Source organism: Corallococcus sp. BB11-1 (assembly GCF_026626625.1).
Classification (GTDB): Bacteria; Myxococcota; Myxococcia; order Myxococcales; family Myxococcaceae; genus Corallococcus; species Corallococcus soli.
Genome location: NZ_JAPNJY010000028.1, coordinates 341475 through 456817 on the forward strand (window position 1 = coordinate 341475; position 115343 = coordinate 456817).

The following is a 115343-nucleotide window of genomic DNA, read 5'->3' on the forward strand; positions in this document are numbered from 1 at the left end:
CTGCAGGTGCTGAAGCTGCCCTACCCGACGGTGGACGCGCTGTCACCGCTGCCTGGTGGGCGGGTGGCACCGGGGGCGAATGTGTCCGTGGTGCTGGCCTCGGAGCTGGCGGGCCCGGTGGTCGCGGCCTCCACGTTGGGGCTGTGGGACGACGCGGTGCCGGTGCCGGGCACCGTCCTGCCGTCGAGCCAGTCGCTGGCCTTCGTTCCGACGGAGGGACTGGAGCCGTCGCGCACCTATGTGGCGCGGCTGGGGCTGGGGCCGGTGCCGGAGGTCGTGGGCGGCACCGTGCTGGGGCCGTGGGAGTACGCGCTGCGAGCGGGGGGCGATGCGGTGTCGATGAGCGTCGCTGCGGTGAGCCCGGACAGCGGGCCGGTCGCGGGTGGCGTGGCCGTGAGCGTGCTGGGCGCGGGCTTCACGTCGGACACGCGGGTGTCCATCGGAGGCGTCCAGGCGACGCCCATCGCCCCGGCGGAGCCGGGGCGGTTGCAGGTGATGTTGCCGCAGGCGGTGGTGCCGGGCCCGGCCGTGGTGCGCGCGTGGCGCGACTCCGGCGCGGAGGCCTTCGCGCCGTCGCGCTTCCTGTACGTCGCGCCGCTGTCCTTCGCGAGCGTGACGCCCCGCGCGGTGGACGTGGCCGGTGGCACGGTGCGCATCTCCGGCACCGGGTTCCACCGGGGCCTGGAAGTGCGTTTCGACGGAGAGAAGGCGGACACCCAGAACCTGACGGCCACCTCCGTGGACGCGCGGGTGCCGGCGGGTGACGAGCGGCACCTGACGCTGACGCTCAGCCAGCCCGGCGCGGTGCCGGAGGTGGTGGCGCAGGCCGTCTATCGCGGCGACGTGCGCGCCCCGCTCATCGAGCGTGTGGAGCCGATGGCCACCGTGGGCAGCCAGAACGTGCCGCTGGCGGCGGTCTTCGACGTCCGCTTCGACGAAGCGGTGGCGGGCGCCAGCGCGCAGGGACTGCGGCTGCTGCGCCATCCGTCCGGCGTGGTCGTGCCGGGCACGGTGGGCCTGCTGGGCGATGGGCGCACCCTGCGCTTCACGCCGGACGCGGTGCTGACGTCCACCACGTCGTACGCGCTGAGCATCAACGGCGTGACGGACGTGGCGGGCAACGTGGCGCTCACCTCCACGCGCGTGTTCCGCACCGTGGACACGGTGAAGCCCACCCTGCGGCTGCGCCGCGCCGGTGGCGCGGTGGTGACGGATGACGCGCGCTTCGCGGCGGCTGTTTCCTGGGCGTTCCAGGTGGAAGCCACCGACGACGGCGATGGCTCCGTGACGACCACGCTCCACGTGGATGGGCAGCCGGTCACGCTGTCGAACGGGAGCTACCGCTACACCTGGCCGGTGACGGCGGTGGGCTCGTCCTCCGTGCTGACCGCCACCGCGACGGACGCGAGCGGCAACGTCAGTGACACCGTGTCGGTGACGGTGGATGTGGTGGACGACTCGCCGCCGGAGGTCTCCTTCCAGACCCCGCTGGCGGACGCGACCCACGACGAGGGCGCGTCGCAGGCCATCGTCGTGGCGGCCTCCGACAACCATGGGCTTGCGTCCATCGAGTTGCAGTTGGACGGCGTGCCGCTCGCGAAGCTGGACGTGCCGAGCGGCGTGAGCGGGACCTTGTCCCACACGGTGGTGCTGGCCCCGGTGCCGGGCACGGCCACCCAGGTGACGCGGGTGTTGACCGCCTACGCCACGGACAACCAGGGGCAGGTGTCCGCCGCGGAGCCGCGCACGCTGACGGTGCTCCGCGATGCGCAGGCGCCCACGGTGGTGCTGCGCTCGCCGGTGGACGGGGGCCGCGTGGTGGGGGGAGCGGACTTGTTGCTCCAGGCGACCGCGTCCGACGCCAATGGCGTGGGCTCGGTGGAGTTCCTCGTGGATGGCGCGTCCGTGGGGACGGTCCAGAAGGCGCCTTGGGCGCTGACCTGGAGGGCTCCCGGCGCGGAGTCCGCAGAGCCGCATACCGTCAAGGCGGTGGCCCGGGACTCCCGTGGAAACGCAGGGGAGGCCTCCGCCAGCTTCACGGTGGAGCCGGCCTCCTCCCAGCCGTACGTGGCGCTGAGCGAGCCCGCGGTGGGGGCATCGCTCCCCGAGGGACGTCCCTTCGAGATCGTGGTGACGGCCACGGCCCCGGCGGGAGTGGCCTCCGTGTGGGTGCGCGCGGGAGCCCAGGAGTTCAACCTCACGCAGGCGCCGTGGCGGCTCACCGTGGTCGCGCCCGTGTTGGAGGGCGGCTCCTCGCCGATGGCGCTGATGCTGGAGGCGCGGGTGACGGACCGTGTCGGTGTCACGAGCCCCACGGTGCACACGCAGGTCAACGTGGTGGACGACGGGCAGGCGTCGGTGGCCCTGTCGCTGTCCCAGGAGCCGGATGGGCTGCTGCTGCTGGGCGGCTCGACCCTGGCGCTGACGGGCGCCACGGATGGCGGAGGGACGCCGGTGCTGTCCGCGCGCGTCGGGGACGTCCTGCTGCCGGTGGATGCGCGTGCCGGGGGCACCAGGGGTGAGGCGCTGCTGCCGGACGGGCCCGAGGGCGCGACGGTGGTGACGCGGGCGACGGCGCTGGCGGTGGGCGGCGCGTCGGCGACGGTGGAGCGGACCGGCACCCTGGCCGTGCTGGCCGGTGGCGTGGCGACGCGGCTGGAGGACTCCGTGGATGCCCTGACACCGGTGGCGCTGGTGTCGCGCGGCGACACGGTGCTGGTGGTTCGCGGGGACGCCGGGAGCGGGCTGCTGGAGCTGCGCTCGCGGCAGACGGGCGCGAAGCTGGCGACGCAGGACGTGCTCGGGACGCCGGTGGGCGCGGTCTTCATGGGGGACTCGGTGTTGGTGGCGGTGCGTCGCAAGGGCGCGGGGGCGTTGGAGCGCTACGCCCTGCCCGGGCTCGTCTTCCAGGATGCGACGTCGCTTCCCCGTGCCCCCCAGGCCATGGACGGAGCGGACGGATGGATCGCGCTGGCGACGGACCAGGGCGTGGAAGTGCGCCGTCCTGACGGAAGCCTCGCGGGTCAACTGGCGCTCGGGCGGGTGAAGAGCGTGTCGGCGGAGGGCGAACGGTTCTTCGCGCTCACGGACACGGGGTTGAGCGCGGTGGAGGTCTCCGACGCCCAGCCTGCTTCGCTGGAGCTGTCGCGCGTCGAACTGGGCGCGTCGGACTTCACGGCCGTCGCGGCGCTGGCGGACGGGGGGGCGTGCGTGGTGGGCGCGCGGGTGCGCTGCTTCGGGATGGACGCCGCGAAGGCGCTCGTCTCGCGCGGAGAGACGGTGCCGGGCGCGGTCGCGGTGAATGCGAGCGCCTTGGGCGAGATGCTGGTGATGGGAACCGCTTCGGGCGCCCGTGTGCTGGACGTGCGAGGCCCGCCCCGGGTGTCCGGTCTGTATCCGGCGGTCTCCGGACCGGCGACCCTGGTGCCGGGAGCGCTCATGGGGGGCCATTCCCGGGGGGTGGCACGGCTGCCGGTGGTGCGCGGTCCCGCCACGCCCCACCTGGCGATGACGCTGCCATCCACCGCGGTCCAGGGCTCGCGGCTGGCGCTGGGGGCGCAGGTGACGGATGACGTGCTGCCGCTCAACGCGTTCACGGCGGAGCTGTCCGTGAACGGCGTGGTGGTGGACGTAAGGGACTCGCGCCTGCCGACGTGGGTCGACCTGCCGGTCTCGGGAAGCACCGCGACGGTGGAGCTGGTGGTGCGGGACCTCGCCGGACGCCAGGCGCGCGTCCTGCGCGAGCTGTCACTGACGGCGGCCACCAGCGGGCCGGAGCTCGCGAGCGTGAACGCGCCGGCCTACGTGGATGAAGGGACCTTCTTCCAGGTGGTGGCCGTTCCGAAGGACCCCGCACGGGTCGCGCAGGTGGAGGTCACGCTCGCGGGCGGAAGCCCCGTGATGCTGACGGCCCCCATGCTGGCGGGGGAACTGCTGGCCCCGCTGGTGGGCGAGCAGGCGTCGATGCAGGTGTCCTTCGTGGCCATCGACGCCGAGGGGCGCCGTGGCCCGGCTTCCGCGAGCACGCTGATTGTTCGCGACAGCGGCGCGGTCCAGGTGCCGTCGGTTTCGCTCGAGCCCGTGGACGACCTCAGCTTGTCCGCTGTCGAGGGACGGTTCGTGAAGGTGCGGGCGACGACCACGGTCGGCTCGGTCGCCACCTCCGTGCGCTTCCTGGTGGGCCAGACGGAGGTGGCGCGGGGGGTGGGCGCGATCACCGAGGCCATGGTGATGATGCCGCTGGGCGTGGGGGCGCGTCAGGTGGTGGTGAGCGCGGTGGCCCGGAATGGCAATGGCCCCGAGTCCGCTCCGGCGACGCTGACGTTCGGGGTGTCGGATGACGTGGAGGCCCCCTCGCTGTCCATCACGACGGATCCTCCGGGGCCCTCCGTGGCCGCGGGCAGCGAGCTTCTGGCCAGGGCCGCTTCGGCGGACGACACGTCGCTGGAGCGCGTGACGCTGGGGCTGTGGCTCGCGGGCGTGCGACAGGCCCGGGGGGGCACGGAGGTGCGCTTCCTCGTGCCGGAGCAGACGCCGGTGGGGACGGCGCTGGAGCTGAGGGCCCGGGCCGAGGATCGGTCGGGCAACGTGACGCCGCTCACGGTGATGCGCACGGTGGTGGGGCCCGCGCTGCCCGTGGACGTCACCGGGGTGGCATTGCAGGGGGCCACGCACGTGACGCGGCTGGGAGAGCGCGTCTACGTCGCCCATGCGAAGGGCTTGTGGGTGGGGCGGGTGACCGGGCCGGCGGAGGCGCCCGTGTTGGAGGCACTGGGAGGCGTGACCACGCCGTCCGCGCCGCTATCGCTGGCGGCGCTGGGCTCGCATGTGGCGCTGGCCCTGGGAGAGGCAGGCCTGTGGTTGGTGGACGTGGACACCCCCACGACGCCGGTCGTGGTGTCACGCCTCGCGGGTCACTACACCGCCGTCGCCGCGTCGGACCGCTTCTATACGGCCCGGACCCAGGGCGGTGCGCGACTGGTGGAGTCGCTGGACGTAGGAGACCCGTCCGCGCCGCTGCGGACGATGGTGAACCAGTCCAGCACCATGGCCCTGGCGGGAGCCGTGATGGATGGGCCGCTCATCGCGACGAATGCTTCGTCCGTCCAGGTGCCGATGGTTTCCGAAACGGGCAACGTGGGGGTGCTCTCTCTCTCCGTGCAACCGGCGCTGGTTCGTGGGGTCCATGTGGACGGGGACCTGCTGGTGATGGGGACGGACCGGTCGCTGCGGGCCTGGATGCGGCCTTGGGCTGCGAACCTCTTGATGACGCAGGTGGCGGATGTGCCCCTGCCGTCGGGCGTGCGCGCGCTCGAAGTGGCGCGGGGCGTGGCCTATGTCCTGGATGACGACGGCTGGCTGCGCGTCGTGGACCTGCGCGAGCCGACCTCGCCGCAGCTCGTGTCGAGGACGTGGCTGGGTGCGAACGACCTGAAGATGGGTGGCGGCCTGCTGTTCACCGCGGGGCCGGAGGGTGCGCGGGTGCTGCGTCTGCCTGTCCCCACGGCGGGCGTGACGACAGGGGCGGTGGTCCTGAACGACACGGTGCTCGGGCTGACCCCGTTCCGGGGGGGGGCGCTGGTGGCGGCGCGGACCGCCGGGGTGCGCTCCGTGTCCGTGGCAGGCGGCTCGGCGCCGCGGGACGTGGGGGTGGCACGGGCAGGGGTGGACGTGCGCCAGGTGGAGCGCGCGGGCCGCGACGTGCTGGTGCTGGATGGCCAGGAGCTGAAGGTCTCCCGCGAGGCCCCGGATGGGTCGCTGCCGTCGTCGGACAGCCGGGACACGGCGTTGCTGGCGGCGCTGGGCAATGTGGACCGCTTCGCGGCGTCCCCGGGGCGGCTCTGGGCCGTGTCCGCGGGAACGGTGAAGTCGCTGCGTTGGCCCGCCGCGGAGGGCGCGGCCTCGCTGCTCCTGGGCAGCGCGGTGATGGATGTGGCGGGCGACGACCAACGGGCGTTGGTGGCGCTGGGAGCCCAGGGCGTGGCGGTGGTGGAGGTGGCGCCATCCGGCCAGCTCCGCCGCGTGGCGACGCTGCCCGTGAATGCCTCCACCGTGGCGCTGGCGGGACCGCTGGCGGTCGCTGGCGGTGCGACGTCGTTCTCCGTGTTCGCGTTGGAGGACGGGGGGGCACCGCTGCTGGTGGGCACGGTGCCGACGGCGGGGGCGGTGCAGCGCATCCGGTTGGAGGGCCGGCTGGCGCTCGTCAGCGAGGGCGCCGCGGGGGTCGAACTGTGGCACCTGCCGGAAGGCCAGCCCTTCACGCGCAAGGCACGGCTGGCGGGGATGGGCGCGAGTGACGCGGTGCTGGCGGCGGGGCAGGTGCTGGTCGCCGCGGGGTCGGCCGGGGTGCGGGCCTTCACGCCGCCCACGGACGTGCTGCCGGCGGTGCGGGTGACCGCGCCGACGGGGACGGCGGTGGCGGAGACGGGGGCCGAGGTCGCGCTGTCGGCCCTGGCGTCCGGCGTGGGCCTGGATGCGGCGGAGCTGGTGGTGGATGGCCAGCCGGTGGTGGCGCTCGACGAGTCGGCGCCGCGGGCGCGCTGGACGGTGCCGGGAGGCTCGGTCGCGGGGCAGCGGCACGCGCTCCAGGTCCGGGTGCGGGGCGCGGGAGGCACGGAGGCGCTGTCGCCCGTCCTCACGGTGGAGGTGAAGGCCCCGACGACGGGAGCCCCGGCGGTGGCGCTGGATTCGCCGGCGGCGAACCAGCAACTGCGCTCGGGGGCCCTGGTGACGCTCTCCGCGCGTCGCACGGGGGGACTGTCCCCGGCCACGATGGTGGCGCGCCTGGGGACGCTGTCACTGGGGCGGCTGTTTCCGGATGCGGCGAACCCCCGGGTCTACAAGGCGCTGGTGCGCCTGCCGGTGGTCGACGCTGCGGTGGAGGAGACGCTCACGGTGGTGCTGTCGGACGGCGCGGGCCGGGTGGCGGAAGCGTCCACTCCGGTGCGCCTGCTGGCGGACTCGCTGGCGCCGGGTGTGCCCACGGGGCTTCCCGCGCAGCTGCGCGCCGGGCCGTACGTGAATGCGCTCCAGGTGTACGCCTCGGATGACGGCGTGGTGTCGCTGGAACTGGAGAAGGACGGCGTCGGGCTGGCGACCTCGCCCGAGGCCAACGGCAACGCGAACCTCGCGTACGCCCTGCTCCTCCCCGAGGACGCGGTGGGAACGCAGGTGACGCTCAAGGTGACGGCCCGGGATGCCGCGGGACGGCAGACCCCGGTGGAGAAGACCTACACGGTGGCGCCGGATGGGGTGGCGCCGAAGGTCACCCTGTACTCGACCCAGCCGCCGACGACGGCCATTGAAGGCAGCAACATCCAGGTCCAGGCGACGGCTTCCGACGTCGACGGGGACCTGGCGGGCATCCAGTTGTACGCGGACGGGGCGCTGATTGGCACGGGTGCGGGGACGTTCGTGACGGCGACGTACACGATGCCGCTTCTCGCGGTGAAGTCGGCGGTCGTGTTCCGCGCGGTCGCGACCGACAAGCGGGGCCGCACGGATTTCACCGAACGCACGACCACGGTGCTGGCGAACCTGCCTCCCGTGCTCCGCTTCACGATGACGCCCACCCCACCCGCGCTTCGAGGGGAGACGGTGACCGTCTGCGTCGAGGCGAAGGACAACGCGAACATCGAAACCTTCGTCGCCACGGTGGAGGGCGCACCGCTGGGCGCGCCGACATCGTGTGGCGCGGGGTGTCGCTCCCGGTGCCTGGCCGTGACGGCGGGGGCGGCGGCCACGCAACTGGTGGCGGCGGCGAGCGCTTCGGATGACCTGGGCGCGCTCACCGAAAACACCCACACGTTCCCGGTCGTGGCCAATCAACCGCCGGTCGTGGCCCTGGCCCCGCTCACCTCCGTGAGCAAGGGCGTGAACGTGACGTTGTCCGGTTCGGTGCAGGACGAACGCGGCCCGCTGGCCTGGGCGGAGTTCCGGGTGAACGGAGCGCTCGTGGGGACCCGCATGAACGCACCAGGGGTCGGGGCCTCCCTGAAGCGCACCTGGTCTCCCCCGACAGTGGGGGTGATTCGCATCTCGCTGGTCGCGCAGGATCAGCTGGGCCTTGTCGGGGAGTCCTTCCAGGATGTGATGGTGGTGGATCCGCAGGAGCCCACGGGCGTCATCGCCGCCGACGACATGCAGTACGAAGGCATGGACATCCTCGTCCAGGGCAGCAAGACGCTGCGGATCGACGGAGCGCACACCTTCCGCAATCTCTATGTGCTGGGAGGCGCCACGCTCACGCACAGCGAGCAGGGCGTGTCGGGCCGCAACCTCCTGGACCTGACCGTGACGCAGGAGGTGCGCGTCGACAGCTCCAGCAAGATCGACGTGAGCGGGCGCGGCTACCTGGGCGGCTGGCGGGGGGCGAATCAGCAGCGGCCCGGCTTGACGACGGGACATGCCTCGACCGGGAAGACGGACGTGGGGGGAAGCCACGGCGGCTACGGGTATGCGGAGGGCTACAAGGCGGGCAGCAACCCGCCGACGCCTGTCTATGGCGACTACTGGGATCCGGATGACTTCGGCGCCGGAGGCTCGGGCGGTGTCTCGTCGACTTCACTGGGGGGCTCGGGAGGCGGTCTGATCCGGTTGCGCGCGGGCAGCATGAAGCTGGATGGCAGGCTTCTGGCGAACGATGGGCCAACCAACTCTCGGGCAGGCGCTGGTGGCGGCATCCGGGTGGATGTGGGCGCGTTGACGGGCGTGGGAAGCATGGAGGCCGGGTCGATCTCCGGCGCCGGTGGACGGGTGGCCGTCTACTACGACACGGAGACCAGCTCCTTTGACTGGAGCAAGGTGTCCGCGAAGGGTGGAACCGTGGGAGGGGCGGGCACGGTCTATTTGAAGGGCAGCCTGCAGCAGGACGGCGAGCTCATCCTGAACAATGGGGACAACTCGCCCAGCCTTTCGAGCGTGAAGCCCACCCCGGTGCCGGGGGGGACGTATGACCGCTTCGCGGTGCGCGGCAGGGCCGTGGTGGAGGTGGCGCAACTCCTCACGACCCCGACTCTGGAAGTGAACGGAGGCAGCGTCGTCTTCCTGGACGAACTGGCTGGGGGGTTCACGACGCTGCGGGTGCAGGGGGGCGGTACCTTGGACCTGCGGCAGCCGTGGTCCTACGCGGCTGGCATGGCGGTGGAGGTGACGGGCAACAATTCGGCACTGAGGGTGACGGGTGGAGCGCCGCTGCGATTGTCGAACCTGAAGGTGACGGGAACCGGCGCGACGCTGGCACTGAATGCCAACCTGGACGGTCAGCCGCGGTCGCTGGAGTTGGAGGCCCCCACGGTGGAGGTGGGCAGCGGGGCGTCCATTGACGCAACGGGGGCCGGCTACCTCGGTGGGCACCAGGGAGTCAATGAACTGGAGCCAGGGCGGACGACCGGCAACGTCTCTTCCGGCAAGAGCGTGGCGGGAGGCAGCCACGGGGGCCACGGATACTCGAACGTCCTGGCAATCGGCGCCGTGCCAGTGCCGACCTATGGTGACTCCAAGAACCCGTCAGACTTCGGTTCTGGAGGCTCGGGCGGAAACCCGGCGGGAGCTTTGGGTGGCAATGGCGGCGGCCTGCTCCGGTTGACGGTGGACACCCTGCAGTTGAACGGCACTGTCCGGGCCAATGGAGGGAAGAGCGCGGGTCCCTTCGGTGGCGCGGGCGGAAGCGTCCGGGTGGACGTGGGGGCGCTGACCGGCACGGGGGCCCTGGAAGCCGTGGGCGCGGATAACGGTGGTGGCGGGCGTGTGGCCGTCTACTACGACACGGCCCGCACCAGCTTCGACTGGAGCAAGGTGTCCGCGAGGGGTGGTAACGCCGCGGGGCCGGGAACGGTGTTCCTGAAGGGGAGCCAGCAGCAGGACGGTGAGCTCATCCTGGACCACGGCACCAGCACCGTCAGCACCAACAACCCGAAGCCCACCCGGGTGCCGGGGGGCACGTATGACCGCTTCGTGGCGCGCAACAAGGCTTTCGTGGAAGTGACGGGAGCGCTCTGGGCGTCCGACCTGCTGGTGGACGGGGCCTCGGTCATCGTCCAGGGCGCGCTGAGCGGAGACCTCACCGCGCTGCGGGTGCTGGGCAGCGGGGGGCTCCTGGACCTGCGGCAGCCCTGGGCCTTCGCTGATGGGCTGGCGGTGGAGGTGAACGGAGCGAACGCGGCCCTGAGGGTGACCGGCGGCAATCCGTTGCGTCTTTCGACCCTGAAGGTGACGGGCACCGGTGCCACCCTGGCGTTGAATGCCAGTCTGGATGGGTCGGCGCCGCAGCCCCTGGCCTTGGAGGCCGCGACGGTGGAGGTGGGCACCGGGGCCTCCCTCGACGTGAGCGGCGCCGGATACCTGGGCGGGTGGCAGGGCGCGAATGAGCAACGTCCGGGCCGGACCGTCGGGAATGTTTCGACGGGCAGGAACGCGGCGGCCGGCAGCCACGGTGGTTTCGGAGACGTGGAATCCAGCTCCACGGCGGTGCCACTCCATGGTGACCTTCACGCCCCGATGGACTCCGGCGCGGGGGGCTCGGGAGGCGCCGTGTCTTCGCTGACAGGAGCAAGCGGTGGTGGTGTGCTCTGGTTGAAGGCGGGCAGCTTGAAGTTGGATGGCAGACTCCTCTCCAATGGCGCGCGGAGTCTCTTCTCCACGGGCTACGATGGGGCGGGAGGAAGCATCCGACTGGAGGTGGGGGCCCTGACCGGGACCGGAAGCATCCAGGCCTCTGGCGGTGGCGACAGCGGCAGCGGTGGCGGTGGCGGCGGGCGTGTGGCCGTCACCTACGACACGGCGACCAGCACCTTCGACTGGAGCAGGATTTCGGCGCCAGGCGGGGTGTCGGGAGGAACGGGCACCGTGTTCCTCAAAGGCAGCCAGCAGCCGAATGGCGAACTGGTGCTGGACCAGTCGAACCATGCCCTCAATCGCGCCATCCTCGCACCCACGGTGGTGTCAACCGGAACGTATGACCGGATCCTGGCGCGCAACGCCGCCTGGGCGGAAATCCTGGAGGGGGTGTCCACCTCCATCATCCAGGTCGAGGGGACCGGGACGGGCCTGCTCCTGTCTGGAGTCCAGCCGCGACTGCTTTCGAGCCTGAAGGTGACCGGCCTGAATGCGACCCTGGGCGCGGGCCGGGCCGAGGACGGCAGCCCGTTGCCCTTGAATCTGGAGGTCAGTGGCGCGGTGGAGGTGGGGCCTGGCGCCGCCATCAACCTGGACGGGGCCGGATATCTGGGAGGGCGGCAGGGCGTGAACAAGACGCAGGCGGGGCGGACCCTGGGAAACCTCTCGACCGGGCTGAACAACGCCCACGGAAGCCATGCCGGCCATGGGGCGAACATGAATGTGGCGCCCTATGGCGACTACCAGGAACCGAAGGAGGCGGGCGGAGGCGGTTCGGGCGGCCCGGGAGCCCAGCCGGGAGGCAATGGGGGGGGCGTGCTTCGGCTGGAGGCGGCGAGCCTGCGGCTGGACGGCATGCTCCTGGCGAGCGGCAAGGACAGTGGCTCGGGCTACTACAGTGGCGCGGGCGGCAGCATCTGGCTGGACGTCGGCGCGCTGACGGGCACGGGGTCCATGGCCCTGGTGGGTGGGACCAGCGGAGGCGGTGGTCGCGTGGCCGTCTATTACGATGAGAGCAGCACCACCTTTGACTGGACCCGAATCAATGCAGTCGGTGGCTACCAGGGCGGTGGACCCGGCACCGTGTATCTGAAGGCCCATGCCCAGCCGTACGGGGACCTCATCGTCGACAACGCCAACGGCCAGTTCAACCCGTCGACCCAGCTCCCGACACCGCTGCTCATCAACGCCACGGGCTCGCGGACCTTCCGCAACCTCACCGTCACCCGGAAGGCCTCCCTGGCCACGCCGGACGCGCTGAACATCACCGGCACCCTGACCGTGGACTCCAGTTCGCGCTTGCAGTCGTCGACCCACAACCTCCCATGACCCGTCTTCCTCGCGACCGGAGCACCTCCGTGCTTCACCCGTCTGTGCGAATCACGACCGTCCTCTTTCTGACAGCCGCGCTCGTCGCTGGCTGCCGCGACGAGGACGTGGTGGCCCGGGTGGGCCGCACCGAACTGCGACGTGCGGACGTGGAGGCCTTCGCTTCCCAACGCGCCCCTGACTCCGGTGACACGCAGGCGCAGCTGGAGGCGCTCATCGACCGGGCCCGGCTCGCTGAACAGGCCGAAGCGCAGGGGCTTGATGACCGCCCGGGCTTGCGCGCGCGGCTGGCGGCGGCCCGGCGCGAGGTGCTCGCCCAGGCCCTGCTGGAGGAGCAGCTGAAGGACGCCACCCAGGAGCAGGCGCTGCGTGCGCGCTTCGCGTCCTCGAAGGAGGCCCTGTCCCGCCGGGAACTCCACGTGCGCCACATCATGCTCCGCCTGCCGCAGGGGGCGGACGAGGCTGAAAAGCGCCGGGCCCGGGACCGCGCCAACCTCCTCTACGCTCACCTGTTGGGCGGAGCGTCCTTCGAACAGGTGGCGCGCGAGTCCAGCCAGGACGAGGCCACCGCGCCGCGCGGCGGGGACCTGGGCAGGGTCTTGGAAGGCCAGGTCCACCCCTCCTTCTTCGAAGCCGCCGCGGCCCTGAAGAAGGACGAGGTGAGCAAGCCGTTTGAGACGCCCTATGGCCTCCACATCGTCCAGGCGCTCGCGCCCGTGGAGACGCGGGTGCCGTCGTTCGAGGAGGCCCGGGGACGGCTGGCGGCGCAGTCGCGCCGCGAGGCGGAAGACCGGTTGATGAAGGACCTGCGGGAGCGCGTGTCGGTGGAGCGCTTCCCGCAGGCGCTGCGTCCGCTGGAAGCGACCCCGCCGGATGCGGGCAGTCGGGTGGGGGAGGAGTCGCGATGAGCGGGCGGAAGCAGGTCTGGGGGCTGTGGGCAGCGCTGCTGCTGACGGCGGTGGTGGTGGGATGCGACAAGACGCCGGAGCGCCCCGTCGAGGTCGCGGCGGCGGCCCCCGTGGCCTCCACCCGCGTGCCTCTGTCCGCGGCGGAGCTGGCGCCCGCTTGCAATGGCGTCATCGAGCAGGCCGTGGGGCCGGCGTGGCGCGGTGGCACCCTGGTGGTGCAGGGCGGCTCGCCGGGGACCTCCTCCTTCACGGGGACCCTGGGGGAACCCGCCCTCGTCGTCGTGCAGAACGGCGATGCGCGTGGCGCGAACGAGGTGACGTCCTCGGAGGTGACGCTCAACGGCGCGGTGCTGGGCGGTGTCGCCACCGGCACCCCGCTGGCCGTGTACCGCGTGGCATTGCAGGTGGCCAACGAGCTCTCGGTGACGGCGACCGGCGGTGGCGCGGTGCGGGTGTCCGTGGCACCGCTGGGCGCGTTGCCGTGCCAGGTGGTGAACTCGGGCTACCTCCAGGCCGGAGCAGCCACCCCTTCGTGGGCGGCGGACTTCGCGCCGCCCGGGCAGGGCACGGTGGGCGTGCTGGTGGTGGACATGGTGGGCCCTGATGCGGATGGCGCCGTCGTCCTCAATGGCGTGGACATGTTCGCGGGTCTGACCGGGGCGCAGAAGCGCGCGTTCGCGGCGAAGGTGCCGCTGGCGGCCACGAACCACCTGGCGCTGACGGTCCTGGGCGGCCCGGAGTCGTCGGTGCGCGTGGCGCTGTTCGATGCGGACACCCTGCCCTCCATGTTGAACGTCCTGGAGCCGGAGCCGGGCGCCTTCTTCACCAGCTCCCCCATCTCCGTGTCCGGCCAGTTCGGCGTGGACAGCAAGAGCGTCGTCATCAACGGCGTGTCGGCCGCCCTGTCGGGACAGAGCGGATTCCACCTGGACGTGCCCCTGGTGGAGGGCGTCAATGCCGTCACCACGGTGCTCCAGGACTCCTGCGGCAACACGACCCGCGTGTGCCGTCCGGTCGCGCTCGACAGCCAGGCGCCCGTCCTCACGCTGAGCGGCGTGACGGAAGGGGAGATCACCCGGGGGCCCGTCACGCTCTCCTGGCAGGCGACGGGAACCGACCTGGCGTCCACCTCGGCCACGCTCAACGGACAGACGGTCGTGAACGGAGCGACGGTCTCCCTGGAAGGCTCCTACGACTGGCTCGTGACCGCGGAGGACGTGGAGGGACGGGTGGCGAAGAAGCGGGTGCGCTTCCGCCTCCAGCTCACCGGCCCCACGATCCAGGTCGCGGGTGTCATCCCCCACAAGCACTACCCGGGCACCGTGACGCCCATCGTGACGGTGCAAAGCGACTACCTGGAGACCACCGCCTTCACGCTGGACTTCGTGGGCTGGCAGAACGGCACCCCGGTGTCCCTCCCGGGACCGCACACGCTCCACCTCGTCGCGAAGGACCGGGCGGCCAACTACGGCATCCTTGAGGTCCCCTTCACCATCGACCTGACCTTCCCGAACGTCACGCTGGCGGGCGTGCCGGAGGGGGCGCACCGCAACGTGCCGGTGGAGGTGACCTACAGCGCCACGGACCTGTACCTGCGCGAGGACGGCGTAACGGCCCGGCTCGATGGGGCTCCGTTCGCCAGCGGAAACACCATCTCCTCCCCGGGGCCCCACACGGTGGAGGTGGAGGCCTTGGACCTGGCCGGCAACCGGACCGTGAAGTCGCTGCACTTCACCCTGGACTTCACGCCGCCGGCCATCACGTTGAGCGGCCTGCCCGCGACGAGCCCGGTCACCACGTCGGTAACCCCCGCCTTCACCCTGGTGGAACCGAACCTGGCGTCGGTGAGCGCGACGTTGAACGGCGCGCCCTTCCTGAGCGGCACGGAGGTCACGCTCGACGGCGTGTACCTGCTGGAGGTGACCGCTGAAGACCTGGCCGGCAACACGGCGTCGAGCGTTGCTTCCTTCAGCATCGACCGCACCGCGCCGGTCATCACGGTGACGGGCGTGGCGGAGGGACAACACGTCAACACGCCGGTGACGCTCGCGTGGACGGTGGAGGATGTGCACCCGGGCACCGTCACCGCGACGCTGGACGGCTCGCCCTTCACCAGCGGGGGCGTCGTGGAGGCCCCGGGCGCCCACACGCTGGTCGTCACCGCCGTGGACCAGGTGGGAAACAGCGCCCAGGTGCAGCGGACCTTCTCCCTGGACACGGCACCCGTGGTGCCCAGCATCCAGTCGCCGCAGAACGGCCTGGTGACGCGTGAGGCGCAGGTGGAGGTCGCGGTGTCCGTGACGGACCCCGAACAGGTGGTCCGCGTGGAGGTGGGGGGCGTGGAGCTGGTGAAGGGGACTGGCAACGTGTGGCGACGGATGGTGCCGCTGAACGAAGGGCCCAACCAGCTGGTGGTGAGCGTGCTGGACGCGGCGGGCAACGCCTCGAGCGCGAGCGTGACGGTGCTGCGAGATTCGATTGCCCCCCAGCTCGTGGTGACGAGTCCTTCCGTCAACGCGCGCATCGGCGCGCTCTCCGTGAAGGTGCGGGGCACCGCGACGGATGCCACGCCGATGGTGCTCACGGTGAACGGTGCGCCCGCCCCCCTGGCGCCGGACGGCACCTTCGAGGTGACGCACGCGCTGGCGCAGGGCGCGAACACGCTCCTGCTGAGGCTCACGGACGCGGCGGACAACCTGGACGAGGAGACGCTGCAGCTGCGCGCCAACTCGACGGCGCCCTCCCTGTCGTTGACGGCGCCCGTGGACGGACTGGTGACGGAGCAGGGCTCGGTGACGGTGCAGGGGAGCGCGTCGTCCGCGGACAGCACGGACAGCGTGACGGTGGTGGTGGCGGGCGCGCTGGCCGCGACGTCGTCGAACCAGACGTTCACGCGCACGGTGCAGCTGTCGCCCGGAGCGCAGGCGCTGAAGGTCGTGGCGATGGATGGCTATGGCCTGCGCACGGAGGCCACCGTCAATGTCACGCGCAACGTCACGCTGCCCGACGGAGGACTCGCGGATGCGGGCACGGTGGGGGATGCCGGCACGGGGCTGGATGCGGGCAGCCCGCCGGATGGCGGAGGCAATTCGGCGGATGCGGGCCCGTCCTTTGACGCGGGCAGTGCAACGGCCGCGCCGCTGCTGTCGCTGGAGGCCCCCGTGCAGGGGGCGGTCCTGGGCGGGACGAGCGTGGCGGTGGTGGGCCAGGTGCAGGGTGGCACGCTGCCGTTGCAGGTGAAGGTCAACGGCGTCAACGCCTCGGTGTCGGTGCGCAGCTTCACCCTGTCGATGGCGCTCCCGGAGGGCGACCACACGCTGGACGTGCAGGTGACGGACGCGGAGGGCCGCGCGGCGAACACGTCGCGCGTCATCGCGGTGGACCGCACGAGGCCGACCGTGGTGGTGACGCAGCCGGCGGCGAGTCCGGCCACGGTGACTGAGTCTCCCTATGTCGTGAGGGGAACCGTCGGTGACACGCACCTGGCGGGCGTCACCGTGCAGGGACAGCCCGCGACGGTGCTGGGCGGTGCCTTCAGCGTGCCGGTATCGCTGGTGCAGGGACAGACGGTCGTGGAGGTGGTGGCGGTCGACCAGGCCAGCAACGTGGAGCGCAAGAGCGTCATCCTGAACGTCGACCATGCGCCCCCGCAGGTGTCGGTGCTCTCGCCCGTCAGCGGCAGCGAGTCCCCGACGGCGGTGGTGCATGTGCGGGCGAAGGTGGTGGCCTTCGCCGGGCTGGCGGAGGTGCGCATCGGCACGGGCGTCGCCGCGGAAGAGGCTCCCGGGGTGTACGGGGCGGACCTCGCGCTGTCGCTGGGGGAGAACACCCTCCATGTGCTGGCCACGGACGTGAACGGGCTGACGGGCCGCGCCAGCGTGGTGGTGCGCTATCGGAATCCAGCCACCGAACCGTTGGTCGTCACGGGAGTGCAGCCCCTGTCGGGCGCGCGGGACATCAAGTCGGACGCGCTCATCAGCGTGTCCTTCAACAAGGCCGCGACGCTGGCGTCGGTGCGGCAGGGCTTCAAGGTCCTGAACCAGGGGCAGGAGCTCAAGGGCGGTTACTCGCTGGCGCCGGGTGGGCAGACGGCGAGCTTCATCGCCCAGGCACCGCTGCCCGAGGGCGCGCTGTTGCAGGTCCGGGTGCAGGGCGTGCAAGCGGAGGTAGGGCCCCAGCAGGACGCGGACTTCTACAGCGAGCTCACGGTGCGGCGTCCCCTCACGCGGGTGCGCGGCTACGTGATGGACGACGCCTTCGAGCCGCTGTCCGGCGTGCGCGTCGTCCTGGAGGGCACCTCCGAGTCCGTGCGCACGGGGGCGGACGGAAACTGGTCGTTCATCACGTCGGTGTCGGGACCGCGCGTGGTCCGCTACGAGGGAGGGACGACGTCGGACGGGCGGCCCCTGCCCACCGTGCGCCGGCTCCTGAGCATCACACCGGAGGTGGAGACGGTGGATGCGCCGCTGGCGCTGACCGCCGTGGACACCGCGAGCGCGACGCGGGTGGACACCACGCAGTCGCTGCACGTGGACTTCGCCCAGCGGCACGGCGCGCTGGCCCTTGACGGTCCAGCAGGCTCGCTGCTGTTCGAGGACGGGCGGACCGAGGGCCTGTTGACGGCGACGCGGCTGCGGCCCGTGTCGCTCCCCGTGCGGCTGGAGAACAACGCCACGCCCACCGCCGTCTGGCAGGTGGGGCCCGGAGGCATCCGGGTCCAGAAGCCCGTCCAGTTGCGGTTCCCCAACGTGACGAATCTGGGGCCGGGGCGCTACGTGGTGGTGCTCGCGTACGAGCCGCGCAACCACCTGCTCGCGCGCGCGGGCCTGGCCCAGGTGTCACAGGACGAAGCGTCCATCCAGACGCAGGAGCCGCTCGACCTGCGCTCGGTGGAGCTCGTGGGCTACATGGCCCTCACCGAACAGCAGGACGCGGTGGTGCGCGAGGCCCTGGCCCGGACGGGAGGGCAGGGGAGTGCGCTCCCGGATGGCGGCATGGAGGGGGCGCTGCCCCCGGGAGGGCTGAAGCGTCTGGAGGTGCCGTGGTGGAAGCAGGCCCTGGATGTGCTTGTCCCCGAGGCGCATGCGCAGCTCGTCCTGGGCGTCATGCCGTACCTGGATCAGTACATCCAGAACCTGGTCCCGGCGGCGATCACCGGAAGGCTGCGCGCGCCGCAGGATCAGCAGCTCACCGTCCAGCTCTCCGAAGACCTGACCGAATTCATCTCCATCCCCCGTCAGGTGACGTTCCCCTACGCGCTGCCCGTGTCGCTGCGGGCTTCGCGGATCTCGGATGGCTCCGGCACCGAGCGCATGGATCTGTTCCTTTCGGCGAAGGCCGAAGGGGGGGCGGAAATCTCTCCGCCGGAAGGAGAGTCGTGGGCGGTCAGCGCCCAGCGTGCTGACGACCTGGCGCTGGAGCTCGCGGGCAACGTCGAGCTGATCCCGGGGGGCACCACGGTCATCACGTTCGGTGGTCGGATGGGCAGCGAGCTGCGCACGGTGACGCTCACCGTGCGGACCGTCCCGGTGGCGGACGCGGGCGTGCAGACGTACAGGCTGCACTTCGCCCTGGACGAGCAGGCCAGCTCCGGCGGCCAGGAGCTCCAGTCGGTCGTGCGCTTCCCCGATGTGCGCGTCACGGTGACGGGGCCGGGGCCCACGATGAGTGGCACCACGGGCGCGACGGGCGAATACGGCATCCCCGTCCTGGTTCCGGGAGGCGAAGCCATGGGCATCGCCTGCGCGGACATCCCGATGGGACCTCGTCCGTTGCTGGGGCATGATCCGAAGACGGGCGCGGCGGTCGTCCAGTCGCTGGTGATGGCCAGCTACCCGGCCTGCTCCCCCACCTTCACGGCGTTTTCGGGCCGGCAGACGCGCGCGGACATCCTCGTCGACGCCCGGCTGCTGCATGGCGCGCTCCACTTCGTGGACCGTGAGGGACGTGCGCTGCGGCATGACTGCGCCGCGGAGGACGTCAGTGAATACGACGCGGAGAAGGGCGGCTACGCGTCCATCGCGAACGCGGACATTCCCCGGACGGAGGTCCACTTCTTCCGCGCGGATGACCTGGAGCGCCCCATCGCCCAGTTCACCGTGGGCGTGCCCTACACCGAGTGCGCGGTGCAGCAGCCCGGGAAGCGCGATGCGCAGGGCCACTACGCCCGGGTGCGGATGGGACCGACGGCGCCCTTCAAGCGGGTCATCCGGGAGCGCTGCCTCGAACTCAACCCCGCCATCCAGCAGGACCCGAGCGCACCCGCGCCCGAGTCCGTGGAGGGGGCGGACCGCGCCTTCTATGAGACGGAGTGCCGGGACAACCGCACGAACTTCCTCCGGCTGACGGCCGGGGAGCCGCTGGTGGTCGTGGCGGTGAACCACGCGACGGGCCACACCGGCATGACGCGCATCCAGGTGCCGGCCATCACCCAGCAGCAGCTCGACGCGAAAGGGCGCTGTGCGCTGGATGATGAGCTGGGACCGCTGGTGGTCGACGACTTCGGCAAGCCGGCACGGCTGTCGCGCTGCTCGGTGGCGGCACTGGGCATCAACGCGCCGGTGTACCTCTACCCGCCGGAGATCGACGTGCGGGTGTGGCGCAGCGCGGATTCCGAGGGCGTCCGGCAGGACCAGCCGCCCACCCTTGTGCGCACGGGCGGCGCCGCGACCACGCGGGATACCTACGTGCACCTGGACACGCACTGGCGCGTGCGGACGCTCGCGCCGGTCGAGTGGCGTTCGGAGGATGGGGGCGTGCGTGAGACGCCCGTGGACGCGGGCCTGCCGGAGGATCGGGTCGACGGGGGCACGGCGTCGTGCCGGGAGCCGGGCGCGGATGGCGGCAAGCCGCCGTGCAGCCCGGACTTCCTGCGGGACGAGGGGATCTCGGGGCGGCTGTTGGAGACCTGCTCCGCCTATGGCCCGGGCACGGCGAGTCAGCTCACGAAGACCGTGGCGTGCTTCCGCCAGGGAGACCTGGAGGACGTCCCCGGAGGGGTGCCGCCGCTGGCGGGGCGGGTGGTGCGGGTGACGCAGTCGGCGGTGGAGGAGCCGGCGGTGGCGCAGTTCGGGGTGGTCCCGGGGCGGGGTTCCGCCGCGCTCCAGGCGACGATGCGAATCGTCACGCCGTCAGGACAGCGCATCAACCTGGGCAGCCTGCCCAGGGCCAACTACTACCTGCACGTCGTGGGGCACGAGGTGTTCCCCCGCGACCGGGACGGCGACGGCGTGCTGCGCCCGGAGGAGCGCAACGCGCCCCCGCCCGACTTCACGGAAGCCATCGCCGACCATCCCCCCGGGCTCCCCGCGCGCGCGGTGGGGCTGAAGAATGTCTACACGGGCCTGGATCCGGACGGCTTCCGGGTGCTGCGTTACGACTCCGCCCGCGAACACGAGTTCCAGGTGGTGGACCTCACCGACCCGAAGGTCACCGCGCAGGGCTCGCTCGACTCGCGCGTCCTGGAAGGGGAGAAGGCCGAAGCGGATTCGGACGACCTGGCCTACCAGTTCCTCGCGGAGATGCTGCAGCCAGAGCCCGGCCGGGCCACCACGCCCATTGGCGACTATGTCGTCCGCTTCGGCAGCGACCAGTACGGCGTGGAGTGCGAGCTCGAGGTCACCGCCGAGTCCATCTCCGGCACGTGTGACAACGAATTCATCGACGACGTCCTGGCCGCCAACGACCTGCTGTACGTGGAGCTGTACCTCAGTGGCAACGCGGAGAACGTCCTCTACCGCTTCAACCTGATGGGCATGGCCCCTCGCGTGGACCTGCTGACGGCGGGCAGTGCCTTCACGGCGCAGCGCTCGGTGGAGACAGGGACCGGGGGCACCTCCGTCACGGACCGCGCCATCTCCCTGCCGGCCACCGCGCACTTCGCCCTGGATCCGGGCGTCATCCACACCGGCACGGTGAAGGTCTGCACGTCGAAGGAGTGTGACGCGGGCAGCGTGGTGAACCAGGCGGACGTGCGACTGCTGCCGGATGGAACCTACGACGTGCAGGAGGCCGCCGGAGGCCTGGCCGAGGACGACCTGGAGCAGCAGGAGGAGTTCGGGCTCAACGGGGCCCGGCTCTTCCAGCAGCCGATTCCCGCCCACCTGGTGTCGATGCCAGGCTCGGGGGTGGAGTCAAAGCGCTTCTACCTGCTGCAGGACGTGGTCCTTCCGGAGCCGAGGCAACTGGTCCAGACGCTGGGCCGGCCGCGCGGCCGCTTCGAGGGCGTGAACGCGCGCGCGCCGGGACAGCTCACCGTCCAGGGCATCAACGTGGCGGACGGGCACCTGTCCTTCGAGCACGAGGACTTCTCCGTGCCGCAGCTCGCGGAGGTGGTCCGCTTCGCGCGGACGTACAACAACCAGAGCAGCCTCGTGACCCCCACGGGCGTCGGCTGGACGAACAACTACGAAGGCTTCGTGCAGGAAGAGCGGGTGGGGCGCTACACGGTGGTGGTGGCGGGACAGGCATACGACTTCCCTGACTGCGCCTCCGTGGACGAAGACGCGCGCACCGCGTCCGGCTGCCTCACGGACCGCTCCCACGGCATGGAGCTGTCGGTGGAAAAGCGTGATGGCCAGGAGCTGGCCCGCGTGACGACGGCGGAGGGCTTCGTCTACGAATTCAAGACACGGGCCCGGGGCTTCGAGGAAGACTGGCACCGACGCTGGTTGCTGGATCGCTTCCATGACGGCCACGGGCGGGCGTCTGGGGATGATGGATGGACCCGGCTGACCTACAAGCCCAAGAGCAATCTGGTGGAGACGGTGGAGCGCACGCCGGGACGCCTCCAGCTTCAGATGACCTATGAGGACATCAACACCAGCGACGAGACCGTGGCGTACCGGCTGCGCAACATGGCGCGCAACCAGGACTTCGCGCTGCTGAAGACGGTGGAAGTGCGCGTCAAGGCCTCACAGCAGATGCTGCACCATCTGGATTTCACGCACGACAAGCGCGGCAACCTGCTCACGGTCACCCGGGGCTCCGCGCTGCCCGCGACGCAGGTCTGGGACTATGGCTATGTGCCGCTTCCCACGGAGCTGCGCGGACACGCCCTCTGGAGCGCCTCCAACGAGGTGACGACGGCTCGGTTGATGTTGAGCCCGCCCGCGGGGGGAGCGCCCGTGGTGCAGTGGCAGGCAACGTACGCGCGCGAGTCGCAACAGGGGACGTACCCGCACGTGGACCCCCTGGAGGTCGTCACGTCGGTGGTCGGCACGGGGATGCCCGCGCCGGGCTGGCGCATTGTTTCAACGAGCGCGGAAGCGCGCACCGTCAAGCGCCCGGATGGCGTGGACGTGGCGCTCGACCTCAACGCGTTTGGCAACACGAACGCGACCCATGTGCCGGGGCTGGGCCCGAGCACGGTGCAGTGGGGCAGTGATGTCCGGGGGGGACCGGTACAGGTGGAGGTGTCCGGGACACCCGGTGGGCGTGCGCTGCGCAACACCCTCAACCCCCGTCTCCAACTGGATGCCGTGACGTTGGAGGCCGCGCCAGCGAACAGCCATCCGGTGCCGGGGGCAACGGATGGGGCGCTCTGGTCCGTGACGGAGCGTCAATCCCAGACGGGTCGGGTCCTGGGCATGGCGATGGCCACGGGCCACGGCATGGCCAGCGTGAGCCGGCCGTTGTCGGCCGCTGGCGACCCCACGGGCGTCACGGTGACGGACGCGACGGCGAAGGTCGTCTTCTCGGCGCAGCAGTTCCCGGATCCGGATGGCGTGGTCCAGGGCGGCGAGGATCCGACAGGCAACGCCATCACGTACTCCGGCCACGAGACGCAGGCCTTGGGGCTGCCCCTCGTGGCCACCGTGACGCGGACGCTCGTCGGCGCCGGGGGCCTTGGAAGCTACGAAGTGGAATACGGCTACGACGTGCTCGGCAATCGCACTTCCGAGCGGAACCTGGCGACCGGGGCGCACGTCCAGCTCACCTACGACGCCGTCGGCCGGTTGCTGACGCGCACGGTGGCCGGCACGCCGGCCCAGTCGTGGACGTATGACTATCAGCTCGCCGACGATGCGTTGACCGTGACCCAGACGCTGAATCTAGGCAGGTGGGGACGCAGTCAGTCGAACACAACGGACTACCAGCAAGGGCTCAAGCGCGCGGAGCGCTACACGTACGGGCTGAGCATCCAGTCCGCTGTCGTGGACTACGACACCTACCAGGGCACGCGGCTGATGTCGTTCCTGGACGGACGGGGGAGACGGCATACGCTGACGTACGACAGTGCAGGCCGGGTGACGGGCGAGACGGTGAATGGACAGACGCTCTACTCGAATGAGCTGGACGCGGACGGCAACGTCACCGAAGTCACGAACAGCAGCGGACTCAAGACACGGATTGAACACGACGCCCTGGGTCGGCCGGTGCGGTGGGCGTATGAGTCCAAGGGCGCAGGAGAATCCTGCGACGAGGCATGCCAGTTCGCGGATGTCGAGACGGTGGTGCTGGATGCCGCGGGCGCGGTGAAGACGCGCACGTTCGGCACGCTCGCGAAGCCGCACGTGATGGACTCGGTGTCGGACGCGATGGGCCGTGAGTTGTCTGTGGACAGCAATGCCCAGAGCCATGGTGGCATCCACGTTCAGACGACGTACGACAAGGCGGGCAGGGTGCTGCACCGTCTGGATGTCGAAACAGGCCTGGATGAGACCTATGCGTACGACGATGCCCTGGGCCGGGTGACGCGATACGAGCGCACGGTGCAGTCCGTGAATGGCGTCAGGACGCTGACGGAGACGCGCGCGTACACAGACAGCCCTGACAGCCCCAGCACCATCCAGGTGACGCGCAATCTTTCGGGCGGGACGCCAACGGAGCCCGCGGATCGGGAAGAAGTGCGCACCTATTCAGTGGATGCGCAGGGACGAATCCTGAGCGTGACGGAGACGGTGGACGGACAGCTGTCCGTCCACCTCATGGACTACGACGCGCTCGGGCGCGAGGTCGAGTCGGTGGACCCGTCCGGGCGCAGGACGCGCCGTGAATATGATTCCGCGGGGAACCTGCTGTCCGTGACCTGGCCAGGCAGTGTCATGACCGCCTTCACCCATGACGCGGAAGGCAATGTCCTGACGCAGTCGGGGCCGCGAGAGGATGAGTCGTGGACGTTGACCCACGACGACCTGGGACGGTTGTTGTCGCGCACGTTGAATGACCAGACACCCCCGGCGCAGTGGACCTACGCCTATCCAGGCAATGGCGTCGAGACGGAGACCGAACCCGAAGGCACGGTCATTGCCCGTACGCGCAATGCGCGAGGGATGGTGGAGCACGAGGTCTGGAAGGGAGGATCAAGCGAGGAGCGCTCCATCCGGACCCGCTACGACGGCCCCTGGATGAAGCGGCAGGAAACCCGCGAAGGCGATTCGGTGCAGGTGGTCGCGCGCGACCAGGCAACCGCGATTGACGACCGGGGGCGCACGCGGAACGAAGAGGAGAGCTGGTCCCTGGGTGGCTACAGCTACAAGTACACCACCAGCACGTCCTGGAATGGTCGCGACGGTTCGACCATCGAGTCGTGGTTGATGAACAACCAGGACCAGGGAGGCAGGACGGTCCACGCCAAGGTCGACAGCCTTGGGAACATGGTCCGGCGCACCCAGGCAGGGGCCGAGGACGCGTGGGATTACTATGCGGACGGCAAGCCCCTGCGGACGCAGCCGTTTGGCTTTGGCTCCATGGAGGTGACTCGCTGGGTCTACGACACCAGCGGCCGGGTGAAGGTGATGAGCTTCGGCCCGGAGCAGACGACGTATGCGTATTACGCGGACGGCCTGCTTCGGTCGGAGACCTCACCGGACACGCGGGTGCGGACGCTGACGTACAACGCTCGTGGCCTGCCGGAGTTGGAGACCTTTGGGAAGGCCCCTGACCTCAGCCGCACCCGCTTTGACGCCTATGACAATGCCGGTCACGCCACCGAGGTGCGGCAAGCGTACGGCTCCGCCGATCAAGCTCTCTGGAAATACAAGTACGGTCCGCGGGACGAGCTCCTCCAGGTCACGCCTCCCGGGCTGGGCGACTTCAAGTACACCTACGATGGCCTGGCTCGGCTGAAGCGGATTGAGCCCCCGACCGGCTCCGTCACTCCTGAGGTGACGTACGGCTATGACTTCCTGGGCCGTGAGAAGTTGCGCAAGCGGGGCTCGGCGGCGTGGTCCACGACGTGGACCGACGGCAATCCCGAGGTTCTCAATGAGCTGAGCGAGCGGGTCAAGCGGGTGGTGGATGGCCGCGGCCGCGTGGTGCACGAGAAGTTCATCGCCGGGCCGGCCACGGCGGATGCCTCCGGAGCCTTGCGTGTCTTCAAGGACCTGGACTCGGTCGACTACGTGTTCAACGGACTGGATCAGCTTCGGAGCGCGAAGGAACACCGGGGGCTCACGCAAACGGTGCGTTCGCGGGTCTACGACTCGCGCAACCGGCTGGAGAGCATTGGCAGCGGCGCTGAGACGATCTCCTACGGATACCACGACAGTGGTGCGCTGAAGTTCGTGCAGTCGCCGTCCGGAACGGTGAACTACGACGTGGGGCCACTGCAGCGGCTCAGCCTGGTGACGCTCGCGGACGGCACGGCGTTGAACGTGGAGTGGGAAGCGGGAGGAGGCCGGGTTGCGATGGTCGGCAACGCCGCGCTCAAGCACACCTACTGCCACGACAGCCGGGGCCGGCTCGCCTCCGTCACGCACGATGCACGGCGAGAGAACTGCAATGCCGTGATCGGGTCGCCCTTCTTGCGCTACCGCTACACCTATGATGAGCGGGGCAACCGGCTGACGGAGGTCGTGGACCGGTTCCAGACGGAAACGCCTGGGAGCACCGAGTCCACGCAGTACGGCTATGACGCAGCGGACCGGCTGACGGGGGTGCGATACCCGGAAGGCCAGTCGGTGCTCTACTCGCTGTACAAGGATGGGTCTCGCAAGGCTGAAAAGAAGGTTACGGGCTACGCCGGGGCCTTGAGCGAGGCAGGCTTTGAAGCCGCGTCCCAGCCGCAAGAGCATCTGGCGTATGTCTATGATGCACTGGGGGGCTTGAAGGAGACCCGGAATGAGCTGTCTGCCGGCGCGGTCGTCACGCAGTACCAGACCGACCGAGCGGGTCGAGTGGTGCGCGAACAGCGTGGAGCCCTCACGAAGTTGTTCCACTTCGATGCCGCAGAGCGGCTGGTCGAAGCGGAGTGGACGGAAGGCAACCAGCAGCGCCAGGTGAAGTACCAGTATGACTTCGCGGGTTTGAGGCGTTCTCGCACTGTCGACGCTGCCGTCACGAAGTACCTGTGGAGTGGCGAAACACTGGTCGAAGAGCACCTGCCGAACTCTACCGACGTGCTCTATCAGCGCGGTGCAGGCCTCACGGTAGCGGTTGGCTCGGAGCGCATCCTCCAGGATGGATTGGGCAGCGCCGTGGAGCGCGTTCCGTCCAGCGGAACCGCGACCCAGCATCGCTACGATGCGTGGGGAAATTACCGTGAAGGAAGCGGTCCGACGTCGGCCCAGGCCAGCATTGGGTATACCGGACACGCATGGGATGCAGAAGCAGGACTGACGTACGCACAACAGCGTTGGTATGACTCCAGGACAGGACGCTTTCTGTCCGAGGACCCTGTTGGTGCATTGAATTATCTGGACGTGCCCACGGGAATGCAGGCGTGGCTGTATGGAAATTCCAATCCTCTTCGGTATACGGATCCAGACGGCCGTCAAGCCGATATGGGGAGCTTTGGTGGCCAGTTCGGGTCTTCGCTTACGCTGCCTTCCCCGGAGGATATTGTAGGTCAGGGATTTGCTTGGTGGTTTCAGTATTGGGGAGGCGGGCAGCAAACATCTGACGCAAGTGGTCATGTCGCTTGGACACCTCCTCGAGACGGTGTCGGCGGAGCATTTGGAGGCGTGTACCGCGTCTTCTCATTCCGCCTTGTTCCGATGGAGTCAAATCCATCTCGGAACAGCGTTGCAGGTGCGGAGAGTTCAGCGGGGCTGGTGCCTCTTCTGGATTCGGGCCAGCGAGTTGTTTCGGGAACGACCGTAGCTGGATCTGAGGCAAGCCGGATTGAATCTGGAATTCAATTCCTGGTTGAGGTGGGTCCGTTCGCGCTTCAGTCGAAAGATACAGTCAAATCTGCGTCGAAGGCATTGGGCGAGACGTTTGCTGAATTCAATTACTTCAGTCGTTCGCATCCGTCATTTCTGAGGAGCCAGCGCGGCCATATAGACATCAAGCCTTGGGGGGCGGGTGGTGCCACTGGTCAGCGTATGCTTGTTGGCGTCAGGCGAGCCAAGGGTGACGGGAAAACGATTGATGTCATTGCTAAGTCGAATCCTATTAGGCCTGCACGAGAACAGCCTGTTGGCGGTAAGGGCGTTGTGTTAAAGGACGGTGAAGGTGCGACTGCTGCCGAGGTTGCTGCAAGCCGAGGAGGTCCTACTGCTGGGGCCCGGGGTTCGGAGGAAGGACATGCCCGCGCTAGGGAACTGGTTAGGCGGGCTAAGTCTAGTGGTGGTGGCAAGGCGAAGTATCAATGTTGGCGCTGTGGTCAGGAGTCTGTGAATCCAGATGATATGCATTTGGGGCATAGAAATGTGCCCGCTTCGGCTGGTGGAAATCTTGAGGAGGTCAATACATGTCTTGAAGGTGCCGCCTGTAACTTGTCTGCGAATAATCGTGGGGAAGTTACGCCTGGAATGTCCTGTGCTGAACGTGGAAGCTGTGGGGCCCCGTATGGTCGAAAGTAGGATGTATGTCAGTGCAAGTTGAGTTGCGCGTGCGTGGTGTGCCGGAAGTTCCTGATGTGACTGAGGATGTGCCTGTGGAGGTGATGGGAGAGAATCGATTTCGTGTGTTGCTTTCTCCTGGAATGGTTGAGGGACTGGCGGCAGGTGATGAATTTGAGGTGATTGATGAGAAGAGTCGAGAGTTCAGGGTCTTGAAAAGAGGAGGGAATTTTTGCGTCTGGTATTTTTTTCCGGAAGAGGAGATGAATCGTGGCTCTGAATACAAGTTGTTGCGAGAAAGAATTGCTGAAATAGGGGGGCGACTGGATGGTGGCGGGAGCACGACACTTATTTTTACTGTGCCAGCAGCATCGGGCTTTGATCGGATTGCGGATTTTTTCGATGAGGCTGTCCTGTTGGTGAAGGGCGCGAGTTGGCAGTTTTCGAATGCGTACGATCCGATTTTGAGAGTCCCCCTTCCTTGGTGGAGCCGTGAAGTCAAAGGTTGATATGTGAACCTTCAATTCTGAGGAATACCCTCATCTGAATCAGATGAGTCCGAAGGCATCTCGGAACACGGCGTTCCTGCGGACGAGTTGCCCGAAACGCGCCACTGCGCAATCCGGATGGAGAGGAACTGGCTCCCATCCGATCAGGCTGCGGCCTGAATGCGGCGTTGCAGAGGGGCGAGCGTGAGATTCATGGGGGAGTCCCAGCGTTCGCTGAGCATCAGGGAGCGGAGGTCGAGGACATGCTGGCCAGTCGTCTCCTTCCATCGGCTGCCGGGTCGCTTCATGCGCAGACCCACCAAGGACTGTAACCGTCCGGCGAACGACGTGCCGGATCGCTTGAAGACGGACGGGAGGCGTGCTTGGCGAGCGGTGCGATGGATTAAGACGCGAGGCGTTGGGATGCGTCGGCTGCGCGCAGACGCTTCCATTCGTGCGGCAGCAGCTCCCCGATGCGAGCGTTCGGGTGCGTCTGGACACGCAGCAGCACGTCGGCGAGGTAGCCCTCGGGATTGACGCCGTTGGCCTCGCAGGTGGCGACCAGCGCGTAGAGGCCGGCGAGGTTCTCCCCTGCGGCCTCGTGGCCGACGAAGAGGAAGTTCTTCCTGCCCAGGGCCGCCTTTCGCAGCGCCGCCTCGCTGCGGTTGTTGTCCAAGGGCAGGCGCGCGTCGGAGACGAAACGGGTGAGGGCGTCCCACTGTTTTCGAGCGTAGGAGAGGGCCTGGCCCAGCGGCCCCTTCGGAGGATGGAGCGGCGTCTGCTCCTCCAGCCAGGCGCGCAGCGCGGCGAGGATGGGCGCGCTGTGCCGCATGCGCAGCTCGCGGTGGGCGTCGGTGCGCACGAGGCCCGCGTCACGGGCCTGGGCCTCCACGCGGTAGAGGGCGAGGATGAAGTCCAGCGCCACGCGGGCCTCGGGCGCGGTGGGCAGCGCGTCGAAGAAGCGGCGGCGCACATGGGCCCAGCAGCCGACGCGCACACGCCCTTCGGGCAGCGTCACCGCGTTGTAGCCCGTGTACGCATCCACCACGAGGGCGCCCCGGGTGCCGCCCAGTACGCCTTTCGGCGTCGTGCTGGCCCGGCCCAGCCTGAAGCGGTAGCCGATGAACCACTCGCCCCTGGGCGTCTGGGTGAGGAAGGTCCAGAGGTAGCCTTGGCGCGTCTTCTTCACGTCCAGCACGCGCAGGGGCGTCTCGTCAGCCCACACCACCTCGGCGGTGGCAATGACTTGCAAGAGGTGCGAGGAGAGCGGCAGCAGCACCTGCGCGGACTGATGGAAGAGGTCCGTCAGCGTGCTGCGACTCATCGGGACTCCGCCCCGCTCCACGCGCTGCGCCAGCCGGTGCAAGGGCATCGCGTCGGCGCACTTCGACGTCACCACATGCGCCAGGAAGCCCGGGCCGTACTCGCCCCGGTCCACCACCCTCGCGGGCGCGGGCGCGGGCGCCGTCACCACGCCCTGGCCGCACGCGCATGCGAGGACTTGCTGCACGTGCACCTGGCGCTCGAAGAAGGCGGGCACGTACTCGTACAGCACCGTCCGGCGCCCCTCACCCAGGGGCTTCAAGTCCCCGCCGCCGCACGTCGGGCAGTGGCGTGCCTCGGGGGGCACCGCATGCTGCACCTCGCGCGTCGGAGCCTCCTGGGCCTTGCGCGCTGAGCGCTCGCGCCGCTTCTCCAGGGCCGCAGCCACCCGCGCCGCTTCGTCCTCGGGGCTCGCGGCTTCCTGCCGCAGTTGGCTGGCCACCGAGGGCATCCGCTCGGCTTTCCTGCCGAAGACGTGGCGTTGCAGCGCCGCCATCTGCCCTTGGAGGGTGGCCAGCTCTCCGCCGATTCGGCCCACCTCGGCTTTGAGTTCCTCGGCTTCTTCCCGCCAGGGGCAGAAGTGGTTCTGGGGCAGCACGCGGGGCACTCTTAAGTAACGCCCCACCCCGGGGCCCTGGTGCGCCCGGCCCGTCTCAGCTGCCCGTGCGGCCGGGCGGCGTCCAGGCGGGCTGCCGCTTCACCTCGGCCACGTCGATGCCGTCCAGCAGCATCGCCAGCTGCGTCGAGTCCAACTGCACCGCCTTCGCCTCCGCGTCCACGCGCGGCAGGCGGAATCTTCCCGTCTCCAGCCGCTTGTAGAGCAGCACGAAGCCGCCCCGGCTCCACGTCAGCACCTTGATGCGGTCGCCCCGCCTGGAGACGAAGGCGAAGAGGTGGCCCGAGTAGACGTCCTCGCCCCAGGCCGTGCGCACCAGCGCCATGAGGCCATCAATCGACTTGCGCATGTCCACGGGCTCCGTGGCCAGCACCACGCGCACCGACGCGGGAAGCGCGAACACCGCCTCACCGCCCCAGCGCCGCGACGAGCCGGGCCATGTACGCCACGTCCGTCCCGACGGCGAATCGCACCCGCGCTCCGCTTGCTGCCACCACTTCCAGCACGGATTCGGATGTCTCGGGGGCCGTCGCCACCTGCACGGGCAACAGGCGCACCGGCTCGGCTCGCGCTGTCGCGGCCCGCCGACGCCGGTACACCCAGGACTGCAACGTGCTCAACCTCACGCCCCGCGCCAACGCGAACTCCCGCTGCGTCTGGCCGCTGGCCTCGAACGCTTCCGCGATGCGCTCCCACTCCGGCTTCTCCACCTGCTTCGACATGCCCACCAGCGTCCGCCGCTACCGCCACCCCGGCAATCCCTCACGGCACGTCGTTGGCCGGACGGTTACGGAGATGCAGCACTTGCAGCAGTTGCTGGAAAGAAGTGGTGTCGAAACCTCAAGGATCCGGTTGGATGGCGAGCATGCCTGAACTGCCGAGAGCATCCATGCGGGGCCTCTGGCTGGCTCTGTCCCTGGAGCGGGTGACGAGGGCGCAGACCCTGTGGAGGGAGGGGATCCCATTCACGGAGTGCGCCTTCGTGCGCATCGCAGTCGACGGGGAACCACTGCATGACCGCCCGCGGTTCCGCGATGCACTCGTCGTGTTCGAGGAGCTGGAGAAGAGCGCTGAGGCCTCCGGGCGCTATCTGATCTTCACGTGTTCCTGTGGAATCGCGGAGGACGGTGGGTGGGAAGGGGTGGAAGTCGAAGTGAGCACCTCGACCATCACCTGGCGCCTGGAGGCGGAAGGTGAATCGTTCCATTTCGTCTTCGAGCGAGACCTCTACGTGTCAGAGATTGAAGCGCTCCGGAAGTGTCTGGCGCAGGAAGCGCTTCCCCTCCAGCCCCTGGCTGTCACCTTTCCGGCGCACTTCCGGCGGGAAATCCAATGAGTCTGAAACGGATCAAAAGTGTGCGGAGCGACTGGAGTTCAAACGCGTCTTCCTTGAGCGAGGGTAGGAATCGGGAGAGGCGCGGCTGACACCCCTGCCGGGTCTACCGGAGGAGGTTTTCAGTCTTGATGCGAGGGTTGATGAGGATTGCAGCGCCTTGTGAAGGTCGCGGCTGGGCTTTGGGTGTTGTCGCTGGTCTCCCGCCAAGTCACGAGCCAGACGCAGAAGCCCCCTGCTCGATTTCGATGACAGCGTGTCGCCCGTTCGCGAGTTGCCTCGGCGGGCCCCGGCCACAATCCTGTCCGCATGCCTTCACACCTGCGTGTCCCGCTTCGTGAACTTCGTGAGCCTGGCTTTCGGGTCGTCGGTATTCGCGGCGCGATTCGTACCGGCCACGTGCTCCATGTCGACCGCTTCCGGATGACCGAGCCCGTCATTCCACCGCATCCACACGCTGGCTTCTCGGCTTTGACCTACGTGCTCCCGAACTCGCCAGGCTCAATGATGAGCCGAGACAGCCATGGCGAGCACCGGGAGATCCCACCGGGGGCGCTCCACTGCACGACGGCGGGCCGCGGAATCGTCCACGAAGAGGTTCCGTCGCGCCGGGGCATCGAGTCCCACGGCCTTCAGATCTTCTCGAAGCTCCCGCGCGAGCGCGAGCAAGTGGCTCCGGAGGTGCAGCACTACGGCCCGTCCGAGCTGCCCATTGTCGAGCGAGATGGCGTCACCGTGCGCGTCATTGCTGGCGCATATGAAGGTCACGTCTCTCCGCTGCGATTGGATCCACCGACGACGCTCCTCCACCTGGAGGTCACCCCGGGGGCATCGCTCACGCTGTCGCTTCCATCCCATGACGCCTTCGCGCTCGTGCTCGACGGGAGCGGCAGCATCGAGGCCAGTGAGGTCCAGGAGTCGGACGCGTGCGTCCTCGTCCCCGGCGAAGCACGCATCGAGGCAGCCGGACGCCTGCGCCTACTCGTTGGAGTGAGCCCGCCACTCGACGCGCCCGTGCATTGGGCGGGCCCTTTCTGCTTCTTCGCCCCCGAGCGTCTCGCCGAGGCGCAAGCGCGCTATCGCGCTGGGGAGATGGGTGGGCTGGAATCCACGCATCGGGACATCGGGCCATGAAGTGTTCTCCCGCCTGAGCGGCAGCCGCACATTCGCGTCCGGCTGACCCAGGCCCTGTGTGTCCTCGATGACGAAGTTGATAGAAGGAGCCTCCATGTCATCGAAAACGCCTGCGCTTGCTCCTGCTCTCGATTTGAATGGGCTTGCTCGCTTCGCGGCAGTGGTCGAGCACGGAGGTTTCAGCGCGGCCGCCCGGGTGCTCGGTCTGCCGCGACAGGTGGTGCATCGCAGCGTGGCCGGGTTGGAGGCGACCGCGGGCACGGCGCTGCTCGAGCGCAGCGGCGGTCGCGTGCGTGTGACCGATGCCGGGCAGCGCCTATGGATTCACGCCGCCGCCATCCTGTCCGAAGCACGGGCTGCTCGGGCGAACATGGCGGCGGCGCGAAGCCGCCCACGCGGCCGGCTGCGCCTGACCGCGCCGCATCTGTTCGCTGAGCATTTCCTGGGTCGCCCGATCCAGGACTTCCTGCTCGCGTGGCCGGATGTCGAAATCGACGCCAGTCTCACGGTGGCCAGGAACAACCTGATCCGCGAAGAGCTCGACCTGGCGATTCGCCTCGGGCCTCGACCGAGCGAGCCCGGGTTCGTGGTGTCGCTGGGAACCCTTGGGCAGACGTGCTGCGCGTCGCCAGCGTACCTCGCGCGTGCCGGCACTCCAACGAGCCCGCATGAGCTGGGAAACCACGCGCTGGCGCTCTACGGCAGCGCGAACGCCCAACCCCGCCTGGAGTTCCAGCGGCGCGGTGAATCGGTCTCGGTCGCGGTTCGCCCGCGTCTGCGAATCGACAGCGCGCGTGTGGCCCTCTCGGCGTGCCGTGCAGGGGTGGGCATCGCATGGCTGCCGGAGTTCCTCTGCGCGGACGAACTCGAGAGCCGTTCGCTGGTGCGCATCCTCCCGGACTGGGAGTTGCCGCGCGCGCCGGTCTGGGCGTTCTCGGTCGTATCCCTGAAGCGCAACGCAACGCTGCGAGCTTTCGTGGAACTCGTGCAAGCGCACCTCTCCACGTTCGAGCAAGCCTTCGACTCTCGCACGCGGAACAGGTGACAAGGCCCGGGCTGACGCTCTCGTTGCGTCAGGCCCAGGCCCAACCCCCATCAGCCCTACGGCTTCTTCACATCGAAGGAGACCAGCTCCTCCGTCCGTTCCCCCTCCTCGCGGACCTTGCCCACGCCGGGAACGAGCCAGTACATGCGCTGCTTCTCCTCCTTCACCTCGCCGTTCTTGTTCAGCTTGTCGCGCTGGACCTTCACGGCGTTGGTGAACGTGCCCGCGGGCGTCGTCACCGTCACGTCCTTCGCGAGCACCTTCCAGACGTAGGTGGGGTCCTTCCCCTCCGTCCCGCCCGCGTCATACGTAATCAGTTCGCGCACCGCGTCCTGGTGCTCCCAGGGCACGGAGGCCGGCGCCATCGCCAGCGACTTCATCATCGCCGGGGACCAGGTCGTGGCCCTCGTGCGCAGGCCGTCCGTGAGGTCCTCCTCGCGCAGGCGCACCACCAATCCGTTCGTCAGCTCCAACTGCCAGGAGTTCTCCTCGTACACGGTGCCCGTCGTCGCCGTGCGGTCCTGCTTGCTGTGCACCTTGACGGCCGTCATCTGGGTCTCCGGCACCGTCTCCGGCCCCAGCACCGTCACCGTCTTGTTGAACACCCCGCTCACCGGGTCGTCGATGCGGTAGGTCCACGTCGAGCCCTGCGTCAGCGGCCACAGCTTCGTGAACTCCGCCTGCTGATTCTCCCCGTCGGTCTTCGTGCCGCCCGGCTGCACCGCGTCTCCCGGCAGGTCCACCGTGCCGTCCGGATTCGTCGTGGGCGCGCCCGGGTCGTTCCCCGTGGGCAGGCTTCCGCTACCCCCACACGCCGCCAGGGAGCCACACGCCGCGAACAGCACCGCCAAGTTCCTGAACTTCATGCCATCTCCTCCCGCGCGCCCTTGGCGCTCACCGACGTCCACCGCAATCCCCGCAGGGATGCCCCTTCCGTCTTGCCCAACGCCGCCGCCAGTGTCCCGGGCTCCGGCTCTTCCACTTCCAATTCCAGGCGCCTCGCGGAGAAGTCCAACGCGCAGCTCTTCACCATCACGTTGCGCTCCCCCAGCGCCTTGCGCAGCGTCGCCTCCGCGCCCACCAGGTCGTCCGACTGCGCCGACAACACCAGCCGCTGCTTCGCGCCCGCCGTCGGCGCCGCCTTCTTCTCGAACAAGTCCAGCACCAGCAGCAGCACCATCACGAACACCGTGCCCACGCTCGCCAGCACCAGGTTGCCGTGGCCGCACGCCATGCCCAGGCCAATCACCAGGAACAGGATGGCCGCGTCGCGCGGGTCCTTCAGCCCCGAGCGGAACCGCACGAAGCCGCCCAGCCCCACCAGGCCGAACGCCTTCGCCACGCTGTCGCCAATCACGGCCGTAATCACCGCCGCCGCCGCGCAGAGGAGGATCTGCGCCTGCACCATCTCCGACTTCGGCAGCGGCTTGCCCATCACCAGCCGCCAGGGCCGCGACGACAGCAGCGCTCCAATGAGCGCCGCCGCCAGCAGCCGGGGCAGCATCGACGCCATCGACAGCGACTGAAGCTCCCGCTCCACATCCTGGAACATCGTCGCGAACGGACCTTCCATGGGCGTCATGCCTCCTGCCGTCCCATGTCCGCCGCGGCCGGCTCCACGCCGGGCCGCGCCGCGCGCCCCGCCTGCTCCAGCGCCCGGGCCTGCGCCACCACCGCATAGGCGTTGCGCAGCACCGGCAGCTTCCCGTCCTGCTCGGAGAGCACCCGCTCCAGCAGCGCGCGCGTCTCCGCCACCAGCGGCAGCCCGCGCATGGAGGACACCACCGTCGCCGGCCACCGGCGCGCCGCCGAGGCCCGCAGCTTCCACGCCCGCGGATCATCCATCCCGTCCACGGAGTCCAGCGCCTCCTTCGTCTGCAGCGCCCCGCGCTCGCGCAGCTCCCACGCCCGGGGCGAATCCACGCCGGTGAGCGAGCGCAATACCAGCTTCAGCGCGCCCTTCTCCAACTGCTCGCGCAGGCCCAGCGCCAGCGGCGTCTCCAGCCCCGTGGTGCTCTTGAGCACCGCCAGCCGGTCGTGCCTGAGCAGCACCTCGCGCAGCGCGTCCGCGCGCTCCGTGGCGAGGCCGCCCAGGCTGCGCGCCACCTCCGAGTACAGCTTGCGCTGCATGCCCGCCTCGCGGACCACCCAGGACTCCTCGCCATCCACCCCGGCGAGCCCCAGCAGCACCGCGCCCAGGTGGCCATCCCTCATGCCCCGCTCGCGCAGCGCCCACGCCTCCGGCGCGTCCTGGCGCTTGAGCCCCTCCAGCACGGCGGCCGGCGCCTGTGCGTACAGCCGCTGCCTGAGGGCGTGCGAGCGCGGGGAGGTGACGAACCCCAGGCCCTCCGCCACGTCCACCGGCACGCTCGCCGCCAGCACCTCGCGCAGCGTCCAGGCCGTGTCGTCATCCAGGCCCACCAGGCTGCGCGCCACCAGCCCCGGCAGCCGCTCCGCGTACGCCAGCCGGCGCTGGTGCGCGGGCAGGCCCGGGATGCCATTGAGCAGCCACACGGCCAGCTGCGGCTCGCGCGCCTCCAGGCTGTCCAGCGCGTGGAAGAAGCGCTGCTCCACGTCGTCCACCGACGGCATGCCCGGCATGGGCAGGGCAGGGGCCGGCACCAGCCGCTGCACCGGCTGCTCGCGACCCTCCAGCCGCGCGACGACGGCCTCCACCAGGCGCTGCTCCAGCACGCGCAGGGGCTGGTCGTTGTTCTCCAGGATGATCCACCGCGCGGGGTCCTTGCGGGCCTGCTCCAGGAAGGCCTCGCGCACGCGCACCGCCAGCCCCGCGCCCACCAGCCCCTTGCGGCTGTCCGTGTCGTTGGCGCGCCCGCTCTGCACCTTGCCCAGCCGCTTGCGCAGCCGCGCCAGCTCCGGATCCACGTCCACCAGGATGACCAGGTCCGGCCACAGGCCCTGCGAGGCCAGCTCGCACGCGGGCAGCAGCGCGCCTTCCTTCAGGCCCCGGCCCCCCGCCGTCAGCGCGAGCTGCGAGTACAGGTAGCGGTCGGTGATGCACACCTCGCCCCGCTTGAGCGAGGGCGCGATGATCTCCTCCAGTTGCTGCGCGTCCCGCGCCAGGTTCAGGAAGAACTCGGCGCGCGGCCCCATCTCCAGCAGGCGCGAGTCCCGCGTCAGTTCACGGATGCGCCGCGCCGTGGGCGACTGCAGTTCGCCGCCTTCCCGCGCATGCGCCACTTTGTAGCCCAGCCGCTTGAGCCGCGCGGCGAGGAGGTTGGACAGCGTCGTCTTGCCGCTGCCGTCGATGCCTTCGAAGTCGATGAACACGGTGCCCTATCCCCCTACAACCCCAACCCCGGCCGAAGCGAAGGCATGCACCCTCGCCATTCCTTCCGCGAACTTGCTGTAGGCCGGCGCGCCCCCCGGATTGAGGGCCGCCAGCCACTCGGGCAGTTCCGCCCCGAGGTGCTTCACCTCCACCACCACCCGCGAGTCCTCCCACACCGGCAATCCCAGACGCTCCACCGTCAGCGCGACCGGCGACAACGCCAGCTCCGGCGACACCTGGTGGAAGCCGATGCCCCGGTCCACCGTCACCCGCCACGCCTGTGACACCTGATACACGTGCCGCCGGTACGTCACCGCCAGCACCGGCATCAGGCTGCCGCCCGCGATGAGCGGCAACAGGCTCACGCCGCCGCGAATGGCCCGGCCCAGCTCCGCGCGGGGCACCCACACCCGGCGCTTCTGCGTGAGCCCGCCGCGCTCGCGCTTCACCTCCAGCACCACGCGCTCGCGGCCCGCCGCGCCCACGTCCGGCGAGTACTCCTTCGTCCTCACCTTGATGCAGTTGTCCGGCGTGAGCACCGCGCGCTCCGCCAGGGGAAGCCCCGGCTTGTCGAAGTACACCGACACGATGCGCGTGGGCGGTGGCAGGCACCCCCCCAGGTCCTGCGACAGCCGCGTGCACACCGCGGCGGCCTCGGTGCCCTCCAGCACCACCTTGAATTCACGGCGCAGCTTGGTGACTCCGCCTTCAGCGAACGAGAGCATGGTCGAGTCTCCTCACCGGAAGCGGGTGGCGAGCTGCAATGACAGCTCGAGCGCGGGCTCCAGGTCCCCGGGCCGGAGCGCACGCTCCGCCTGGACCTGGGCCTTGAAGGAATCCGCCAACAACACGTTGAAGCCCCCCGTCAGTGCATGTCCCTGTGCCTGGATACCGCCCTGCAATTGCAGGGCCTCCGCGCCCACCATGGGCTGGACGGCCCAACCGCTGTGGCCCACCGGCACCGTCCAGTACGCCAGCACCGACTGCGACATGAAGGGCCCCAAGGCCAGCTGGCCGCGCGCCACCTCGCCCGTCAATGACAGCCCCCAGAGCGTCAGCTCCGCGTCCGCCGCGGCCGCGTAGCGCTGCGTCCCGTCGATGACCTGCGTGAGGTACGTGCTGGCGCCCACGGTGAGGAACTTGAAGGGCCGCAGGCTCAGGCGCGCCGCGCCGTCCTCGCTCAGCCGCTCCCCCTGGGGGCCTTCACCGCCCTCGAAGAGGCCCGCGGACAGCTTCAGGCCCCAGGCCTCCTTGAGCCGCACCTCGCCCATCAATCCCAGACGCCGGCCGCCCAGGTCGTTGGTGTCCGTGAGGTAGTCCTCCACCAGGCCGCGTCCCTGGAGCGGCAGGCTCCAGGCCGACTCCAGCGAGCGCTGGAGGAAGGGCGACTTGAAGCGGCCCGCGTACAGGCGCAGCTGCTTGGCGTCGTTCGCCAGCCGCACGAAGGCGTCCTTGAGGATGGTCTTGGAGGCGAGGTCCGCGCTCACCTCCGCCTCCAGGTTGGACAGCGACGCGGCCACGCCCACGCGCGCTGATTCAATGCCCAGGTCGCGCTGGTACTTCGCGCGCTCGTCGGCGGTGCCCTTCGCGAACACGCGGCCGAACACGCGGATGCGCTGCGAAGGCTTGCCCTTGTCGTCCGCCTTGTCCGCTTCGGCCGGCGCCTCGCCCAGCGTGTCCGCCTTGGGGCCCTTGTTCTTCTTCTTCGCGCCCGGCACCGCCGCGTCGGGCACCGGCGCGCCCGGCTCGTTCACCTGCTCCGGCGCGCCCCGCACCGGACCCTGGGAGCCCCCGGGCATCGCCTGGGCGACGGCGCCATCCAGCGCGTCCTCCGACGTCGGCTCCGGGGCAGGCGCCTGCGCGCCGTCCTCCTGCGCGACGGTGAGCGGCTGATCCGCGTCCTCCGCCCCTGCGTCCTCCACCGGCTCGGCGACCGCCCCCGCCGGCAGTCCCAGGAGGACCGCGACGAGCAGCCCCCGCCACCCCTGTTCCTCCATCCCCCGCCCGCCCATGCCTGATCTCTCCCCGCCCAGATAACCCGACGCCGTACGTCCCTGCCTGCTCTCCCGTGCAACCCTGGTGCCCAGGGCAGGGACGTGCACTGACGGACATTGGGACGCGGCTTGCGGCCCGGATGCCATGTGACAGGGGCGTGACGGGACCCAACCTGGGAAGGTTTTTTCCCTGTCGGGGCGGTGCGGGGCTGTAACGCCGGGCTGTAAGAAGGCCGGTGTTACCGATCAGCGCTCGGATCCACCGGTGGGGCGGGGGTGGGCTCCGCGGGGGTTTCGGCGGTCGCTCCGGCGGGCGGCGTGGCGGCGGCTTCGTCCGCGGCGTCGGCGGGGGGCTCGGCGGGGACCTCGCGCCGCGTCATGGCGGTCAGCACCCTCAGCAGCAGCAGCACCGCGAAGAGCCCCAGGAGGCTGCGCCACACGAAGAGGGGGACACCGGTTTCGCTCACCGTGAAACGCGCATGGAGCGCCTTGGGGCGGGTGGTGAGGAAGCGGACGTCCACGTCCCAGGTGCCTGGCTCCGGGGGGATGAACTCCGTGCTCCAGCCCACCGCGTCCTTCTTCAGGGCGCGCGTCACCTGACCGGGCACGCCCTCCTGGGAGAAGGAGACGGTGACGCCCCCTTCAAAGGGGGGGCCCTGGAGGTTGCCCACCGACAGCGTCAGGCGCAGCGGCTCGCCGGGGTGGGGGTCGGCGGGGGTGATGACGCCCTGGAGCCGGTCCTCGGCGTCCTGCCAGCTCAGCGCCAGCACCTCGTTGCGACGCTCGACCTTGATCTGATCCACCGCCGGGGCGGCGACGGCAGGCAGGGCCAGCAGGCAGGTCGCGACGACCCACCCCAGGAAGGAGGACGTGCGGCTTTGCCTCGACGGCCGGTGTCCCCTAAGATGCGCTGCCCTGTCACCTTCCACTGAGCCCGCTCCCCCCGGGGAGTACCCGGGATGAACCCTCAAGCCTTCGGGAAATACCAGCTCCTCAAGAAGCTCGCCACGGGCGGCATGGCCGAGGTCTGGCTTGCGCGTCAGTCCGGAATCGAGGGCTTCCAGAAGGACGTTGTCGTCAAGCGCATCCTCCCGCACCTGGCGGAGGACCGCGAGTTCGTGGAGATGTTCCGCAACGAGGCGCTGATCGCCGCGCGCTTCAACCACCCGAACATCGCGCAGGTGTACGAGTTCGGCGAGGCCAACGGGACCTACTACATCGCCATGGAGTTCATCCATGGCGAGGACCTGGGCCGGGTCATGCGCAAGGCCAGCGGGATGAACCAGTGGATCGCCCGGCCGCTGGCGGTGCGCATCGTCGCCTCCGCGTGCGAGGGCCTCTTCTACGCGCACACGCGCTCGGATGACCGGGGCCAGCCGCTGAACGTGGTGCACCGCGACATCTCCCCGCAGAACATCCTGATCAGCTTTGATGGTTCGGTGAAGCTCGTGGACTTCGGCATCGCGAAGGCCGCGGATCAGGCGTCCATGACGAAGTCCGGCGCCATCAAGGGCAAGTTCGCGTACATGGCGCCCGAACAGGCCGCCGGCAAGCACCTGGACGCGCGCGCGGACATCTTCGCCATCGGCCTGGTGCTGTACGAGATGCTCACCGGGCACCGGCCGCTCAAGAAGGACTCGGAGCTGGCCACGCTGCAGGCGGCCATGGAGTGCGCCATCCCCGCCCCGTCCGAGGTGGCCGACGTGCCCCGGGACATGGACCACGTGGTGATGCGCGCCCTGGCCAAGAGCGCGGATGATCGCTACGACAACGCCCGCGAGCTGCAGTCCTCCCTGGAGGAGCTGCTCGTCAACGAGCGCTGGGTGGTGGGCTCGGTGCAGATCTCCGAGCTGATGAAGACGCTCTTCGCGGACCGGCTGGCGGAGGAGCTGAAGCAGGGCCAGTTCGTCCCGGTGGGCGAGGACTCCAACACGTCGCCGCCCCGTCCGCCCGCGGAGATGAGCTGGGAGGCCCCGCCGGGCGAGTCGTCGTCGCAGCGCGAGCGCGCGCGCGGCAACACCCGCGCCGGTCCCGCGCCCCGCCGCGCGACGGGCATGGCCCCCGCGGTCATCCCGGAGGATCCGAACGAGTACGACGCGCCGTCGCTCACGGGCGTGGAGTCCCAGCCGCGCCGCCGCTCCAGCGTGTCGGAGCCGGTGGCCCGCCGCAGCACGTCCTCCAGCAACCCGGGCGTCACGCAGGTGGCGCGCACCAACTCGCGCTCGGACCTGCGCAGCCAGCCCGTGGACGACGACGACGTGCCTCCGGCTCCGGTGGCCCGGCGCACGATGTCGCGCGTCATGCAGGTGGCGGAGCCGCCCGTGCGCTCGCGCTCCTCCGGCGTGCAGCGCATGGACGTGGAGGAGGACGACGAGCGCACCCGCCTGCCTCCCCCGGACGATGAGCCGGAGACGGTGCCGGCGCCCGTCGTGGTGCGGCGGCGCACGAACACCAGCCAGCAGTCCGCCGTGGATGCGCCGCGCCGGCGCACCTCCAGCCGCGTGGACGCCCCCCGCGCGCGCCCCGCGCCCGTGGACCCGGATGACTCCGGCGAGCGGAGGCCCTCCCGGAGCAGCGCCGCCGCGGTGCGGGACGAGCCGTCGCGTCCCCGCGGCCAGAGCGTGCGCGCGGTGGCCATGGTGGCCTTCATCGTGGGCCTGCTCGCGGTGCTGGTGCTCTTCCGCGAGCCCATCCTCGCGGCGGCGACCTCCAAGGCCGCGGACGCGCAGGGCGTGTGGCTCACGGTGAACACCAACCAGCCGGTGAAGGTGTCGGTGCGGCACACGGAGCGCTGTGGCAGCCCGGAGCCGGTGACGCAGCTGGGCACCGCGCCGCTCACCCGCGCGCAGGGGGCCCACCTGCAGGACACGCTCATCCTGGAGAACGAGGCCCAGGGCATCTACCTGGAGGACTCGGAGGAGCTCGCGTTCGGTCAGCCCGGCGAGCTGAAGACCTTCGAGCGCAGCTTCAAGGAAGGCACCCTCAAGCTGAAGATCACCCCGCGGAACATGTCGGGGCTGACGGTGTTCCGCAACAACCAGCCGCTGGGCAGCGCCTCCACCACGCTGAAGCTGATGGAGGGCAAGCAGCGGCTGGAGCTGCGGGGCAACAAGCTCAAGGAGCCCGTCGCCTTCGAGGTCATCATCAAGCCCGGTGAGACGACGGACCAGGCGCTGGACCTGGAGTCCGCGTTCTAGCCCTGCCTAGTAGCGGGGCAGGGACGGGTCCACGGTGCGCGAGTACAGGTCGATGCCGCCCTTGAGCGACACGGCCTCCAGCCCCCGGTCGCGCAGGTAGGCGGCGCCGTCCAGGCTGCGCACCCCGTGGTGGCAGTAGACGACGACGGGCCGGCCCCGGAGGGCCTCCAGGGCCTCGGCGTGCTCCTCCAGCTCCGGCAGGGGCATCAGCACGGAGTCCGGCAGGGCCACCCACTCGTGCTCGTGCGCGAAGCGCACATCCACCAGGACGGGGCGGGATTCGGGGGGGCCGGCCAGGCGCCGGGCCAACTCGGCCGGGGTGATTTCAGGGATGGGCATGGGGCACTCGTGTGTTGTGACGGGAAGGGGCCCGTGGGGTCCCATGGCTTTTCAGGCGCCAGGGCGTTATGAGGCGCCGTTCACGAGGAGTTTAAGCACATGGACACTTCCACCGCCGTCGCCGGCTCCACGCCGGACTCCCAGCCCGCCGCCAACGTGCCCGTCCAGTTGACGGCCGCCGCCCTCACCCAGGTGAAGACGGTCATCCAGGCCCAGGGGTTCCAGGACTACTTCTTCTCCATCCGCGTGGTGCCGTCCGGCTGCAGCGGCCTGGGCTACGACCTGAACCTCGTCAAGGAGACCAAGGCCGGCGACCAGATCTGGGAGCAGGATGGCGTGAAGATCGCCACGGATGCGCTGAGCGCCCAGTACCTGTCGGGCACGCACATCGACTACGTCACCAGCATCACCGGCGCGGGCTTCAAGTTCGAGAACCCGAACGCCAAGTCGTCCTGCGGCTGCGGCACGTCGTTCACGACCTGAGTCGCACCTGAAGCAGCAGGCAGGGCAGGGGCCGGGATGGGACGCCACGCAGGCGTGCCCCCGGCCCTTCGTCCGTCAGGGGGCCCGGGGGCCAGGCTTCAGGCGCCGGCCACGGGCTTCATCACCTTCATCCAGGACTGCTCCTCCTTGCCGCGGCCCCGGCGCTGGGCGCGGCGGGCCTCGGCTTCGGAGAAGGCGGAGCGCTCCGCATCCGTCTCCAGGAGCAGCGGGGGCACCGGCACGCCCTTGCCGTCCTTGTCCTGCGTCACGAAGGTGAGCAGCGCGCTGGTGGTGAGGTGGCGCTCGCCCGTCAGCGGGTTCTCCGCGTGCACGGTGACGCCCACCTCCAGCGACGTGCGGAACGTGGCGAGCACGCGCGAGTGGAGCAGGGCGATCCAGCCCACGCGGATGGGGGCGTGGAAGTGCAGGTCGTCCATGGACGCCGTCACCACGACCTGACGGCAGTGGCGCTGGGCGGCCACGGCGCCGCAGATGTCGATCCACTGCATCACCTTCCCGCCGAACGCGGCGTTCAGGTTGTTGGCGTCCGGGGGGAGGATGAGCTGCGTCATCACCACTTCGGAGTCGCGCGGGCTCTTGGGGGTCAGGTCGTGCATGGCCCTGAAGCGTGTAACGGATGGCGCGGCGTCAGGCCAGGAATGCGGAGACGCGGTCGAGGAACTCCTCGCGGCCCGGGCCCCGGCGGATGTCCTGCTGGGACACGTCCACCACGAGGCAGTCCACGCCGTACTTCTCCTGGAGCACCTGGGGGAAGCCCGCGTAGTAGCCGTTGAGGCCCTTCAGGAACTGCTTGCCGATGCCCTTCTCCTCCGCCCGGCCGCGCGTGCGGATGCGCTGCAGGAGGACCTCTTCCGAGGACACGTCGAAGCAGATGACCTTGTCGGGCCGGACGATGTTGCGCGACAGCCGCTGGAAGTACTCGTAGTACAGGTCCAGCTCCGCGTTCGTCATGTGCCCCAGGCCGTGCAGGTACTTGGCGAAGATTTCGGGGTCCTCGTACAGGGTGCGGTCCTGCACGCAGCTCTTCCTCACGGAGTGGATGAGCTCGTGGTGCTCCACGCGCCGGATGAGGAACTCCAGCTGCAGCGTGAACGACCACCGCGACATGTCGCCGTAGTAGTCCCGCAGGAAGCGGTTGTCGATGACGGGCTCGTCGAACAGCTCGAAGCCGAAGCCCTGGCTGATCATCTTCGCGGCCGTCGTCTTGCCCGCGCCGATGTTGCCCGCGAGCGCCACGAAGCGCCGCGCGCGGGGCGCCTTCACCTTGAGGCTGTTGCGGCCCCTGGTCCTGGACTTGGGCTCCGGCTCCAGCTCGGAGACGGTCGGGGGCGGCGCCTTGGGGGAGGGCGGCTCGGCGCGGGTCGCCGGACGCGCGCGTGCGGTGGGGCGGGGCATGGAAGCCAAGGCTTAGCCCGGCTTTCCGGACGCGTCCATTCGCTGGCGGAGCAGGTCCGGCCGGTCCGTCATGATGCCGCCGATGCCCTCGTGGATGAGCCGGTCCATCTCCGCCGGATCATCCACGGTCCACACGTTGATCCACTTGCCGCGCTCCGCCGCGGCCTTCAGGAGCACGTCGTCCACCAGCCGCACCTCCCCGAAGTACAGCGGCATGTCGAGCACCGTGTAGCGCGCGTCCTCCGGCGGGACCTCCCCGGCCTTCAGCGCCAGGACGAACGCGGCCAGCGCATCCCGTGGGTAGAAGTGACAGGCGTCGGGCAGCACCCGCACCAGCCGCTCCGCGATGGCGTCCTGCTCGCTGCCCAGGCAGACGCGGCCCACGGCGGCTTCGTCCGTCAGCAGGCGGGCGAGCACGTCCTCGGCGCCGGCCACGTCCGGCTTGAGCTCCACGTTGAGGCGCAGGGAAGGGAAGGCGCGCAGCACCTCGCGCAGTGTGGGCAGGCGCACGCCCTGTCCGCGGAAGGGAAAGGTGCGCCCCTCGTCCGGACTGAACCGGTAGCCCGCATCCAGCTCCCGCAGCTCCCGCAGGGTGAGCGCCGCGAGTGGCCCCTCGCCGTCGGTGCAGCGCTCCAGCGTGTCGTCATGCGCGACGATGACCTCCCCGTCGCGCGACAGGTGCACGTCGAGCTCCAGCATGTCGGTGTGGTGCACCTCCACCGCGCGGCGGAAGGCCTCCAGCGTGTTCTCCGGCGCGACCAGGGCTCCGCCGCGGTGCGCGATGTGCAGCGTGGGCTTCAGAGCCTGCAAAAACGTGTCACGCGGCAGCATTGATCCACCTATTCCTGAATTCACGGCGATGTCACAGGCAGGGCGCGGGTCCCTTCCTTGCCGGCCCTGGTGAGCGGCCGGTATAAGGGCCTGAATCCTCAGCCCGACAGGCGTCGGACTTCAAGAAGCGCGGCGCCCTCTCTCACCCCCCGGAGACATACGAATGGAACTGCGCAAGAAACTGGGCGCTGCGGCCCTCCTGGCTGCTGCCGCGATGGCGTCCGCTGCTGGCTGTGGTGGACGTGACAATGATCCGGATCCCGTCCCCGACGCCGGCTGTACGGGCGTCTGCAGCACGGACGCGGGCACGGATGCGGGTACGGACGCGGGCACGGATGCGGGTACGGACGCGGGCACGACGGGGCAGATCGCCGCGGCGCGCCGGCTGTCGTTCGGCGGCAAGGCGACGCTGCGCAACGTGGTCGTCACGGACGTGCACTACGAGAAGCTGAGCGAGCAGGGCAACAACGCCTGGCGCTCGTACTTCTGGGTGACGGATCCGGCCGCCCCGAAGGAGGGCCTGTTCATCCACAAGTTCTACACGGACACGCCGGACACGTACCGCCCGCAGCCGGGTGACACGGTCGACATCGAGGGCTACTTCGGCACGGAGGCCAACTACGAGCCGTTCACGGGCCGTCGTCACCGCCTGGCCAACCAGCGCACGCCCCCCGTGCCGCTCGCCATCACCCCCAAGACGACGGATGCGGGCGTGAGCGCCCGGCCGCCGGCCAACGAGGTGACGGTCGAGCAGCTCGAGGCGTCGCTCGGCACCGCCCAGAACAGCGCGGCCCTGCTGGGCACGCGCGTGCACCTGGCGGGTCCGCTGACGCTCACCAACCCCACGCCGGAGGCCTTCAAGCGCCTGGACAGCTCCGGCACGCCCCCCACCTATTACGGCTTCGAGGTCGGCAACGGCATCCTCGTCTACCACGACAAGACGCGCGATCGGAACCTGACCGACGGCGGCGTGGAAGTGCGCTGCGACTTCCAGAAGAAGGCCCTGGCCGGCGAGACGGTGACGTTCCCCAACGGCATCAGCGGCGTCTGGGACACGTACACCTTCGCCCCCTGCACGGACGGCGGCACGGACATCACCGGCTGCGGCAGCAACACCCCCGACAGCGGCGTGCCGGGCACGACGAAGCCCTACACGTACACGATCATCCCGCAGGACTGCTCGGACCTCGGCGAAGTGACGGCGCCGCCGGCCCCGTAGTCTCCTGGCAGGACGCCTTTGCCGGCCCTCCGGCTGGCCCTTCCGCCTCCCACGGTTCGCGCCGTGGGGGGCGGTCGTGTTTCAGGGGGCCGTTCCGGGGGGGCAGGGGGGCTTCGAAAGTTCGCGCAGGGAGGCCGGGTTGCCTAGAGTCGGACGCCGGGCGGGTCCGCTGGCTCCCCCCGGGGCTCGAATGCAGGTAGGCTCCGGAAGCAGTCCCTTGTCCCACCCGCAGGCACACCCGCCACGTCCTTGAGCTCGCCCCAGACGGCCACCCCGTTCGGAAAGTACCTGCTCATCAAGCGCCTCGCGCTGGGGGGGATGGCGGAGCTGTTCCTGGCGCACAAGCCGCCTTCGCAGGCGCTGGTGGTCATCAAGCGCATCCTCCCGTACCTGTCCGAGGAGCCGGAGTTCGTCCAGATGTTCCTGGACGAGGCGCGCATCGCCGCCCAGCTGCACCACCCCAACGTGGTGCAGGTGCACGAGCTGGGGAAGGAGGGCGACAACATCTTCATCTGCATGGAGTACGTGGAGGGCGTCGACCTGCGCCGCGTGCTCGTGGAGGAGGCCAAGTTCGGTGGCTCCATGCCGTACGGGGTCGCGGCGAGGATCTGCGCGTACATCGCCGCCGGGTTGGATCATGCGCACTTCAGCCGGGGCGTGGACGGCCGGCCGCTGGAGCTGATCCACCGGGACGTCAGTCCCCAGAACGTGATGATCTCCTACGACGGGCGCGTGAAGCTCGTCGACTTCGGCATCGCCAAGGCCGGCGCGTTCATGGAGCGCAGCAAGCCGGGCGTCATCAAGGGGAAGTTCCTCTACCTGTCGCCCGAGCAGATCATGCAGGAGCGGCTGGACCACCGGGCGGACATCTACGCGCTCGGGGTGATGCTGTATGAGATCACCACCGGCAAGCAGCCCTTCTCCCGCCAGACGACGGAGGGCATCCTCTACGCCATCCGCTACGAGGAGGCGACGCCGCCGCACCTGGTGCGCCCCGACTATCCGGAGGAGCTGTCGCGCATCGTGATGCGGTGCCTGGTGAAGGACCGCACCCAGCGCTACCAGCGGGCCGCCGACGTGCGGGCGGACCTGGACGCGTTCCTCGCCTCCGGCGTGCTCAAGCAGAGCCTGGACATCCCGCACTACATCGCGCGCCTGCTGGGAGAGGCCGACGAGCGCACGGTGCTGCACATCCCGCCGGCGAAGCGCGCGGGCCGGCACGAGGCCACCGTCCCGCTGCCGCCGCCTCCCCCGAGGCCTCCGCCCCCGCCGGTGCCGGACCTCCCGGAGGACACCGCCGCGCGCACGCTGCCGCTGACGGACGACGTGGAGGACACCGCCGCGCGCACGCTGCCGCTGACGGATGACGTGGAGGACACCGCCGCGCGCACGCTGCCGCTGACGGACGACGTGGAGGACACCGCCGCGCGCACGCTGCCCCTGGGGGGCTCGGCGTCCGGGCTGGGTCGGGGGCTGCCCCGGACGGGTCCTGGCGCGGTGACGCCCGCGGGCCTCGTGGCGCGTCCGCCCGCGCGCCGGCCCACCCGCGAGGCCGCGGCGCTGCGCGCCTTCGACGCGACGGAGGGCGAGCCCGAGACGCAGATGGCGCGGCCTCGCGAGCTGCCCACGCGCGCCTACGACGAGGAGGACGAGGACTTCGACGAGGCCACCGCCGTCGGGACGATGCCGGGGGCCCCCGCGCCGCGCAGGCACCTGGAGCCCGTGCTGGAGCAGGAGGCGCTGGAGGACGAGGAGGAGGACGGGGACTCCACCGTGCCGCTGCGCGCGCGTCGGCCCCGGGGCGTCGTGCCCGCGCCGATACGGCGGGGAGGGGCCGCGGAGCCCACCCCGCGCGCGTCGTCGCCAGGGGAGCGCGGAGAGGCCGAGCGCGCCCGTCGGATGTCGTCGCCGGGCGTCGCCATGCCGCGCGGTCCGGTGGACGGGGATCCGTTCTCTCCCTCCCCGCGCCGGACGCCGCCTCATGCGTCGGAGGACCGTGCGCCGCCGCCTCCGGGCTCGCGCCGGCCGGGCAGTGGCCCGGGGGACGACGGTCGTTCGGAGCCGCTGGCCTCCGGTCCCCGGCGCATGAACGTGCCTCCGGGGGATGACGGTCGTTCGGAGCCGCTGGCCTCCGGTCCCCGGCGCATGAACGTGCCTCCGGGGGACGACGGTCGCTCGGATTCCTCCCGACGTTCGTCAGGCGCTGCGTCCGACGAGGGCAGGGGGCCGGGGCCCCGCCGTCCGGGGCCTCCGTCCAGCGACGCGAACCGCTTCGCCCCCTCCTCGAGCCCGGGCGCGCGGAGCGTCCGCGCTCCGCCGCGTCCGTCCCCCGAGGACGACGAGCGCTTCAGCACCGACCCGGGCATGTCCGGGATGAGCCTCACGGATCCCACGCCCACCCGGGCGCCGGATCCGGACGACGACGAATCCACCATCGGGTTCCAGGCGCCGCGCCGGCCGTCCCGGAAGCCCGTCCGCGCGTCCGCCGCCGAAGCCGCGGACGGCGAGGAGGAGGCGTTCGACGAGGACGGGCCGGACACCTTCGATGCGTCCGCCTCCCCCCGGCGCTCTCGCGCCGTCGTGGCGCTGGTGGTGGGCGCGGTGCTCGTCCTGGGCATCCTGGTGATGGCCTGGATGATGGGCGCCTTCAATCCGGACGCGCCGCCGCGCCCCACGCCGGTGAAGGCACCGGCCCCGGGGGCGCCGCCCCGTCCCGGACCCACCGGCGCGGCTCCCGTGACGCCGCCAGCGGAGGTTCCCGCGGACGCCCCGGTGCCAAAGCCCTCCACCGAACCGGCCCTCGCGGCCGCCTCCGCGATGGGGGAGGAGGGGCCCGCGGGCGACGCCCCCGTGCTCGTGGCGGTCGCCGCTCCGGCGCCGGAATCCCCGGCTCCCAGCAGGTCGCCGCCGGCCCTCGCCACGGTGCAGGTCCGGTTCGATGCGCCGGCTCGCACGGTGCTTGGCCGGCCGGGGGGCGAAAAGCTGCCCGTCAACCAGGTCCTCGCCGTGGCGCCCGGCCCGCTGCGTGTTCAGTACACGTGCCCCGGAAAGCGGATACTTCCGCGCATCGAGACCTACAACGTCCGACCTGGAACCGTGGAACTCCAGACGCTCCGGGTCCCATGCCGGAGGCGGCGCTAATCGGGACGGCCACTTGCCCGTATGCGGCATGCGCACCCTGCGGCGGACACGTAGGACCGGGTAAGCTTGAGTGCCCTTAAGTCGTTGGAATTCCTTGGCTTTCCACCAGGCGGGCGCGTTTACACATGTCAGAGGGGTCCGTAGACTCCGCCCCCTCTATGGCTCGCGCGAAGAAGCAGAAGAACATCATCCGACAGAGGACCTACCCCGCGGGGAGGGTGGCCCGGCAGCTCCCGGTCGCCCCTGAGCCCAACCGCCTGGTGAAGGTGTGGCGGCGCGTGCTGGAGCGAAGGCTGCGCACGCGGCTGCGGGGGAAGGTGGCGGTGGAGATCCACGACAACACGCACACGATGCTGACGTTCCAGCGCCAGCGCGCGCTGTGGCGGCTGCGGCTGCACCACATGTTCCTGGCCGCGCCGGACGAGGTGCTGCAGGCGCTCGCCGGCTTCGTGCGCACGGGGGATGCGGAGGCGAGCGCGCTCCTGGACAAGTACATCGAGCGCAACCGCATCTTCATCCGCCGGCTGTCCCCGGCGCAGATGCGCAAGCGGCTGCGGCTGTCGCCGGTGGGGCGCTACCACGACCTGGCGCGCATCTACGAGCGGCTCAACGAGCGCTACTTCCAGAGCCGCATCGACGCGGCCATCACCTACGGGCCGGCGCCCCGGGTGAAGGGCCCGCGCAAGAGCATCAAGATGGGCTCGTACTCGGCGGACTCGAAGGTCATCCGCATCCACCCGGCGTTGGACCAGCCGCTGGTGCCCCGCTACTTCGTGGAGTGGATCGTCTTCCACGAGATGCTGCACCACGTCTACCGCGCCCGCAGGGGCGAGAACGGCCGGCGCTGCATCCACCCGCCGGAGCTGATGGAGCACGAGAAGCGCTTCCACGACTACCAGCGGGCGCTGGCCTGGGAGCGGGAGAACCTGGACCTGCTGCTGTGCGCCCGCACGGAGCAGGCCTGACGTCCTGTCCCTCTCCGGGCGCCGTGCTGGCCCTGGAGAGGGGCGCGTCGCACCCGCCCGGGCGCGTCAGGGCAGGATGAGGCCCCCCGGGCCGCGCCGCTCGGACGTGGCCGCGTCAGGCGGGGCGCCCGCTGCCGGAGCCCCCGTCGCCGCCGCTGCCTGGGCCTGTGCGCCCGCGGCGGCCAGGACGACGACCTTGGCGAAGAGCGTCTCCGCGAACCGGGAGAAGGGCTCCTCGAGCCCGTGGAAGAGCCGCCGCGCCTCGCCCCGGGCCATGTCCGCCTGGAGGGCCCGGCCGGTGTCCTCGAAGAAGGGCGCCATCCGCCACAGCCGGCGCGCGTAGCGCTGGCGCACCTCCGGGGTGAAGTACGCCCGCGCCGCGTCCAGGACCTTCTGCCGGGCCTGTTCCTGGCGCTGCGTCGCGCTCAGCGCCAGGGGGCTGGAGGCCAGCGCCTGCACCTGCTCCATCAGCCGCCGCACCTCCGCGTCGGGGGGCATCCACTCGGCGATCTCCGGCGTCGCATGGAGCTGGTCGCCTTCCAGCACCCGCCGCGCGTCCTCGGGCTCCGGGGCGGGCAGCGGCGCGGGGGCGTGGATCGGCTGCACCCCGTGGTGGCGCAGCGCCGCCTCCAGGTCCGGCGGGAAGGGCGTGCGGGTGCGCAGGTTGAGGGCCGCGGCCTCCGCGAGCAGCGCGGCGCCCTCCTCGCGGGAGACCTGCACGCCGAAGCGGTTGTCCTGGGCGTGCTTGAGGATGCGGCGCAGCTCCCCCCGGCTCACCTCGGAGCGGGTCAGCTCCAGCACCCCCTGCTCATCCGACACGATGACCTGGAGCAGCTCCACGCCGCCCCGCACCGCGCGCGTGAGCAGCAGCCCGGACTGCCCGGTGGAGGAGACCAGCGTCATGAGCGTCGGCAGCGCTTCCTGGGCGGGGGACGGGGCAGGCTCGCGGGGCGGCTCGGGCGGGGTGACGCCGCGCGAGCGCAGCCGGTAGAGCGCCTTCTTCGCGGCCTTGGCCAGGGGCTTCACGGTGGACGCGGACAGGGCCTCTGGCAGCGCCACGTGGCCGGCCAGCACGGCGGCCTCCAGCACCGCGCCCGCCAGGGGCTCCGGCAGGGCCTCCACGGAGGGGGCGGAGGCGGCGGCCACGTCGCCCGCCAGACGCCGGGCCTGCTCGACGGCCGCGTCGGGGAAGGCGGGCAGGACGGTGCCGGCGCGCAGCGCGTCCAGCAGGGGGCGGGGCTCGGTGGAGGCAGGGCTCATGGGGGCGTTCTACTGCACGCCCTGCCGCCGCCGCACCAGCCAGCTCCGTCCCTGTTGTCCCACGATGACCAGTTCGGACTGGAGCCGCCCGCCGAAGACGCGCGACGGGTGCTCCCCGCGCACGAGGTAGTGGTCGTACCAGCGGCCCTGCGTCGCGTAGTCCATCTGCTGCGGCCGCCACTCGGAGGGGAAGGTGGGCGGCACCGCGTCCCGGTAGCGCAGCGGTGAATGGGGCGTGGTGGCGAAGGTGAAGTTGGGCACCCCCCCGCGCTCGCGCGCCAGCACCGCCGCGCCATGCAGGAAGACGGGGAAGCGCACCACGCGCGAGCCCGCGTCGAACACCAGCCCCATCACCCGGGGCCGGCTGGCGGTGACGTCCACGAGCGCGTCCCACTCGCGCGCCTCCTCGGCGAAGTCCCGGAAGCCGCGCCCCATCACGAACGCCACGAGCAGCGCGCTCGCCGCCGCCGCGACGCACAGGGGGCGCCGCCACTCCAGGCGCGTGGCCGGGATGCTCGCCACCAGCAGCGCGGCCGCCAGGTGCGCGTAGCGCGTGTTGAGGTAGTAGACGTACCCCCGGATGTCGAAGGGCAGCAGGAAGAACAGCGCCAGCGCCAGCACCCCCAGCCCCAACAGCCGCCAGCGCGCCACCGGCCCCTCGCGGCGCGTCCCCGGCCGCCAGAGCCCCAGCGCCCAGCCCACCACGGCGACGAGGCCCACGGCGTACAGCGGCCAGCGGTCCGAGCCGTCGTGGAACGTGTTGGCGAGCACCTGGAGGAACTCCGAGCGGTTCTGTTCGAAGCCCTTCCACGCCAGGTTCTGCGGCGAGAACGTGGGCCCCCACGCCTTCCACGGCGCTCCGGGCTGGATGTCCGGCGGGTCGCCGAAGCGCAGCACCACCCACGCCAGGAACAGCGTCACGCCGGGCACCACGCCCGCCAGCGCCGCCACGCGCGGCCGCAGCCGGGCCGCGAAGCCGCGCGCGGCCGCGTCCTCCGGCACCGGCGTGGTGAGCAGCAGCCACGGCAGCCCGAAGGCCAGGAACCCGAACGCCTGGACGTGGAACAGCAGCACCGCCACCAGGCACGCCGCAAGCCCCACCGCCCACCGCGCGCGCCGGGGCACGTCCGTCAGCGTCCGCACGAACAGGCCGCAGCACAGGAGCGTCAGCGGCAGCGCCGCCAGGTAGTTGATGAAGCCCCAGCCGAAGCTGTCCCCGTACGCCAGGGGCAGCGTGAGCAGCGCGGGCCAGGAGGGCCGGCCCAGGCTGCGCAGCAGGAAGGCCATCCCCAGCGGCAGCCCCACCACGTACGCGGTGAGGAAGACGCGGTTGGCGACCTCCAGCGGCAGCAGCCAGTTGAGCGCGCTGACCAGGTAGTAGTAGCCCAGGTAGGGCGTCAGCGCGTGCCGCGCGGCGAACAGCTCCGGGTACAGCGTCGTCGGGTCCTCCAGCCGGTGCAGCACGGAGATGAGATACAGGTGCTGCGGCAGGTCCACCATCGGCAGGACGCGCGACACCCAGAGGGGCAGCGCGCCCAGCACGAGCGCGGCGGCGAAGGCGATGCGGGCGGTTCGGTTCGTCACGGGCAGGAGGGCGCGGACTGTACGCGCGCGCCCCCACACCCGGCGAGCGCACCGTGGGCTCTGTCGGCGGGTAGGCAAAGGTACGTGCGCATGTCTTGGCAGGGGGAGGGCCCTGCGGTATAGGCCGGGCTCCAGGGGCCCGTCGTGCCCCGCCCGAGGAGAGCGACATGGCCCGCAGCGCGACGTGGATGACCGCCGGATTGCTGATGGGCGGCCTGTGGCTGGTGCCCGCGCCTGCCCACGCCTGCGCGGCCCACGCGAAGGCGAAGGCGGCCCCGGAGGCGTCCAGGACGCCCGCGCCCCCCCAGGCCGCCGAGGCGAAGCCGGATGACGCCCCGCGCCCCCTGGAGGAGCTGGACCGGATGCTGACCGCGAAGTGCTCCTGCGGCAGCAAGGCGGACTGCACCTGCAAGCGCGGCAAGTGCGAGTGCTCCAAGTGTTCGGGCCGTCACGCCCCCGGGCAGGTGATGGACGCGCTGCGCGGCCGTCCCGCGACGCAGGAGCTCCAGGAGGCGCGCTACGACGCCTCCGCCGGCGTCTTCATCTGAAGGGAAGCCTGGAGGGCCGGGCGGCACGTGCCGCCCTGTCCGTCAGGCCGCCGGGGTGGACGCGCGCTGGCGGGGCGTGGGAGCCCCGCCCTCGGACACCAGCACCGGCCAGCCGCGCGCCATGGCCTCGCGGAAGAACGTCGCCAGCTCGTGCCGGCTGGTGTTCACCGCGCCCTGGAACGGGTCGATGAGGGCCTCTTCGCCCAGGCTCTGCTGCGAGGACAGCTCCACCGGGTGGCCGCAGCGCTCGCAGCGGATGGACACCTGGCGCACCAGCGCCACGGGCACCGCGTAGCGGGCATTGCACTGGCCGCACTTCCACACCAGGGCGCGCTCGCCCGCTTCCCGCCGGGCCAGCTGCTCCAGCTCGTCCGCCAGGCGCAGCAGCGCCGGCAGGTCCTGGGGCGGCTGGGCGAAGACGGCGCTGGGCCCGAAGCCCTTGCCCGGCGAACCCAGGGCCGGAGGCCGGTCTCCCTGGAGCAGGGCGCGCATGCGGTCGCGGGCGCGCAGGTCGCGGAACTCGGCGCCGGCGAGGGCGCGCTCCACGGCCTCGTGGACCGGGGGCAGCTCCGGCTCCAGGCGCTCGTCGTCCGGCAGGGTCTTGGGGAAGTCCACCAGCCGGTGGGCGGGGATTGCGAGAAATCGGAAGGCCACGGCTCTTCCATGGCACTTGGGCCCGCTGTCCGCAAGGCGCGAGTTTCCAAACCTGGGACGCGGACGACAGTCCCCATGCAAGACTTCAGGCCGACCACTCCAGCATCCGCTTCAGGGGCGCCAGCGCCGCCCCCTGGAGGTCCGCCGGCAGCACCAGCTCCGGGGTCCGGTCCTTCATGCACCGGTAGAGCTTCTCCAGGGTGTTGAGGCGCATGTACGGGCACTCGTTGCACGCGCACCCGTTGTCCGGCGGCGCCGGGATGTACGTCTTGTGCGGCGCGCCCTTCTTCATCTGGTGGAGGATGCCGGCCTCCGTCACCACGATGAACTTCGTCTTCGGGCTCTTCACCACGTGGTCCAGGATGGCCTTGGTGGAGCCGATGAAGTCCGCGTGCCGCAGCACCTGCTGCTCGCACTCCGGATGGGCCACCACCTCCGCGTCCGGGTGCTCCACCTTCAGCCCCACGAGCTTCTTCTCGCTGAAGATCTCATGGACGATGCAGCTGCCCGGCCACAGCACCATGTCGCGCCCCGTCTCCTTCATCACGTGGCGGCCCAGGTGCTGATCCGGCGCGAAGAGGATGGGGCGGTCCCTGGGGATCTGGTTGACGATCTTCACCGCGTTGGACGACGTGCAGATGACGTCGCTCATCGCCTTCACCGCGGCGGAGCTGTTCACGTACGACACGACGAACGCGCCGGGGTGCTTCTCCTTGAAGGCCTTGAAGGCCGCGGGCGGACACCGGTCCGACAGCGAGCAGCCGGCCTTCAGGTCCGGCAGGAGCACCTGTCGGGTCGGGTTCAGGATCTTGGCGGTCTCCGCCATGAAGTGCACGCCGCAGAAGACGATGACGTCGGCGTCCGTCTTCTCCGCCGCCTGGGCGAGCGCCAGGCTGTCGCCGACGAAGTCGGCCACGTCCTGCACCTCGCTCTCCTGGTAGTAGTGCGCCAGGATGACCGCGTTCATGGAGCGCTTCAGCGCCCGGATCTCGGCCTCGTAGTCCACCGTCACGCCCATCGTGGTTCTCCTCGCCGGGCATTCTGTAACCGCCCCCGCCCTCCGCGGCCAGCGCCCTGCCAGGCACTCCGTCCGCGCTTCCTACCCGCCAGGGGGTCTACGATGACCGCGCGCTTTTAACCTATTCCGAAAAGTCTCTCACCCCCGCGTACATCACCTAATCCATAGGAGCAGGTAAAGTACGCAGCGGTCTGCTGGCGGCTCACCAGGAAGGCGTCGCGGCGCGGGCTTGCTGGCAGCGGACATCCACCGGGCTCGGACATTCAGACATGCGACTGGCGGGAACGGGGCGGGGTCCAGGCCCCGCGTCGACAGCAATGGCGCCTTGCGCGGGCGCCGGTGTGGCCCTTGCGCGTCGGGAAAAATCCATGAGCGTGCCCACTCACGAAGTCCTCATTGTCCACCCCAACGAAGCCCGTCGCAGCGCGCTGGTGGCGGCCCTGGGGGCGCACCGGGTCGCGGCGGTGGGGTCCCAGGTAGAGGCCGCCCGGCGCATGGAAGCGTCGGTGCCCACGCTCATCATCGCGCCAGCGGACAACGCGCGGCGCTTCCTGCGCCACGTGGACCGGGCCGCGCCAGAGGCCGTCTGCGTGTTCATCTGCTCCCGGTCGGATCAGCTGGGGCTGGAGGAACTGGTGGAGACCGCCGCGGAGGGGCACGTCTTCAGCACCGTGGACGACGGGCTGTCGGAAGGGGAACTGGGCCTGCGCCTGCGCGACATCCTCCAACTGCGTGCCTCCACGCGCGTGTCGCTGGACGCGGGCCTGCGGGTGGACTTCGCGCTGGGGGGGCAGCCCTTCGTCGCGGAGTGCCAGGACCTGGGCAACTTCGGCGCCGCGCTGCGCATCTCCATGGACGCGTCGATGGCGGCCTTCCTGCCGGGGACGGCCCTGGAGGCGCTGTCCATGGTGCGCGACGGCCAGCAGGTGCTCCACGTGGACCGCGCCTTCGTGCGCCACGCCACGCCGGTGCACCAGGAGGGCCGGTCGTTCCTGCGCGTGGGCATCTCCTGGCGGCCCGCCCCCGAGGTGTCCCGCGCGGCCCCGCCCCGCACGCTGCGCGACCCGGTGACGGTGCTGGCCGCGCTGCGCAAGGCGCTGCGGCGCGAGCTGCCCGTGTGGCTGCACCCACCGGACAGCCAGGCGGCGCACTTCCGGCTGGAGTCCGCCACGGTGGATCCCCAGGACGAGCGCGGCATCCTGCGTGGCGTCGTGTCCCCGGGGCTGCCAGCCAGCGTGGGCGAGGTGGTCCACCTGTGCTTCGAGATGGGCGGCCAGCACTATTCGGGCGTCACCAGCATGCTGGCCGTCGCGCACGACGGCGTGACGCTGGGCCTGCCCCGCTCGCTGTCGGTGGAGAACCGGCGCGGCCAGCAGCGCTTCCGGCCCGCGGTGAACCACCGCTTCCTCGTGCGCTTCACGTCGCCCTTCGGCGGCCAGCGCATCACCCGCGCGGTGCTCGACCTGGGCGGCCACGGGTTCGCCTTCCCCATCGACGCGTCGTGCGAGGTGCTGCCCATGGGCTCCCGCCTGGACACGGCGCTGCTGCTGCCGGACGGTTCGGAGGTGGCGTGTCGGGTGGAGGTGCGCTCGGTGGACGTCGTCCCGTTCGAGGCCCGGCATGATCAGCGCCTGCGCCCCTACCGCTGCGGGGTGCGCATCCTGGACGTGCCGGCCGCGGTGCGCGACGCGGTGGTGGACGCGTTCGTGTCCGCCCGCTCGCCCCAGGTGAAGGACGGCACGGAGTTCCGCTTCCCCGACCTCTGGCGGATGATGCAGGACGCCCGCTACACCTTCCACCCGGACCACCCGTTCGGCGAGGAGCCCCGCGTCCTGCCCGCCCTGGAAGAGCTGCACGCGCGGCTGGCCCACGCCCGCGACCTGGGGCGCTCGCTCGTCTACACCGACGGGCTGCGTCCGCTGGGGCACGTCAACGGCCTGCGGATGCACTCGGGGACGTGGCTCGTGCAGCACCTGGCCGTGCTGCCCGGCTTCCGCCGCAGCGAGCAGGTCTCCAGCGAACTGACGTCGCTCGCGGTGGAGGTCGGCGAGGCGATGGAGGACGTGGAGTTCATCCGCTACATGTGGCGCACCGACAACCGCTGGCCGCACCGGCTGGGGACGTGGCTGGCGCGGGTGCTGGAGGGCCAGGGGCTGTGCCACCTGCGCCAGTTCCACTACCTGCGCGCGGAGCTGAGCACCGCCATCCCCCCGGCCGCGTCAGGCCCGCTGCCCGCCGTGCGCGACGCGGACGCGAGGGATCGCCAGTGGCTGGAGACGCACCTGCGGGCCCAGGGCGACATGGTGCGCCTGCTCAGCGAGGACCTGCTGGCGGACCTGGAGGCGGAGCGTGACCTGGGCGAGCGCTTCCGGGCGGCGGGGCTGCACCGGGAGCGGCGGGTGTTCGTGGTGGACGGGGAGGCGGGGCCGCTTGCGATGGCGCTCCAGGAAGAGGCGACCCCGGGCCTGAGCCTCATCGAGGTCTGCAACAGCTTCAACGTGGTGGTGCCGGACCGGGCGCACCCGGGCGCGCGCCAGGCGGTGGCGGCGCTCGCGGCGCGGTGCCTCGCGCACGCACGCTCGAGCGGCCGGCCCTCGGCGCTGGGGATGGTGGACGCGGCGGACGTGCCGGTGCTGCTGGAGGCGGGCTTCGTGGACCAGGGCCGCTTCTCCGAGTGGACCTTCCACCGCTCCATGGTGCGCCGCTGGTGCGAGGCCTGGCGGTCGCTCTTCGAGCGGCAGGCCCCCGCGCGCCGGGCGGCCCGAGACGCCGGGGGCCTTGCGCGCAAGGCCCCCCAGCCGCAGGACCAGGAGGCCCGGTGATGTACCTGATGGAGTCCGCGGACGAGTCACGGCGCCTCCTGGAGCAGGAGCAGTCCCAGGACACGCGCGCCATGCTGCGCCGCACCGGGCTCAAGGCGGGAGACCGGGCGCTGGACGCCGGCTGCGGCCCCGGGGGCATCGCGGAGCTGATGGCGGAGCAGGTGGGGGAGGGGGGCCACGTCACCGGCGTGGACGTGCACGCGGGCCGCGTCGCGGAGGCCCAGGAGCGCAACCGCCACCGGCCCCAGCTGACGTTCCTCCAGGCGGACGTGCGCGCCACGGGCCTGCCGGCGGACGCCTTCGACTACGTGTGGAGCCAGTACGTCTTCGAGTACCTTCCGGACCGACAGGCGGCGCTCACGGAGCTGCTCCGCGTGACGCGGCCGGGGGGACGGGTGGTGGTGTCCGACATCGACGGGCTGGGCTTCCAGAACTGGCCCTTTCCGGAGCACCTGCGTCAGGGGACGCAGCGCATCCTGGAGGCGCTGGAGGCGCGCGGGTTCGACCTGTACGTGGGCCGGAAGCTGTTCTCCGACTTCCGCCGCGCGGGCCTGAAGGACGTGCGCGTGCACCTGATGCCCTTCTACCTGGCCCCGGGCGCCGCGGAGGCCCGGCTCCTGAAGGACTGGGAGACGCGCTTCGAGGCCCTGGCCCCGGTGGCGTCCCCCGCCTTCGGGGGCATGGAGGCCTACCGGGAGCACTGTGAGGGGTTCCTCGCGATGCTGGCGGATCCGGAGGGATTGAAATACGCGGTCACGCTGGTGACCGAAGGAACGAAGCCGTGAGTGGTCGCCTGCCGGCGGTGAAGGTGCTGGACGCGTCGCCGGACAACGCCCCGGAGGTGAGCGTGCGCGCCACCTCCACGCTGCTGCTCTACTTCGAGCACCGCTACGGCGCGGAGCGCCTGGCGAAGCTGTGGCGCGAGCAGGGGTTCAGCCTGGGGCTGGACTACATGCGCACGCCGACCAACTACATCTCGCTGCACTTCCTGGAGCGCGTGGCGGTGGCGCTGCGCGACGCCTCCGGCGATTCGAAGTTCATGCGCGAGGCGGGTCTGTTCACCGCGTCCCCGCAGGCGCTGGGCTTCGTCTTCTACATGCTGCGCGCGTTCGGTTCGCCGCGCGCCTGCTACAAGCAGACCATCGACTTCTCCCCCAGCTACAACCGGGTGGGCGCGTTCACGGTGGACCTGCTGGAGCACAAGCGGCTCAAGCTGTCCTACCGCAGCAGCATCCCGGAGCAGAACCGCAACATCTGCGAGCTGCGCATGGGCCAGTTCGCGTCCTTCCCCACCATCTGGGGCCTGGCGCCCGCGGAGGTGAAGGAGACGGAGTGCCAGGTGCTGGGCGGCGAGGCGTGCCGCTACCACCTGACGTGGACGGATCCCCCCACCATGTGGGGCCACTACCTGGGCCTGCTGCTGGGCATGGTGAGCGGCCTGCTGGCCACGCACCTGGGCTGGGGGGACGCGCTCTTCTCCGTGACGGCGCTGGGCGTGGGCGGCTTCGCGCTGGGCGGCTGGCTGGACCGGCGGCGGGAGCTGCAGCGCAAGGACGAACTGCTCGCGGCCCAGGCGCAGGCGAACCTGGGCTCGCTGCGCGAATTGCAGCAGCGCTACGACGAGGTCTACGGCAGCAACGTGGCGCTGGAGGACCGCGTCGCGGCGCGCACGCGCGAGCTGTCGGAGGCCAACACGAAGCTGGAGGCGGCGCTGATCAAACAGCGCGAGCAGGACCGGCTGAAGACGGAGTTCTTCGACAACGTGAGCCATGAGCTGAGGACGCCGCTCACGCTCATCCTGCTGTCGCTGGACGCGCTCCAGAAGGAGCCGGAGTCGCTGCCCACGGTGGTGCGCCAGCACCTGACGACGTTGGATAGGAGCACGCAGCGGCTGCTGAGGCTCATCGACAACCTGCTCAACCTGGCGCAGCTGGAGGCGGGCAAGGTGCGCCTGCGCCGCCAGACGGTGGAGCTGCACGGCTTCCTCACGTCGCAGCTTCTGCCCTTCCGCACGGTGGCGGAGAAGCAGGGGCTGACGCTCACGCTGGAGGGCGGGCCGCTGACGCCGGTGTCGGTGGACCTGGAGCGCATCGAGGGCGTGTTCCACAACCTGGTCTCCAACGCGCTCAAGTTCACCCCGGCCGGGGGCAGCATCGCGGTGCGCCTGCGCGAGGACGCCACCGATGTGCACGTGGAGGTGGTGGACACCGGGCTGGGCATGGCGCCCGCGGACCTGGCCGTCATCTTCGACCGCTTCGCCCAGGCGGACACGTCCGGCACGCGGCGCTTCGGGGGCAGCGGCATCGGCCTGGCGCTGGTGAAGGAGACGCTGGAGCTGCACTCGGGCGGCATTGAGGTGTCGAGCACGCCGGGCCAGGGCTCCAGCTTCCGCGTGCGCCTGCCCAAGGCGCCCGCGGTGGTGCGCGAGGAGGTGCGCGAGCGCCGCTACTCCGACCCGACGGCCCGGCGCGAGCGGCGCAGCTCCGGCCGCTTCGCCACGGTGCTGGCCGCGACCGTCACCGGGGCGCAGCGCCCCACGGAGCCGCAGGACCACTCGCGCGCGGACGCGAAGGCGCCCCGCATCCTGGTGGTGGAGGACGACGCGGAGATCCGCGCCTTCATCGCGGACATCCTCGCGCCCAGCTACCGGGTGCTGGAGGCGGCCAACGGCGAGGAGGGCGTGCGCCGGGCCATGGAGGACCGGCCGGACCTGGTGGTGTCGGACGTGATGATGCCGGTGCTGTCCGGCCTCAACCTGCTGGTGCAGCTGCGCGCCCATGCGCAGACGGTGGACCTGCCCGTCATCCTGCTCACCGCGCGCCAGGAGGTGTCCGCCAAGGTGGAGGCCCTGGGCGCGGGCGCCAACGACTACCTGGGCAAGCCCTTCAGCCCGCGCGAGCTGCTGGCGCGCGTGGAGACGCAGCTGCGGCTGCGCGAGGCCGCGGTGCGCGCGGCGGAGAACGAGCGGCTGGCCGCCATCGGCCTGCTCACCTCCGGCTTCGCGCACGAGGTGCGCAACCCGCTCAACGGGCTGATGAACGCGCTGATGCCGCTCAAGGACGTGCTCCAGGGGCGGGACACCGGCGGCGACCCCAACCTGGGCCCGGCGATGCTGGAGGTGATGGAGGAGTGCGGCCAGCGCATCCGCCACCTGGCGGAGTCGCTGCTGTCCTTCGTGCGCACGGCGGACAAGCCCGTGGCGGTGCGGTTGGACCATGCGCTCGACTCCACGCTCAGCGTGCTGGGCTGGCGCATCCCCCCGGGCGTCGCCGTGGAGCGCGCCTACCACTGCACCGACCCCATCTGGGGCGACCCCGGCACGCTCAACCAGGTGTGGCTCAACCTGCTGGACAACGCGCTGCGCGCGGTGGGCGACACCGGCCGCGTGCTGGTGGAGACGACGCAGCAGGACGACGACGCGGTGGTCAGCATCGTCGACAGCGGCGTGGGCATCCGCCCGGAGGACCTGGAGCGGCTCTTCCAGCCCTTCTTCTCCACCCGCGCCGCGGGCGAGGGCACGGGCCTGGGACTGGCGCTCAGCCGCCGCATCGTGTTGCAGCACGGCGGGCGCATCCACATCACGAGCCAGGTGGGGCAGGGCACCCGGGTGGAGGTGCGGCTGCCCATGCGCCCGCTGATGTCGGAGCCGCTCACGGCCACCCCGACTGGGGGTACGGGTCGGGGGCGGTGGACGCGGCGGCTCGGCTGACCGAAGGGGTTGTTCCCTGAAAGCGTGACTCCTCCGTGACTCTGCTAGAGTCGCGCGTCTTTCATTTCACCCCCTTCAAAGTCAGTACGAGGAACTCACGGCATGCAAAGCACCGTCGCCGCGGGCGAGGCCCGCAAGGGGCATCCCCCGGGCCTCTACCTGTTGTTCGCCACCGAGATGTGGGAGCGCATGTCGTACTACGGCATGCGCGGCCTGTTGGTGCTCTTCCTCACCGACAAGGTGCGTGGCGGCTTTGGCTGGTCCACGGCGGACGCGCTGAGCCTGTACGGCACGTACACGGGCCTCGTGTACCTGACGCCCATCGTGGGTGGCTACATCGCGGACCGCTACATCGGCCAGCGCAAGGCGGTGTTGCTGGGCGGTGTGCTGATGATCATCGGGCACCTGTTACTGGCGTTGCCAGGCACCAGCATCTTCTACACGGGCCTGGGCTTCCTCATCGTGGGCAACGGCTTCTTCAAGCCGAACATCTCCACCATGGTGGGCGGGCTGTACCCGGCGGGCGACGGTCGGCGCGACGGTGCCTTCACCATCTTCTACATGGGCATCAACCTGGGCGCGGTGCTGGGCAACTTCATCTGCGGCACGCTGGGTGAGCGGGTGGGCTGGCACTGGGGCTTCGGCTCCGCGGGCGTGGGCATGACCCTGGGCGTCATCATCTTCATGGCCCTCCAGAACCGGATGCTGGGCCAGGTGGGCCTCGCGCCCGCGCCGCGTCCGGCAGCGTCGGTGACGGCGGCGACGGATGGGAAGAAGTCCGGCTTCACCCGCGAGGAGTGGGACCGCATCATCGTCATCTTCATCATCGCGCTGTTCGTGGTGGCGTTCTGGACGGGCTTCGAGCAGGCCGGCGGCCTGATGAACCTCTACACGGACCAGAAGGTGGACCGCTCCATGTTCGGCTGGGTGGTGCCCACGACGTGGTTCCAGAACTTCAACTCCGTCTTCATCGTCGCGCTGGCGCCGGTGTTCGCGATGCTGTGGAGCTCCCTGGCGGCGCGCGGCAAGGACCTGAGCATCCCGGTGAAGATGAGCCTGGGCCTCATCTTCCTGTCGGTGGGCTTCGCCTTCATGCTGGGCGCCTCCAAGGAGAGCGCGGCGGACGGCAAGGCGGCGGCGTGGTGGGTCATCATGGCGTACCTCTTCCACACCATGGGCGAGCTGTGCCTGTCGCCGGTGGGCCTGTCCATGGTCAGCAAGGTGGCGCCCATGCGCGTCGTCTCCGCGATGATGGGCGTGTGGTTCCTGGCCAACGCTGCGGCGAACAAGCTGTCCGGCGTGCTGGGCGGCTACTCGGAGAAGATGGGCGAGTTCAGCGTGTTCCTCACCATCGTCGTCGGCGCGGGCCTGGCGGGCATCATCCTGCTGTTCCTCGCCCCCACGCTGAAGCGGATGATGCACGGCACGGACGAAGTGACGCCCGTGCCTGCCAGCACCCAGCAGGGCGGCGCGGCGCACCCGGCCACCTGATGCGACCCGGGCCCCGCGCCCGGGGGAGTGCTTGAAGACCGACGCCGGAGCGCTGTCACCGCGCTCCGGCGTTTTTCATTGGAGCCCGAGAGCCCCGGCCGCTGGGGCCCCAGCCGCTACGCCGGCTTCGCGCCCACCGCGGGCGTGCGGCCATCCAGCGGGGCCTTGGCGTCCGTCTGGAAGTAGTCGTGCACGACGAAGCGGCGCGCCACCAGCGCCATGCCCACCGCAGCCACCAGCGCCATGCCCGCGTAGAAGAAGAACTGCCCCGCGCCCGTGAAGACGTTGAGCGCCGCGGCGATGGCCACCGCCACGTTCGCGAGCGTGTTCGTCACCAGCCACACGCTCTGCACGGTGCCCTTCATCTCCCGGGGCGCCTGCGTGTACGCGAACTCCAGGCCCGTGGTGGACACGAGGATCTCTCCCACCGTCAGCACGATGTACGGCAGCAACTGCCACGCGATGTTCAGCGTCGTCCCGCCATTCATCACCACCTGGAAGAAGCCGGCGATGACGAACGACACCGCGCCGAACACCAGCCCCATGGGCATGCGCCGCAGCGGCGTCAGCTCCCACCCCATGCGCTGGAAGGCCGGGTAGACGATGGCCGTGAGGAACGGGATCAGCATCATCACCAGCAGCGGGTTGATGAACTGCATCTGGCTGGGCTGGAACACGATGCCGCCCACGTGCGGGTCCATGGCGCGCGCCTGCACCACCCAGGTGGACGCCTTCTGGTCGAACAACATCCAGAAGAAGGGGATGAAGGGCAGCATCAGCCCGGCCACCCGGAACACCGCCTTCACGCCCTCCACCGCCTCCGCCGGGTGCGCCGCCTTCGCGCGATCCAACCAGTGACCGCCCCGGGGGGCGTCCTTCTTGAACGCGCTGAACACCACCTTGAGGAACGAGTGCGGGTTGGGGCCCGTGGGCGGCACCAGGATGTAGTGCTTGCGGCCGGCCCAGAAGATGACCGTCGCCACGAACATCAGGATGCCCGGCACGCCGAACGCCACCGACGGCCCGAACTTCGTCATCAGCAGCGGCACGAACAGCGATGCGAAGAACGAACCGAAGTTGATGGTCCAGTAGAAGATGGCGAAGACCTTCTTCACCAGGTGGCTGTTGCTCTGCGTGAACTGGTCACCCACCATCGCGGAGACGCACGGCTTGATGCCGCCGCTGCCAATCGCGATGAGCGTCAGGCCCGTGTAGAAGCCCGTGGCGTTGTTCTCGAAGATCGCCAGGCACGCGTGCCCCGCGCAGTACACCAGGCTCAGCGCGAAGATGGTCTGGAACTTCCCGAAGAAGCGATCCGCCAGGTACCCACCGATGAGCGGGAAGAAATACACCCCCGCCATGAACAGGTGGAACAGGCCCTTCGCCTGCGCCTCGCGAGCCCCCGACTCCGGCACCTGCGTGCGCAGCAGGTAGTCGATGAAGAACACCGTCAGGATGTTCCGCATCCCGTAGAAGCTGAAGCGCTCGCAGGCCTCGTTCCCGATGATGTACGGGATCTGCGGCGGGAAGCGGTTGGACGGTGCGGATGTGTTCTCGGCCATGAAGCGGCGGACTCCCTGGAGACGGGGGGATGGGGAACGCGAACCCTACCCAAGCCTTCCTTGGGACTCCACCGTCGGACTCGCTCCCTGGCCGGACAGGCATCCAAGGCCCACGGGGATTGATGGCTATCCCAATAGAAACAGTTTGACGGAAATGTGTCTCACCTTATCGTGGCAAGGCTTCACGTCGTGTCGAGGTCCCACCGGGATGTTCACGGAGGCTGTCACATGAAGAAGTCGATGCTGTGGGTTGCCCTGGCGATGTCGATGTTCGGCTCTACCGCCCTGGCCGAAGAGGCAGCAGCGTGTCGCGGCACCGCCCCCGAAGCGAAGGCTTCGGCGCAGCGCGAGGCGTCGAAGCAGACGGCTCCGGACTACTCCCAGGTCCAGGAGGCGCCGACGGCGGAGTACTGCGTGCCGAGCAACTGCTCGACGTCGGCGGACTGCAAGAAGGGGTGGACCTGCAACCAGAAGTGCTGCGTGCCGAAGTAGGCAGGCCCTGACTGTCGTCCCAGGAGGGGGACCGCGGCGCGCTTCGGCGGCCACGGGCCCCCTTCTTCATGTCTGGCAATGACAAGGCGTGTCCTGGCGGGCAGGCGCGCCGCCCGCAGGTCTCCCCCGGCCGTCTCAGCGGCCGTCCCGGGCCGCCTGGGGGGCGACGTGGCGGCCCAGCCAGGCCTCCATCTCCCACAGCGCGTGCAGGATGGCGTCGCGGCCCTGGAGGACGTGGTTCTCCCCTGGCAGGCCCACCAGCCTTGCGGGCACCTGCCGGCGCTCCAGGGCGCGGTAGAGCGCCTCGCTCTGGAAGAAGGGCGTCGCCGGGTTCATGTCCCGCTGGCCGTGGATGAGCAGCAGCGGCGCGCGGATGCGATCCGCCACGAGGAAGGCGGAGGCGTCCTGGTACACGCCGGGGGCTTCCCACAGCGTGCGCTGCTCGCCCTGGAACCCGAAGGGCGTGAGGGTGCGGTTGTAGGCGCCCGACAGCGCGATGCCGGCCCGGAACAGGTCCGTGCGCGCCAGCAGCGTCACCGCCATGGCGGCGCCGTAGGAGTGGCCTCCCACCGCGATGCGGGCGGGATCCGCGATCTTCCTTCGCACCAGCAGGTCCACCGCGGCGCGGGCGTCCGCGATGAGCTGGGGCACGGCGGTGTCGTTGGGGAGCTGGCCGGCTGTCGCCACGACGGGCATCTCCGGCTCCAGCACCGCGAAGCCGCGCGCGGCCCAGACGCGGGGGGACAGGGGCCCGTCGTCGGGAAAGCGGTGGTCGCCCTGCGCGTCCCGGAGCATCGCGCGCGCGTCCGGGTGGTCGAAGGGGTAGGCCCAGAGCAGGGTGGGCAGGGCGCCCTGTTCGGGCCGCCAGCTCCGGGGCACGGTCAGTCGCGCCTTCAGGGCCAGCCCGTCCTCGCGCGTGTACCGCAGCACCTCCGAGCGGATCCGCTGGAGGGCCGCGGGTGCGGCGGTCCTTGTCAGCGCGCGGGCCGCTGCCTTGCGCGGGCCCTGGAGGAACAGGTCGGGCGGAGCCGTGGGGGACTCCCGGAGGAAGAGCAGGCGCCGCCCGTCCAGGACCGCGACGGGGATTTCATGGACGGGCCCGCTCGCGCGCCACAGCCGCGTCCGGCCGCCAGCGCCGTCCACCGCGTCCACGAAGGCCCGGGGCCCTTCTGGCGTCGTCAGCGTGCCCTCCACGAAGAAGGTCCGCGACGCGCAGGCCTTCCCGCGCGCGGCGGGGCCAGGCAGCAGCGACTCTCCTTCACCCGCGCGCAGCGCCCTCGGGACGGGGACCTTCCCTGGCGCTCCCGGGGGCTCCCAGCTTCGCCAGAGGTGGCCGCCGTCCTCGCGTGACACCTCCGCGATGGGGCCGCAGTCCGTGCCATCCCGCACCCAGGAGACGAAGCGCTGGGGGCCTCCTGGCTCCTTCGCGGGGGTGCCCGTGAAGGGCGCGGCGAGGGTGAGGAAGTCATCGCGGGCCGACGGGCTCGCGGACGTCCCGGCCGCTTCGACCCAGAGGAGCGTGGCGGTCGTCCCGGGCAGCCAGCGGACCTCCCGGGGCCCCGGCCTGGGGGCCTTCCTCGCGCTCACAGGCCGGGTGTCCACGGGCAGGTCCGCCACCGTGCGCACGGGCTGCCCGTCCCGGGTCCATACCTCGATGCGCCGCGCGAGCCGCTCCTCGGACAGCGATGAAGGGAAGGGCGCCTGCAACGACTCCACCAGCAGCCAGGCACCGTCCGGCGACGGCTCCGCGCGGACGATGGCGCCACTCCTGCCCAGGGCGGACACCTGGCCCTCCAGACGGATCCGCGCGAGCCGCGCTTCCAGGACGTGTCCTACCGGGGCCTGCGTCTCACCGTGGTCGGGCCCGGGCGCCGCGCGCTCCTGGATGTAGGGACCCAAGGGGGCCGCCGCGTGAGGCTCCGGCATCACGGGGCCTTCCGGCGCCAGCCTGCACACCAGCTCCCGTGAATCACCGGCCCACTCACACGGAGGACCGGCCACGCCGTGGAGGGCCACGGGGGCCAGCCGCCGCGCCTTCCCCGTGTCCACGTCCAGCACCCAGGGCTCCACCCGCTCCGGCGTCGCATGCGTGAAGGCCAGCGTCCTGCCGTCCGGGGACCAGCGCGGGTCCTGCAACCAGGGCGAGGCCGGAAGGCCCGTCACCGTCACCCGGTGTCCATCCGCCAGCCGCACCAGCGACATGGCGGTGAAGGGTGAGCCCGTCGCATGCGCCCGGTTGGAGAAGAAGTACAGGCCCGCGACCCGCAGCATCTCCTTCGGCAGGGACGTCGCGGTGCCGGGCCCGGGAGGCTCGCGCAGCAGCACCCACCGCTGCCGGGGCTCCAGGTCCACGAACGGCGCATCTGGCCGCAGCGCCCACGCTTCAACCTCCGGGGAAGGCCGCCGATACCCGGCCTCCTCGGCGGCCACCCCCCGGTCTGCCAGCAGCGTCAGCGCCAGCATCAATGCGGGGGCAAACCCGCCCGGGGAGCAGGCGACCCCGAGGGGCCTTCTCGTTGCCATTGGGAATATCCTGTTTGGCATGTTAAGCTGGATTGGTGGCAAAGGTGGGTCTGGCGGGATTTCGTCTGACTCTATCCTGGTCACGTCGTCCGTCTCGCTGTGGCAATCCATCGCGTCCTGGAGGACATCCCATGAAGAAGTCGATGCTGCTCGTGGCCCTGGCGTTCTCGATGTTTGGATCTACCGCGCTGGCCAACGAGGCCGCGTGTAGCAAGAAGGCGCCGCAGCCCCAGGCGTCGTCCTCGCGGCAGGAGGCCCCCGCCAAGGAGGCCACCACGCCGGACTTCTCGAAGGTGGACGAGGCGCCGCAGGCCGAGGCCTGCTTCCCGGCCGAGTGCGCCACCAACGCCGACTGCTCCAGCGGCCTGCGCTGCCGGCAGAAGTGCTGCGTCGTCCTGCCCTGAGCGGCTATCCGCGCCAGGCTCCCTGCTGAAGGGGAGGGGCGTCAGGGCGTCAACCCCGTCGCCTGCAACCTGCCGTGTTACAGACCCACGGCCTCTGTGACACGAAAGGTCTCAAGCTCATTCCAGACATGGGCTTCCGCCCATCAGCGTCGACGGTCGGCGGGATGGGCATACAGGTTGCTAACCCATTCCCGCTGACCTTGACCCGAACCGGAGGTTCCGTGCTGCCTGAGCTCTTCACACCCGGGGCACCTCGTGGGGACGTGCTCATCGTCGTCCCTCCGTTCGCCGCCACGGACTGCCCCTCGCTCGCGGCCCACCTGCTCCAGGCGTGCGCCCGGGACCGGGGCTTCCGTGTGGACGTGCTGTACGCCAACCTGACGTGGGCGGGCGTCATCGGCGAGTCCCTCTACAAGGCCATCTGTCGAGGCGCGCCCTACAGCGAGCTGAGCGGAGAGCGGCTTTTCTCCGAGGCGGCCTTCGGCCTGCCGCTGGCGGACCCGCGCGGCTCGGCGCCCGCGGCGACCGAGGACGAGCTCGCCAGCGAGATGAACCTCTCCGTGGACTGGCAGGCCTACCGTGACGCCTCACAACGGGCCTCCGCGTGGGCGGATGACCTGGCCCGGCGCATCATCGATGCCGGCTACCGCGTCGTGGGCTGCACCGTCACCTTCGAGCAGACGCTCGCCAGCGTCGCGCTGCTCGAGCGCATCAAGGCCCTGGCGCCCGAGGTGGTGACGATCCTGGGCGGAGGCAACTGCCAGGGAGAGATGGCCGAGGGGCTGGCGTCGCTGCGCTCGCGCGTGGACCACATCTTCTCCGGCGAGAGCGAGAAGGCCTTCGTGGACTTCCTGGCCGCGCTGGCCCAGGGCCAACGGCCGAAGACGCAGATCGTCCAGGGCTCGCCCTGCATGAACATGGACGCGCTGCCCACCCCGGACTTCGGCGAGTTCTTCGCCCAGCGCCAGGTGTTCCTGCCGGACACCGCACTGGCCGAGGCCGAGCTGTGGCTGCACTGCGAGTCCAGCCGCGGCTGCTGGTGGGGACAGAAGCACCCGTGCACCTTCTGCGGCTTCAACGGCGAGACGATGAAGTTCCGGGAGCGCACGCCGGAGCGCGTGTTGCGCGAGCTGAAGACCCTGGTCTCCGCGCACCCCACACGGAAGATCCTCATGGCCGACAACATCATGCCCCACACCTACTTCCGCACGCTGCTGCCGCGGCTGGCGGAGGAGGTGCCGGGGTTGGACATCTATTACGAGCTGAAGGCCAACCTCTCCCTGGCCCAGTGCCTGGCGTTGAAGAAGGCGGGCGTGGCCAACATCCAGCCCGGCATCGAGTCCCTGTCGACGCCATTGCTCAAGCGCATGGACAAGGGCCTCACCGGCCCCCAGAGCGTGCGCCTGCTGCGCTACGCGGCCACCGCGGGCCTCAACGTCTCCTGGAACCTGCTCTACGACTTCCCCGGGGACTCACCGGCCGACTACGAGGAGACAATCGCGCTGGTGCCGCTGCTGCGCCACCTCCAGCCGCCCGTGGGGCTGCACCCGCTCACCATCGACCGCTTCAGCCCCTACTTCATGCGCCCGGCCACCTACGGCATCACCCGGCTGACGCCCCAGCAGGGCTACGCCTCCGTGTATCCGGCCCACGCGGACCTGTCGAAGATCGCCTACCACTTCAATGGCGAGTACCCCAGCGGCGCGCGCCAGGCGCCGGAGCTCATCGCCCGGCTGAAGGAGGAGGTGGGGCACTGGCGCGAGGTCTGGTCCAGCGCGGCCCGGCCCGTGCTGGAGGTGCGCCAGCTCACCGAGAAGGCCTTCTTCCTGGTGGACCGGCGGGGCCTGGAGGGCACGCAGGAGGGCCGCTTCCTCACGCGGGAGGAGGCGCGCGAGGTGCTGATGCCCGCGCGGAATCCCAGCAGCACCACGCATGCGTGGGCGTTGGAGCGCCGCGTGGCCGCCCACGTGGATGGCTGGTTCGTCCCGCTGGCCACCGCGCCGGTGGACCTGCTCGTGCGGCTCGAGGAGGAGGAAAAGGAACGCGAAACGGGGCCCGTCACCCGGGTCCCCGGGCTCCAGGTGGCCGGCACGCCTCCGGCATCCCAGGGGGCCGCGTGATGGACACGGCGCCCACCGTCCCCGACCTGTCCGACCTGGCCCCGGCGGACGCGCTGCTCATCCTCCCGCCCTTCGCCGGCTTCTCCTATGGCGGGCTGGGCGTGCACCTGCTCCAGGCCTGTGCCCGTGAGGCCGGCCTGGAGGCGCGGGTGCTCTACGCCAACCTCCACCTGGCTGGAGAGGTGGGCCAGCGCACCTACGTGGACATGGCATGTGACTACGCCTGTACGCCGGAGCTGTTCGGCGAGCGCTTCTTCGCCCGGGCCGCGTTCGACCGGCCCGTGCTGGCGCTGCCGGAGGATGGCTCCCAGGACGAGCGCTTCACCGGCGCCATCGCCCAGTTCGGCATGCGGCTGGACCTGGCGCGCATGCGGGAGCTGGAGGCACGTGCCTACGACTGGGCGGACCGGATGGGCCAGGCCATCGCCCGGTGCGGCTTCCCTGTCGTGGGGGCGTCCACCACCTTCGAGCAGACGGCCGCCGCCATCGCGCTGCTGAGGGCCGTCAAGCGCCACCGCCCGGAGACCGTCACCCTTCTTGGCGGTGCCAACTGCGAGGGGGAGATGGCACAGGGGCTCGCGTCCACGGGGGCCCCGGTGGACTACATCTTCTCCGGCGAGAGCGAGGCCGCCTTCGTGGAGCTGCTGCGCGAGCTGCGCGCCGGCCGCCGCCCCGAGCGGCGCATCGTCACCAGCGCCATGCGCAGGGACATGGACGCCCTGCCCCGCCCCCGCTACGAGGAGTACTACGCCCAGCGCCAGCGCCTCCTGGAGAACCTGGGCGACCCCGCCAGGGAGACGTACGTCCTCTACGAGACAAGCCGCGGGTGCTGGTGGGGCGAGCTGCACCACTGCACCTTCTGCGGCCTCAACGGACTGGGCATGAAGTTCCGGGAGAAGTCCCCCGAGCGCGTGCTCACGGACCTGAAGGCGCTCCTGGACGAGCACCCGACGAAGCGGGTGTGGCTGACGGACAACATCATGCCCAGCAGCTACTTCCGCACGCTCCTGCCGCGCCTGGCGGCCGAGCTGCCCGGCGTGGAGCTCTTCTACGAGGAGAAGGCCAACCTCTCGCTGGACAAGGTCATGCTGCTGCGCGCCGCGGGCGTCACGCACATCCAGCCCGGCATCGAGGCGCTGTCCACGCCACTGCTCAAGCGGATGAACAAGGGCGTGTCGGCCGCGCAGAACATCGCGATGCTGCGCTACACGCGCGCCGCGGGCGTCACCAACTCCTGGAACCTGCTCTATGCGTTCCCCGGGGACTCGGCCCAGGAGTACGAGGACGTGCTGGCGCTGATGCCCGCGCTGCGCCACCTCAACCCGCCCCAGGGCCTGGGCCGGCTGCGCGTGGACCGCTTCAGCCCCTACTACGACAAGGCCCCGGAATACGGGGTCCGCAACCTGCAGCCCTTCGCCGCGTACGCGGACGTCTTCCCCCCGGGCACGGACCTGCGCAAGGTGGCCTACTACTTCACCGCCGACTACGACACGGGGATTGAAGGCCGCAAGGACCTGGTCCAGCAGCTGTGCGACGAGGTGGGGCGCTGGCGCGATGCCTGGGACAAGGGGACGCGCGAGGGCCCGGCGCTCGCCGTGCGCCGCGCGCGCCCCGGCCTCTTCATCCTGGTGGACACCCGCGGGCTGGGGCTGGGGCCGGAGGTGACGTTCCTCGACGAGGAGAAGGCCACCACCGTGTTGGTGGGCCCGCCGGGCAACGAGCGCGCCGGGCTGGAGGACGCGCGCGTGGCCTGGGCCGTCGCCCACAAGTACGGCGCCATGGTGGAGGGCCGCTACGTGCCGTTGGCCACCGCCAGCCCGGAGCTGCTCAAGGAGTTCGAGGGCGAGGCCCGGCGCATCTCCAGGGGACAGCCCCTGCCCGCGGCGGGACAAGGGGCGTGAGGCCGTGGTGCTCCTGCTGGCCCACTCCGAAGACCCGCTTGCGCGGGCGGTCCAGGCCCGGCTGTGGCGGGAGGGCGTCCGCGCCGTCCTGGCCGCCGCGTCACGGCCCGTGTCCTCGGTGCACTGGACGTGGCGCCCGCGCACCGGAGGTCCCGAGGGCGCCCTGGAAGTCGACGGGCAGCAGGTCGCCTTGAGCGCCCTCTCCGGAGTGCTCGCGCGCGAGCACGCGCCCTTCGTGCCGGAGCCGGGCATGAGCGAGGCGGATGCGCACTACGTGCGCGCGGAGGTCCGCGCCAGCCTGCTGGCGCTGCTGGAGGCCCTGCCGTGCTTCGTGGCCAACCGGCCCTCGGCGCCCGTCGCGCGCAGGCCCTTCCTCTTCGCCCCGGGCGCGCTGGACGCCGTGCGCGCCGTGGGGCTGCATCCCCCGGAGGCGCTCGTCACGCCGGACACGGACGAAGCAGCGCGCTTCGTGGGGGAGGGCCGGTTCCTCGTGGGCTCGCTGCGCGGAAGGGCCGCGCCCCAGGCCGCCGCGGGTGAGCCGCTGGACGTGCTGCTGCGCGCGCGGGTGCCCGCCTGTGTCATCCGGGTGCCGGACGCGCCGCTCGCGCGCCTCTATGTCGTGGGCCCCTCGCTGGCCGCGGCCGAGTGGCAGTCCGAGCCGGGCTCGCCCTGGCACCCCTGGGAGGCCCCGCCGCCGCTGGTGGACCGGGCCGTGTCGCTCGTGGGACGGCTGGGACTGGGCTTCGCGCGCGTCACCCTGGCGCTGGCCGGGGCCGGCACCTGCCTGGACGTGGAGCCCTGCCCTCGCCTGGAAGACGCGGCGGACGGAGTGACGACGCCCCTGACCGAGGCGCTGGCGCGGCGGCTCGCCGGCGAGGGGCGCGCGGCATGATTCTGCTCGTGGGCGCGCTGGCCAACCCGGCCCTGGCCTTCCTCACCGAGCGGCTGTTGTCCTCGGGCGCGGACGTCCTGCTGCTGGATGCCCGGCAGTACCCCGAAGGCTTCGGGCCCGTCTGGTCTCCCGGCGCGCCCGGTGAGGGACGCCTTCGCTGCGGCCAGCGCGAGGTGGCTCACGCCGAGCTGACGTCCGTGTACCTGCACCAACTCGATGAGGTGCTGGGGGCGTGGCGGCCCGCGGGCGTGCCGGAGGGGGACCCGCGCGAGGCGGGGCTGGCGGCCCTGGCCGCGTGGGCGGACAGCCTCCCCGGGCTCGTCGTCAACCGGCCGGAGCCGTGCCGCTCCAATGCGTCCAAGCCCTACCAGCAGATGATCGCCGCCCGCCACGGCTTCCGCGTGCCCGACACGCTCATCACCTCCGTGCCGGAGGACGCGCGCCGCTTCATCGAACAGCACGACGGGCGCGTCATCTACAAGTCCCAGGGGCCCGAGCGCTCCGTGGTGCGCCGCGTGTCCTCGGAGGACCTGGGGCGCCTGGACATGCTCCGCCACTGCCCGGTGATGTTCCAGGAACAGGTGCCTGGCACCGACGTGCGCGTCCACGTCGTGGGCACGCGCGTCTTCGTCACCGAGCTGCGCTCCGGCGCGACGGACTACCGCTTCGCCGAAGCCGAGGGCCACACGTGCACCCTTCGCGAGGCGAGCCTGCCTCCGGCCGACCTCGAGCGCTGCCTGGCGCTGAGCCAGGCCCTGGGCATGGTGGTGAGCGGCATCGACCTGCGGCGCACGCCCGACGGGGAGCTGTGCTGCTTCGAGGTCAACCCCGCCCCCGGCTTCACCTTCTACCAATCCGCCACCGGGCAGCCCATCGGCGAGGCCCTCGCCGATCTCTTGCTGTCCGGTCGCCCATGAGCCCGCAACCCACGAGGAGTTCCATGTCCACCCCGAGCGAGGCACCCTCCCTGGAGACCGCCTACCGTCCCCGCGCCGAATTGCAGTCCACCGTCATGGAGGGCGAAGCGGTCATCGTCGACCTGAAGAGCAACCTCTACTTCACCCTCAACTCCACCGGCACGCTCGTCTGGGAAACCCTCGAGCGCGGCGCCCCGCTGCGCGAGGCCGTGGCCCGGCTGCAGGAGCACTTCGAGGTGACGGAGGCGCAGGCGCGCGCGGACGTGGAGTCGCTCGCGAAGGAGCTCCTGTCCAGCGGCCTCATCCATCCTCGGGCGGATTGAGCCCAAGCCCCGGGAGCCACGCATGGAGCGCCCATCCCCCTTCATCGGGGCCGGACTGCGTCCCCTCTACCCGCCGGATGCGGTGGAGAACCCACCGGACCTGCCGCGCGAGGAGCTGCTGCGACTGGCGCGAGAGGTGCGCTCCAGGCGCTACCCGCCCGGCGCACCCTCGTGGGCTCCGCTCTGGCGCGCGTACCCGGTGCGCGCGGACGTGCCCTGGCGGCACACGCCCGAGGGGACCGTGGAGTTCATGCCCGGAGGACAGGGCCCGCTCACGCTCGACGGCGTGGGCGCCTTCGTCTGGGTGCGGCTGTCGGGCGAGCGCACGCTCGACGACATCGCCGGAGACATCGGCCGTGACTTCAACGCCGAGGAGGAGGTGATCCGCGAAGACCTGTACTGGCTGATGCAGCAGCTCATGCAGCGACAACTCGTTGTATTCCAAGGTGAATCCACATGCAGATGACCCAGAGCGTGGTGGCGAAGGGCACGTACGTGCCCCCCGCGCTGCGCAAGCACGACGGTCTCGTCGACCTCGTCAATCCGTACGCGGCCACCAGCACCAACCCGGGCACCGGCGGAACCATCTCCACCATCGAGCCTGTCCGCCCGGTGGCGGTGAAGGACCGCTGACGCAAGGGGGCCCACCCGGGCCCCAGTGACTGTCCGGTCCCGCGCTCGCGGGCGGCCCGGTGCCGCTGAGGCCGGGGCGCGGCGGCGCGGGACTGGCGGTCCGAACGCAGTGACGGCTCCGGGGCATCCACCGATGCTCCGGGCCACGAAGTCGTGCAGCACGTCACCCGCAGCAAGCAGGAGGCAGTGGACATGGTGGCGCCCGAATCGTGGCTCCAATCCCAGCACCTGACCCCGGAGCGGCTCGAAGGGTATCGCGCGCAGTACCGCGAGCACCCGGCGGGAGCTCTTGTCCTGAGGGACTTCTTCCAGCCGGAGGTGGCCATGTCCCTGGCGCGCTTCCTGGCGGAGGAGGCGCTCTTCGACATGCGCTACAAGCTCACGACCCACGACGACTACGTGCCCGAGGACGCGTGGTACGCGGCCCCGCCCGGGGACCGCTTCTATGTCATGAGCATGATGGCCGGAGTGCGCCCCGAGTGCCGGCTCAGCCGCAACGTGATGACGTTCCTGCGCTTCCGCTCGGAGTTCTTCGGGGCCCCCTTCCTGCGCTTCTTCGAGCAGGCGTGTGGGGTGACGCTGGACGGTGGCGACCTCTCGCCCCGCGTCATGGCGCGCAGCCACTTCGTCTCCCCCCACATCGACGACTTCGACCGGCGCCACGTGGCCTTCGCGCTGTACCTGTCGCCCGACTGGCGGCCGGAGTATGGCGGGGCCCTGCACTTCGTCACGCGGGATGGCGGCACCGTGCGGATGGAGGCGGAGTACAACAGCATCGTGCTCTTCGACGCGACGCGGGCCACGCTCCACTACGTGAGCGAGGTGCTGCCCGAGGCCGGGACGCACCGGCGCTTCAGCGTCGGCGGTTGGCTGTACGCGCCCCGGGCCGTGAGCTTTGCGCCGTGACGCGGCCGCGGGCGGAAGTGTTCCACGCGGAGGCGCTGCACAAGAGCTACCACTCGGACGGGCGTGAGGTGGTGGCGGTGGGCGGCGTCTCGCTGACGCTGGAGGCGGGCGAGGTGCTCGCCCTCCTGGGCTCGAACGGGGCCGGGAAGACGACGTGCATCAAGATGATGTCCGGGCTCATCCGTCCGGACGCGGGGACGGTGCGCGTGCTGGGCGGGGATCCGCACCAGGACGCGCGGGCGCTCACGCAGGTGGGCGTGGTGCTGGAGGGCACCCGCAACCTGTACTGGCGGCTGACGGCGCAGGAGAACCTGGAGTACTTCGGGGTGCTCCGGGGCCTGTCCGGGCGGCAGGCGCGGCGGCGGGCCACGGTGCTGCTGGAGCGCTTCCGGCTGTCGGACCGGGCGCGCACGCAGGCGCAGGAGCTGTCACGCGGCATGCAACAGAAGCTCTCCATCGCGGTGGGCCTGGTGCACGAGCCCCGGCTGCTGCTCCTGGACGAGCCCACGCTCGGACTGGACGTGGAGGCCGCCGAGGAGGTGAAGGCACTCGTGCGCGAGCTGGCCTCGGAGGGCTGCGCGGTGCTGCTCACCACGCACCAGTTGGACGTGGCGCAGGAGCTGGCGCACCGGGTCTGCATCCTCCACGGCGGGCGCGTGGTGGCGGAGGGCGAGACGCAGGCCCTGCTGGCGCGCTTCTCCGCCCAGCGCTACGTCATCCAGTTGGAGGAGCCCCCCTCGCACGCGCGGCTCCAGTCGCTCCAGTCGCTGGGGGCGAGCGCGCAGGGAGGCGAGGTCACCTGGCCCGGGCCCGCGGAGGGGCTGTACGGGGTGCTCCAGGCCCTGGCGCCGCTCACGCTGCTGCGGGTGGAGCGAGACAGGGCGGACCTGACCGAGGTGTTCCTCAAGGTGACGCGGCCGGAGGCCCTGCCTCCGGAGAGGGAATAGGCGGCCATGCACGGACTCTTCCTGGCGGAGCTGCGCCGCAGCTGGGCGCTGTCCCGGCGCTATCCGGGGGAGATGGTGACGATGCTGGTGTCACTGGTCCTCGTGTTCCTCATGCTGTTCTGGGGCGTGCGGTACGTGGCGGGCCCCGGACCAGGCGCGCTGGGGGACCGGCTGGACGGTCTCATCGTGGGCTATTTCCTGTGGAGCGTGGCGGCGCTGGGGCTCAACGGCGTGGGGTGGGCCGTCCAGGGTGAAGCGGCCATGGGGACGCTGGAGCAGCTGTTCCTCTCGCCCTTCGGTCCGGCCCGGGTCTTCCTGGCGCGAGTGGCCGCGGACCTGGTGGTGCAGTTGGGCGTGCTGCTCACGGTGCTGGGGAGCATCCTGATCATCACCGGCCGGACGCTGGCGCTCTCGCCGGGCGTGGTTCCGGTGATGGTGACGGTGGTGCTCGCCGCATGGGGCCTGGGCTTCGCGCTGGGCGGGCTGGCCCTGCGCCTCAAGCGCATCCCCAGCCTCCTGCAGCTGTCGCAGTACGGGCTGCTGTTCCTGGTGACGACGCCCTGGGAGGACTGGGGCGACACCGGCCGCTGGGTGGGGGCCGTGGCGCCGCTCGCGCCCGGTGCCGGTCTGCTGCGCGGAATGATGGCTCGGGGGGAGCCGCTGGAGATGGCCGGCTTCGCCATCGCCGCCCTCAACGGGCTGGCCTGGCTCGGGCTCGGGCTCTTCCTCTTTCACCTCGCCGAGCGCCACGTGCGCCGCGGCGGCGGGCTCGCCGGGTATTGAACGATGCATGGTCAGGACACATACCCCGGTGCCACAGGCTTCCTCCGCTGCCCCTTCACCCGCGATTTGACGGGTGTGGACATCGCCATCGTGGGAGTGCCCTACGACCTGGCCTCGACGCACCGGCCCGGTGCCCGCTTCGGTCCCAGTGGCCTGCGCGCCGCTTCCAACGGTGTCGCCGCGACGCCCTGGCCATGGGGCTTCAATCCCATGAAGCGACTGGGCGTCATCGACTACGGCGACTTCTCCTTCGACCCCGGCCGGCCGCAGGAGGTGCCCGCGCACATCACCTGGCAGGCGCATGAGCTGATCGAGCGGGGCATCTCGCTGGTGGCCATGGGAGGCGACCACTTCATCAGTTATCCGCTGCTGCGCGCGTATGCACGGAAGCACGGGCCGCTCGCGCTCGTGCAGTTCGACGCGCACTCCGACACGTGGCCGGGCGAGGAGGGCCGCATCAGCCACGGCACCATGTTCCACCACGCGGTGAAGGAGGGGCTCCTCCTCCCGGAGCACTCCGTCCAGATTGGCATCCGCACCTTCAATGCCGACCCGCTGGGACTGACGTGGCTCGACGCGGACCAGGTGCACGAGCGCGGCGCGGCGTGGGTTGCCAGCGAGGTCCACCGCATCGTCGGCGGCCGCAAGGCGTATCTGTCCTTCGACATCGACTGCCTGGACCCGAGCTGTGCGCCGGGCACGGGCACCCCGGTGGTGGGCGGGCTCACCACCCAGCAGGCCCGGGCCATCCTCCGCAGGCTCGATGGAGTCGAGTTCGTGGGCATGGACCTCGTGGAAGTTTCACCGCCCTACGACACGAGCGGCATTACCGCGCTGGCGGGCGCGACACTGATGCTCGACTACCTGTGTCTGCGAGCACTTCACCGCGAGGAAGCGCGTCCTTTGCAACCAGGGCAGAAGGCCGATGGAGGGTGACACGCGGACTGCGCGCCGGGCCGGAGCAGAGGCTGTGCCGCCCCTGGGGGCACAGACCGGCCCAAGCGGCCCATCCATGCCAGCAGCCTCCTGCGGCCACCATCCCCAGAGCAGGCGAAGACATCCGGCGCGAACGTCCGGCGCAGCCGTCCCTCCCAGTCCAATCGCGGTGTGCATTCCATCGTCGCAACGTGCGATGCCGCGCAAGCGCAGCCCGAGCTGGTCCAGCAGTCGCTCCTGGAGCTTTACCCACCCACCAGCCCGGTCCGCACTTTCGTGAGGCGCTGCAAGGGCGCCTACGCCGCGTCCACGCGCTTGCCCACGCGGGCCCGGCGCGCCTTGCCCAGCACGTGCTTCAGGTAGCGGCCCGTGTGGCTGGCCTCCACCCGGGCGACCTCCTCCGGCGTGCCCACGGCCAGAATCTGCCCGCCGCCCGCGCCGCCCTCCGGCCCCAGGTCGATGAGCCAGTCCGCGCTCTTGATGACGTCCAGGTTGTGCTCGATGACGAGCACTGAATTGCCCGCCTCCACCAGCCGGTTGAGCACGGACAGGAGCTTGCGGATGTCCTCGAAGTGCAGGCCGGTGGTGGGCTCGTCCAGGATGTAGAGCGTGCGGCCGGTGGCCACGCGCGCCAGCTCGCGCGCCAGCTTGATGCGCTGCGCCTCGCCGCCGGACAGGGTGGGGGAGGGCTGGCCCAGCCGCAGGTAGCCCAGGCCCACGTCCGTGAGCGTCTGGAGCACGCGCAGGATGTCCTTGTGCGCGCCGAAGTGCTCCACGCCCTCGCGCACGCTCATGTCCAGCGTCTCCGCGATGTTCTTGCCCTTGTAGCGCACGCGCAGCGTCGCTTCGTTGAAGCGCTTGCCGTTGCAGACCTCGCAGGGCACGTACACGTCCGCCAGGAAGTGCATCTCCACCAGCTTCACGCCGTCGCCCTCGCACGCCTCGCAGCGTCCGCCCTTGATGTTGAAGCTGAAGCGGCCCGGGCCGTAGCCGAACGTGCGCGCCTCCGGCGTCATCGCGAACACCTCGCGGATGGCGTCGAACACCTTGGTGTACGTGGCCGGGTTGCTGCGCGGCGTGCGGCCAATGGGCCGCTGGTCGATGTCGATGACCTTGTCCAGGTGCTCCAGGCCCTTGATGGACTTGTGCTTGCCCATCCGCTCGCGGCTCTCGTAGAGGGCCCGCGCCAGCGCCGGGTAGAGGATTTCGTTGATGAGCGTGGACTTGCCCGCGCCGGACACGCCCGTCACCGCGGTGAAGATGCCCAGCGGGATGTCCGCGTCCACGTTCTTCAGGTTGTTCTCCGTCGCCCCCACGATGGAGATCTGATGCTTGGGATTGGGCGGCCGGCGCGACTCCGGGATCTCAATCTCCTTGCGCCCGGACAGGTACGCGCCGGTGAGGCTGTTCTCGTCCGCCATCACCTGCTTGGGCGTGCCCTGGGACACCACCTGTCCGCCCAGCTCGCCCGCGCCCGGCCCGAAGTCCACCAGGTAGTCGGACTCCTCCATCGTCTCCTCGTCGTGCTCCACGACGATGACGGAGTTGCCCAGGTCGCGCAGCCGCTTGAGCGTGGCCAGTAGCTTGCCGTTGTCGCGCTGGTGCAGGCCGATGGAGGGCTCATCCAGGATGTAGATGACGCCCGTCAGCTCGCTGCCCATCTGCGACGCCAGCCGGATGCGCTGGCTCTCACCGCCGGACAGCGTGGACGCGGTGCGGTCCAACGTCAGGTAGCCCAGGCCCACGTCCACCAGGAACGACAGGCGGCTGCGGATCTCCTTGAGCAGCTCCTGGGCGATCTTCTCCTCCTGCTTGGACAGGTCCAGCTTCGTCAGGAACGCGCGCGTGTCGGTGATGGTCATCCGGCTCAGGTCCACCAGCGTGCGCTCGTGGACCTTCACCGCGCGGCTCTCCGGGCGCAGGCGCTCGCCCTTGCAGGACGGGCAGGGCTTGTCGCTGAAGTACTTCTGGAGCTCCGCCTTGCGCGCCTCCGACGTCGTTGTCTTGAAGTTGCGCATGGTGCGCGCGAGCAGGCCCTCCCACTCCATCTTGTACTGGCCGCTCTCACCCCACTCCACGGTGAAGGACTTGCCCTTGACGCCGTTCATCAGGGTGTCCTTCTCCCGCTTCGTCAGCTTCGCGTACGGCACGTCCAGGTCGATCTTGAAGGCCGCCGCCAGGCTCTCCACGAAGTCCGCCGTCCAGCCCTCGCCCCGGTTCATGCCGCTGGCCCACGGCTCGATGGCGCCGTCGCGGATGCTGCGGGACTGGTCCGGCACCAGCAGGTCCGCGTCCATCTCCGGCCGGGTGCCCAGGCCGTTGCAGTCCGTGCACATGCCCAGCGGGTTGTTGAAGGAGAACGACGCGGGCGTCAGGTCGCCGAAGGACAGGCCGCACGCGGGGCATGCGTTCAGTTCGCTCATCACGCGGTCGGACGCGAGCGTGCCCTTCTCGTCCGTGATGATGAGCGTGCCCTTGCCCTCGCGCAGCGCCGTCTCCACGGAGTCGGTGAGGCGCGTGCGCAGGTCCGGCTTCAACACCAGCCGGTCGATGACGAGCGCGATGTCGTGCTTGGACTTCTTGTCCAGCTCGATGCGCTCCTCCAGCTCCCGCAGCTTCCCGTCCACGCGCGCCCGGGAGAAGCCGCGCTTCTGCGCCTCCGTGAGCAGGTCCTTGTGCTCGCCCTTGCGGTTGGTGACGATGGGCGCCAGCACCTGGAGCTTGGTGCCCGCGGGCAGCTTCATGATCTCATCCACGATCTGCTGCGCGCTCTGCTTGCCCACCTTGCGCCCGCACTGGGGGCAGTGCTGCACGCCGATGGAGGCGTAGAGCACGCGCAGGTAGTCGTGCACCTCCGTGACGGTGCCCACCGTGGAGCGCGGGTTGTTGCTGGCCGCCTTCTGCTCGATGGAGATGGTGGGCGACAGGCCGCGCAGCGTGTCGTAGCGGGGCTTCTCCATCTGCCCCAGGAACTGGCGCGCGTAGGAGGACAGGCTCTCCACGTAGCGGCGCTGGCCCTCCGCGTAGAGCGTGTCGAACGCGAGCGAGCTCTTGCCGGAGCCCGACACGCCGGTGAACACCACGAGCTTCTTCTTCGGGATGTCCAGGGAGACGGTCTTGAGGTTGTGTTCCCTGGCACCGCGGATGGAGATGACGTCGGGCTCGGACATGGGGGCGCGCTTTATCACTGAAAGGGTGTTCCGGTGAACGCAAAGCCGTCCTACCGGAGGGATTCTGCGCGAACACCCGGCGCCGCCTCCCGCATCCCCCGGGCCGCCCAGGCGGCGCGCGGCCGTCTCCCAGCCATCACCCACCCCCGCGAAAAGGCGGACGGCCCTCCGGGACGAGAGGTCGGTGAGGCATCCACCGTTTTAGAAGGTTTTGCAGAGAGTTCCACGAAACGTTGAATCCACGTTTTGCGGCTCTGGATGCCTGCGCGAGTCATGCCGCCCGGTTGCCGTGTCGGCGGTGAGACGTCGCCTCGTTGGGAAGGCAGGCACCCTCGTTGCATCTTTCCACGCCAACCGGATCCACGTGCAGGGCAGTTCGGGGGGACACCGGTGCCAGGTGTGGGAAGGACGGGACTCTGTATGGGTGGATCTCGATGGGTGGCGGTGGCGGTGGCCTTGGCGATGGGAGTGTGGACGGGGGGCTGTGAGCGCCCGGCGTCACACCAGGCGCGCACGGGCTTCGCCGCCAGACCGGAGCTGCTGGAGTTCGGCGCGTCCGCGCTGGGCCGCACGAAGGCGATGAAGCTGCGGCTGGCGAACCAGGGGCGCGCGTCCTACCGCGTGGAGGGGGCCCGTTCGTCGCTTCCCAACGTCAGCATTCCCCCCTTCGAGCCCTTCACGCTGTCGGCGGGCGCGGAGCAGGAGATTGAAGTGCGCTTCACGCCCGACGTGGAGGGCGACGTCCAGGGACAGCTGGAGGTGCTCACCGACGCGTCGGGGGAGAGCGTGGCGCAGGTGCCCGTCACCGGGCGCGGCGTGAAGGCGCTGGTGGAGGTGCCGGAGACGGCGCTCGACTTCGGCAACGTGAGCCTGGGGCTGGTGGAGATGCGCGAGGTGACGGTGCGCAACCCGTCCGACGTGGAGAGCCCGCTGGTGGTGTCGGTGCACGGCTCGGACGCGGATCAATTCTCCGCCGGGGCGGAGCTGCCGTCGGTGCTCGCGCCGCATGAGACGCGCAAGGTGCCGGTGGCCTTCAGCCCGGTGCGGCTGGGCCCGGCGCAGGCGGCCGTGCACGTCACGGTGTGCGAAGGCTGCGAGCCCGCGGTGGTGACGCTCGCCGGCACGGGCGTCGCCAGCATGCTGGAGGTGACGCCGCTGCGCGTGGACTTCGGCCGGGTGGCGGTGGGCGCCACCGCGGAGGCGCGCATCACCGTGCGCAACCAGGGCTCGGAGGCGCTCAGCTACAAGGGCGCGGCGCTCCTGGAGGACCCGTCCGGCGTGTTCAAGGTGGTGAGCGCGCCGGTGCTCTCCAACGACCTGCTGCCGCCGGGCGCGGTGGCGGAGGTGCGCGTGTCCTTCACGCCCGTGGCCACGGGCCGGGTGCGCGACGGCCGCGTGGAGGTGGCCGTGCGCAAGCCGGACACCACGTCGCCGGGGCCCAAGGTGTCGCTCGCGGGGGAGGGCGGCGCGTCGTGCGTGGAGGTGACGCCCGCGCGGCTGGACTTCGGCGCGGTGGCCTTCGGCATGACGGCCACGCGCGACGTCACCGTGCACAACCACTGCCGCGACGAGGCGGCCGTCACGGGGCTCGCGCTCACCACGCGGACGGGCGGCTACTTCACGCTCGCGCAGCCGCCGGCCAGCCTGCCCGTGGCCCCCGGGAGCAGCGTGAAGGTGGGGCTGACCTTCAGCCCCCGCGTGGGCCTCACGGGTGAGAGCGGCGGACAGCTCACCGTCACCACGTCGCACGCCGGGGCCACCGCCACCGACGGCGTGGAGCTCGCGGGGGAGGGCCGGGCCTTCCCGCCGTGCGAGTACGTCCTGCCCCCGTCGCTGGACTTCGGCCAGGTGCCGGTCGGCTCGAAGGTGGCGCTGGGCGTGACGCTGCGCAACACCGGCACGCAGGCGTGCTACCTGTCGGCGCTGCAGCTCGCGTCGGGTTCGGACGGGACCTTCCAGGCGGAGCCGGTGGGCCACCGCGTGCTCGCGCCCGGCAAGAAGGCGACGCTCGTCGTGCGCTTCCAGCCGGACGTGGAGGGGGCCTTCCAGGGGCTCGCGGAGGGCTGGGTGAGCCACCCGACCCTGGGCCATCCCCTGGTGTCGCTGTCCGGCCGGGGCGTGCAGGGGTGCTTCTCCGTGCAGCCCACCACGGTGGACTTCGGCCTCAGCCGGCTGTCGTGCGGCGCGCGCACCCGCGAGTTCATGGCCTACAACGACTGTCCGGGCGACGTGAAGGTGACGGGCATGACGCTGGTGCAGCCCGGCCCGGAGTTCGCGGTGTCGGGGCCGCTGCCGGCCACGCTGCCGGCCGGGGCCCGGGTGAAGCTCACCGCGAAGTACACGCCGCGGGAGGAGGGGGACGACGCGGCGACGGTGCGCTTCACGCTGGCGGACGGCACCGTCTACAACGCGGGCCTGCTGGCGCGCGCGCTGTCGAAGACGGACCAGACCGACCGCTTCTTCCAGGAGGCGGAGGCGAAGGTGGACGTGCTCTTCGTCATCGACAACTCGGGCTCCATGATGGAGGAGCAGCAGAGCCTGGGGGCGAACTTCTCCGCCTTCCTCTCCGCCGCCACCGCCGCGCGCGTGGACTACCGCATCGGCGTGACGACCACCGGCCTGGACCCTTCGCCGGGCGGCTGGTCCGAGTGCCCCGGCGGCGCGCTCGGCGGTGAGAACGGGCGCCTGTTCCCGGTGGACGGCTCCAGCCCGCGCATCATCACCCCGGAGACGCCCAACGCGGCCCAGGTCTTCGCCACCAACACGCAGGTGGGCGTGTGCCACTGGAACGAGCAGGGCCTGGACGCGGCGTGGCGCGCGCTGTCGGATCCGCTGCTCTACAACCTGGACGACCCGCGCACGCCGCAGTCGGCGGACGGCAACGGGGGCTTCCTGCGCCAGGACGCGAAGCTGGCCATCATCGCGCTGTCGGACGAGGAGGACTTCAGCTCGCAGCCGGTGGCCTTCTACGAGACGTACTTCCTGGCCCTCAAGGGCAACGACCCGGCGAAGGTGACCTTCAACGCGGTGGTGGGCCCGGAGGACCTCTCCACCTGCCCCACCTCCAGCAGCTCCGGCACCCGCTACATGGCGCTCGCCCAGAAGCTGGGGGGCGTGGTGGACAGCATCTGCACGCCCAACTGGGCCGCGTCGCTGGAGAAGCTGTCGGAGAGCGCCTTCGGCCCCAACCGCAACTTCCCCCTGACGCAGAAGCCCGCGGACGCCGGGGCCCTCACCGTCCGGGTGGACGGCGCGCCCGTGGCCGACGGGTGGACCTATGACGCGCGCACCAACGCGGTCATCTTCGACCGCCAGCGCGCCCCGATGCCCGGCGCCCTGGTGGAGGTCACCTATCCCCTGGGCTGCCCGTAGGCAGGGCGGCCATTCGTCCGTCATCGGGCAGACGCGGGGGCGGGTGACTCGACAGCGCGGGACGGGGGGCTTTGAGTTGGGGCATGCCGCAGGACTCCCTCCTCGTCGCCGCGCTGGGTGACATCCACGGACGCTTCCACCGGGTGGAGGCGTGGCTGGATGCGTTGGAGGCGGCGCGGGGGCGCCGCGTGGACCTGGTGCTGGCGGTGGGCGACGTGGAGGCCTTCCGCCACGCGGACGACCACCGGCGCAAGGCCGCCAAGCGGGCCATGCCCGCGGAGTTCGCCGAGTACGCGGACCGCCTCAAGCGCGTGAAGCGGCCGCTGTACTTCATTGGCGGCAACAACGAGGACTTCGAGGCGCTGCACGACCTGCCGGATGGCGGCGAGCTGGCCCCGGACGTCCACTACCTGGGCCGCGCCGGCCTGCGCACGCTGGGCGGCCTGCGCGTGGCGTACCTGTCCGGCATCCACGCGCCGCGCTTCATCGACCAGCCGCTCAAGCGCCCCACGTCGCTGGATACCGCGAAGCAGGCCGGCTACTTCCGCACCGACGAGGTGGCGCGGGTGGCCGCGCTCCAGGACGTGGACCTGCTGCTCGTGCACGAGTGGCCCCGGGGCATCGTGCAGAAGGCCCGCGACGAACGGCTGGCCCCGGAGCGGCCGCTGCCCTCGCCGTGGATCGGCAACCCGGTGACGCGCCGGCTGGTGGACGGGCTGCACCCGCGCTGGGTGGCGTGTGGCCACTCGCACAAGCCCTTCGCCGTGTCGCTGGAGGCCCACGGGCGCCCGGCGTCGCGCGTGGTGTGCCTGGACCAGGCGGCGAAGCCCGACACCGCCGTCTTCTGGTGGGAGTTCGAGGGCCGCGAGGCCCGGCGCGCGGGCTGGGGCGTCAGCGGCGCCGTCGCGTGGCAGGTGGGCCAGCGCTGGGGCCTGCACACGCTGCCGCCGCTGACGGAGTCCGGGACCCCTGGCCCAGAGGGTTCGGCGGGCCCGGCGGGCCCGGCGGGTCCGGATGGCGGGCCGGGCAACGCGCCGCCCAACGACGGCGCTACAGCTTGACGACGTCCACGCCCCGGCGCGGCAGCTCCACGCGGAACTCCGTGTAGGGGCCGGCGCCGGAGAGCACCTCCACGCCGCCCTGATGGGCCTGGATGATCTGCTGGACGATGTAGAGGCCCAGGCCCAGGCCCTCGCCCCGGCCCCGGTCCTGCTGGCCGCCATGGAACGGGTCGAAGAGGTAGGGCAGCAGGTGGGGCGGGATGACGCCCACGTTGGTGACGGTGAAGCGCAGGGCGTCCCCCTGGGTGCCGTCCACGCGGATGCGCACCGGCTCCACGGTGTCGCCGTGCTGGAGCGCGTTGCCAATCAGGTTGGAGGCCACCTGCGCCAGCCGGTCCGCGTCCCAGTCCCCCACGAGGTCGCCGTCCTGCTGCACCTCGATGGTGTGCTGGGGCCACGCCGTCTGGTGCTCCTGCACCATGCGCTGCACCAGCAGGCCGAAGTCCGTCTCACCCCGGCGCAGCGGGATGCCGCCCGCGAGCCGCGCGCGCGCCAGGTCCAGCACGTCTTCAATCATGCGGCCCATGCGCTTGCCGGCGGTGAGCATGCGGCCCGCCGTCTTGCGCACGGCGTCGTCCTCCGTGCGGCGCAGGAGCAGGTCCGCCGCGGTGAGCATGGCGGAGAGGGGGTTGCGCAGGTCATGGCCCAGCACGGCGGTGAACATCTCGTTGAGGCGCAGGGTCTCCGCCAGCATGTCCAGCTGTTCGGCCAGCTGCTGCTTCTGCTGGTGCATGTGGAAGAAGACGTCCGCCTTGGTGCGCAGCACGTACGCGTCCAGCGGCTTGTAGAGGAAGTCCACCGCGCCCGCGTCGTAGCCCTTGAACATGCGGCGGGGGTCGCCCACGCCCGCGGTGACGAAGATGATGGGCACGTCGCGCGTGCGCTCCGAGCCTCGCATCAGCTCCGCCAGCTCGAAGCCGTCCATGTCCGGCATCTGCACGTCCACGAGCGCGAGCGCGAACTCGTGCTGGAGCAGCAGCTCCAGGGCGTGCGCGCCGGACGAGGCGCAGTACACCTCCACGTCGTCGCGCCGCAGCACGGCGGACAGCGCCAGGAGGTTCTCCTCCAGGTCATCGACGAGCAGGCACTTCACCCGGTAGGGCATGCCCTGGAACTCCTTTCGGGAGAGGCTCGAATCAGACAGCACCGCGACCTCCCCCTGCCCTCATCACGGCCGGCATCTGTTCACGAGGCAGCACCGTGTCCACCGGTCCCTGCGCGAGCGCCGCAGCCATGGTGGACACGGGCGCGGTGTCCGGCACCTGCACCCTCGTGACGCCGCCCACCGCGTCCCGTCCCAGCGCTCCTTCCGTGTCCACTTTCGAAAGCGGATGCCGCGCGGGCGCTCGCCCGCGTCGTGCCCGCCCGCCTGCCTGGCGCCCTAGAAGGCTCCGGAGACCCCCACCATCTGCCGGCCGAAGGAGGGATTGAGCGACAGGGAGGAGGCGCGGCCGGACGCGGAGGGGGCGTCGTGGGTGCGGCCGTGGAGGAGCAGCGGCACCGCCACGCCGAACGCGGAGCCGATGACGGCGCCGGTGAGCACGTCGGACAGGTAGTGCTTGTCCGCGCCCATGCGCAGCAGGCCCACGGACGCGGCCAGCGGCAGGCCCACGCCCCAGACCAGGGCCTGGTGCTTGTAGCCGCGCAGCGCGGCGACGGTGCCTGCGGAGACGGCCAGGGAGAAGGCCAGGTTGGTGTGCCCGCTGTAGAAGGACAGGTTGTTGTCGGTGGGGTGCGCGGTGAGGCCCTTGTCGGCGTCGGACAGGACGTGGACGAAGGGGCGCTCGCGGCCCACGGCGAACTTCACCGCCTGGTTGGCGACGGAGGCGAGGACGGCGGTCTCAATCATGATGGTGGCGTCCTGGGCGAAGTACTCGCCGGACGCGCCCGTCGCGTGGCCCGCGACGTACTGGGCGCCGAGCAGGCCCAGGGGCAGGCCCGCGAACCCGATGATGTTGCTCCAGGTGTCCGCGCGCTTGCGGGACTCCGCGCTGCTGCCCGCGATGCCCCGGCCCCAGCGGTCCAGGCGGTTGAGCGTGTCGGTGCCATCCGGCGCGCGGTCGCACCAGCGGCACCGGGCCGGGGCGAGGTCGTCCTTGAACACGGTTTCGCTGGAGATCCACAGCGCGCCCGCGGCGCCGGTGAGGATGCCGTCCCGGGTCCAGTTGAAGCGCAGCGCGTGCGGCGTGTCGGAGGCCGGCTCCTGGGCGGAGGTACGCGACAGCGGCGCCAGCGTCAGGAGGAGGAGCCAGAGGGGGAGGAGGGTCCGGAAGGAGGCGGGCATATGGGCGCGCGGAGCATAGGGGCGCAGGGCCCCCTGGCGGCAATTCCGGCGCCTGTCTTCAGCGGGCTGCTCCTTCGACGGGGCGCCCCTGGAGCCCCTGCCACGGGGGGGACGCCCCGGGTCGCGTTCCGGCTCCGCGACGTCGGACTTCCCGGGTTCCGAAGGGCGGCAGGCGGGCGGACAACGGGCCAGGGGGTGGGAATGCGACGAAAGGAGCATGAAAAGGGCGCCCCTGGCCGTTCTAGAGTCCTCGCCCCGCATGTCCCGCCCTGGCCGCACACTCCACGTCTTTCCCGATGCCGCGCGCCGTCAGGCCGCGCTGCGGGCGGAGCGGCGCGTACGGGGTATCTCCCTGGGGGCCCGGCTGCTGACGTGGGACGACTTCGTCCACGCGCTGGGTGGGGCGCGGGAGCTCAACCGGCGCCCCTGTCCGGCGACGGCGGCCCGCGCGGTGGTGGCCGGGCTGGGCGGCGCGCTGGGAACGACGCCGTTCGGGGACTACGTGCGCGAGCCCGCGTTCGCCCGGGCCGCGGCGGACGTGCTGCTGGACCTGAAGGCGGGCCGCCTCTCCGCGCGTGAGTTGCAGGACGCCGCGGAGGTGCTGCCCCCGGAGCGGCGCACGCGCGTGCGCGTCCTGGCCCGGCTGTATCACCTGTATGAACAGCGCATGGCGGAGCTGGGGCTCGCGGACCGCGAGGACGTGCTCCGGGGCGCCCGTGAGGCGCTGGACCGGGGCGCATGGCCGGCGGGCTGGGACGGGGTGACGGGCCTGGTGCTCCACGGCGTCTACGACGTGCGGCCCTCGAAGCTGGAGCTGCTGCTGGGGCTGGCGGCGGCGTGCGAGTCGCGCCGGGTGTCGCTGCGCGTGGAGACGCCGGTGGGTGGCTCGCCGGTGGCGGACGCGGCGCTGGCGGCGCTGTTCCGGGCCTTCGAGAACCGGGGCGAGTCGATGCCCCACGTGGACCTCTTCAAGGCGGACGTGACGTTCGAGGGCCGGCCCTTCACCGACCTGGGCCGTCACCTGTTCTCCCCCCGCTCCGCGCGCGACGTGCTGAAGGACGCGGTGGACGGGCTGTCGGTGTGGAACGCGACGTCCGCGCGCGAGGAGGCCCGCATCGTGGCCCGCGACGTGCGGCGGCTCATCGCGGCGGGCAGCGCGCCGTCCGACATCGCCATCGCATACCGCGACCTGGGCCCGGAGGCGGGCTGGCTGGCGGAGGCGCTGGGGGAGCTGGGCGTGCCCGCGCGCCTGCCCTGGGGCGAACCGCTCGCGCTCGCGGGGCCGGTGCGGCTGGCGCTGGAGCTGCCGGTGCTGATTGAGGACGGCTTCCCGGCGGAGCGCGTGGCGGAGATCGTCGCCAGCCGCTACGTGCCGTCGTTGTCGCGCGGAGGGCCGGACGCGCCCGCGGCGCTCCTGGCGTTGGCGGCCGCGCGGGATGACCGGCTGGGCGCGACGCGGGGCAAGGGCGCCTACGACGTGCGGCTGGAGGACCTCGCGCGCCGGATGCAGGCCCAGGGCGGTCGGCACAAGGAGGACGCGGTCCGGGTGATGGCCGTGCGCGCGCTGCGCGACCGCGTGATGCGGCTCATCAACGAGTGTCGCCACATCCCGAAGGAGGGCACGGCCGCGGAGCTGGTCGCCGCGTGGTGGAAGGTCGTGGAGCGGCTGGGCCTGCTGGACTCCGCGGGCACGCTGGAGCCGCGCGAAGAGGGCAGCCTGGGGGCGCGCATCGAGGACGCGAGGGCCCGGGACGACGCGGCGCTGGCGGCGTTCCGTCAGCGGATGGAGGCCCTGCTGCGCTCCCTGCGCGCGGTGGGCGGCGGCCCGGAGCTCACCCGGCGCATGCTGGGGCGGTGGCTGGCGGATGCGCTGCGGGACGTGCGCCTGCCCGCGCGGGGACCCACCACGGGCGCGGTGGAGGTCCTGGACCTGGCCGAGGTGCCGGGCCGCACCTTCCGCCACCTCTTCGTCGCGGGGCTCACGGAAGGACGGCTGCCCGGGCGTGACCCGCCGTCACCGCTGCTGGGAGACGCGGAGCGCGTGGCGCTCAACCAGCACCTGACCCGGGACGTGTTCCGGCTGACGGGCGGCGAGTTCGACGACCGCGCGCCCTGGAGGCTCACGGAGGACCGGCTCCTCTTCGCCAGCGCGCTCGCGGCGGCGGAGGCGTCGTTGAGCCTGTCGTTCGCGGTGAAGGCGGCGGGAGGCCAGGAGCAGGTGCCCTCCGCGTTCCTGGAGGAGGTGCGCCGGCTCACGGGCCACCACTGGCGCACGCGCACGCTGCCGCCGGTGCTGCCGCTGGACGAAGTGCTCACGCGCGCGGAGCTGCGGCGCACCGTGGCGCTGGAGGCCCTGGCGGGGCAGTCCTACCCGGGCCTGCGCGTCACCGAACCGGATCCCGCGGGCACGGTCCTCAAGGAGCGCTTCGGGACGGAGGACTGGTTCCGGGGCGCCCGCGAGCTGGCCCACATGGAGGCCGCGCGCCTGCGCTTCTTCGGCAACGAGGAAGAGGCGCCGGGCGAGTTCACCGGTGGCGTGCAGGGGCCGGAGCTGGAGCAGAAGCTGCGGGAGACGTTCCACTTCGGCCTGGAGCGGCCGCTGTCCGCGAGCGCCCTGGCCCGCTTCGGCAACTGCGGCTTCCAGGGCTTCATCGCGTACGGGCTGAAGGTGGCGGAGCCCGTGGTGCCCGGCGAGGAGTTCGACGCCCGGGGACGCGGCACCTTCTGGCATCGCGTGATGGAGGAGGTGTTCAAGGCGCTCCGGGACGAGAAGCTCCTGGGGCAGGCGCCGGAGGACATCCCCAAGGAGGTGCTGGAGAAGGCCGTGAAGAAGGCCAGCCGGCACTTCGAGGAGCTGCACCACGTGGGGCACCGCGAGCTGTGGAAGCTCGCGGGAGAGAAGGCCCACGCGATGGTCCGGCGCATCCTCACGGATCAGGGGCGCGGGCTGCCGTTTGATCCGCTGAAGCCGGAGGGCTTCGAGCTGAAGTTCGGTCCCGCGGCGAAGGACCCTCGCTGGAGCGACGTGAAGCTCCTGGTGGCGAACGACGCCATCGTCTTCGAGGGGCAGATCGACCGGCTGGACACGGCCGGCGTGGAGGTGGGCGTCATCGACTACAAGACGGGCAAGTTGGACAAGCGCACGCTGAAGGAGAACCTGCTGCGCTCGGACTTCCAGCTCCCGCTGTACCTCTACGCGGCGCGGGAGAGCGGCCACGTCGGCGCGCGCAACGCGGCGTGGTTCTCGCTGCGCACGGGCGCCAGCATCCACCTGTCGGACGTGATGCCGCCCGCGGAGCTGGAGGACCTGCTGTCCACCGACCCGGAGGTGCGCCAGCGGGTGGCGGACGCGCAGGGCCTCAACCTGCCCAACGCGGTGGAGATGCTGGTGACGCGCCTGCGCAAGGGGGACTTCCCGGCGCGGCCCAATGACTGTGGCCGCTGCGGCTACCGCGCGGTGTGCCGCATCACCGAGCGGCGCGTGATGGACGAGGGGGGCGGATGAGCGACACCGCGCCCCACATGCTCGCGCTGGAGAAGAACCTGGCCCTGATGGCCGGCGCCGGCGCGGGCAAGACGTACAGCCTGGTGACGATGACGCTGCACCTGTTCGCGGGCGCGCGGGAGGCGGTCCCCACGCCGCTGATCGCCGGAGCGCGCGAGGCGGGCTCCGCGCTGCGGCCGTCGCGGCTGGGCATGCTCACGTTCACGGACAAGGCCGCCGCGGAGATGCGCAGGCGGGTCCGTGAGCGGCTGGACGCGCTGGCCCAGGGCGACGTGCCCCTGGACGCGGAGAAGGACCTGAGGGCGTCGCTCGCGAGGCTGGAGCGGCCGTTCCCCACGCAGGACGAATGGCGCAAGGTGCGCGAGGAGCTGGGCGCCGCGACGGTGGGCACCTTCCACTCGCTCTGCGGCCAGATCCTCCGTCGCGCGCCGCCCTCGGTGGGCATCGATCCCGCCTTCGAGGTGCTGGACGAGCTGGAGTCGTCGGGCCTGCTGGAGGACGTCACCGAGCGCGTGGTGCTGGACGCGCTGGAGGGGGGCGACGCGAAGGTGCGCGAGCTGTGCGCGGAGCTGGGCTTCTCCGGTTCGGGCTTCTCCGACGGGCTCGTGGCCGCGCTGATGGACGTCTACCGCACGCTGCGCGAGGAGGGCCTGAAGGCGGCGACGGCCCGCGTGGGCGACGGCGCGGCGGACAAGGTGCAGCTCGAAGGCCTCATCCAGGACTGTCGCCGGCTGTGCACGGAGGCCCGCGCCCAGGACGCCAAGGGCGAGTGGAGCCCCCTGCTGTCCGTGTGTGAGCGGGCGCTGGAGGGGATGACGCCGGACACCTTCCTCCAGACGGAGCGCTTCCCCGCGCTGAGGAACGCGTTGCTGTCGGAGCCGCGCAACCTGGCGCACCTGCGCAAGGGCGCGGGCGCGTGCCTCAAGGAGCTGCTCTGGAGGGTGAAGGGCAAGAGCGATGGCTCGGTGCGGAGGCTGGAGGATGCCTACGCCGCGTGGCGCACGGCCCCCTTCGAGGAGACCTTCCGCGACCTGCTGGGCCAACTGGAGGAGCGCCACGACGCGGAGCTGTCGCGGCGCAACGTGTTCGACTTCACGTCGCTGCTGGTGAAGGCGCGCGACCTGCTGCGCGACCATCCGGAGTTCCGCCAGCAGATTCAAGAGCGGTTGGGCGCGCTGCTGGTGGACGAGTTCCAGGACACCAACCGGTTGCAGCTGGAGCTGGTGCTGCTGTTGTCGGAGCGACGGGAGGGCGGCCCGCGCGAGCTGGCGCCGGGCGCGGACCTGGTGGCCGCGCTGCCGCTGGAGCCCGCGTTCCTGTGCGCGGTGGGTGATCGCAAGCAGTCCATCTACGAGTTCCGTGGCGCGGACGTGTCCGTGTTCACGGTGCTGGCGGACAAGATTGAAGCGGAGGGCGGGGCGCGCGGCTTCCTCCAGCACAACTACCGCTCGCTGCCGGGCGTCCTGTCCTTCTTCAACCGCGCGTTCGCCGGGCTGCTCGTGGCGAAAGAGGCGACGCCCCGTCCGTTCGAGGTCGTCTACGACGCGGCGACGGACGACCTGTCCCCCACGCGGCCGGAGCTGGCGGACGGGCCGGTGGTGGAGCGCTTGTCGCTGCCAGAGGCCGACACCGCCCCGGAGCTGCGCGAGCACGAAGCGGACGCGGTGGCCCGGCGGCTGCGGGTGATGCTCGCGCCCGGTGCGCCCGCGACGGTGATGGCGGAGGACCGCAAGGGCCTGCGCCCCGCGAGGGGCGGGGACGTGGCCATCCTCTTCCGGACCTTCACGCACCTGGAGGAGTACCGCACCGCGCTCATCCGTCACGGCGTGCCGCACCGGGTGCTGCGCGGGCGCGGCTTCTACGGGGCACAGGAGGTGCGCGACCTCGCCTCGCTGCTGGCGCTGCTGTCGGACGCGGACGACGCGCTGGCCTTCGCCGCGGTGCTGCGCTCGCCGCTGGTGGGCCTGTCGGACGCCGCGCTGTTCCGGCTGGCGGGAGACCTGCCCCTGTCGCTCGGTTCACCGCGCCTGGTGGACGCGAACGTGCGCGCCGCGATGTCCGCGCGCGAGCAGACCCGGCTGGCGTGCTTCCTGGACCTCATCCCGGTGCTGCGGCGTGAGCGGGATCGCCTGGGCGTGCACGCGCTGCTGCACGCGGCCCTGGAGGCGACGGGCTACCGCGAGGCGCTGGCGGGCTCTCCGTACGCGGAGCAGGCGAGCGCCAACGTGGAGAAGCTGCTGTCCCTGGCGGCCAGGAGGGACGAGCGGGGGACGGGCAGCTGCGTGGCCTTCGCGCGCGAGCTGCGCCAACTGGCGGACTCCGACCCCAACGAGGCGCAGGCGGACCTGCTGGACGAAGGCGATCCGCGCGCCGTGCAATTGCTGACCATCCACCGCGCCAAGGGCCTGGAGTGGCCCGTGGTGGTGGTGCCCGGCATGGGAGGCCGCAGGCGCACCACGTCGGCCCGCGCCTACTTCGAACGCTCGTTCGGCCTGGCGCTGCGGCCCTGGATGCCGGACTCGCTGGACACCTTCACCTCCGAGCGCTTCGAGGCGGTGCGCGCCGAGCTCAAGGCCCGCGAGGACGCCGAATACCTGCGCCTGCTCTACGTGGCCCTCACCCGCGCCAAGGACCTGCTGGTGTTGTCGGGCGGCGAGGAGAAGCGCGCGGGCACCGATAGCTGGTGGCACCGCGTGGATCGGCGCCTGGACGCGGATCCGGAGCTGCGCGAGCTGGCGAAGGACGTGGACGTGGAGCGGTTGCCCCCGCCCGCGGATCCGGAGCCGCCCACCGAGGAGCAGACCCTCCAGGCACGGATCCGCGTCGAAGCCGCCCTGGCCCGCGTGGCCGAGGCCGGGGCCTCCGCGTTCGGGGAGGATGCCCTCCGGGCGGGACGCGCCCAGGCCCCGCGTCCCGACGCCGACCTCGAAGAGGGGGACTCGGCGTTCTCCGATGCGCCGGCCATCGCCTCCGTGCGCGCGTTGCAGGACTTCCTCTCGTGCCCGCGTCGCTATCACCACCACCACCGGCTGGGGCTCGCCGTCGGCTCGGAGCCGTGGGAGGCGCCCGCGCGGTCGTCCCCGCTGCTCGTGGAGTCGGAGGGCTGGCTGCCGGTGGAGCGTCCGGATCAACTCGTGACGCGGTTGTTACGGGAGGTGGACCTGTCGCTCGCGGGGCCGGACGCGGAGGGCTCCGAGCGCCGGGCGCACCTGGAGCAGCTGCTGCGCGGCGCGGGGCGGGATCCTGAGGAGGAGGACCTGGGCGCCGTGCTGACCACGGCGGAGCGCTTCCTGGGCACGGCCTTCGCGAAGCGGCTCGCCGCCTCTCCCGCGTCCAGCGTGCACCGGGGGCTCGACTTCGTGCTGGACCTGGAGGGCGGGGCCGCGCTGGAGGGGGTGTTGGATCTGCTCTGGGAGTCGCCAGAAGGCGAGGCCGTGGCGGTGCTCCTGCGCCCGGGGGCCCGCCATCCGCTGGGCCCGGCCGCGTGCGCGCATGAGCTGGCGGCCCTGGCCCTGGCGGCGTCGCGGATGGTGCGCGACGGGGTGCCTGTGCGGGTGGGAGTGGCCTTCCTGGGGGAGGGCTCCCCGGAGCCGGAGTTCCTTGCGAGCGGTGCCGGGGATGAAGCGGCTGCGCACCGGCTCGCCCTGGGGGTCCGGGCGCTTGTCCAGTCCGAATCGATGGGGGCGGGGGCGGGGTGGGACAAAGCGGCCTGCCAGGCCCTTCATTGCGGCTTCGCGGAACACTGTCACCCGGCCCCTCCCGCGTGCTAAGCGGCGGGCACCATGCCGAACGTCGTCGTCATCGGAGCGCAGTGGGGAGATGAGGGGAAGGGCAAGGTCGTTGACCTGCTCACCGAGCATGCCCAGGTGGTCGTCCGTTTCCAGGGCGGCAACAACGCGGGGCATACGCTGGTGGTGGGAGGCCAGAAGACCGTCCTTCACCTGATTCCCTCGGGCATCCTTCACCCGGGCAAGACGTGTGTCATTGGCAACGGGGTGGTGGTGGATCCCGCCGTCCTCGTCGGAGAGATCGACGCGCTCAAGGTGCGCGGCTTCCTCAAGGATGATGCGCAGCTGCTCATCTCCGACAACGCCCACGTCATCTTCCCGTGGCACAAGCTGCTGGACAGCTTCCGGGAGAAGGCCCGTGGCGGCAGCGCCATTGGCACCACGGGGCGCGGCATCGGTCCGTCCTACGAGGACAAGGTGGCGCGCCGGGGCATCCGCGTGCGCGACCTGCTCCACCCGGAGCGCCTGCGCCGCCGCATCGACGAGCGCCTGCCCTCCGCGCTGGACGAACTCAAGGACCTCTGCGCCCAGGCGGGCGTGGACGTGCCCCGCCTGGAGACGCCGCAGATCCACGCGGAGTTCACCGCGCTGGGTGAGCGGCTGAAGCCCTACGTGCACGACGTGTCGCTCTTCCTCTCCGGGCAGGTGCGCCGGGGCGCCCGCATCCTCTTCGAGGGCGCGCAGGGCACGCTGCTGGACGTGGACCACGGCACCTATCCGTTCGTGACCAGCTCCAACTGCGTGGCGGGCAACGCCGCGGTGGGCTCGGGCCTGGGGCCCACGGCCATCGACAAGGTGATGGGCATCAGCAAGGCCTACACCACGCGCGTGGGCGGCGGGCCGTTCCCCACGGAGCTGAGCGACGAGCTGGGCGACCGGCTGCGCAAGGTGGGCGACGAGTTCGGCGCCACCACCGGCCGTCCCCGCCGCTGCGGCTGGCTGGACGGCGTGGTGCTGCGCTACGCGGTGCGCGTCAACGGCCTGTGGGGCATCGCGCTCACCAAGCTGGACGTGCTGAGCGGCATCAAGACGCTCAACATCTGCACCGCGTACGAACTGGACGGCGAGCGCGTCACGGAGCTGCCCGGTGACTACGAGGACCTGGAGCGCGTGAAGCCCATCTACGAGTCGCTGCCCGGCTGGGACGAGAAGATCGCCGGCGTGCGCACCTTCGATGAGCTGCCGGAGGCCGCCAAGCGCTACGTGCGTCGCGTCGAAGAGGTCAGCGGCGTGGAAGTGGTGTGCGTCTCCGTCGGCGCGGATCGCGGCGAGACGGTGCTCTTGAAGAACCCCTTCCGCGGCTAGGAAGGGCGTGGACGCCCGGCGCCGCCGGGGATTGGCCTAGAGGGCCATCCCCGGAACGGGCATGCCGGGCCTGTCCCAGGCCGCACCCACCGCCGTCCCCGTGGAGGTCGCGTGCATCACGCGCGGCCCGTGGACGTGGTGGTGGTGGCGCAATCCCCCGCGGGTCCCCAGGCCTTCCGGGTACGTCCCAGCGCATGCATCGCCCCTTCGCGGAGGCCGGACGCACGGCGCGCACGGGGTGGGAATGCGGCTGGATGCGCAGGATGGGCGTGACCTGCGCTACGGTGTCGTCCCCCCTGCCTCGGGTAGGGTCTGGGGTGCCCCTCCTCTCTGCGATCGCAAGGTCGGCTGACGGACGGTGGGGCGCGACGGCAGGAATCCTCGCCCGCCGGGGGCGGGGACGGGAGAGGGACATGGTTCGCACGCGCAGGTTCCAGCTCGGTGTGTCGGCGGTGGTGTTGCTCGGCACGGCGTCGACGTCCGCCTGGGGGCAGGGGCCGACCCCGGCGAAGGACGGTGTCACCCGACCGGCAGCCCCGGTGGTGGGTGCCCCCGGGACGGCACCGGCCGCCGAGACGAAGACGCCGGCCCCATCGGGCGAAGCCTCCGCCACCCGTGCCCAGGGCGCGTCCGCCGAAGCGAAGGGCGCCGCCGCGCCTGCCCCGGGCGTCGCGCCCGCCCGGCACGCGGAGCCGGCGCTGGTGGATCCGCAGCGCACGTCGCAGGTGGTGCTGGCGGCCACGCGGATCCGGGACGGGGACGCGCTGATGCGCGAGCGTCGCTACCGTGAGGCGGCCTTCGCCTTCCTCGACGCGAAGCACGCGGCGCCGGAGCACGTGGAGGCGCGCTTCAAGCTGGGCAACGCGCTGGCGGTGCTCGGCTACTACGGGCGCGCCATCGAGGAGTGGGAGCGGGCTTCGCAGCTCACCCAGGACGCGGCCATCCGCCAGAGCGCGCAGGACAACATCACCCGGGCGCGCGCGAAGCAGGTGGAAGCGGGTACTTCTCCGCAGGCCGTGGGGCAGCCGCCCGGCTCCGGTCCCGTGGCGGACACGACCCGGACCCAGGCCCGCCGGGCCTACGAGCAGGGCGTCCAGCACATCGGCCAGCGCTCCTACGCGGCCGCGCTCCAGACGCTGACGCAGGCCATCCAACTGGAGCCCATGCTGACCGTGGCCTACACCGCGCGGGGGAGCGCCAACATCGGGCTGCGCCGGTACGCGGAGGCCGCGGCGGACTACCAGTTCGCGCTGAAGCTGGAGCCGGACATGGCCTCTCCCCTGTACGGCCTCGCGGAGGCGTACCGGGCCCTGGGGCGCAACCTGGAGGCCCGGGACCTCTACGCCCGCTATGCGAAGTCCAGCGCGGCGGACGTGCGCCCGGAGCTCCAGGCGGAATCCCGCCAGAAGGCCGAGCGCCTGCGCTGACTGCCCGGTTGGAGAGCGACCGGGCACCCCGAAAGGGGCTGTCCCCATCACTATTTTACGAGTCATGGACGGACTCGAACGGACGGTGGAGGGGAAGCAGTCGCAGCAGGTCTTTCGCCCCCGGCGGGTGCTCGCCGCGACGATGGCGGCGGCGGGCCTGCTGTGGCTCGGAGTGCTCGTCTACCTGCTCCGCTTCGACGGCGTGCCGCTGAAGACGTTCCTGTCCGCGGCCTTCTTCGTCCTCTTCTTCGCGGTGTCCGTCGCCTACTACGGACGCACCCGCATCGAAGTGGACTCCCGGGGCATCACCTGTCGCGGCATGGTGCGCACGCGTCGCTTCTCCTTCGCGGACATCCGCAAGCTGGACGTGCTCCCCGGCCCGGTGACGGTCTACGCCATCCGGGGCCACAAGGGCTTCGTGCACTTCACCAGCTTCTTCCGCCACCACCGCTACCTGGCCACGCTCCTGGTGGAGCGCGCGGGCCTCTCCCCCCTGCACGGCTGACGCTCGGCGCCCGGCTTCACTCCGCCGTCGTCAGCACGTAGGTGAGGAGCAACCCGACCAGCGCCAGCACCGCGCCCACGGCGACGAGCCACGCCTCCGAGCGGGGGCCCCGTGGCTCGTGCCCGGGAGGCACGAGCGTCCCGGGCCCTCCGTCGTCCGGCGGCACTGTCGGGACGGGCTCGCCGCCCTCCGGAGCCTCGTCGAAGGCCGCCTGGAAGCGCAGCAGGGAGCGCCCCAGCTCCACGACGTCGCCATCCGCCAGGAGCCCGGGCGCCTCCAAGCGCACGCCGTTGAGCAGCACGCCGTTGGGCGTGCCCAGGTCCTCCAGCATGAAGCCCTGGCCCTCGCGGCGGATCCGGGCGTGCAGCCGGGACACGGAGCGGTCCCGCAGTCGAAGGGCCACCCCATCTCCCCGGCCAATGTCCGTGGTCGCCTCCGCGAGCGCATGACAGCGGCCCACGTCCAGCCCGGTGAGGCAGGTGAGGCTCGCGGCGCGGGAGGGACGCGACTCCGCGTCCGTCAGCAGGCCCTTGAGCACCGCGACGGTGCCCACGCCGCGCTCGGGGGCGCTCGGCTCGGCGAGCACGCGCAGGCACATGCCGTCCGGAAGGCCCAGCACCTCGCCGGGCACCACCAGGCGCGACACCCCGGGCAGCACGCGCACCGCGTTCACCGTGAAGCTGCGGACCGCTTGCACCATGAGCCGCTGGGACTCGATGCGCAGGGTCAACAACCCGGGCGGCAGTCCCTCCAGGTGGACCTGGTCCTCCGGGCCGCCTCCCAGCAGGTGCTGGCCCTCGGTCAGCTCGAACGGGGTGGGGGTGCCCAGGTGCTCGAATTCGAAGCGCATGCGAACGCCCGGCAGCAAGCGTCACGCCTGCCACCGGGCGCTGGATTTTCGCGAGGTTGCCTCGTGGGCCCCATCCGCCCCGGACCTCCCATGTCCGGAGGTCGGGACGGCGGCGGGCCGCGCCTAGAAGGTGGCGCCCAGGTTGAGCGTGCCGATGTAGCGGCCGCCCTTGCTGAAGGTCTCGTCACCGCCCAGGTCCACGTCGGACGCTGGCAGGGACGCGGCGAACCCCTGGTCGAACAGGAAGTTGTAGTTCACGCGCGCATCCGCGGTGAAGCTGCCCAACTGCAGGCGCAGGCCGCCGCCCACCGGCACGTTGCCCACCGTGTCGTCCTGGAAGCCCGGCGCGATCGCGCGCACGTTGTAGCGGCTGGCACCCACGCCGCCCATGACGTACGGCTGGAGCCGCGTGGCCGTGAGGCCAATCGTCACCGCGGCCTGGACGCCGTTGCGCACGATGTCCGGGCCGTTCGCGTTCGTCGCCAGCACGCCGCCCGAGTTGAACTCGCTGATGCCGCCCGTGTAGGCCAGCTCCAGGCCCACCACGTTCGTCGGCTTGAGGCCCACCGTCACGCCGTAGGCCAGGCCTGGATCAATCTGGGTCCGGAGCGCGTCGGTGTAGCCCTCCACGCCACCGCCCACCATGAAGGACAGGCCGCGCGTGTTCGTGGACCTGCGCAGCTCCGTGGAGGCCGCTTGCGCGGATCCCGCCGCCAACATCGAAATCGCCACCGCTCCCGCCAACAGTCCCTTGTTCATCTGGTTACCCCTCCCTGTGGTGGACCGAAACATGGGGTGCCCTTCAGGGCACGCCAACAAGGACCTGGGGCACGACAGCTCGCTCGCCCTCCCTTGCGGACGGGTTGCCCATGCATGGGAACCGCACGCCCCACGGATGGAAGAAGGCTCCCCGGAAGACGGGGAAGGGTAGACTCCGCGCCTTCGATGCGCGTCCATCCCTGCGTCCTGTTCCCGCTGCTGTCCTCCCTCCTCCTCGTCGGCGCCTGCCGCGACGAACAGGCGGGGCCCGCCCACCGCACGCCCCGGCTGCCCGCGCCCGCGACGCGCAGGACCCTGGACGCGGCCCCGGCGGAGCTCACCTTCCGCAGCGGCGCCACCTTCGCGGGCGGCGCCATCGTCTACCTGGGCTCGCGCGTGACGCCGGAGAAGGCCCGCCCCGGGCAGCCGGTGAAGCTCGCGCACTACTTCCAGGCGGTGCGCACGCCCCCGCAGGGCTTCCACTTCTTCGTGCACGTCGTGGAGCCGGAGAGCGGCCAGATGCTCAACAACGCCGACCATGAGTTCCAGGAAGGCGCCGCGCCGCTGGAGACGTGGCCGGTGGGCAAGGTGCTGGAGGACGTGCACACCGTCGTCATGCCGGCCAGCCCCGGCCGCGTGGTGCTGGGCTTCTGGCGCGACGAGGAGCGCCTGGCGGTGGATGATCCGCGCGCGCAGCTGGGCGCCAACCGCGTGCGCGGCCCGCTCCTGGGCGGCGAACCCCCCGCGCTGCCGGAGTACACCGTCACGCGCGTGAAGAAGGCGCCCGTGCTCGACGGCGTGCTCGACGACGAAGCCTGGAAGGGCGCGAAGGCGGTGACGCTGGTGGGCAGCTTCGATGGCCGGCCCGTGCGGCTGCGCACGGAGGCGCGGCTCGTCTACGACGACGCGAACCTGTACGTGGCCTTCGACGTGGAGGACCCGGACGTCTGGGGCACGCTGCGCGACCGCGACGCCCCCATCTACGAGCAGGAGGTCGTGGAGGTCTTCCTCGACGCCAACGCGGACGGGCGCACGTACAACGAGCTGCAGGTGTCACCGCACAACGTCCTCTTCGACGCGTACTTCCCCGCGCGGCGCCAGGGCATGGACCTGTCGTGGGACTCGGGGATGAAGACGGCGGTGAAGGTGCGCGGGACGCTGGACGACGCGTCGGACCGCGACGAGGGCTGGCGCGTGGAGATGGCCATCCCGTTCAAGAACCTGGCGGAAGTGCCCCACGTGCCCCCCACGCCGGGCGAGCGCTGGCGCTTCAACCTCTACCGGCTGGAGCACCACGACCGACGGCAGGTGGAAGGCCAGGCCTTCTCACCGCTCTTCGTCGGAGACTTCCACGCCCTGCCGCGCTTCGCGTGGCTCGTCTTCCAATAGACGCGCCCCCGCGCCATCAGGTGTGCGGTGAGATGTCCCAGGGCGCGTCGGCGACCGAGCGTTCCGCTGGATCCCCCAGGAAGCGCACGAAGCCCCGCGCCTCCAGCGTGTCGACCAGCTCCTCGGCCTCCAGTTCGGAGAAGTGATTCGTGCGCATGTCGAGCAGCATGTCGCGCATGAGGGACTTGCCGCGCAGGTAGCCCACGGGCTCGCCCGGGCGGAGCTTGGACTTCAGCTCACGGGTCAGTTGCTGGAGATCAAGGTCCTCGGAGATCATCGGCGCTACGGTGGGTCTGCTTCCCACTTGCCGCAATGGGGAGGGGGCCCCTTCGGCGTGCGGCAGGAAGGACACCAGGCGGACGTCCTTGCCGTCGCTCTCCAGGGTGATGGCGCCATCCCGGTCGGTGCGCCAGCACTCGGTGCCCAGGGCCCGGTAGCGCGCCTCCACCTCCGGATGGGGAAAGCCGTACCGGTTGCGCCGGCCCACGCAGAACACGGCGTGCCGGGGCCGCGTCCGGGCCAGCAGCGGCGCGGTGGAGGAGGTGCGTGAGCCATGGTGCGGCACCTTCAGGACGGTGACCTCTCCCACGGCCTCCCCGAGCGCGGCCTCGCCCTCCTCCTCCACGTCGCCCGCCAGCAGCACGGTGACGTCGCCATGGCGCACGCGCAGCACCACGCTCCGGTCGTTCGCGCCCTCCATCAGCTCCCGGTCCACCGGAGGCCCCAGTACCTCCAGCGTCGCCTCGCCCAGGGTGAACGGGGGCCGCCCCACCTGGACCTCCTCCACCTGCGCGCCCCGGGCCGCCGCCACGACGCGCCGGGACAGGGGGCCGTCGGTGGTCCCCGCGGACAGCCACAGCCGCTGGGTGGGCACCTGCGCCAGCGTGGACACCAGCCCGAGCGCATGGTCGGGGTGCGGGTGTGACAGCACCGCGAGGTCCAGCCGGGACACGCCCTGGTCCTTGAGGAAGGGCAGCACGAAGCGCTCGCCGGTGTCCGCGCCTTCCGGCACGCCACCCGCGTCCACCAGCGCATGCTGGCCCCGGGAGCGCAGCACCACCGCGTCCCCCTGACCCACCGACAGGAACGTGATGCGCAGCGCGGGCTCCGGGGCGAGCGCGGGAAGCAGCACGGCGCCCAGCACGGCCAGGGGCGTGAGCACGCCCGCGTACCGCCAGCGCCCCGAACCCAGCGCCCAGCACGAAAGCCCCGCCGCGTACGCGAAGGCGAGCAGCGGCCCCAGCCCGGGCACCTCCACCGCGGCGAAGGGCACCGCGGCGAAGCCCCGCGTCAGCCCCAGCAGCAGCTCCGACGCCCACGCGCCCGCCCACAGCACCGGGGTGGCCAGTCCGGGGAGCACGACGAAGAGCGCCGCGCCTCCGGCCGCGAGCCCCGTGAGCACGCCACACAGGGGCAGGGCGACGATGTTGGACACGAGCCCCGCCAGGCTCACGCGCCCGAACGCCGTCGCCACCACGGGCAGGCCCACCAGCGTCGCCGCGGCGCTGGCGCACAGCGTCTGCGCCACCGTCTCCCTCACCTGCGCCGCCCAGCGCTTCAGCCGGCGGGGCTCGGCGGGGTCGGGCCTGGCCAGGGGCAGGGCCTCGCGCAGCGCGGGCGACAGCAGCACCAGCCCCAGCACCGCGAGGAACGACAACCGGAGCGACAGGTCCACCACGCTGGAGGGCGTCCACGCCACCAGCACGAGGGCCGCGAGCGACAGGCCATTGAGCCCGTCCGCGCGCCGCCACAGCCCCAGCCCCAGCAACACCGCCGTGGCCATCACCGCCGAGCGCACCGCCGGGGCCTGGGTCCCCGTGAAGAGCACGTAGGCCCAGACGAAGGGCACCGCCGCCGGGGCCGCCACCCGCCGGGCCTCCAGCGAGCGCCACCGTCCTCCCAGCCGCACCAGGACCCGCCGCAGGAGCGCCAGCGTCATCAGGGCCAGCGCCGCGACGTGCAGCCCGCTGACGCTGAGCACGTGCGCGAGCCCCGCCCGCGAGAACGCCTCCTCCCAGGCGTCATCCAGGTCCGCGCGCTGCCCGGCCGCCAGCGTGAGGAACAGCGCCGCCGCGTCGGGCGAGGGCGCCACCCGCCGCACCGCCTGCCCCAGCCGCCCCCGGACGTCCTCCAGGGCCAGCCGCCACGCCGGGGCAGGGGAGAGCACCAGCAGGCGCCCCGGGACGAAGCCCCCCGTGAAGGCCACGCCCTGCCGCCGCCGCGCAGACGCGAAGTCCCGCTCCCCCGGATTGGACGGGGGCGCGTCCGGCACCAGCGAGGCCTCCACCCGGAGCCGCTGCCCGGGGTGCAGGTCCAGCTCCCCACCCCGGCCGGAGAGGCTCGCGCGGAAGCGGGCGGCCACCTCCGGACCCATGGCCGGGCCCGCCCTGGCCACCGCGAGCCGCAGGCGGGTGGCCCCGTCGAAGCGGTCCACGCGCTCCAGTTCCCCCTCCAGCACCGCGCGGCCACCGTCCGCCAGCGCCGGGGGAACCTCCACCCGTGCCTCAAAACCGGAAAGACCCGCGCCGGTGAGGACAAGGGCCAGGAGCACCGCCAGATGGGCTCCGGGCAATGGACCGAGGGCCGTCCCCACCAGTCCCAGACAAAGCGCGCAGAGGAGAAATACCCCGTCGGCGCTCCCTGTTCCGGTTGCCCAGAGGGCGCCGAGCGTGAGGCTCAGCGCCGGAAAGAACAAAGGACGCGTGCCCAGGTCGCGCCACACATAACGAACCAACACCCACCCCCACCCACCACCGCGTTCGTCCTGCGGCGCTCGTACCCCGAGCCATTCCGCACACAAAACCGGACACCGTAGTGCGGCCCGCTTCGGGTGGTCAAGGCGATTTCGTTGCCCGTGGATGTGGTTTGTGGTAGTAGTGGCCGGCTTGAAGGCCGGGGTCGAAGCTTTCTCCAAGGAGGCAGTTAGTGCAGACCAGCTTCAAGACTGGTGACAAGGCGGTTTATCCGGGCCAGGGCGTCGGCGAGGTGATGGGCATCGAGCACACCGAGGTCGCCGGGCAGCGCCAGTCGTTCTACGTGCTGCGCATCCTGGAGAACGGGATGCGGATCATGATCCCCATCAACAAGGTCGGTTCCGTCGGCCTTCGGGAGATCATCAGCGAGGAGGACGTCAAGCAGGTCTATTCCATCCTCCGTGAGAAGGACATCTCGGTCGATTCGACGACGTGGAACCGTCGCTATCGCGAGTACATGGAGAAGATCAAGACGGGCTCCGTCTTCGAGATCGCCGAAGTGCTGCGCGACCTGTACCTGCTCAAGGGTGACAAGGACCTGTCGTTCGGCGAGCGCAAGATGCTCGACACGGCGCGCTCGCTGCTCATCAAGGAGCTGTCGCTGGCCAAGGACTGCACCGAGGAAGAGGTCGAGTCCGACCTGAAGAAGATCTTCAACCTCGCCTGATGCCTTCGGGTCCGGCGGGCCTCCTGGCCGCCGCGCTCGCATCGTCGCCCCGGGTTCCCTCGTTGGGACTCGGGGCTTCGTGTTCCTGGAGGGTGCTTCGCCCTACGGTCCCGGCGGGCTGCCCTGGCCGTCGAGCGCCGCCAACTGGGCGCGGGCCTGGGCGTTGCTTGCGTCGTGTTTCAGGGCCTCGTTGAAGGCCCCGCGCGCTTCGGCCCAGCGGCTTGCGCGGACGGCGTCCAGGCCCGAGCGCACGTAGAGCCCGGCCAACTGCCGGCGCAGCTCGATTCCCTGGCGGCTCCATCCCTGGGACAGCTCCTGGTCCAGGCGCACGGCGGCCAGGAGCGCGTCGAGTGCCCGGGGCGGGTCCTGCTGGGCCAGCGCGGCCCGGGCGGCGGACTCGGCGGCCTGGAACCGGGTGAGCTGCTGCACCAGCTGCGGGAGGTTCGCGCGCCGTGCCTGGGCCAGGGCCCCCGCGACGTCGCCGGACTCATAGCGCGAGAGGATGTTCTCGCGAGTGAGCGCGCCCGGAGGGCCGTTTCCCGGGGCGCCGTCTCCCAGGGGCTTCCGCCCGGTCGCCCGGGGCCCCGCCGATGCCTGGGCGTCGCCGCGAGCAACGTCCGGCGCCTCGGGGGCGTGAGCCACGGCCTTCGAGGAGGTGCCGCGCTGTCCCCGGGCGATGTCCGTCGCGGAGGGCGTCTCGGTGGCCTTGGTGACAGGGGGGGCTTCCCGCTGCCCCCGGGCGATGTCCGCCGCGCTGGCCGGCGCGGATGCACCGTGCTCGTCGCCAGCAATTCCGGTCGCGCTGGGCGCCTCGCCATTCTTCAAGGACGTGGGCTGCGTGGGCACGGCGTCCGTCACGCCGGAGGCCGGGGCCGCCAGGCCCGCCTTCACGTCCACGGCCCGTTCCCCGGTGGCGGAAGGCACCGCGACGCCGGACGGCTGTGGACCCGGGGACTCCCCGCCGGTGCCCGCCCCGACGGCCTGGACCTCCTTCGCCGGAGCCGGCGTACCCGCGCCCTTCGCGGACGTCGCGCTCCGCGCCGGTGACGTCTCCGTCATCCGCATGGCCACCAGGCTGATCACCGCCGCCACCGCCGAGCCCACGACGGCCGCCGCCAGCGCCACGACGACGACCCCCACCTGACGCTTCCCGGCGCGCGTCCGGATGGGATCCAACGTGGTCTTGATGACCGCCGGAGACGGGCCCGAGCCGCGCAGGCGCAGCATGGCGTTGCCCAGGCTCAGCTCGTCTCCGGGTTGGATCTCCACCTCGCCCTTGATGCGCGAGCGGTTGACGAACGTGCCGTTCTGGCTGCCCAGGTCGCGCACCGCGAACGCGTTGCCGCGCCGGGTGAGCTGCGCATGGCGCCGGCTGATGGACGCGTGCTGGAGCCGCAGGTCGGACGTGGACGAGCGCCCCAGCGTGATGGAGCCCTGGTGCAGCGGCACGAGCTGCCCCGCGCCCGGGCCCCGCTCCACGTACAGGAACGCGGGCGCCAGGCCCGGCTCCGAGTACTCCTTCTGCCAGTCGTACCGGGGCGACAGCTCGCGGTCGGACTTCGAGCGCTCGCCCGGCCCGCGCCGCTTCACCCGCCGGGAGCCCGCCGGATACTGCGGCACGCGCTGGGGCCGCGGATCATCCGCCTGGAGGGGCGCCACCTCGTCGTCGTCGAACGGGAGCTCCTCCGCCGGGTCCTCCTTGGTCGCCTGCTGCCCCGGCGGGCGGGGAGGGCGCGGTGGACGCTTGGGATTCGGCGGAGCCATGCGGGCCATTCTCCCAGGTTGCGGGGCCGCGAACAGGGCCCCCGGCGGCGTTTTCCGTGGTTGTCCAACGCTTCCGGCGTCTAAGGCTGGCCTGTGTGGGACTGGGGATCCTAGAGTGTGTACCGCGCCGCGCAAGTGTCGCGCCCGCCCCGCTCCCCAGGAGGACCCTCCACCGTGGCCCCCCCATCCATCCGGCTCTTCAACACGTTGTCCATGCAGAAGGAGCCGCTGGAGCCGCTCGTGCCCGGCGAAGTGAAGGTCTATGTCTGTGGGCCTACGGTCTACAGCTACATCCATATCGGGAACGCGCGCACCTTCACGTCGTTCGACGTGGTGGTCCGGTACCTGCGCTACCGGGGCTTCAAGGTGACGTACGTGCGCAACTTCACGGACGTCGACGACAAGATCATCAAGGCCGCGCACGAGACGGGGGAGACGCCGGTGGCGCTCGCGTCGCGCTTCGTGGAGATCTTCCGCGAGGACACGCAGGCGCTGCGCCTGCGCGAACCGGACGTGTCCCCGCGCGTGAGCGAAACCATCCCCGAAATCGTCGCCCTCATCCAGACGCTGGTGGACAAGGGCTTCGCCTACGAGGCGAAGGGCGACGTGTACTTCGAGGTCGGCAAGGACGACGACTACGCGAAGCTGTCCAAGCGCAACCTGGACGAGCTGTGCCAGGGCGAGCGCGTGCAGCCCGGCGAGCTCAAGCGCGACCCCCTGGACTTCGCCCTCTGGAAGGCGGCGAAGCCCGGTGAGCCCTCCTGGGACAGCCCCTGGGGCAAGGGCCGTCCGGGCTGGCACATCGAGTGCTCCGCGATGAGCGAGAAGTACCTGGGCCGCTCGTTCGACATCCACGGCGGGGCGTTGGACCTCATCTTCCCCCACCACGAGAACGAGATCGCCCAGAGCGAGTCCGCCACCGGCCAGACGATGGCGAAGTACTGGATGCACTGCGGCTTCCTGGACCTGGAGGGCGCGAAGATGTCCAAGTCGCTGGGCAACGTGGTGCGCCTGCGCGACGCGCTCGCCAAGGTGGACGCGGAGGCCCTGCGCTTCTTCTTCCTGTCCACGCACTACCGCCACCCGCTCAGCTTCGGGGAGAAGTCGCTCCAGGACGCGGAGATGCGCATGGAGTACTTCTACGAAACGCTGCGCAAGGTGGACGAGCGCGTGACGGGCAAGGACTTCGGCAAGGGCCCGCTGCACGGCGACCCCGCGCGCTTCCTCGCGGAGTTCGAGTCCTCCATGGACGACGACTTCAACACCGCCGGAGCGCTGGGCGCGCTGTCGGGCCAGTTCGGCCTGATGAACGAACTGACGGACAAGCCGCCCGTGAAGGACAAGGCGCTGGTGGGCCGCACGCTCCAGGCCCTGCGCGACCAGGTGCGTGAGATGTCCCGCGTCCTGGGCCTCTTCGAGGACGACGCCGGGCCGTGGCTGCTGCGCCGCCGCGACCGCGCGGTGCGCGAGCGGGGCATCGACGTGGCGCAGGTGGAGCGGCTGCTCGCCGAGCGGACCGCCGCGCGCGCCGCCAAGGACTTCGCCGCGGCCGACCGCGTGCGCGCCTCCCTCAAGGACATGGGCGTGGACATCATGGACACGCCTGGCGGCACCTCCTGGAAGGTGGCGGCGCCCACCTCCTGAAAACCCGCTGGGGGCGGCCCGGGAGGCCATGCTACGCCAGGGGCATGAGGCTCCTTTCGGCGCACCTCCCCGTCCTGTTCGTCGCCCTGTCCTCGGCGTCCGCCCTCGCGGCGGGCGCCCTGCCCATCACGTCCCAGGAGAAGGTGGCCCAGCAGGCCATCACCCCGGACCTGCTGCGCGCGCACGTCCGCTTCCTCGCGAGCGACCTGCTGGAGGGACGCGGTCCCGGGACGCGCGGCGACGCGCTGGCGCAGGAATACATCGCCACGCAGTTCGAGGGCCTGGGCCTGAAGCCGGGCGCCCCGGACGGCGGCTACCTGCAGCGCTTCGACCTGGTGGGCATCAACAGCCATCCGGGCGCCATGACGTTCCAGGCGAAGTCCGGCCGCGTGGAGCTCAAGCCCCGCGAGGACTTCATCGCCGTGTCCGGCGTGCAGGCCCCGGAGGCGAAGCTGGACGCGTCCGAGCTCGTGTTCGTGGGCTACGGCATCGTCGCGCCGGAGTTCCAGTGGGACGACTTCAAGGGCGTGGACCTCAAGGGCAAGACACTGGTCATCCTCAACAACGACCCGGAGGATGATCCGCGCCTGTTCGCCGGCAAGGCGCGCCTCTGGTACGGCCGCTGGGACTACAAATACGAGCAGGCGGCGAAGACGGGCGCGGCGGGCGCCATCATCCTCCACACCACGCCCAGCGCGGGCTACCCGTGGCAGGTGGTCCGCACGTCGTGGACGGGCGAACAGTTCGAGCTGCCCGCCGGTGACGCCCCCCGCCTCCAGGTGAAGGCGTGGACCACCGAGGACGCCACGAAGCAGGTGCTGAAGCTCGCGGGCCATGACCTGGAGGCGCTGCGCGCCGCCGCGCAGAAGCGCGACTTCCGCCCCGTGCCCCTGGGCGTGACGCTGTCGCTGCGCATCACCAGCGAGGTGCACCGCCGGCCCACCGCGAACGTGCTGGGCCTGCTGCCGGGCAGCGACCCCACGCTGTCGAAGCAGGTGGTGCTCTACAGCGCGCACCATGATCACCTGGGCAAGAAGGACGACGGCAAGCCCGGCGACGATGTCATCTACAACGGCGCGGTGGACAACGCGTCCGGCGTGGCCGCGATGCTCGCCGTGGCCCGGGCCTTCACCGCGCTGCCCACGCCCCCGCGCCGCTCCATCCTCTTCGCCGCGGTGGCCGCGGAGGAGTACGGCCTGCTGGGCTCCGCCTACCTGGCCGCGCACCCGCCGGTGCCCACGGGTCGCATCGCCGCCAACGTCAACGTGGACGGCGCCAACATCCTGGGCCGCACGCGCGACATCACCGTCATCGGCCTGGGCAAGTCCAGCCTGGACGGCTTCGTCACCGCGATGGCGAAGACCCAGGGGCGCACGGTGAAGGCGGATCAGCTCTCCGACCGCGGCTTCTTCTACCGGTCGGATCAATTCAACTTCGCGCGCATGGGCATCCCGGCGGCCTACTTCGGCAGCGGCATGGACTTCATCGGCAAGCCGGACGGCTGGGGCCGCGAGCAGCGCGGGACGTGGGAGGCGAAGCACTACCACCAGCCCTCCGACGAGCTGCGGCCGGAGTGGGACCTGTCCGGCGCCGTGGAGGACACCCGGCTGTTCTTCCTGGTGGGTGCCCAGGTGGCGCGGGCCCCGGAGATGCCCACCTGGAACAAGGGCGACGAGTTCGAGGCTGCCCGCCTGAAGTCCCTGGAGGCGCTGAAGGGCGCGCCCGGGAAGTAGGGGGCCGTCTTTCCGTCTTTTGTCGGACGGACGTGCACGAAGGTTCAGTATGGGCCATCCGGGATGTTAGATCCCTGGCCATGCCGGAGTTCCAACTCGTCAGTGACCATTCGCCCCAGGGCGACCAGCCCAGGGCCATCGGTGAGTTGACCGAGGGCCTGCTGCGCGGCGACCGCTACCAGACCCTCCTGGGCGTCACCGGTTCGGGCAAGACGTTCACGATGGCGAACCTCATCGCCAACGTGCAGCGGCCCGCGCTGGTCATCGCGCACAACAAGACGCTGGCCGCGCAGCTCTACGGCGAGTTCAAGGGCCTGTTCCCGCACAACGCCGTCGAGTACTTCGTCTCCTACTACGACTACTACCAGCCCGAGGCCTACGTCCCGTCGACGGACACCTTCATCGAGAAGGACTCGTCCATCAACGAGAACATCGAGCGGATGCGCCACTCGGCGACGCACAGCCTGCGCACGCGCGACGACGTCATCATCGTGGCCAGCGTGTCCTGCATCTACGGCCTGGGCGCCGCGCGCAGCTACGTGGACCTGGCCATCCGCGCGCAGGTGGGCGAGGACATGGGCCGCGACGGCTTCATGCGCCAGCTCGTGGAGGCCCAGTACGAGCGCAACGACCTGGACTTCCACCGCGGCACCTTCCGCGCCCGGGGCGACACCGTGGAGGTGTTCCCCATCTACGAGGAGGAGCGCGCCGTGCGCGTCAGCTTCTTCGGCGACGAGGTGGAGCGCATCACCGAGTTCGACCCGCTGCGCGGCGTGACGCTGGGGCAGCTGGAGAAGATCGTCATCTTCCCCGCCAGCCACTACGTCGCGGGCCCGGACGCGCGCCAGAACGCCATCCGCACCATCCGCGAGGAGCTGGCCAGCCAGCTCCAGCTCTTCAAGGCGGAGGGCAAGCTGCTGGAGGCGCAGCGGCTGGAGCAGCGCACCATGTTCGACCTGGAGATGATCGAACAGGTCGGCTACTGCAACGGCATCGAGAACTACTCGCGCCACTTCACCGGGCGCGCGCCGGGCGAGTCCGCCCCGTGCCTGCTCGACTACTTCCCGCGCAACATGCTGGTGCTCATCGACGAGAGCCACCAGACGGTGTCCCAGATTGGCGCCATGTACCGCGGCGACCGCGCGCGCAAGGAGACGCTGGTCAACTTCGGCTTCCGCATGCCCAGCGCGCTGGACAACCGGCCGCTGAAGTTCACGGAGTTCGAGGAGATGGTGCAGCAGGCCGTCTTCGTCTCCGCGACGCCCGCCGAGTACGAGCTGCAGAAGTCCAAGGGCGTGGTGGTGGAGCAGATCATCCGCCCCACGGGCCTCATCGACCCGGAGGTGGAGACGCGCCCCGCCGGCAACCAGGTGGATGACCTGCTGGAGGAGGTCCGCGTGCGCGTGTCGCGCAGGGAGCGCGTGCTGGTGACGACGCTCACCAAGCGCATGGCGGAGGACCTCACGGAGTACTACAGCGACGTGGGCGTGAAGGTGCGCTACCTGCACTCGGACATCGACGCCATCCAGCGCATGGCCATCATCCGCGACCTGCGCCGGGGCGAGTTCGACGTGCTCGTGGGCATCAACCTCCTGCGCGAGGGCCTGGACATCCCGGAGGTGTCGCTCGTCGCCATCCTGGACGCGGACAAGGAGGGCTTCCTGCGCAGCCACGTGTCGCTCATCCAGACCATCGGCCGCGCGGCGCGCAACGTGAACGGGCGCGTCATCATGTACTCGGACCAGATGACCGACTCCATGAAGCGGGCCATCGAGGAGACGTCCCGCCGCCGGGCCATCCAGACCGCCTACAACACGGAGCACGGCATCACGCCGCGCTCGGTGAAGAGCAACATCCAGAACTTCTCCGAGAACATCCCGGACTACGACGCGCAGGCGGGCGCGCTGCCCATGGCGGCGGAAGGGGAGAACGACCTGCTGGAGGCCAAGGAGATCAAGCGCCTCATCGGGGAGTTCAACCAGGAGATGCTCAAGGCCGCGGACGAGATGCAGTTCGAGAAGGCCGCCGAGTTCCGCGACCGCGTCCAGCTGCTCAAGGACATGGACCTGGGCCTCAAGCCCCCGTCGCGGTCGCTCTTGCGCGCGCCGCCCAAGGCGGTGGATCAGCCGGGCACCACCCCGAAGAAGGGGGGACGCGGCCGTGGACGTCCGTCCGGTGGTGGTTCCTCCGGCGGGACTCCGGGCGGTTCCCCGGGCAAGCCGTCCGGCCGCTCGCGGGCGAAGAACTAGGAGCCACCCGCATGGACATCCGGCTGCAGGAGAAGCTGGACGCGCTGCCCACCGAGCCCGGCGTGTACCTGATGAAGGACAAGCGCGGGCAGATCATCTACGTCGGCAAGGCCATCAACCTTCGCAGCCGGGTGCGCAGCTACTTCACCCGCACCGGCGACACCCGCGTCTTCGTGTCCATGCTGGACACGATGCTGGGCGACCTGGAGACGGTGCTCGTCCACAACGAGAAGGAGGCCCTCCTCCTCGAAAACGAGCTGATCAAGAAGCACAAGCCGCGCTTCAACGTCCTGCTCAAGGACGACAAGCAGTTCATCTCCCTGCGCCTGGACCGCCACCAGCCCTTCCCCCGGCTGGAGGTGGTGCGCAAGTACGAGAAGGACGGCGCGCGCTACTTCGGCCCGTACTCCAGCGCGGGCGCCATCCGCGAAACGCTGCGCCTCATCAACCGCTTCTTCCAGCTGCGCACCTGCACGGACCACGTGCTGGCCAACCGCAAGCGGCCGTGCCTGCTCCATCAAATCGGACGGTGCCCGGCCCCGTGCGTCTTCCCGGTGTCCCAGGAGGACTACCGCAAGAGCGTGGACGAGGTGGCCATGTTCCTGGAGGGCAAGGCGGGGGAGCTCACCGAGGGGCTGCGCATGCGCATGAAGCGCGCGGCGTCCGAACTGAAGTTCGAGGAGGCCGCGCGCGTGCGCGACCAGCTGCTCGCCATCGAGCGCAGCCTGGAGCGCCAGAAGGTGGCGACCAGCGACTTCAAGGACCAGGACGTGTTCGCCTTCCACCGCGAGGGCGACCGCATCCTGTTCTACGTGCTGCACGTGCGGCAGGGCCGGCTCAACGGCGGCCAGGCGTTCCCCTTCGGCAGCCAGGAGTTCCCGGACGACGAGCTGCTCGCCTCGTTCGTGAACCTCTACTACGACCAGGGCGGCTTCGTGCCGGAGGAGGTCCTGCTGCCGCTGGAGCCCGGCGACGGCACCGACGGCCTGGAGGCCCTGCTCACCGAGCGCAAGGGCGACCGCGTGCGCGTGTTCGTCCCCAAGCGCGGGGAGAAGCATGAGCTGGTGAACATGGCGGTGAAGAACGCGGAGCAGGCGTTCGCGGAGCGCAAGCGCACCAAGGACGAGACGGACACGGTGCTCTCGCGGCTCCAGTCCAAGCTGGGCCTGCGCAACTTCCCGCGCCGCATGGAGTGCTACGACATCTCCCACTTCCAGAGCTCCTCCATCGTCGCCTCGCAGGTGGCGGTGACGGACGGGGAGACGGACAAGTCGCGCTACCGCAAGTACAAGATCAAGACGGTGGACAAGCAGGACGACTTCGCCAGCATGTACGAGGTCATCACCCGCCGGCTCAAGCGGGGCCTGGAGGACCAGGACCTGCCGGACCTGCTCGTCATCGACGGTGGCAAGGGCCAGCTGGCCAGCGCTCACGCGGCCATGAAGGACCTGGGCGTGGAGGGCGTGGACGTGGTGGGCCTGGCCAAGAGCCGGGACCAGGAAGTCTTCGACCGCGACGCGGAGAGCGCGAAGAGCCCCGAGCGCGTCTTCGTCCTGGGCCGCAAGGACCCCATCGTCCTGCCCCAGAACTCAGCGGAAATGTTCATGCTCACGCGCATGCGTGACGAGGCCCACCGCTTCGCCATCACCTTCCAGGGCAAGTCCATGCGCAAGAGCGCCATGCGCTCGGCGCTGGAGGACATTCCCGGCGTCGGCGAAGGAAGGCGGAAGATGTTGCTGCGCCACTTCGGTTCTCTCAAGCGGGTGGGGGACGCCAGCATCGAGGAGCTGGCCGAGGTCGTGGGCCCGGCGATGGCCGAGCGCGTCCACGCGGGGCTGCATGGCGACCCCGAGGACGACACCGAGGACCCCGTGCGCGAAGCCAGCCTGGACGACGCGAGCGAACCCGGAGCCGAAAAAGCGGCGCACGAAAAAGCGGATGGAGGGTCGCCACCGGGTGCGGCATGATTAAGTTCCGGTTCGGACGCCGGGGGGGCTGGCCGCTGGAACCCGCGACGTTCCTAGGGTTTTTCATTGCGACCATGCTCGGCGCTGATTTATAGCGGTTGAAGATCCGAGCACGTTTGAAGAGGACGAGGACCGACATGAGGCTGTATCCGAAGGTGATCCCGATCATCTCGCGCGAGGCCATTCAGCAGCTCATGCAGGACGGGGACATCGAGGTGGAGCCGATGCGCGTGGCTGACGCCGAGATGGACCTGTCGGCCATCATGCGCGAGTACCTCGCCAACGAAGAGCGTGTGAACCAGGCGACGCGAGAGGCCCTGGAGCGTCGGGGAT

70 protein-coding genes and 1 pseudogene (2 of these 71 cut by a window edge) are annotated in these 115343 nt (G+C 70.9%); 44 read left to right on the forward strand and 27 right to left on the reverse strand.

Annotation, left to right across the window (positions count from 1 at the left end; translation table 11 throughout):
• The 4 genes in view from OV207_RS37685 to OV207_RS22895 are tightly spaced (at most 29 nt apart) and all read left to right on the forward strand, a layout consistent with a single transcriptional unit that may run on beyond the window.
• Positions 1-11943 carry the 3' portion of an Ig-like domain-containing protein gene (locus tag OV207_RS37685; RefSeq protein ID WP_324291557.1) on the forward strand. It extends 20865 nt beyond the left edge of the window, so only the last 11943 of its 32808 coding nucleotides appear in the window; its start codon lies beyond the left edge, outside the window; it ends in the stop codon at positions 11941-11943.
• 29 nt (positions 11944-11972) lie between these two features.
• Positions 11973-12851, forward strand: coding sequence for a peptidylprolyl isomerase (locus OV207_RS22885; protein WP_267557218.1), 879 nt, complete (start codon positions 11973-11975; stop codon positions 12849-12851).
• Positions 12848-27598 (forward strand): RHS repeat-associated core domain-containing protein, encoded by a 14751-nt coding sequence (locus OV207_RS22890; RefSeq protein ID WP_267557219.1) that lies wholly within the window; start codon positions 12848-12850, stop codon positions 27596-27598. The genes OV207_RS22885 and OV207_RS22890 overlap by 4 nt, the downstream gene beginning before the upstream one ends.
• A gap of 11 nt (positions 27599-27609) precedes the next feature.
• The gene (locus OV207_RS22895) at positions 27610-28086 is read left to right on the forward strand and encodes a DUF4265 domain-containing protein (protein ID WP_267557220.1); all 477 of its coding nucleotides are present in this window, start codon (positions 27610-27612) and stop codon (positions 28084-28086) included.
• A 143-nt stretch (positions 28087-28229) separates the two neighbouring features.
• On the opposite strand, the pseudogene OV207_RS22900 reads toward OV207_RS22895, so the two are convergent.
• The 4 genes and pseudogenes from OV207_RS22900 to tnpA form a co-directional block, all read right to left on the reverse strand.
• Positions 28230-28394, reverse strand: a pseudogene (locus tag OV207_RS22900) (ISKra4 family transposase); the annotation flags it as partial.
• A gap of 74 nt (positions 28395-28468) precedes the next feature.
• Complete coding sequence (gene tnpC / locus OV207_RS22905; protein ID WP_420715256.1) at positions 28469-29983, reverse strand: IS66 family transposase; 1515 nt, start codon at positions 29981-29983, stop codon at positions 28469-28471.
• A gap of 58 nt (positions 29984-30041) precedes the next feature.
• Positions 30042-30407, reverse strand: coding sequence for an IS66 family insertion sequence element accessory protein TnpB (gene tnpB, locus OV207_RS22910; RefSeq protein WP_267557222.1), 366 nt, complete (start codon positions 30405-30407; stop codon positions 30042-30044).
• 4 nt (positions 30408-30411) lie between these two features.
• Complete coding sequence (gene tnpA, locus OV207_RS22915; RefSeq protein WP_267557223.1) at positions 30412-30726, reverse strand: IS66 family insertion sequence element accessory protein TnpA; 315 nt, start codon at positions 30724-30726, stop codon at positions 30412-30414.
• Between the two features lie 143 nt (positions 30727-30869).
• On the opposite strand from tnpA, the gene OV207_RS22920 reads away from it, so the two are divergent.
• From OV207_RS22920 to OV207_RS22930, 3 genes are all read left to right on the forward strand, one after another.
• On the forward strand, positions 30870-31340 hold the full coding sequence (locus tag OV207_RS22920; protein ID WP_267557224.1) for a hypothetical protein: 471 nt from the start codon (positions 30870-30872) through the stop codon (positions 31338-31340).
• A 306-nt stretch (positions 31341-31646) separates the two neighbouring features.
• Positions 31647-32471: a pirin family protein gene (locus OV207_RS22925; RefSeq protein WP_267557225.1), complete on the forward strand. Its 825-nt coding sequence runs from the start codon at positions 31647-31649 to the stop codon at positions 32469-32471.
• A 94-nt stretch (positions 32472-32565) separates the two neighbouring features.
• Positions 32566-33516, forward strand: a complete 951-nt coding sequence (locus tag OV207_RS22930; RefSeq protein WP_267557226.1) for a LysR family transcriptional regulator — start codon at positions 32566-32568, stop codon at positions 33514-33516.
• Positions 33517-33572: 56 nt separating this feature from the next.
• Here the strand turns inward: OV207_RS22930 and OV207_RS22935 are convergent, their stop codons facing one another.
• The 6 genes from OV207_RS22935 to OV207_RS22960 all read right to left on the reverse strand — a co-directional run bounded on the left by OV207_RS22935 (position 33573) and on the right by OV207_RS22960 (position 39605).
• Positions 33573-34382 (reverse strand): hypothetical protein, encoded by an 810-nt coding sequence (locus OV207_RS22935; RefSeq protein ID WP_267557227.1) that lies wholly within the window; start codon positions 34380-34382, stop codon positions 33573-33575.
• Positions 34379-35089 carry a DUF4956 domain-containing protein gene (locus OV207_RS22940; RefSeq protein ID WP_267557228.1) on the reverse strand — a complete coding sequence of 237 codons (711 nt, stop codon included), beginning with the start codon at positions 35087-35089 and terminating at the stop codon, positions 34379-34381. The genes OV207_RS22935 and OV207_RS22940 overlap by 4 nt, the downstream gene beginning before the upstream one ends.
• A 5-nt stretch (positions 35090-35094) precedes the next feature.
• Positions 35095-36807 carry a dTMP kinase gene (tmk, locus tag OV207_RS22945; RefSeq protein ID WP_267557230.1) on the reverse strand — a complete coding sequence of 571 codons (1713 nt, stop codon included), beginning with the start codon at positions 36805-36807 and terminating at the stop codon, positions 35095-35097.
• 6 nt (positions 36808-36813) lie between these two features.
• Positions 36814-37533: a VTC domain-containing protein gene (locus OV207_RS22950; protein WP_193429714.1), complete on the reverse strand. Its 720-nt coding sequence runs from the start codon at positions 37531-37533 to the stop codon at positions 36814-36816.
• Between the two features lie 12 nt (positions 37534-37545).
• Entirely contained in the window at positions 37546-38820 is a 1275-nt protein-coding gene (locus tag OV207_RS22955; RefSeq protein ID WP_267557232.1) for a hypothetical protein, read from the reverse strand.
• Positions 38821-39041: 221 nt separating this feature from the next.
• Positions 39042-39605, reverse strand: coding sequence for a hypothetical protein (locus tag OV207_RS22960; RefSeq protein WP_267557233.1), 564 nt, complete (start codon positions 39603-39605; stop codon positions 39042-39044).
• Between the two features lie 156 nt (positions 39606-39761).
• Between OV207_RS22960 and OV207_RS22965 the strand changes: the two genes are divergently transcribed.
• Positions 39762-41999, forward strand: coding sequence for a serine/threonine protein kinase (locus tag OV207_RS22965; RefSeq protein WP_267557235.1), 2238 nt, complete (start codon positions 39762-39764; stop codon positions 41997-41999).
• Positions 42000-42005: 6 nt separating this feature from the next.
• On the opposite strand, the gene OV207_RS22970 is transcribed toward OV207_RS22965, so the two are convergent.
• Positions 42006-42338 carry a rhodanese-like domain-containing protein gene (locus tag OV207_RS22970; RefSeq protein WP_193429718.1) on the reverse strand — a complete coding sequence of 111 codons (333 nt, stop codon included), beginning with the start codon at positions 42336-42338 and terminating at the stop codon, positions 42006-42008.
• Positions 42339-42437: 99 nt separating this feature from the next.
• Here OV207_RS22970 and OV207_RS22975 point away from each other — a divergent pair, with 99 nt between their 5' ends.
• Positions 42438-42821, forward strand: a complete 384-nt coding sequence (locus tag OV207_RS22975) for a HesB/IscA family protein (protein WP_193429719.1) — start codon at positions 42438-42440, stop codon at positions 42819-42821.
• Between the two features lie 98 nt (positions 42822-42919).
• Here the strand turns inward: OV207_RS22975 and OV207_RS22980 are convergent, their stop codons facing one another.
• From OV207_RS22980 to OV207_RS22990, 3 genes are read right to left on the reverse strand one after another with little or no spacing between them, the layout of a single operon-like run.
• Positions 42920-43438 (reverse strand): acyl-CoA thioesterase, encoded by a 519-nt coding sequence (locus tag OV207_RS22980; protein ID WP_193429720.1) that lies wholly within the window; start codon positions 43436-43438, stop codon positions 42920-42922.
• 31 nt (positions 43439-43469) lie between these two features.
• Positions 43470-44237 (reverse strand): deoxynucleoside kinase, encoded by a 768-nt coding sequence (locus tag OV207_RS22985; RefSeq protein ID WP_267557236.1) that lies wholly within the window; start codon positions 44235-44237, stop codon positions 43470-43472.
• 12 nt (positions 44238-44249) lie between these two features.
• Positions 44250-45068 carry a glycerophosphodiester phosphodiesterase gene (locus tag OV207_RS22990; protein WP_267557237.1) on the reverse strand — a complete coding sequence of 273 codons (819 nt, stop codon included), beginning with the start codon at positions 45066-45068 and terminating at the stop codon, positions 44250-44252.
• Positions 45069-45231: 163 nt separating this feature from the next.
• Here OV207_RS22990 and OV207_RS22995 point away from each other — a divergent pair, with 163 nt between their 5' ends.
• The 3 genes from OV207_RS22995 to OV207_RS23005 all read left to right on the forward strand — a co-directional run bounded on the left by OV207_RS22995 (position 45232) and on the right by OV207_RS23005 (position 50393).
• The gene (locus tag OV207_RS22995; RefSeq protein WP_267557239.1) at positions 45232-46287 is read left to right on the forward strand and encodes a hypothetical protein; all 1056 of its coding nucleotides are present in this window, start codon (positions 45232-45234) and stop codon (positions 46285-46287) included.
• A gap of 249 nt (positions 46288-46536) precedes the next feature.
• Positions 46537-49428, forward strand: a complete 2892-nt coding sequence (locus OV207_RS23000; RefSeq protein WP_267557241.1) for a serine/threonine-protein kinase — start codon at positions 46537-46539, stop codon at positions 49426-49428.
• A 158-nt stretch (positions 49429-49586) separates the two neighbouring features.
• Complete coding sequence (locus OV207_RS23005; RefSeq protein WP_227027938.1) at positions 49587-50393, forward strand: hypothetical protein; 807 nt, start codon at positions 49587-49589, stop codon at positions 50391-50393.
• A 66-nt stretch (positions 50394-50459) separates the two neighbouring features.
• On the opposite strand, the gene OV207_RS23010 is transcribed toward OV207_RS23005, so the two are convergent.
• Together OV207_RS23010 and OV207_RS23015 are read right to left on the reverse strand one after the other, a co-directional pair.
• Positions 50460-51653 (reverse strand): hypothetical protein, encoded by a 1194-nt coding sequence (locus OV207_RS23010; RefSeq protein WP_267557244.1) that lies wholly within the window; start codon positions 51651-51653, stop codon positions 50460-50462.
• A gap of 9 nt (positions 51654-51662) precedes the next feature.
• Positions 51663-53237, reverse strand: a complete 1575-nt coding sequence (locus OV207_RS23015; protein ID WP_267557245.1) for a hypothetical protein — start codon at positions 53235-53237, stop codon at positions 51663-51665.
• Between the two features lie 167 nt (positions 53238-53404).
• On the opposite strand from OV207_RS23015, the gene OV207_RS23020 reads away from it, so the two are divergent.
• Positions 53405-53785: a metallothionein gene (locus tag OV207_RS23020; RefSeq protein WP_193429725.1), complete on the forward strand. Its 381-nt coding sequence runs from the start codon at positions 53405-53407 to the stop codon at positions 53783-53785.
• 42 nt (positions 53786-53827) lie between these two features.
• Here the strand turns inward: OV207_RS23020 and OV207_RS23025 are convergent, their stop codons facing one another.
• Complete coding sequence (locus OV207_RS23025) at positions 53828-54439, reverse strand: hypothetical protein (RefSeq protein ID WP_193429726.1); 612 nt, start codon at positions 54437-54439, stop codon at positions 53828-53830.
• An 85-nt stretch (positions 54440-54524) separates the two neighbouring features.
• A complete protein-coding gene (gene nadA, locus OV207_RS23030) occupies positions 54525-55457 on the reverse strand; it encodes a quinolinate synthase NadA (protein ID WP_193429727.1) in 933 nt (310 codons plus the stop codon).
• Positions 55458-55825: 368 nt separating this feature from the next.
• Between nadA and OV207_RS23035 the strand changes: the two genes are divergently transcribed.
• The 4 genes from OV207_RS23035 (at position 55826) to OV207_RS23050 (ending at position 63479) form a co-directional block, all read left to right on the forward strand.
• Positions 55826-58279 carry a PilZ domain-containing protein gene (locus OV207_RS23035; protein WP_267557247.1) on the forward strand — a complete coding sequence of 818 codons (2454 nt, stop codon included), beginning with the start codon at positions 55826-55828 and terminating at the stop codon, positions 58277-58279.
• Complete coding sequence (locus OV207_RS23040; protein WP_267557249.1) at positions 58279-59064, forward strand: methyltransferase domain-containing protein; 786 nt, start codon at positions 58279-58281, stop codon at positions 59062-59064. Before OV207_RS23035 ends, OV207_RS23040 begins: the two co-directional genes overlap by 1 nt.
• Positions 59061-61988: an ATP-binding protein gene (locus tag OV207_RS23045; RefSeq protein WP_267557251.1), complete on the forward strand. Its 2928-nt coding sequence runs from the start codon at positions 59061-59063 to the stop codon at positions 61986-61988. Before OV207_RS23040 ends, OV207_RS23045 begins: the two co-directional genes overlap by 4 nt.
• Positions 61989-62090: 102 nt before the next feature.
• Positions 62091-63479: a peptide MFS transporter gene (locus OV207_RS23050; RefSeq protein ID WP_267557253.1), complete on the forward strand. Its 1389-nt coding sequence runs from the start codon at positions 62091-62093 to the stop codon at positions 63477-63479.
• Between the two features lie 116 nt (positions 63480-63595).
• Here the strand turns inward: OV207_RS23050 and OV207_RS23055 are convergent, their stop codons facing one another.
• Positions 63596-65041 (reverse strand): POT family MFS transporter, encoded by a 1446-nt coding sequence (locus OV207_RS23055; protein WP_267557255.1) that lies wholly within the window; start codon positions 65039-65041, stop codon positions 63596-63598.
• Between the two features lie 228 nt (positions 65042-65269).
• On the opposite strand from OV207_RS23055, the gene OV207_RS23060 reads away from it, so the two are divergent.
• Complete coding sequence (locus OV207_RS23060) at positions 65270-65533, forward strand: hypothetical protein (protein WP_267557258.1); 264 nt, start codon at positions 65270-65272, stop codon at positions 65531-65533.
• Between the two features lie 135 nt (positions 65534-65668).
• On the opposite strand, the gene OV207_RS23065 is transcribed toward OV207_RS23060, so the two are convergent.
• The gene (locus tag OV207_RS23065) at positions 65669-67996 is read right to left on the reverse strand and encodes a prolyl oligopeptidase family serine peptidase (RefSeq protein ID WP_267557260.1); all 2328 of its coding nucleotides are present in this window, start codon (positions 67994-67996) and stop codon (positions 65669-65671) included.
• A 191-nt stretch (positions 67997-68187) separates the two neighbouring features.
• On the opposite strand from OV207_RS23065, the gene OV207_RS23070 reads away from it, so the two are divergent.
• From OV207_RS23070 to speB, 12 genes are all read left to right on the forward strand, one after another.
• Complete coding sequence (locus tag OV207_RS23070) at positions 68188-68460, forward strand: hypothetical protein (protein ID WP_267557261.1); 273 nt, start codon at positions 68188-68190, stop codon at positions 68458-68460.
• Positions 68461-68681: 221 nt separating this feature from the next.
• On the forward strand, positions 68682-70580 hold the full coding sequence (locus OV207_RS23075; protein WP_267557263.1) for a RiPP maturation radical SAM C-methyltransferase: 1899 nt from the start codon (positions 68682-68684) through the stop codon (positions 70578-70580).
• Entirely contained in the window at positions 70580-72481 is a 1902-nt protein-coding gene (locus OV207_RS23080) for a RiPP maturation radical SAM C-methyltransferase (protein WP_267557265.1), read from the forward strand. Before OV207_RS23075 ends, OV207_RS23080 begins: the two co-directional genes overlap by 1 nt.
• A gap of 4 nt (positions 72482-72485) precedes the next feature.
• Positions 72486-73373, forward strand: a complete 888-nt coding sequence (locus OV207_RS23085; protein ID WP_267557267.1) for a hypothetical protein — start codon at positions 72486-72488, stop codon at positions 73371-73373.
• Positions 73370-74290, forward strand: coding sequence for an ATP-grasp domain-containing protein (locus tag OV207_RS23090; protein ID WP_267557269.1), 921 nt, complete (start codon positions 73370-73372; stop codon positions 74288-74290). The genes OV207_RS23085 and OV207_RS23090 overlap by 4 nt, the downstream gene beginning before the upstream one ends.
• A 23-nt stretch (positions 74291-74313) precedes the next feature.
• The gene (locus tag OV207_RS23095; RefSeq protein WP_267557271.1) at positions 74314-74613 is read left to right on the forward strand and encodes a PqqD family protein; all 300 of its coding nucleotides are present in this window, start codon (positions 74314-74316) and stop codon (positions 74611-74613) included.
• Between the two features lie 22 nt (positions 74614-74635).
• Positions 74636-75079, forward strand: a complete 444-nt coding sequence (locus tag OV207_RS23100) for a PqqD family protein (protein WP_267557273.1) — start codon at positions 74636-74638, stop codon at positions 75077-75079.
• A complete protein-coding gene (locus tag OV207_RS23105) occupies positions 75070-75246 on the forward strand; it encodes a hypothetical protein (protein ID WP_267557276.1) in 177 nt (58 codons plus the stop codon). The genes OV207_RS23100 and OV207_RS23105 overlap by 10 nt, the downstream gene beginning before the upstream one ends.
• 192 nt (positions 75247-75438) lie before the next feature.
• Positions 75439-76152: a 2OG-Fe(II) oxygenase family protein gene (locus OV207_RS23110; protein ID WP_267557278.1), complete on the forward strand. Its 714-nt coding sequence runs from the start codon at positions 75439-75441 to the stop codon at positions 76150-76152.
• Positions 76149-77099, forward strand: coding sequence for an ABC transporter ATP-binding protein (locus tag OV207_RS23115; RefSeq protein ID WP_267557280.1), 951 nt, complete (start codon positions 76149-76151; stop codon positions 77097-77099). The genes OV207_RS23110 and OV207_RS23115 overlap by 4 nt, the downstream gene beginning before the upstream one ends.
• Positions 77100-77105: 6 nt before the next feature.
• A complete protein-coding gene (locus OV207_RS23120; RefSeq protein WP_267557281.1) occupies positions 77106-77882 on the forward strand; it encodes an ABC transporter permease in 777 nt (258 codons plus the stop codon).
• A 3-nt stretch (positions 77883-77885) separates the two neighbouring features.
• Complete coding sequence (gene speB / locus OV207_RS23125; protein WP_267557283.1) at positions 77886-78818, forward strand: agmatinase; 933 nt, start codon at positions 77886-77888, stop codon at positions 78816-78818.
• Between the two features lie 296 nt (positions 78819-79114).
• Here speB and uvrA read toward each other — a convergent pair whose 3' ends face one another.
• Entirely contained in the window at positions 79115-81988 is a 2874-nt protein-coding gene (gene uvrA, locus OV207_RS23130; RefSeq protein WP_267557285.1) for an excinuclease ABC subunit UvrA, read from the reverse strand.
• A gap of 420 nt (positions 81989-82408) precedes the next feature.
• Here uvrA and OV207_RS23135 point away from each other — a divergent pair, with 420 nt between their 5' ends.
• Together OV207_RS23135 and OV207_RS23140 are read left to right on the forward strand one after the other, a co-directional pair.
• Positions 82409-85360, forward strand: a complete 2952-nt coding sequence (locus OV207_RS23135; protein ID WP_267557287.1) for a choice-of-anchor D domain-containing protein — start codon at positions 82409-82411, stop codon at positions 85358-85360.
• Between the two features lie 83 nt (positions 85361-85443).
• Positions 85444-86421, forward strand: coding sequence for a metallophosphoesterase family protein (locus OV207_RS23140; RefSeq protein ID WP_267557290.1), 978 nt, complete (start codon positions 85444-85446; stop codon positions 86419-86421).
• Here OV207_RS23140 and OV207_RS23145 read toward each other — a convergent pair.
• Positions 86411-87526: a hybrid sensor histidine kinase/response regulator gene (locus OV207_RS23145; protein ID WP_193429902.1), complete on the reverse strand. Its 1116-nt coding sequence runs from the start codon at positions 87524-87526 to the stop codon at positions 86411-86413. The two genes, OV207_RS23140 and OV207_RS23145, sit on opposite strands and share 11 nt — an antisense overlap.
• Before the next feature lie 276 nt (positions 87527-87802).
• Positions 87803-88705, reverse strand: a complete 903-nt coding sequence (locus tag OV207_RS23150; protein WP_267557292.1) for a phosphatase PAP2 family protein — start codon at positions 88703-88705, stop codon at positions 87803-87805.
• A gap of 259 nt (positions 88706-88964) precedes the next feature.
• Between OV207_RS23150 and OV207_RS23155 the strand changes: the two genes are divergently transcribed.
• The 5 genes from OV207_RS23155 to OV207_RS23175 all read left to right on the forward strand — a co-directional run bounded on the left by OV207_RS23155 (position 88965) and on the right by OV207_RS23175 (position 99235).
• A complete protein-coding gene (locus tag OV207_RS23155) occupies positions 88965-92210 on the forward strand; it encodes a PD-(D/E)XK nuclease family protein (RefSeq protein ID WP_267557294.1) in 3246 nt (1081 codons plus the stop codon).
• A complete protein-coding gene (locus tag OV207_RS23160; protein ID WP_267557296.1) occupies positions 92207-95980 on the forward strand; it encodes a UvrD-helicase domain-containing protein in 3774 nt (1257 codons plus the stop codon). Before OV207_RS23155 ends, OV207_RS23160 begins: the two co-directional genes overlap by 4 nt.
• Positions 95981-95992: 12 nt before the next feature.
• Complete coding sequence (locus tag OV207_RS23165) at positions 95993-97303, forward strand: adenylosuccinate synthase (protein WP_193429741.1); 1311 nt, start codon at positions 95993-95995, stop codon at positions 97301-97303.
• A 413-nt stretch (positions 97304-97716) separates the two neighbouring features.
• On the forward strand, positions 97717-98730 hold the full coding sequence (locus OV207_RS23170; RefSeq protein ID WP_267557299.1) for a tetratricopeptide repeat protein: 1014 nt from the start codon (positions 97717-97719) through the stop codon (positions 98728-98730).
• A gap of 142 nt (positions 98731-98872) precedes the next feature.
• Complete coding sequence (locus OV207_RS23175; RefSeq protein ID WP_227027957.1) at positions 98873-99235, forward strand: PH domain-containing protein; 363 nt, start codon at positions 98873-98875, stop codon at positions 99233-99235.
• A gap of 16 nt (positions 99236-99251) precedes the next feature.
• On the opposite strand, the gene OV207_RS23180 is transcribed toward OV207_RS23175, so the two are convergent.
• Positions 99252-100085: an FHA domain-containing protein gene (locus OV207_RS23180; protein WP_267557301.1), complete on the reverse strand. Its 834-nt coding sequence runs from the start codon at positions 100083-100085 to the stop codon at positions 99252-99254.
• 123 nt (positions 100086-100208) lie between these two features.
• Positions 100209-100844, reverse strand: coding sequence for a hypothetical protein (locus OV207_RS23185; RefSeq protein ID WP_193429744.1), 636 nt, complete (start codon positions 100842-100844; stop codon positions 100209-100211).
• A gap of 186 nt (positions 100845-101030) precedes the next feature.
• Here OV207_RS23185 and OV207_RS23190 point away from each other — a divergent pair, with 186 nt between their 5' ends.
• Positions 101031-102233: a carbohydrate-binding family 9-like protein gene (locus OV207_RS23190; RefSeq protein WP_267557303.1), complete on the forward strand. Its 1203-nt coding sequence runs from the start codon at positions 101031-101033 to the stop codon at positions 102231-102233.
• A 16-nt stretch (positions 102234-102249) separates the two neighbouring features.
• On the opposite strand, the gene OV207_RS23195 is transcribed toward OV207_RS23190, so the two are convergent.
• Positions 102250-104967: a DNA internalization-related competence protein ComEC/Rec2 gene (locus tag OV207_RS23195; RefSeq protein ID WP_267557638.1), complete on the reverse strand. Its 2718-nt coding sequence runs from the start codon at positions 104965-104967 to the stop codon at positions 102250-102252.
• Between the two features lie 191 nt (positions 104968-105158).
• Between OV207_RS23195 and OV207_RS23200 the strand changes: the two genes are divergently transcribed.
• Complete coding sequence (locus OV207_RS23200) at positions 105159-105653, forward strand: CarD family transcriptional regulator (protein ID WP_120533482.1); 495 nt, start codon at positions 105159-105161, stop codon at positions 105651-105653.
• A gap of 102 nt (positions 105654-105755) precedes the next feature.
• Here the strand turns inward: OV207_RS23200 and OV207_RS23205 are convergent, their stop codons facing one another.
• A complete protein-coding gene (locus tag OV207_RS23205) occupies positions 105756-107417 on the reverse strand; it encodes an FHA domain-containing protein (RefSeq protein ID WP_267557311.1) in 1662 nt (553 codons plus the stop codon).
• A 174-nt stretch (positions 107418-107591) separates the two neighbouring features.
• Here OV207_RS23205 and cysS point away from each other — a divergent pair, with 174 nt between their 5' ends.
• From cysS to OV207_RS23230, 5 genes are all read left to right on the forward strand, one after another.
• On the forward strand, positions 107592-109061 hold the full coding sequence (gene cysS, locus OV207_RS23210; protein ID WP_267557313.1) for a cysteine--tRNA ligase: 1470 nt from the start codon (positions 107592-107594) through the stop codon (positions 109059-109061).
• A 44-nt stretch (positions 109062-109105) separates the two neighbouring features.
• Positions 109106-110794: a M28 family metallopeptidase gene (locus OV207_RS23215; RefSeq protein WP_267557315.1), complete on the forward strand. Its 1689-nt coding sequence runs from the start codon at positions 109106-109108 to the stop codon at positions 110792-110794.
• An 80-nt stretch (positions 110795-110874) separates the two neighbouring features.
• Positions 110875-113043 carry an excinuclease ABC subunit UvrB gene (gene uvrB, locus OV207_RS23220; RefSeq protein ID WP_267557319.1) on the forward strand — a complete coding sequence of 723 codons (2169 nt, stop codon included), beginning with the start codon at positions 110875-110877 and terminating at the stop codon, positions 113041-113043.
• A gap of 11 nt (positions 113044-113054) precedes the next feature.
• Positions 113055-115010 carry an excinuclease ABC subunit UvrC gene (uvrC, locus tag OV207_RS23225; protein ID WP_267557321.1) on the forward strand — a complete coding sequence of 652 codons (1956 nt, stop codon included), beginning with the start codon at positions 113055-113057 and terminating at the stop codon, positions 115008-115010.
• Positions 115011-115147: 137 nt separating this feature from the next.
• Positions 115148-115343: the beginning of a DUF507 family protein gene (locus tag OV207_RS23230; protein ID WP_120533476.1), read on the forward strand. The gene runs 323 nt beyond the window's last position; only the first 196 of its 519 coding nucleotides appear in the window; it begins with the start codon at positions 115148-115150; its stop codon lies beyond the right edge, outside the window.

Bases quoted from the DNA above. Each gene is read 5' to 3' on its own strand.
- OV207_RS23060 (WP_267557258.1), top strand. From the start codon at position 65,270: ATGAAGAAGTCGATGCTGTGGGTTGCCCTGGCGATGTCGATGTTCGGC.
- OV207_RS23110 (WP_267557278.1), top strand. From the start codon at position 75,439: ATGGTGGCGCCCGAATCGTGGCTCCAATCCCAGCACCTGACCCCGGAG.
- OV207_RS23140 (WP_267557290.1), top strand. From the start codon at position 85,444: ATGCCGCAGGACTCCCTCCTCGTCGCCGCGCTGGGTGACATCCACGGA.
- OV207_RS23170 (WP_267557299.1), top strand. From the start codon at position 97,717: ATGGTTCGCACGCGCAGGTTCCAGCTCGGTGTGTCGGCGGTGGTGTTG.
- OV207_RS23180 (WP_267557301.1), bottom strand. From the start codon at position 100,085: ATGCGCTTCGAATTCGAGCACCTGGGCACCCCCACCCCGTTCGAGCTG.
- OV207_RS23050 (WP_267557253.1), top strand. From the start codon at position 62,091: ATGCAAAGCACCGTCGCCGCGGGCGAGGCCCGCAAGGGGCATCCCCCG.
- OV207_RS23090 (WP_267557269.1), top strand. From the start codon at position 73,370: ATGATTCTGCTCGTGGGCGCGCTGGCCAACCCGGCCCTGGCCTTCCTC.
- uvrA (WP_267557285.1), bottom strand. From the start codon at position 81,988: ATGTCCGAGCCCGACGTCATCTCCATCCGCGGTGCCAGGGAACACAAC.
- uvrB (WP_267557319.1), top strand. From the start codon at position 110,875: ATGCCGGAGTTCCAACTCGTCAGTGACCATTCGCCCCAGGGCGACCAG.
- OV207_RS23040 (WP_267557249.1), top strand. From the start codon at position 58,279: ATGTACCTGATGGAGTCCGCGGACGAGTCACGGCGCCTCCTGGAGCAG.
- OV207_RS23010 (WP_267557244.1), bottom strand. From the start codon at position 51,653: ATGAGCCCTGCCTCCACCGAGCCCCGCCCCCTGCTGGACGCGCTGCGC.
- OV207_RS22970 (WP_193429718.1), bottom strand. From the start codon at position 42,338: ATGCCCATCCCTGAAATCACCCCGGCCGAGTTGGCCCGGCGCCTGGCC.
- OV207_RS22950 (WP_193429714.1), bottom strand. From the start codon at position 37,533: ATGCTCTCGTTCGCTGAAGGCGGAGTCACCAAGCTGCGCCGTGAATTC.
- OV207_RS23165 (WP_193429741.1), top strand. From the start codon at position 95,993: ATGCCGAACGTCGTCGTCATCGGAGCGCAGTGGGGAGATGAGGGGAAG.
- OV207_RS22985 (WP_267557236.1), bottom strand. From the start codon at position 44,237: ATGCCCCGCCCCACCGCACGCGCGCGTCCGGCGACCCGCGCCGAGCCG.
- OV207_RS22935 (WP_267557227.1), bottom strand. From the start codon at position 34,382: ATGAAGTTCAGGAACTTGGCGGTGCTGTTCGCGGCGTGTGGCTCCCTG.
- OV207_RS23055 (WP_267557255.1), bottom strand. From the start codon at position 65,041: ATGGCCGAGAACACATCCGCACCGTCCAACCGCTTCCCGCCGCAGATC.
- OV207_RS23080 (WP_267557265.1), top strand. From the start codon at position 70,580: ATGGACACGGCGCCCACCGTCCCCGACCTGTCCGACCTGGCCCCGGCG.
- OV207_RS22920 (WP_267557224.1), top strand. From the start codon at position 30,870: ATGCCTGAACTGCCGAGAGCATCCATGCGGGGCCTCTGGCTGGCTCTG.
- OV207_RS23150 (WP_267557292.1), bottom strand. From the start codon at position 88,705: ATGCCCGCCTCCTTCCGGACCCTCCTCCCCCTCTGGCTCCTCCTCCTG.
- OV207_RS22890 (WP_267557219.1), top strand. From the start codon at position 12,848: ATGAGCGGGCGGAAGCAGGTCTGGGGGCTGTGGGCAGCGCTGCTGCTG.
- OV207_RS23120 (WP_267557281.1), top strand. From the start codon at position 77,106: ATGCACGGACTCTTCCTGGCGGAGCTGCGCCGCAGCTGGGCGCTGTCC.
- nadA (WP_193429727.1), bottom strand. From the start codon at position 55,457: ATGGGCGTGACGGTGGACTACGAGGCCGAGATCCGGGCGCTGAAGCGC.
- speB (WP_267557283.1), top strand. From the start codon at position 77,886: ATGCATGGTCAGGACACATACCCCGGTGCCACAGGCTTCCTCCGCTGC.
- OV207_RS23145 (WP_193429902.1), bottom strand. From the start codon at position 87,526: ATGCCCTACCGGGTGAAGTGCCTGCTCGTCGATGACCTGGAGGAGAAC.
- OV207_RS23070 (WP_267557261.1), top strand. From the start codon at position 68,188: ATGAAGAAGTCGATGCTGCTCGTGGCCCTGGCGTTCTCGATGTTTGGA.
- OV207_RS23095 (WP_267557271.1), top strand. From the start codon at position 74,314: ATGTCCACCCCGAGCGAGGCACCCTCCCTGGAGACCGCCTACCGTCCC.
- OV207_RS23215 (WP_267557315.1), top strand. From the start codon at position 109,106: ATGAGGCTCCTTTCGGCGCACCTCCCCGTCCTGTTCGTCGCCCTGTCC.
- OV207_RS22955 (WP_267557232.1), bottom strand. From the start codon at position 38,820: ATGGGCGGGCGGGGGATGGAGGAACAGGGGTGGCGGGGGCTGCTCGTC.
- OV207_RS23185 (WP_193429744.1), bottom strand. From the start codon at position 100,844: ATGAACAAGGGACTGTTGGCGGGAGCGGTGGCGATTTCGATGTTGGCG.
- OV207_RS22990 (WP_267557237.1), bottom strand. From the start codon at position 45,068: ATGCTGCCGCGTGACACGTTTTTGCAGGCTCTGAAGCCCACGCTGCAC.
- OV207_RS23020 (WP_193429725.1), top strand. From the start codon at position 53,405: ATGGCCCGCAGCGCGACGTGGATGACCGCCGGATTGCTGATGGGCGGC.
- OV207_RS22925 (WP_267557225.1), top strand. From the start codon at position 31,647: ATGCCTTCACACCTGCGTGTCCCGCTTCGTGAACTTCGTGAGCCTGGC.
- uvrC (WP_267557321.1), top strand. From the start codon at position 113,055: ATGGACATCCGGCTGCAGGAGAAGCTGGACGCGCTGCCCACCGAGCCC.
- OV207_RS23155 (WP_267557294.1), top strand. From the start codon at position 88,965: ATGTCCCGCCCTGGCCGCACACTCCACGTCTTTCCCGATGCCGCGCGC.
- OV207_RS23175 (WP_227027957.1), top strand. From the start codon at position 98,873: ATGGCGGCGGCGGGCCTGCTGTGGCTCGGAGTGCTCGTCTACCTGCTC.
- OV207_RS23135 (WP_267557287.1), top strand. From the start codon at position 82,409: ATGGGTGGATCTCGATGGGTGGCGGTGGCGGTGGCCTTGGCGATGGGA.
- OV207_RS23065 (WP_267557260.1), bottom strand. From the start codon at position 67,996: ATGCTGGCGCTGACGCTGCTGGCAGACCGGGGGGTGGCCGCCGAGGAG.
- OV207_RS22930 (WP_267557226.1), top strand. From the start codon at position 32,566: ATGTCATCGAAAACGCCTGCGCTTGCTCCTGCTCTCGATTTGAATGGG.
- OV207_RS23160 (WP_267557296.1), top strand. From the start codon at position 92,207: ATGAGCGACACCGCGCCCCACATGCTCGCGCTGGAGAAGAACCTGGCC.
- OV207_RS23105 (WP_267557276.1), top strand. From the start codon at position 75,070: ATGCAGATGACCCAGAGCGTGGTGGCGAAGGGCACGTACGTGCCCCCC.
- tnpA (WP_267557223.1), bottom strand. From the start codon at position 30,726: ATGTCGAAGCAGGTGGAGAAGCCGGAGTGGGAGCGCATCGCGGAAGCG.
- OV207_RS23190 (WP_267557303.1), top strand. From the start codon at position 101,031: ATGCGCGTCCATCCCTGCGTCCTGTTCCCGCTGCTGTCCTCCCTCCTC.
- OV207_RS22980 (WP_193429720.1), bottom strand. From the start codon at position 43,438: ATGCACGACCTGACCCCCAAGAGCCCGCGCGACTCCGAAGTGGTGATG.
- OV207_RS22975 (WP_193429719.1), top strand. From the start codon at position 42,438: ATGGACACTTCCACCGCCGTCGCCGGCTCCACGCCGGACTCCCAGCCC.
- OV207_RS23100 (WP_267557273.1), top strand. From the start codon at position 74,636: ATGGAGCGCCCATCCCCCTTCATCGGGGCCGGACTGCGTCCCCTCTAC.
- OV207_RS22940 (WP_267557228.1), bottom strand. From the start codon at position 35,089: ATGGAAGGTCCGTTCGCGACGATGTTCCAGGATGTGGAGCGGGAGCTT.
- OV207_RS23035 (WP_267557247.1), top strand. From the start codon at position 55,826: ATGAGCGTGCCCACTCACGAAGTCCTCATTGTCCACCCCAACGAAGCC.
- OV207_RS23005 (WP_227027938.1), top strand. From the start codon at position 49,587: ATGGCTCGCGCGAAGAAGCAGAAGAACATCATCCGACAGAGGACCTAC.
- OV207_RS23205 (WP_267557311.1), bottom strand. From the start codon at position 107,417: ATGGCTCCGCCGAATCCCAAGCGTCCACCGCGCCCTCCCCGCCCGCCG.
- OV207_RS22965 (WP_267557235.1), top strand. From the start codon at position 39,762: ATGAACCCTCAAGCCTTCGGGAAATACCAGCTCCTCAAGAAGCTCGCC.
- OV207_RS22995 (WP_267557239.1), top strand. From the start codon at position 45,232: ATGGAACTGCGCAAGAAACTGGGCGCTGCGGCCCTCCTGGCTGCTGCC.